This is a genomic window from Nocardia sp. NPDC127606 (genome assembly GCF_042671725.1).
Lineage (GTDB): Bacteria > Actinomycetota > Actinomycetes > Mycobacteriales > Mycobacteriaceae > Nocardia.
Genome location: NZ_JBHXWQ010000006.1, coordinates 1 through 115,343 on the forward strand (window position 1 = coordinate 1; position 115,343 = coordinate 115,343).

At 68.7% G+C, this 115,343-nt stretch carries 100 protein-coding genes (1 of these 100 running past the window's edge); 49 read left to right on the top strand and 51 right to left on the bottom strand.

The window, feature by feature from the left end; translation table 11 throughout:
- Positions 1-678, bottom strand: a complete 678-nt coding sequence (gene mtrA / locus ACFVJ5_RS24525) for an MtrAB system response regulator MtrA (protein ID WP_379223418.1) — start codon at positions 676-678, stop codon at positions 1-3.
- A 77-nt stretch (positions 679-755) separates the two neighbouring features.
- A complete protein-coding gene (locus ACFVJ5_RS24530) occupies positions 756-1,403 on the bottom strand; it encodes a dTMP kinase (protein ID WP_379223420.1) in 648 nt (215 codons plus the stop codon).
- 101 nt (positions 1,404-1,504) lie between these two features.
- Between ACFVJ5_RS24530 and ACFVJ5_RS24535 the strand changes: the two genes are divergently transcribed.
- Positions 1,505-1,705: a hypothetical protein gene (locus ACFVJ5_RS24535; RefSeq protein WP_378632582.1), complete on the top strand. Its 201-nt coding sequence runs from the start codon at positions 1,505-1,507 to the stop codon at positions 1,703-1,705.
- Positions 1,706-1,767: 62 nt separating this feature from the next.
- Here the strand turns inward: ACFVJ5_RS24535 and ahcY are convergent, their stop codons facing one another.
- From ahcY to cofD, 9 genes are all read right to left on the bottom strand, one after another.
- On the bottom strand, positions 1,768-3,252 hold the full coding sequence (ahcY, locus tag ACFVJ5_RS24540; protein WP_379223422.1) for an adenosylhomocysteinase: 1,485 nt from the start codon (positions 3,250-3,252) through the stop codon (positions 1,768-1,770).
- A gap of 58 nt (positions 3,253-3,310) precedes the next feature.
- Positions 3,311-4,468: an alkane 1-monooxygenase gene (locus ACFVJ5_RS24545; protein ID WP_379223424.1), complete on the bottom strand. Its 1,158-nt coding sequence runs from the start codon at positions 4,466-4,468 to the stop codon at positions 3,311-3,313.
- 131 nt (positions 4,469-4,599) lie between these two features.
- Positions 4,600-5,259, bottom strand: a complete 660-nt coding sequence (locus ACFVJ5_RS24550) for a TetR family transcriptional regulator (RefSeq protein ID WP_379223426.1) — start codon at positions 5,257-5,259, stop codon at positions 4,600-4,602.
- Complete coding sequence (locus ACFVJ5_RS24555; protein WP_378632574.1) at positions 5,256-5,438, bottom strand: rubredoxin; 183 nt, start codon at positions 5,436-5,438, stop codon at positions 5,256-5,258. The genes ACFVJ5_RS24550 and ACFVJ5_RS24555 overlap by 4 nt, the downstream gene beginning before the upstream one ends.
- Complete coding sequence (locus ACFVJ5_RS24560) at positions 5,435-5,608, bottom strand: rubredoxin (RefSeq protein WP_082844102.1); 174 nt, start codon at positions 5,606-5,608, stop codon at positions 5,435-5,437. The genes ACFVJ5_RS24555 and ACFVJ5_RS24560 overlap by 4 nt, the downstream gene beginning before the upstream one ends.
- The gene (locus ACFVJ5_RS24565) at positions 5,605-6,843 is read right to left on the bottom strand and encodes an alkane 1-monooxygenase (protein ID WP_379223428.1); all 1,239 of its coding nucleotides are present in this window, start codon (positions 6,841-6,843) and stop codon (positions 5,605-5,607) included. The genes ACFVJ5_RS24560 and ACFVJ5_RS24565 overlap by 4 nt, the downstream gene beginning before the upstream one ends.
- 197 nt (positions 6,844-7,040) lie before the next feature.
- Positions 7,041-7,574: an NUDIX hydrolase gene (locus ACFVJ5_RS24570; RefSeq protein ID WP_379223430.1), complete on the bottom strand. Its 534-nt coding sequence runs from the start codon at positions 7,572-7,574 to the stop codon at positions 7,041-7,043.
- The gene (locus tag ACFVJ5_RS24575; protein ID WP_379223432.1) at positions 7,571-8,941 is read right to left on the bottom strand and encodes a coenzyme F420-0:L-glutamate ligase; all 1,371 of its coding nucleotides are present in this window, start codon (positions 8,939-8,941) and stop codon (positions 7,571-7,573) included. Before ACFVJ5_RS24575 ends, ACFVJ5_RS24570 begins: the two co-directional genes overlap by 4 nt.
- Positions 8,938-9,906, bottom strand: coding sequence for a 2-phospho-L-lactate transferase (gene cofD, locus ACFVJ5_RS24580; protein WP_379223947.1), 969 nt, complete (start codon positions 9,904-9,906; stop codon positions 8,938-8,940). Before cofD ends, ACFVJ5_RS24575 begins: the two co-directional genes overlap by 4 nt.
- A gap of 580 nt (positions 9,907-10,486) precedes the next feature.
- On the opposite strand from cofD, the gene ACFVJ5_RS24585 reads away from it, so the two are divergent.
- The 8 genes from ACFVJ5_RS24585 to ACFVJ5_RS24620 all read left to right on the top strand — a co-directional run bounded on the left by ACFVJ5_RS24585 (position 10,487) and on the right by ACFVJ5_RS24620 (position 17,990).
- Complete coding sequence (locus tag ACFVJ5_RS24585) at positions 10,487-10,720, top strand: WhiB family transcriptional regulator (RefSeq protein WP_133733920.1); 234 nt, start codon at positions 10,487-10,489, stop codon at positions 10,718-10,720.
- Positions 10,721-10,844: 124 nt separating this feature from the next.
- Complete coding sequence (locus tag ACFVJ5_RS24590) at positions 10,845-11,327, top strand: metallopeptidase family protein (protein WP_194826429.1); 483 nt, start codon at positions 10,845-10,847, stop codon at positions 11,325-11,327.
- 92 nt (positions 11,328-11,419) lie between these two features.
- The gene (locus ACFVJ5_RS24595; protein WP_084472805.1) at positions 11,420-11,797 is read left to right on the top strand and encodes a DUF3499 domain-containing protein; all 378 of its coding nucleotides are present in this window, start codon (positions 11,420-11,422) and stop codon (positions 11,795-11,797) included.
- A 52-nt stretch (positions 11,798-11,849) separates the two neighbouring features.
- A complete protein-coding gene (locus ACFVJ5_RS24600; RefSeq protein ID WP_379223434.1) occupies positions 11,850-13,229 on the top strand; it encodes a phosphomannomutase/phosphoglucomutase in 1,380 nt (459 codons plus the stop codon).
- Between the two features lie 136 nt (positions 13,230-13,365).
- Entirely contained in the window at positions 13,366-14,586 is a 1,221-nt protein-coding gene (locus ACFVJ5_RS24605) for a tobH protein (RefSeq protein WP_379223435.1), read from the top strand.
- The gene (gene manA / locus ACFVJ5_RS24610; RefSeq protein ID WP_379223437.1) at positions 14,586-15,803 is read left to right on the top strand and encodes a mannose-6-phosphate isomerase, class I; all 1,218 of its coding nucleotides are present in this window, start codon (positions 14,586-14,588) and stop codon (positions 15,801-15,803) included. The genes ACFVJ5_RS24605 and manA overlap by 1 nt, the downstream gene beginning before the upstream one ends.
- 148 nt (positions 15,804-15,951) lie before the next feature.
- Positions 15,952-16,866, top strand: a complete 915-nt coding sequence (locus tag ACFVJ5_RS24615; protein WP_379223439.1) for a cation diffusion facilitator family transporter — start codon at positions 15,952-15,954, stop codon at positions 16,864-16,866.
- Between the two features lie 170 nt (positions 16,867-17,036).
- Complete coding sequence (locus ACFVJ5_RS24620) at positions 17,037-17,990, top strand: cation diffusion facilitator family transporter (protein WP_379223440.1); 954 nt, start codon at positions 17,037-17,039, stop codon at positions 17,988-17,990.
- Here the strand turns inward: ACFVJ5_RS24620 and ACFVJ5_RS24625 are convergent.
- The gene (locus ACFVJ5_RS24625) at positions 17,981-19,450 is read right to left on the bottom strand and encodes a phytoene desaturase family protein (protein WP_379223442.1); all 1,470 of its coding nucleotides are present in this window, start codon (positions 19,448-19,450) and stop codon (positions 17,981-17,983) included. The two genes, ACFVJ5_RS24620 and ACFVJ5_RS24625, sit on opposite strands and share 10 nt — an antisense overlap.
- 123 nt (positions 19,451-19,573) lie before the next feature.
- Positions 19,574-20,161, bottom strand: coding sequence for a TetR/AcrR family transcriptional regulator (locus ACFVJ5_RS24630; protein WP_378632549.1), 588 nt, complete (start codon positions 20,159-20,161; stop codon positions 19,574-19,576).
- Positions 20,162-20,270: 109 nt separating this feature from the next.
- On the opposite strand from ACFVJ5_RS24630, the gene ACFVJ5_RS24635 reads away from it, so the two are divergent.
- Positions 20,271-20,687, top strand: coding sequence for a DUF4267 domain-containing protein (locus ACFVJ5_RS24635; protein WP_379223444.1), 417 nt, complete (start codon positions 20,271-20,273; stop codon positions 20,685-20,687).
- A gap of 72 nt (positions 20,688-20,759) precedes the next feature.
- Positions 20,760-20,978 carry a DUF4287 domain-containing protein gene (locus tag ACFVJ5_RS24640; RefSeq protein ID WP_378993511.1) on the top strand — a complete coding sequence of 73 codons (219 nt, stop codon included), beginning with the start codon at positions 20,760-20,762 and terminating at the stop codon, positions 20,976-20,978.
- Positions 20,979-21,050: 72 nt separating this feature from the next.
- Here the strand turns inward: ACFVJ5_RS24640 and ACFVJ5_RS24645 are convergent, their stop codons facing one another.
- The gene (locus ACFVJ5_RS24645) at positions 21,051-22,415 is read right to left on the bottom strand and encodes a cation:dicarboxylate symporter family transporter (protein ID WP_379223445.1); all 1,365 of its coding nucleotides are present in this window, start codon (positions 22,413-22,415) and stop codon (positions 21,051-21,053) included.
- 98 nt (positions 22,416-22,513) lie between these two features.
- Here ACFVJ5_RS24645 and ACFVJ5_RS24650 point away from each other — a divergent pair, with 98 nt between their 5' ends.
- Positions 22,514-24,067 carry an ATP-binding protein gene (locus tag ACFVJ5_RS24650; protein WP_379223447.1) on the top strand — a complete coding sequence of 518 codons (1,554 nt, stop codon included), beginning with the start codon at positions 22,514-22,516 and terminating at the stop codon, positions 24,065-24,067.
- The gene (locus ACFVJ5_RS24655; protein ID WP_358064823.1) at positions 24,064-24,762 is read left to right on the top strand and encodes a response regulator; all 699 of its coding nucleotides are present in this window, start codon (positions 24,064-24,066) and stop codon (positions 24,760-24,762) included. The genes ACFVJ5_RS24650 and ACFVJ5_RS24655 overlap by 4 nt, the downstream gene beginning before the upstream one ends.
- Before the next feature lie 72 nt (positions 24,763-24,834).
- On the opposite strand, the gene ACFVJ5_RS24660 is transcribed toward ACFVJ5_RS24655, so the two are convergent.
- The 3 genes from ACFVJ5_RS24660 to ACFVJ5_RS24670 all read right to left on the bottom strand — a co-directional run bounded on the left by ACFVJ5_RS24660 (position 24,835) and on the right by ACFVJ5_RS24670 (position 28,402).
- Positions 24,835-26,163: a cytochrome P450 gene (locus ACFVJ5_RS24660; RefSeq protein ID WP_379223449.1), complete on the bottom strand. Its 1,329-nt coding sequence runs from the start codon at positions 26,161-26,163 to the stop codon at positions 24,835-24,837.
- Positions 26,164-26,266: 103 nt separating this feature from the next.
- On the bottom strand, positions 26,267-26,980 hold the full coding sequence (locus tag ACFVJ5_RS24665; protein WP_379223451.1) for a TIGR03089 family protein: 714 nt from the start codon (positions 26,978-26,980) through the stop codon (positions 26,267-26,269).
- A 3-nt stretch (positions 26,981-26,983) separates the two neighbouring features.
- Entirely contained in the window at positions 26,984-28,402 is a 1,419-nt protein-coding gene (locus ACFVJ5_RS24670; protein WP_379223948.1) for an LCP family protein, read from the bottom strand.
- Positions 28,403-28,629: 227 nt separating this feature from the next.
- Between ACFVJ5_RS24670 and rfbD the strand changes: the two genes are divergently transcribed.
- The 3 genes from rfbD to ACFVJ5_RS24685 are packed head-to-tail and all read left to right on the top strand — an operon-like array spanning position 28,630 to position 31,513.
- Positions 28,630-29,481, top strand: a complete 852-nt coding sequence (gene rfbD, locus ACFVJ5_RS24675) for a dTDP-4-dehydrorhamnose reductase (RefSeq protein ID WP_379223453.1) — start codon at positions 28,630-28,632, stop codon at positions 29,479-29,481.
- 11 nt (positions 29,482-29,492) lie between these two features.
- Positions 29,493-30,398 (top strand): glycosyltransferase family 2 protein, encoded by a 906-nt coding sequence (locus ACFVJ5_RS24680; protein ID WP_379223454.1) that lies wholly within the window; start codon positions 29,493-29,495, stop codon positions 30,396-30,398.
- Between the two features lie 35 nt (positions 30,399-30,433).
- The gene (locus ACFVJ5_RS24685; RefSeq protein WP_101466021.1) at positions 30,434-31,513 is read left to right on the top strand and encodes a sugar phosphate nucleotidyltransferase; all 1,080 of its coding nucleotides are present in this window, start codon (positions 30,434-30,436) and stop codon (positions 31,511-31,513) included.
- A 57-nt stretch (positions 31,514-31,570) separates the two neighbouring features.
- On the opposite strand, the gene ACFVJ5_RS24690 is transcribed toward ACFVJ5_RS24685, so the two are convergent.
- On the bottom strand, positions 31,571-32,221 hold the full coding sequence (locus tag ACFVJ5_RS24690; protein WP_379223456.1) for a nitroreductase family protein: 651 nt from the start codon (positions 32,219-32,221) through the stop codon (positions 31,571-31,573).
- 67 nt (positions 32,222-32,288) lie between these two features.
- Between ACFVJ5_RS24690 and ACFVJ5_RS24695 the strand changes: the two genes are divergently transcribed.
- Positions 32,289-32,663: a winged helix-turn-helix transcriptional regulator gene (locus ACFVJ5_RS24695; RefSeq protein WP_379223458.1), complete on the top strand. Its 375-nt coding sequence runs from the start codon at positions 32,289-32,291 to the stop codon at positions 32,661-32,663.
- Here the strand turns inward: ACFVJ5_RS24695 and ACFVJ5_RS24700 are convergent.
- The 7 genes from ACFVJ5_RS24700 to ACFVJ5_RS24730 all read right to left on the bottom strand — a co-directional run bounded on the left by ACFVJ5_RS24700 (position 32,656) and on the right by ACFVJ5_RS24730 (position 43,542).
- Positions 32,656-34,233 carry a carboxylesterase/lipase family protein gene (locus ACFVJ5_RS24700; protein WP_379223460.1) on the bottom strand — a complete coding sequence of 526 codons (1,578 nt, stop codon included), beginning with the start codon at positions 34,231-34,233 and terminating at the stop codon, positions 32,656-32,658. The two genes, ACFVJ5_RS24695 and ACFVJ5_RS24700, sit on opposite strands and share 8 nt — an antisense overlap.
- A 296-nt stretch (positions 34,234-34,529) precedes the next feature.
- Positions 34,530-38,282 carry an ABC transporter ATP-binding protein gene (locus ACFVJ5_RS24705; protein WP_379223462.1) on the bottom strand — a complete coding sequence of 1,251 codons (3,753 nt, stop codon included), beginning with the start codon at positions 38,280-38,282 and terminating at the stop codon, positions 34,530-34,532.
- Positions 38,279-39,622: an LLM class flavin-dependent oxidoreductase gene (locus ACFVJ5_RS24710; protein ID WP_379223464.1), complete on the bottom strand. Its 1,344-nt coding sequence runs from the start codon at positions 39,620-39,622 to the stop codon at positions 38,279-38,281. The genes ACFVJ5_RS24705 and ACFVJ5_RS24710 overlap by 4 nt, the downstream gene beginning before the upstream one ends.
- Before the next feature lie 12 nt (positions 39,623-39,634).
- Positions 39,635-40,375 (bottom strand): ABC transporter ATP-binding protein, encoded by a 741-nt coding sequence (locus ACFVJ5_RS24715; protein ID WP_379223466.1) that lies wholly within the window; start codon positions 40,373-40,375, stop codon positions 39,635-39,637.
- Complete coding sequence (locus ACFVJ5_RS24720; RefSeq protein ID WP_379223467.1) at positions 40,351-41,202, bottom strand: ABC transporter permease; 852 nt, start codon at positions 41,200-41,202, stop codon at positions 40,351-40,353. Before ACFVJ5_RS24720 ends, ACFVJ5_RS24715 begins: the two co-directional genes overlap by 25 nt.
- Positions 41,199-42,302: an ABC transporter substrate-binding protein gene (locus ACFVJ5_RS24725; protein ID WP_379223469.1), complete on the bottom strand. Its 1,104-nt coding sequence runs from the start codon at positions 42,300-42,302 to the stop codon at positions 41,199-41,201. Before ACFVJ5_RS24725 ends, ACFVJ5_RS24720 begins: the two co-directional genes overlap by 4 nt.
- A gap of 112 nt (positions 42,303-42,414) precedes the next feature.
- The gene (locus ACFVJ5_RS24730; protein WP_379223470.1) at positions 42,415-43,542 is read right to left on the bottom strand and encodes an ROK family protein; all 1,128 of its coding nucleotides are present in this window, start codon (positions 43,540-43,542) and stop codon (positions 42,415-42,417) included.
- Between the two features lie 105 nt (positions 43,543-43,647).
- Here ACFVJ5_RS24730 and ACFVJ5_RS24735 point away from each other — a divergent pair, with 105 nt between their 5' ends.
- Positions 43,648-43,869 carry a zinc ribbon domain-containing protein gene (locus ACFVJ5_RS24735; RefSeq protein ID WP_379223472.1) on the top strand — a complete coding sequence of 74 codons (222 nt, stop codon included), beginning with the start codon at positions 43,648-43,650 and terminating at the stop codon, positions 43,867-43,869.
- 30 nt (positions 43,870-43,899) lie between these two features.
- Here ACFVJ5_RS24735 and ACFVJ5_RS24740 read toward each other — a convergent pair whose 3' ends face one another.
- From ACFVJ5_RS24740 to ACFVJ5_RS24755, 4 genes are all read right to left on the bottom strand, one after another.
- Positions 43,900-44,175 (bottom strand): SelT/SelW/SelH family protein, encoded by a 276-nt coding sequence (locus ACFVJ5_RS24740; RefSeq protein ID WP_379223474.1) that lies wholly within the window; start codon positions 44,173-44,175, stop codon positions 43,900-43,902.
- A gap of 18 nt (positions 44,176-44,193) precedes the next feature.
- Entirely contained in the window at positions 44,194-44,583 is a 390-nt protein-coding gene (locus tag ACFVJ5_RS24745) for a YchJ family protein (protein ID WP_379223476.1), read from the bottom strand.
- A gap of 68 nt (positions 44,584-44,651) precedes the next feature.
- Positions 44,652-45,116 carry a hypothetical protein gene (locus ACFVJ5_RS24750; RefSeq protein ID WP_379223478.1) on the bottom strand — a complete coding sequence of 155 codons (465 nt, stop codon included), beginning with the start codon at positions 45,114-45,116 and terminating at the stop codon, positions 44,652-44,654.
- Entirely contained in the window at positions 45,074-47,599 is a 2,526-nt protein-coding gene (locus ACFVJ5_RS24755) for an AAA family ATPase (RefSeq protein ID WP_379223480.1), read from the bottom strand. The genes ACFVJ5_RS24750 and ACFVJ5_RS24755 overlap by 43 nt, the downstream gene beginning before the upstream one ends.
- A 393-nt stretch (positions 47,600-47,992) precedes the next feature.
- Here ACFVJ5_RS24755 and ACFVJ5_RS24760 point away from each other — a divergent pair, with 393 nt between their 5' ends.
- The 5 genes from ACFVJ5_RS24760 (at position 47,993) to ACFVJ5_RS24780 (ending at position 58,349) form a co-directional block, all read left to right on the top strand.
- Complete coding sequence (locus tag ACFVJ5_RS24760) at positions 47,993-51,034, top strand: DUF5691 domain-containing protein (protein ID WP_379223482.1); 3,042 nt, start codon at positions 47,993-47,995, stop codon at positions 51,032-51,034.
- Complete coding sequence (locus tag ACFVJ5_RS24765) at positions 51,031-52,131, top strand: AAA family ATPase (RefSeq protein WP_379223484.1); 1,101 nt, start codon at positions 51,031-51,033, stop codon at positions 52,129-52,131. The genes ACFVJ5_RS24760 and ACFVJ5_RS24765 overlap by 4 nt, the downstream gene beginning before the upstream one ends.
- Before the next feature lie 49 nt (positions 52,132-52,180).
- Positions 52,181-54,697 (top strand): DUF5682 family protein, encoded by a 2,517-nt coding sequence (locus ACFVJ5_RS24770; RefSeq protein ID WP_379223486.1) that lies wholly within the window; start codon positions 52,181-52,183, stop codon positions 54,695-54,697.
- A 193-nt stretch (positions 54,698-54,890) separates the two neighbouring features.
- On the top strand, positions 54,891-56,054 hold the full coding sequence (locus ACFVJ5_RS24775) for a VWA domain-containing protein (protein WP_379223488.1): 1,164 nt from the start codon (positions 54,891-54,893) through the stop codon (positions 56,052-56,054).
- 93 nt (positions 56,055-56,147) lie between these two features.
- A complete protein-coding gene (locus ACFVJ5_RS24780) occupies positions 56,148-58,349 on the top strand; it encodes an ADP-ribosylglycohydrolase family protein (protein WP_379223490.1) in 2,202 nt (733 codons plus the stop codon).
- Between the two features lie 69 nt (positions 58,350-58,418).
- Here ACFVJ5_RS24780 and ACFVJ5_RS24785 read toward each other — a convergent pair whose 3' ends face one another.
- The 6 genes from ACFVJ5_RS24785 to ACFVJ5_RS24810 form a co-directional block, all read right to left on the bottom strand.
- Positions 58,419-60,950: an ABC transporter permease gene (locus ACFVJ5_RS24785; RefSeq protein ID WP_379223492.1), complete on the bottom strand. Its 2,532-nt coding sequence runs from the start codon at positions 60,948-60,950 to the stop codon at positions 58,419-58,421.
- Positions 60,947-61,723, bottom strand: a complete 777-nt coding sequence (locus ACFVJ5_RS24790) for an ABC transporter ATP-binding protein (RefSeq protein WP_379223494.1) — start codon at positions 61,721-61,723, stop codon at positions 60,947-60,949. The genes ACFVJ5_RS24785 and ACFVJ5_RS24790 overlap by 4 nt, the downstream gene beginning before the upstream one ends.
- A gap of 74 nt (positions 61,724-61,797) precedes the next feature.
- Complete coding sequence (locus ACFVJ5_RS24795) at positions 61,798-62,712, bottom strand: hydroxymethylglutaryl-CoA lyase (protein WP_379223496.1); 915 nt, start codon at positions 62,710-62,712, stop codon at positions 61,798-61,800.
- Positions 62,713-62,875: 163 nt separating this feature from the next.
- The gene (locus ACFVJ5_RS24800; RefSeq protein ID WP_379223497.1) at positions 62,876-64,087 is read right to left on the bottom strand and encodes a CaiB/BaiF CoA transferase family protein; all 1,212 of its coding nucleotides are present in this window, start codon (positions 64,085-64,087) and stop codon (positions 62,876-62,878) included.
- Between the two features lie 68 nt (positions 64,088-64,155).
- A complete protein-coding gene (locus ACFVJ5_RS24805; RefSeq protein ID WP_379223499.1) occupies positions 64,156-65,085 on the bottom strand; it encodes a TauD/TfdA dioxygenase family protein in 930 nt (309 codons plus the stop codon).
- Between the two features lie 102 nt (positions 65,086-65,187).
- Positions 65,188-65,958, bottom strand: a complete 771-nt coding sequence (locus ACFVJ5_RS24810) for a deoxyribonuclease IV (RefSeq protein WP_379223501.1) — start codon at positions 65,956-65,958, stop codon at positions 65,188-65,190.
- Positions 65,959-66,078: 120 nt separating this feature from the next.
- Between ACFVJ5_RS24810 and ACFVJ5_RS24815 the strand changes: the two genes are divergently transcribed.
- From ACFVJ5_RS24815 to ACFVJ5_RS24825, 3 genes are all read left to right on the top strand, one after another.
- Complete coding sequence (locus ACFVJ5_RS24815; protein WP_379223503.1) at positions 66,079-67,245, top strand: protein kinase; 1,167 nt, start codon at positions 66,079-66,081, stop codon at positions 67,243-67,245.
- A gap of 137 nt (positions 67,246-67,382) precedes the next feature.
- Positions 67,383-69,209: a serine/threonine protein kinase gene (locus ACFVJ5_RS24820; protein ID WP_379223504.1), complete on the top strand. Its 1,827-nt coding sequence runs from the start codon at positions 67,383-67,385 to the stop codon at positions 69,207-69,209.
- 5 nt (positions 69,210-69,214) lie between these two features.
- Positions 69,215-71,116 (top strand): serine/threonine-protein kinase, encoded by a 1,902-nt coding sequence (locus ACFVJ5_RS24825; RefSeq protein WP_379223506.1) that lies wholly within the window; start codon positions 69,215-69,217, stop codon positions 71,114-71,116.
- On the opposite strand, the gene ACFVJ5_RS24830 is transcribed toward ACFVJ5_RS24825, so the two are convergent.
- Positions 71,113-71,940: a GNAT family N-acetyltransferase gene (locus ACFVJ5_RS24830; RefSeq protein ID WP_379223507.1), complete on the bottom strand. Its 828-nt coding sequence runs from the start codon at positions 71,938-71,940 to the stop codon at positions 71,113-71,115. The two genes, ACFVJ5_RS24825 and ACFVJ5_RS24830, sit on opposite strands and share 4 nt — an antisense overlap.
- A gap of 53 nt (positions 71,941-71,993) precedes the next feature.
- Positions 71,994-72,353, bottom strand: a complete 360-nt coding sequence (locus tag ACFVJ5_RS24835; protein WP_379223509.1) for a hypothetical protein — start codon at positions 72,351-72,353, stop codon at positions 71,994-71,996.
- A gap of 175 nt (positions 72,354-72,528) precedes the next feature.
- Here ACFVJ5_RS24835 and ACFVJ5_RS24840 point away from each other — a divergent pair, with 175 nt between their 5' ends.
- Positions 72,529-73,158 (top strand): hypothetical protein, encoded by a 630-nt coding sequence (locus ACFVJ5_RS24840; RefSeq protein WP_379223511.1) that lies wholly within the window; start codon positions 72,529-72,531, stop codon positions 73,156-73,158.
- A gap of 50 nt (positions 73,159-73,208) precedes the next feature.
- Here the strand turns inward: ACFVJ5_RS24840 and ACFVJ5_RS24845 are convergent, their stop codons facing one another.
- Both ACFVJ5_RS24845 and ACFVJ5_RS24850 read right to left on the bottom strand, forming a co-directional pair.
- A complete protein-coding gene (locus ACFVJ5_RS24845; protein ID WP_379223513.1) occupies positions 73,209-74,336 on the bottom strand; it encodes an acyl-CoA dehydrogenase family protein in 1,128 nt (375 codons plus the stop codon).
- Between the two features lie 9 nt (positions 74,337-74,345).
- Positions 74,346-75,518, bottom strand: a complete 1,173-nt coding sequence (locus ACFVJ5_RS24850) for an acyl-CoA dehydrogenase family protein (protein WP_379223514.1) — start codon at positions 75,516-75,518, stop codon at positions 74,346-74,348.
- A 197-nt stretch (positions 75,519-75,715) separates the two neighbouring features.
- Between ACFVJ5_RS24850 and ACFVJ5_RS24855 the strand changes: the two genes are divergently transcribed.
- Positions 75,716-76,519: a hypothetical protein gene (locus ACFVJ5_RS24855; RefSeq protein ID WP_379223516.1), complete on the top strand. Its 804-nt coding sequence runs from the start codon at positions 75,716-75,718 to the stop codon at positions 76,517-76,519.
- A gap of 63 nt (positions 76,520-76,582) precedes the next feature.
- Here the strand turns inward: ACFVJ5_RS24855 and ACFVJ5_RS24860 are convergent, their stop codons facing one another.
- The gene (locus tag ACFVJ5_RS24860) at positions 76,583-77,446 is read right to left on the bottom strand and encodes an SMP-30/gluconolactonase/LRE family protein (protein ID WP_379223518.1); all 864 of its coding nucleotides are present in this window, start codon (positions 77,444-77,446) and stop codon (positions 76,583-76,585) included.
- Between the two features lie 212 nt (positions 77,447-77,658).
- Between ACFVJ5_RS24860 and ACFVJ5_RS24865 the strand changes: the two genes are divergently transcribed.
- Genes ACFVJ5_RS24865 through ACFVJ5_RS24880 form a run of 4 tightly spaced genes read left to right on the top strand, consistent with a single transcriptional unit; the run spans position 77,659 to position 80,730 of the window.
- A complete protein-coding gene (locus ACFVJ5_RS24865; RefSeq protein ID WP_379223520.1) occupies positions 77,659-78,264 on the top strand; it encodes an alpha/beta hydrolase in 606 nt (201 codons plus the stop codon).
- A gap of 18 nt (positions 78,265-78,282) precedes the next feature.
- On the top strand, positions 78,283-78,681 hold the full coding sequence (locus ACFVJ5_RS24870; RefSeq protein WP_379223522.1) for a hypothetical protein: 399 nt from the start codon (positions 78,283-78,285) through the stop codon (positions 78,679-78,681).
- Positions 78,674-80,029 carry a WXG100 family type VII secretion target gene (locus tag ACFVJ5_RS24875; protein WP_379223523.1) on the top strand — a complete coding sequence of 452 codons (1,356 nt, stop codon included), beginning with the start codon at positions 78,674-78,676 and terminating at the stop codon, positions 80,027-80,029. The genes ACFVJ5_RS24870 and ACFVJ5_RS24875 overlap by 8 nt, the downstream gene beginning before the upstream one ends.
- Positions 80,026-80,730 carry an ESX secretion-associated protein EspG gene (locus ACFVJ5_RS24880; protein WP_379223525.1) on the top strand — a complete coding sequence of 235 codons (705 nt, stop codon included), beginning with the start codon at positions 80,026-80,028 and terminating at the stop codon, positions 80,728-80,730. The genes ACFVJ5_RS24875 and ACFVJ5_RS24880 overlap by 4 nt, the downstream gene beginning before the upstream one ends.
- A 1-nt stretch (position 80,731) precedes the next feature.
- Here the strand turns inward: ACFVJ5_RS24880 and ACFVJ5_RS24885 are convergent, their stop codons facing one another.
- A complete protein-coding gene (locus ACFVJ5_RS24885) occupies positions 80,732-84,538 on the bottom strand; it encodes an AAA domain-containing protein (protein ID WP_379223950.1) in 3,807 nt (1,268 codons plus the stop codon).
- Positions 84,539-84,670: 132 nt separating this feature from the next.
- Positions 84,671-86,473, bottom strand: a complete 1,803-nt coding sequence (locus tag ACFVJ5_RS24890; RefSeq protein ID WP_379223527.1) for a DEAD/DEAH box helicase — start codon at positions 86,471-86,473, stop codon at positions 84,671-84,673.
- 62 nt (positions 86,474-86,535) lie between these two features.
- On the opposite strand from ACFVJ5_RS24890, the gene ACFVJ5_RS24895 reads away from it, so the two are divergent.
- The gene (locus ACFVJ5_RS24895) at positions 86,536-87,393 is read left to right on the top strand and encodes a carbon-nitrogen hydrolase family protein (RefSeq protein WP_379223529.1); all 858 of its coding nucleotides are present in this window, start codon (positions 86,536-86,538) and stop codon (positions 87,391-87,393) included.
- 11 nt (positions 87,394-87,404) lie between these two features.
- Complete coding sequence (locus ACFVJ5_RS24900; RefSeq protein WP_379223531.1) at positions 87,405-88,025, top strand: phosphoribosyltransferase; 621 nt, start codon at positions 87,405-87,407, stop codon at positions 88,023-88,025.
- A 14-nt stretch (positions 88,026-88,039) separates the two neighbouring features.
- Here the strand turns inward: ACFVJ5_RS24900 and ACFVJ5_RS24905 are convergent, their stop codons facing one another.
- Positions 88,040-89,218: an alanine racemase gene (locus ACFVJ5_RS24905; RefSeq protein ID WP_379223533.1), complete on the bottom strand. Its 1,179-nt coding sequence runs from the start codon at positions 89,216-89,218 to the stop codon at positions 88,040-88,042.
- A 45-nt stretch (positions 89,219-89,263) separates the two neighbouring features.
- On the bottom strand, positions 89,264-89,833 hold the full coding sequence (locus tag ACFVJ5_RS24910) for a TetR family transcriptional regulator (RefSeq protein ID WP_378638373.1): 570 nt from the start codon (positions 89,831-89,833) through the stop codon (positions 89,264-89,266).
- 303 nt (positions 89,834-90,136) lie between these two features.
- Between ACFVJ5_RS24910 and ACFVJ5_RS24915 the strand changes: the two genes are divergently transcribed.
- On the top strand, positions 90,137-90,880 hold the full coding sequence (locus ACFVJ5_RS24915; RefSeq protein ID WP_378993445.1) for a tyrosine-protein phosphatase: 744 nt from the start codon (positions 90,137-90,139) through the stop codon (positions 90,878-90,880).
- A gap of 10 nt (positions 90,881-90,890) precedes the next feature.
- Here ACFVJ5_RS24915 and ACFVJ5_RS24920 read toward each other — a convergent pair whose 3' ends face one another.
- Together ACFVJ5_RS24920 and ACFVJ5_RS24925 are read right to left on the bottom strand one after the other, a co-directional pair.
- Positions 90,891-92,135 carry a class I adenylate-forming enzyme family protein gene (locus ACFVJ5_RS24920; protein ID WP_379223535.1) on the bottom strand — a complete coding sequence of 415 codons (1,245 nt, stop codon included), beginning with the start codon at positions 92,133-92,135 and terminating at the stop codon, positions 90,891-90,893.
- A 78-nt stretch (positions 92,136-92,213) separates the two neighbouring features.
- Entirely contained in the window at positions 92,214-93,008 is a 795-nt protein-coding gene (locus ACFVJ5_RS24925) for an enoyl-CoA hydratase/isomerase family protein (RefSeq protein WP_379223537.1), read from the bottom strand.
- A gap of 174 nt (positions 93,009-93,182) precedes the next feature.
- Between ACFVJ5_RS24925 and ACFVJ5_RS24930 the strand changes: the two genes are divergently transcribed.
- The 6 genes from ACFVJ5_RS24930 (at position 93,183) to ACFVJ5_RS24955 (ending at position 104,485) form a co-directional block, all read left to right on the top strand.
- On the top strand, positions 93,183-93,902 hold the full coding sequence (locus ACFVJ5_RS24930) for a hypothetical protein (RefSeq protein WP_379223952.1): 720 nt from the start codon (positions 93,183-93,185) through the stop codon (positions 93,900-93,902).
- Complete coding sequence (locus ACFVJ5_RS24935) at positions 93,899-94,861, top strand: ATP-binding cassette domain-containing protein (protein ID WP_379223539.1); 963 nt, start codon at positions 93,899-93,901, stop codon at positions 94,859-94,861. Before ACFVJ5_RS24930 ends, ACFVJ5_RS24935 begins: the two co-directional genes overlap by 4 nt.
- Entirely contained in the window at positions 94,858-95,643 is a 786-nt protein-coding gene (locus ACFVJ5_RS24940; protein WP_379223541.1) for an ABC transporter permease subunit, read from the top strand. The genes ACFVJ5_RS24935 and ACFVJ5_RS24940 overlap by 4 nt, the downstream gene beginning before the upstream one ends.
- The gene (locus ACFVJ5_RS24945) at positions 95,643-99,248 is read left to right on the top strand and encodes an ABC transporter ATP-binding protein (protein WP_379223543.1); all 3,606 of its coding nucleotides are present in this window, start codon (positions 95,643-95,645) and stop codon (positions 99,246-99,248) included. The genes ACFVJ5_RS24940 and ACFVJ5_RS24945 overlap by 1 nt, the downstream gene beginning before the upstream one ends.
- A 105-nt stretch (positions 99,249-99,353) precedes the next feature.
- On the top strand, positions 99,354-103,136 hold the full coding sequence (locus tag ACFVJ5_RS24950; protein ID WP_379223544.1) for a multifunctional oxoglutarate decarboxylase/oxoglutarate dehydrogenase thiamine pyrophosphate-binding subunit/dihydrolipoyllysine-residue succinyltransferase subunit: 3,783 nt from the start codon (positions 99,354-99,356) through the stop codon (positions 103,134-103,136).
- A gap of 182 nt (positions 103,137-103,318) precedes the next feature.
- Positions 103,319-104,485, top strand: a complete 1,167-nt coding sequence (locus ACFVJ5_RS24955; protein ID WP_379223546.1) for a hypothetical protein — start codon at positions 103,319-103,321, stop codon at positions 104,483-104,485.
- An 8-nt stretch (positions 104,486-104,493) separates the two neighbouring features.
- Here the strand turns inward: ACFVJ5_RS24955 and ACFVJ5_RS24960 are convergent, their stop codons facing one another.
- Positions 104,494-104,970, bottom strand: coding sequence for a hypothetical protein (locus ACFVJ5_RS24960; protein ID WP_379223548.1), 477 nt, complete (start codon positions 104,968-104,970; stop codon positions 104,494-104,496).
- The gene (locus tag ACFVJ5_RS24965; protein ID WP_379223550.1) at positions 104,964-105,680 is read right to left on the bottom strand and encodes an SDR family NAD(P)-dependent oxidoreductase; all 717 of its coding nucleotides are present in this window, start codon (positions 105,678-105,680) and stop codon (positions 104,964-104,966) included. The genes ACFVJ5_RS24960 and ACFVJ5_RS24965 overlap by 7 nt, the downstream gene beginning before the upstream one ends.
- A 101-nt stretch (positions 105,681-105,781) precedes the next feature.
- Between ACFVJ5_RS24965 and ACFVJ5_RS24970 the strand changes: the two genes are divergently transcribed.
- The 3 genes from ACFVJ5_RS24970 to ACFVJ5_RS24980 all read left to right on the top strand — a co-directional run bounded on the left by ACFVJ5_RS24970 (position 105,782) and on the right by ACFVJ5_RS24980 (position 107,530).
- Complete coding sequence (locus tag ACFVJ5_RS24970) at positions 105,782-106,636, top strand: helix-turn-helix transcriptional regulator (RefSeq protein ID WP_379223551.1); 855 nt, start codon at positions 105,782-105,784, stop codon at positions 106,634-106,636.
- Positions 106,637-106,693: 57 nt separating this feature from the next.
- On the top strand, positions 106,694-107,074 hold the full coding sequence (locus tag ACFVJ5_RS24975; RefSeq protein WP_379223552.1) for an ADP-ribosylation/crystallin J1: 381 nt from the start codon (positions 106,694-106,696) through the stop codon (positions 107,072-107,074).
- 237 nt (positions 107,075-107,311) lie between these two features.
- The gene (locus ACFVJ5_RS24980; protein ID WP_379223553.1) at positions 107,312-107,530 is read left to right on the top strand and encodes a hypothetical protein; all 219 of its coding nucleotides are present in this window, start codon (positions 107,312-107,314) and stop codon (positions 107,528-107,530) included.
- Positions 107,531-107,598: 68 nt separating this feature from the next.
- Here the strand turns inward: ACFVJ5_RS24980 and ACFVJ5_RS24985 are convergent, their stop codons facing one another.
- Positions 107,599-108,582: an NAD(P)/FAD-dependent oxidoreductase gene (locus tag ACFVJ5_RS24985; RefSeq protein WP_379223554.1), complete on the bottom strand. Its 984-nt coding sequence runs from the start codon at positions 108,580-108,582 to the stop codon at positions 107,599-107,601.
- A gap of 82 nt (positions 108,583-108,664) precedes the next feature.
- Between ACFVJ5_RS24985 and ACFVJ5_RS24990 the strand changes: the two genes are divergently transcribed.
- Positions 108,665-109,246, top strand: coding sequence for a helix-turn-helix domain-containing protein (locus tag ACFVJ5_RS24990; protein WP_379223555.1), 582 nt, complete (start codon positions 108,665-108,667; stop codon positions 109,244-109,246).
- Between the two features lie 65 nt (positions 109,247-109,311).
- On the opposite strand, the gene ACFVJ5_RS24995 is transcribed toward ACFVJ5_RS24990, so the two are convergent.
- Positions 109,312-109,755: a hypothetical protein gene (locus tag ACFVJ5_RS24995; protein WP_379223557.1), complete on the bottom strand. Its 444-nt coding sequence runs from the start codon at positions 109,753-109,755 to the stop codon at positions 109,312-109,314.
- Between the two features lie 228 nt (positions 109,756-109,983).
- A complete protein-coding gene (locus tag ACFVJ5_RS25000; protein WP_379223559.1) occupies positions 109,984-110,619 on the bottom strand; it encodes a TetR/AcrR family transcriptional regulator in 636 nt (211 codons plus the stop codon).
- A 68-nt stretch (positions 110,620-110,687) separates the two neighbouring features.
- On the opposite strand from ACFVJ5_RS25000, the gene ACFVJ5_RS25005 reads away from it, so the two are divergent.
- From ACFVJ5_RS25005 to ACFVJ5_RS25020, 4 genes are all read left to right on the top strand, one after another.
- Complete coding sequence (locus tag ACFVJ5_RS25005) at positions 110,688-112,226, top strand: flavin-containing monooxygenase (RefSeq protein ID WP_379223561.1); 1,539 nt, start codon at positions 110,688-110,690, stop codon at positions 112,224-112,226.
- On the top strand, positions 112,223-113,056 hold the full coding sequence (locus tag ACFVJ5_RS25010) for an SDR family NAD(P)-dependent oxidoreductase (protein WP_379223563.1): 834 nt from the start codon (positions 112,223-112,225) through the stop codon (positions 113,054-113,056). The genes ACFVJ5_RS25005 and ACFVJ5_RS25010 overlap by 4 nt, the downstream gene beginning before the upstream one ends.
- Positions 113,057-113,082: 26 nt before the next feature.
- Entirely contained in the window at positions 113,083-114,036 is a 954-nt protein-coding gene (locus ACFVJ5_RS25015; RefSeq protein WP_379223565.1) for an alpha/beta hydrolase, read from the top strand.
- Positions 114,037-114,128: 92 nt separating this feature from the next.
- Positions 114,129-115,343, top strand: the 5' portion of a protein-coding gene (locus ACFVJ5_RS25020; RefSeq protein ID WP_379223567.1) for an AMP-dependent synthetase/ligase. 582 nt of this gene lie beyond the right edge of the window; the window shows 1,215 of its 1,797 coding nt (coding positions 1-1,215); it begins with the start codon at positions 114,129-114,131; the stop codon falls past the right edge of the window.

Below are 115,343 nucleotides of genomic sequence, written 5' to 3' on the forward strand. Positions count from 1 at the left end.
TCACGGCGGTCCGGCCTTGTAACCGACGCCGCGCACGGTCAGCACGATCTCCGGGTTCTCCGGATCCTTCTCGACCTTGGCGCGCAGTCGCTGCAAATGCACGTTCACCAGACGGGTGTCGGCGGCGTGCCGGTAGCCCCACACCTGTTCGAGCAACACCTCGCGGGTGAACACCTGACGCGGCTTGCGCGCGAGCGCGACCAGCAGGTCGAACTCCAGTGGGGTGAGCGAGATCTGCCCGGGGCCGCGGGTCACCTTGTGCGCGGGCACGTCGATGACGATATCGGCGATCGAGAGCAGCTCGGCGGGCTCGTCCTCGGTGCGGCGCAGGCGCGCTCGGACGCGGGCGACGAGCTCCTTGGGCTTGAAGGGTTTGACGATGTAGTCGTCGGCACCGGACTCCAGGCCGAGGACCACATCGACCGTATCGGTCTTGGCGGTGAGCATGACGATCGGAACGCCGGAATCGGCCCGCAGCACCCGGCATACATCGATGCCGTTCATGCCGGGCAGCATCAGGTCGAGCAGTACCAGGTCGGGGCGGATCTCCCGCACCGCTGACAGGGCCTGTGTGCCGTCGCCCACCACATGCGGGTCGAACCCTTCCCCGCGCAAGACGATGGTCAGCATCTCAGCGAGTGCCATATCGTCGTCGACGACCAGAATCTTGGGCTTCATAGTCCTATGTTGTCATCTCCATGGCCAGGATCGGGCCGCCACGCCATTAATGGTGTGAACCCGTCGCGTATCCAACCTTATCCGGAAAAGATTTCCGAGCAGAGGGTGAGTAACGCAGGCCTATCGTCATCGGATCGGTATGTCCACCACCGGCCGAACCAGTCGCGGTCGGCGAGTTCACGATAGACCTCACCGGTGCGCCCCTGCAGACCGCCGTCCCGTTCGTAGGCATCGAGGGCGCGCGCGTCGTCGAGTTCGCCTCGGCGACGGGCTCGTTCGGCCGCCACCTCGGTGGGCACGTCGAGCAGAACGGTCAGCTCCGGCGTCGGCAATTCGAGCCTGCCGAACTCCAGATCACCCACCCACGACACGATTTCGCCATCGGCGTCCTGATGCGCCCGCGCGGCAGAGTAGGCGGCGTTGGAGGCCACCCACCGGTCCAGGATCACGATGTCGTTGCCGCCCAACAGGTCCGACAGTTCCACGCGTGCCGCGGCCCGGTCGAGCGCGAACATGATCGCCATGCCGTTGATCGACCCGGCCAGGTCGCCGTTGCCCCCGCGCAGCGCTTCGGCCGCCAGATCGGCGTGGATCGAGTGCCCGTATTGGGGAAAGGCCAGACTGTCCGCGCGTAGCCCCTTGGCGGACAATTCGGCGATCAATCCATCGATCAGCGTGCGTTTGCCCGCCCCGTCGAGCCCTTCCACCGCGATCAATACACCCATGCGGTGAGATTACCGCGCTCGCGCGCGTTGCCCTCACACCTCACCGTCACCCCAGAATTGCGGTCTGGTCGGCACCCGCTCGGGCGAACGAGGATCCCCCCATGAAAACGATCGTCCGCACCACCGCCGCCACGCTTGCCATCACCGCCGCCTTTGCCTGCGGCACCGCGTCCGCGCAGACAGCCACCCCGACCGCCGCTCCCGACGCGGGGTCGTCGGCGGCTTTCAACTCGGTGATGTGCGCGCTGCTCGGGATCAGCAGCGAGCACAACATCTTCTGCACCGGCCTGATCATCGGCTAGCTGAGGCCGATCATGCCGGTGGCCCGTCGACCAGCTGGTCGACGGGCCACCGTTGTCAGAACTCAGTAGCGGTAGTGCTCCGGCTTGTACGGGCCTTCCACGTCCACGTTGATGTACTCGGCCTGATCCTTGGTGAGCTTGGTCAGGGTGCCGCCGAGGGCTTCGACGTGGATCTTGGCGACCTTCTCGTCGAGGTGCTTGGGCAGGCGGTAGACCTCGTTGTCGTACTCTTCCGGCTTCGTCCACAGTTCGATCTGGGCGATGACCTGGTTGGAGAAGCTGTTCGACATCACGAACGAGGGGTGGCCGGTGGCGTTGCCCAGGTTCAGCAGGCGACCCTCGGACAGCAGGATGATCGCCTTGCCGGTCTCCTTGAAGGTCCACTCGTCGACCTGCGGCTTGATGTTGATCCGGGTCGCGCCCGAACGCTCCAGCGCCGCGATGTCGATCTCGTTGTCGAAGTGGCCGATGTTGCCCAGGATCGAGTGATCCTTCATCGCCTTCATGTGGTCGAGGGTGATGATGTCCTTGTTGCCGGTCGAGGTGATGACGATGTCGGCGTCGCCGATCGCCTGCTCGACGGTGACCACGTCGTAGCCGTCCATCAGCGCCTGCAGCGCGTTGATCGGGTCGATCTCGGTGACCTGCACGCGCGCGCCCTGGCCGGCCAGCGACTCGGCGCAGCCCTTGCCGACGTCGCCGTAACCGCAGATCAGCACCTTCTTGCCGCCGATGAGCACGTCGGTGCCGCGGTTGATGCCGTCGATCAGCGAGTGGCGGGTGCCGTACTTGTTGTCGAACTTGGACTTGGTGACCGAGTCGTTGACGTTGATCGCGGGGAACACCAGTTCACCCGCGGCGGCGAACTGGTACAGCCGCAGCACGCCGGTGGTGGTCTCCTCGGTGACGCCCTTGACCGAGTCGGCGATGACGCTCCACTTGGTCTTGTCGGCCTCGAGGCTCTCGCGCAGCAGGTCGAGGAACACCGTGTACTCGGCGGAGTGGTCGGCGTCGGCGGGCGGAACCAGACCGGCCTTCTCGAACTGCGCACCGCGCAGCACGAGCATGGTCGCGTCGCCACCGTCGTCGAGGATCATGTTCGCCGGGGAGTTCGGCCAGGTGAGCATCTGCTCGGCGGCCCACCAGTACTCCTCCAGCGTCTCGCCCTTCCAGGCGAAGACGGGGATGCCCTTGGGCTCGTCGACGGTGCCGTTCGGGCCGACCACGATGGCGGCGGCGGCGTGGTCCTGGGTGGAGAAGATGTTGCAGGAGGCCCAGCGCACGTCGGCGCCGAGAGCAACGAGGGTTTCGATCAGGACGGCGGTCTGGACCGTCATGTGCAGCGATCCGGAGATTCGCGCGCCCTTCAGCGGCTGGACGTCGTGGTATTCACGACGCAGCGCCATCAGGCCCGGCATCTCGTGCTCGGCGAGGCGGATCTCCTTGCGGCCGAATTCGGCCAGCGAGAGGTCTGCCACCTTGTAGTCGATGCCGTTGCGGACGTCGGGGGTGAGCTCGGTGCGCGCGGGGAGTTCTGAGGTCGTCACGTTGGCTAGGTTACCGTCTGAGGCCGCGCGAGTTCCCCTCCTCCGTCGAGGTGGAGTCTCAGGCCGCCGCGCGGTAGCGGGCCAGCAACCGTCGCGGCTTCGCGGGCGCGACATTGGCCAGGCTCAGGTCGCCGCCGTAATGCGCCGCCACCTTGGGGTCCATCACCGCACGCCACAGCGGCGGAACGGCGGCGAGCACGATCATGGTGGCGTACCCGGCGGGCAGCTGCGGAGCTTCTTCGGTGCTGCGCAGTGTCTGATAGCGACGTCCGGGGTTGGCGTGGTGGTCGCTGTGGCGCTGCAGGTGGAACAGGAAGATGTTGGTGACCAGGCGATCGGAGTTCCAGCTGTCGCGCGGGGAGCACCGTTCGTAGCGGCCGTTGGCCTTGCGTGCGCGCAGCAGCCCGTAGTGCTCGACGTAGTTGACGGTCTCGAGCAGCGCGATGCCGATCGCGGCCTGGATGGCCAGCCACGGGAGGATGGACGGGCCGAACACCAGCGTCAGCGATCCGAACAGCACCGCCGTCATCGCCCAGGCCTGCAGAATGTTGTTGTCGGCGCTCCACCAGCCGCGACCCTGCCGGTGCAGGCGGGCGCGCTCGAGTTGCAGGGCCGACCGGAACCCGCCGATCACGCTGCGCGGCAGGAACTCCCACAGCGATTCCCCCAGCCGGGCGCTGGCCGGATCCTCGGGGGTTGCCACGCGGGCGTGGTGTCCGCGATTGTGCTCGACGAAGAAGTGCCCGTAGCCCGATTGGGCCAGCGCGATCTTCGACAGCAATTTTTCGGCACTCTCCACCCGATGGCCCAATTCGTGGGCGGCGTTGATGCCGATGCCGCTGACGAAGCCGACCGTGGCGGCCAATCCGAGCTTGTCGACCAGGGCCAGCTCGGGGCTCGTCCACATGAAGCAGGCCACGCCGAGGCTGACCAATTGGATCGGCAGGAACAGATAGGTGCACCACCGGTAGTACCGGTCGGCGGAGAGCGCCGCGTAGTCCTCGTCGCGGGGATTGTTGCCGTCTTCGCCGACGATCCAGTCCAGCACGGGAATGGCGATCAGGACGATGACAGGTCCGATCCACCAGAACACTTCAGCCTTGGTATGGAACACCAGCTGGGAGGGCAGCAGCGCGCACGCCGGGGCGATCAGCCCTAAAGCCCAGAGATACCGTTTGGGATCACGAAAACCCCCCGGTTTGCCAACCGTTTGCACACCCGCTCCGCTACAAAAAGACCAATCGCCGACCGATGTGAATACTGACAGACCGTAGGCGCGTTACACAGCGGCAGATCCTCAAACGTGGTGATGGTTACACAGGAGCGAATCAGAGCTAGTGACTTCTCTCAGTGATCCACTTCACCGGATGGGACGCGTATGCCCCGTACCTGCACAATTGCCTCGACGTACGGGCTCAGCAGTGCGCTCATCTCGGCCGGGGCGTCGCGTTCGGGCACGGGCGGATTCGGAATGTAGCTCAGCGCGATCCGCACCAGCGCGTGCGCGAGCACATCGGCCTCGGCATCGCTCGCGTCCACCCAGCTGTGTACGAACACCTGGGTCAGGCGCGCGGTGGCATGCTCGAGCAGCGGGGCCGCGTCGAGCGTGATCAACCGCAACAGGTCCGGCTTCATCTCCCCGCTCAGCAGCGAACGGACCAGTGGGTCGCCCGCGGCGGAGAGGAAGAAGCCGGTCATCCCGACCCGGATCGCGGCGCGCGCGTCGCCGACATTGGCGTCGAGCGCCTCGCGCACATGGTCGACGAGGTCGTCGGCCAGACGCAGCGCGTAGGCCTGCGAGAGCCCCGCGCGCGAGCCGAACTCGTTGTAGAGCGTCTGCCTGCTCACCCCGGCCCTGGCCGCGACGTCACCGAGCGTGACCTTGGACCAGTCACGCTCGGTGAGCAGTTCGCGCATCCCGTCCAGGACCGAGTTGCGCAGCAGTTCGCGCGCGGCCTCCTGGTACGGGATGCGCGAACCGGTGCGCGGGGTGCCCGCGACGCTCACGAACGTTCGATCTCGACCATGAAGAAGTCGGACTTGCGGGCACCGCAGTCCGGGCAGGTCCAGTCGTCGGCGATGTCTTCCCAGAGGGTGCCGGGGGCGATGCCGTCGTCGGGCCAGCCCTGGGCCTCGTCGTACTCGAAACCGCACTGTGCGCACTGGTACAGCTTGTAGTCGGTCACTGCGAAACTCCTACCGCCTCGAAGTCGATCTTTTCCCGCACCCCACAGTCCGGACAGCACCAGTCGTCGGGAACGGCCGTCCACAGTGTGCCAGGCGGAAATCCCTCGCGTGGCGCGCCTTTGGCTTCATCGAAGACGAAATCACAGACCGGACATTTGTAGGCGCTCACGACTGGACCTCGGTTCCGTACTTTTCCAGCACCTGCTCCCGGCGCTTGGGTTCGATATTGGCGAGCGTGACGTCCCCGCCGTAGTGCGCGAGCACGCGCTTGTCCATCACCCTGCGCCAGATCGGCGGGAAGTAGCCGAGCAGGATCATGCTGGCGTAGCCGCTGGGCAGGTTCGGCGCACCGTCCCAGCTACGCAACGTCTGGTAGCGCCGGGTCGGATACGCGTGATGGTCGCTGTGGCGCTGCAGGTGGTAGAGGAAGATGTTGGTGACGATGTGGTCGCTGTTCCAGCTGTGCGCGGGCGCGGGTCGTTCGTAGCGTCCACTCGCGGTCTTCTGCCGGACCAGGCCGTAGTGCTCGAGGTAGTTCACCGACTCGAGCAGGCTGAACCCGATCACGGCCTGCAGGATCAGATACGGCAGCACCTCGATGCCGAACACGGCGATCAATCCGAGCCACAACACCACCGACATCGCCCAGGCGTTGAGCACGTCGTTGCGCAGCGTCCACGGACTCTTGTCGAGCCGACCCAGACGTTCCTTCTCGAGATGCCAGGCCGAGCGCAGGCTGCCCCAGACCGTGCGCGGCCAGAACGCCCAGAAGGACTCACCGATGCGCGAACTCGCGGGGTCCTCGGGAGTGGCGACCCGCACGTGGTGGCCACGGTTGTGCTCGATGTAGAAGTGCCCGTAGAACGACTGGGCCAGCGCGATGCGCGCGAGCCAGCGTTCCAGTTCGACCTTCTTGTGACCGAGTTCGTGCGCGGTGTTGATGCCGATGCCGCCGATCATGCCCACGCTGATCGCGATACCGATCTTGTCGACCACATTGGCGCCGCCGGGGAAGCCGAGCCAGTGCAGGTTCGGCGCGGTGATGATGTAGCAGGCGAAGATCAGCGAGGCGTACTGGAACGGCAGGTACAGGTAGGTGAGGTAGCGGTAGTACTTGTCGTTCTCCAGGTACTCCATCACCTCGTCGGGCGGGTTGTCGCCGTCGGGGCCGAAGAACAGGTCCGCCAGCGGGATCACGAGGTAGACCAGCACCGGCCCGAGCCAGAACGGGATCTCGGCTATGCGATGCCAGCCGAGCTGGTTGAGGCCCCAGATCAAGGGGATCGCGATCGTGAACAGCCCGGTCGGGGCGAACAACCCCCACAGCCACAAATATCGCTTGGAATCTCGCCACTGCGGCGGTGCGACCCGCTGCTCGGACGCGTTGGCATCAGTCGACATCATCGTCTCCAGTTCCGAGGCACATCTCACACGTGTGATGTGCGTAACTCTCTGTCACAGACGATAGGTCTGGATGCGTCCGCTGTCTAGACAAATTGGCCAATTTGTAAAGCAGTATCGGCCCGATAACGCGGACGGCGACCGTGCCCGAACTGGACACGGTCGCCGTCGTTACAGGTCAGTGACCTTTTCAGGGGCCTTTACATTCGGCCTCTGACCGGAAGGAGCACGTCCGCGCCCGGCGGTAGCCCGTCGACCGGCCACCATCGCAGATCGGTCGATTCGGAGCTGCGCACCGGTACCGCGCCGGGGGGCGCCACGATCTCGAAGAGCAGGTCCAGATGCCGCGTCGGCACGCCGAGCGAGCAGGTGATCGGGTGCGCCTGCGCACCGTAGAGACCCGGCGTGAGAATCAGGTCGGGGATGCCGGATTCCTCCACCGCCTCCCGCAGCGCCGCGTCCTGCACGGTCTTGTCATCGGGTTCGCAATGACCACCCAGCTGAATCCAGCGACCGACGCGTGGGTGCAGGGTGAGCAGGATGTCGCGGCGGTCGTGCGACAGCACGATCGCCGACGCGGTGATGTGGCCGGGCGCGTGTTCGCGCAGACAGCCACGGGGCGCCGAGCCGAGGAAGGCCAGAATCGCTTCACGCAGTGAGTGATCCGCGCGGGTCTCGGGTTCCCAGTGCGTGAGCAACTCCGTCGCCGAGGCGTGCAGCGACTCCGCGCTCACAGTTCCACCAGGCCGGCGCCCGCCGAGCCGACGGTGCGCGCGACAGGCTCCTCCAGCGGATGACCGATCGCGATGGCGCCCAACGGCATCCAGTCCTCGTCGAGCCCGAGGACCTCGCGAACGATGTCGGGCGCGAAGATGGTCGAGCCGATCCAGCAACTGCCGAGCCCGTCGGCGGCCAGCGCCACCAGCAGCCCCTGCACCGCCGCGCCGACGGCCACCGTGAACATCGTCTGCTCGGCAGCCTGACGACGAGCGTCGGGATAGTCGTGGGCGCCGTCGGGCACACAGAACGGGATGATCACCTCCGGCGCGTCGAAAAGGATTCGGCCACGCGCGATTCGACGCCGCACGCGTTCGGGGTCGAGCCCGTCGGCGGTGAGGTCCTCGCTCCACTTCTCGGCCATGGCATCGAGCAGCTGGGCCCGCAACGTCGCCTTGCGCAGCCAGACGAAGCGCACCGGGCGGGTGTGGTGCGGCGCCGGCGCGGTGAGGCCGACCGCCACGGCGGCGCGGATCCGTTCCGGGTCCACCGCCTCGGCGGCGAACGCGCGCACCGAACGACGCAGCGGCACAGCCTCTTTGCGGCCCTGCTGGAGCGCTTCGGCGGTGCCGAGCCAGAACAGGTCGTCGATGCCACCGCGCAGCAGTGCCGCCGCGGTCGACCCGTCGTCGTCGGTCCGCAGCCCGCGCACCACCGCCACCGGGACCCCACCGAGCTTGCCTTTGACCAGATCGGCGGCGGCGGCGAGCTCGTCGGCGATGGCCACCTGCGTGACGTGCAGTTCGTTGCCCTGCCCATCGACAGAGCCTGCGTAATCGTGGAGCACCCGCAGCCCGGCCGACCCGATGGCCGCGTCGATCTGCCCGTTGCGCCAGGCCCGGCCCATGGTGTCGGTGACGACGACGGCCACGTCGACGCCGAGCCGCTGGGCGAGCGCGGTGCGCAGGGACTTCGCGCTGCCGTCGGGATCGACCGGCAGCAGCACCAATTCACCCTCGGCCACATTGGAGCCGTCGACGCCGGAGGCCGCCTGCACGATGCCGAGCCGGTTCTCGGTGATCAGGGTGCGGCCCTTGCGCGCGAGCACCCGCACGGCCTCGTCCTCGACGAGCCTGCGTCGAGCGGTGTCGCGCTCCTCGGGGTCGATCGGCGCGACGACGATGCGCCCCTCGACCTTCGACACGATCTTGCTGGTGACCACGATGATGTCGCCGTCGGCGAGCCAGGGCGCCTGTGCCGCAAGATGTTCGGCGATGTCGTCGCCGGGCCGAAACTCCGGCAGCCCGGTCACCGGGAGGATCCGCAACTCGTCGGCGGCGTGGTCGGGCAAGGTGCCGCCGCTGCCGTTCTCCTGCGCGCTCATGCCTTCACTCCCGCCAATTCCAATGCGGCGCGCGCCATTTCAGCGGTCGCCTCGGGATCACTCATCAACAGCGGCACGCTGCGCACCTCCACGCCGGGAACATCGGCGGAGTCGGTGGAGTGCACCAGCCACCCGTCGAGGATGCCGGTGGCCGAGCGGGCGCCGTAGTGGCGGCCGATCGCCTCCGCGGTGGACTCGACGCCGATCGCAGCCAGACACTCATCGGCCATGCCGCGCAACGGCTTTCCGTCGATCACCGGCGAGAGCCCGATCACCTTGGCTTCGCTGGTGCGTAGCGCGCCTCTGATCCCGGGCACGGCGAGGATCGCGCCGATGCTCACCACGGGGTTCGACGGGGCCAGCAACACGGCGTCAGCGGAGCTTATGATTTCGGTCACATTTGGCGCCGGCGAGGCTTGCTCGGCGCCGATCGAGGCAAATCCGTGTGTCGGAAGCGCCGCGCGGTACCGCACCCACCATTCCTGAAAGTGGATCGCGCGACGTTCGCCAGCATTGTCGGGATCGCTGACCACCACGTGGGTTTCACAGCGATCGTCGGTTGCGGGGATCAGTTTCACGCCCGGTTGCCACCGATTGCACAGCGCTTCGGTGACCGCGGACAGCGGATATCCGGCGCGCAGCATTTCACTGCGAATGAGATGGGTGGCGATATCGCGATCGCCCAGGCCGAACCAATCGGGCTGGGCGTTGTATTTCGCCAGCTCCTCTTTCGCGTGCCAGGTTTCGTCGGCGTGGCCCCAGCCACGCTCGGTATCGATGCCACCACCGAGGGTGTACATGCAGGTGTCGAGGTCGGGACAGATGCGAAGGCCATGCATCCAGACGTCGTCGCCGACGTTGACGATGGCCGAGATGTCGGCGTCGGGCAGCAGCTGCCGGACGCCTTGGAGGAACCGGGCACCGCCGACACCGCCGACGAGAACGGCGATCTTGGGCTCGCGCACCGCGTGTTGTGCAGTCACAGGGTCACAGCCTAGTGAGTGGCGGTTGCCGGTTGATTTCGCGCCGAACGACAGCGAAGTTGCTGGTCATTTGCCACGGCACATAACAAGATCAACACGAAAGGCGGGTGCGGAGTGTAACGGAAGGGTGACGGCGGGTTGACCACCGGCAAGTGCGGCGTGTCTAATCACAGACATGTCATTCCGGTCACCGCGAGAGGGCATAGCGCGGGGGCGTTTGCGAGAGGGTTCCAAGTCGCCGGAAACGGCCACGGCGCGAGGACATAGCGCAGGTGACGTTTGCGAGAAGGTTCCCACTCGCCGGAAGGCAGGCTCGGGGAAGCCCGCGAGACTACGTCGCGGTGTTGGGCCGTCGGAGATCTCATCGGACCGACGGAAAGAATCATTCTGCGCTAACACATAGTGAGGAGGCGGAACGATGACCGAAGATCTGGTCTCGCCGACCGATTCCACAGCAGGCGCAGCTCACGCTGTCTGCGCTGACATGAGCTGGCAGGAACCGGACGTGGTAAGCGAAGTCGCGGCTCCCCGGCTGAGTCTGGTCGTCACGGGCTTCGACGAAATGTTCGAGTCGATCGAAGAGCAGTGGCAGGAACGTGCCCTCTGCGCTCAGACCGACCCCGAGGCGTTCTTCCCCGAGAAGGGCGGCTCGACGCGTGAGGCCAAGCGAATCTGCTTGGGCTGTGAAGTACGTGACCAGTGCCTGGAATACGCACTGGCACATGATGAACGCTTCGGCATCTGGGGCGGTCTCTCGGAACGAGAGCGTCGCAGGCTGAAGCGCGGAATCGGTTAAGTGACTGTTCGAAAGTAGACTCTCTCCAGGCCTGGCCCGGAGCCACGCAGGCGCAGTACGTCGGTGTCTCCGGGCGAACGCCCTTGTTGATCTTCACGGTGCAGGCGAGAGAGGTGAAAGACCCATGGCACGTTCCCGGCGTCATTCCCCGGCACCCACCGCCCGTTCGGTGACCCGCCGCGGCCGCGGTGTCCGTGGCCCCATGCTCCCGCCGACGGTGCCCGCGTGGCGCACCAGGGGCCAGAAATTCGATCGGCTCGTGCTCGAGGCATTCGCCCCACTGGACACCCGCTGGCACGATCGCCTCACCAAGCTCGATATCGCCGTCGACGATGTTCCGAAAATCCGTCCGCTGCATCCTGATTCGGTCACCTGGCCGGACGAGGTGGTCGCCGACGGACCGGTGCCGCTGTCGCGGCTGATCCCCGCCGGCGTCGACCGGCACGGTGCGGCCACGCGCGCCAGAGTGGTGTTGTTCCGCAAGCCGCTGGAATTGCGGGCCGCAGATCCCGACGATCTGGTCGAGTTGCTGCGCGAGGTCCTCGTCCAGCAGATCGCGACCTACCTCGGCGTCGACCCCGATCTGATCGATCCCGAGCCCGAATAGGCGTCCTCCGCCTCCGCTCATCAGTCGCTCTTTAGGGCGTGTCCGTATCCACTTTCGGGCCGCGGAGGGCTAATCTCGACGTCGTGATCCCTATGCGTCGTTGCTGCCGACCCGGCTGCAAGAACCCGGCTGTAGCGACGCTGACTTATGTGTACTCCGACTCGACCGCCGTCGTCGGACCCCTGGCCACCGTCGCCGAACCGCACTCCTGGGATCTCTGCGAAACGCACGCCTGCCGCATCACCGCGCCCAAGGGCTGGGAACTGGTCCGCCACGAAGGCGGCTTCTCCTCGAGCACCCCGGACGACGACGATCTCACCGCACTGGCCGAAGCCGTCCGCGAAGCGGGCCTGCGTCGCCGCCCCGCCGCCGAAGCCGACCAGCCGGGCTACCGCGACAACGCCCCCGCGGCCCCCCGCACCGCGCGCACGGGCCGTCGCGGCCACCTACGCGTTCTGCCGGATCCGTAGCTAGTCCGGCCAGGATCCCGAAGAGTCGGTGCAGCCCGCTAGGGTTAGCCACATGACGACCCTCGCGCGCTCTGGCGAACTCGTGAATGCCGTGATCAAGGCTTATGACGTCCGCGGGGTGGTGGGCGAACAGATCGACGAGGCGTTCGTCGGCGATGTCGGCGCTTCCTTCGCTCGTCTGATGCGCGAAGAAGGCGCCACCCGCGTCGTGATCGGCCATGACATGCGCGAGTCCTCCCCCGCGCTGTCCGAGGCGTTCGCGCAGGGTGTGCGGGCCCAGGGCCTCGATGTGGTGCACATCGGTCTGGCCTCCACCGACCAGCTCTACTTCGCCTCGGGCAAGCTCGGTTGTCCCGGCGCCATGTTCACCGCCAGTCACAACCCGGCCAAGTACAACGGGATCAAGCTGTGCCGCGCGAACGCGCTGCCCGTCGGACAGGACACCGGGCTGGCGACCATCGCCGCGGAGGTGATCGAGGGCGTGCCCGCCTACGACGGCGCGCCCGGCACCGCGACCAGCACCGATCTGCTCGCCGACTACGCGGACTACCTGCGTGAACTGGTGAACCTCGACGAGATCCGCCCGCTCACCATCGCGGTCGACGCGGGCAACGGCATGGGCGGCCACACCGTGCCCGCCGTCCTCGGCACTCTCGGCCCGATCACGATCGTGCCGCTGTACTTCGAACTCGACGGCTCGTTCCCCAACCACGAGGCCAACCCGCTCGATCCGAAGAACCTCGTCGACCTGCAGGCGCTGGTGCGGTCCAGCGGCGCCGACATCGGCCTGGCCTTCGACGGCGACGCCGACCGTTGCTTCGTCGTCGACGAACGCGGCGAGCCCGTGTCGCCCTCGGCGATCACGGCGATCGTGGCGCAGCGTGAGCTGGCCAAAGAGCCGGGCGCGACCGTGATCCACAACCTGATCACCTCGCGCGCGGTGCCCGAGCTGGTCGAGGAGCTGGGCGGCAAGCCGGTGCGCACGCGGGTGGGGCACTCGTTCATCAAGCAGGAGATGGCCTCGACCGGCGCGGTGTTCGGTGGCGAGCACTCGGCGCACTACTACTTCCGCGATTTCTGGGGCGCCGACTCGGGCATGCTGGCCGCGCTGCACGTGCTGGCCGCGCTCGGCGAGGGCGAGCGCACGGTCTCGGACCTGATGGCCGCCTACGACGTGTACGCCGCCTCGGGCGAGATCAACTCGACCGTCGCCGACGCCGCCGACCGCACCGCCGCCGTACTCGCCGCGTTCGCCGACCGCACCGAGTCGGTGGACCGGATGGACGGCGTCACGGTCGACCTGGGCAACCACGCCTGGTTCAACCTGCGCGCCTCGAATACCGAACCGCTGCTTCGACTCAATGTCGAGGCCGGATCGCACGACGATGTAAACGCACTCGTGACCGAGATCCTGAGCATCGTCCGCGCCTGACTGGGAAGATGAAACCAGTACCCGTGGAATCACATGCCCGGTATTCGGCGACGGCAGATCACGAGCATTGCCGGTGCCCGGCTGGAATAGTGGAGTCACAGACGACACAGCGCGATGAGGGGAGGTGGATTCGGCGATGATCGCTGGAACACCGGTATTCGACCTCGACGATGCCGAGTCGCTGGCGGCGGCCGACACCGGCGGCGCCCTGCGTTCGGCGGCCTCGGGCGGCGCGCAGGTCCGTGCCACCGCGGCAGCGGTCGCCGAAACCTCGCTCATCGAACGGCTCTCCGACCTGCGCCCGCGCAGCCTGGTGCTGGTCGCGGGATCGGGTCGCGCCGCGCGCGCGGCCGGACTGCTCGTCGCCACGCTCGGCGACCGGGCCGGGCTGCCGATCGTGCCCGTCACCGCGCTGCCGCCGTGGGTCGGCCCGTTGGACGTGGTCCTGGTGGCCGGCGACGACGCGGGCGACCCGCGGCTGATCGACGCCGTCGACCGTGCCCTGCGCCGCAGCGCCGAGGTGGTGATCGCCGCGCCCAACGAGGGTCCGTTGCGCGCGGTCGCCGCCGGTCGCGCGATCGTGCTCGAACCGAGGGTGCCCGTTCTCGACCACAATCGGCTGCTGCGGTTCCTCGCCGTCGGCATCGCCGTCCTGCGTGGGGTCGACGCCCAGCGCAGCGGCCCGGCCACGCCCGATCTCACCGCGCTCGCCGACATGCTCGATGCCGAAGCGCTGCGCGACGGCCCGACCAACGAGGTCTTCCACAACCCGGCCAAGACCCTCGCCGCGCGGATGCACGGTGTGGGTGTCGTCCTCGCGGGCGACTCGCCCGCCGCGGTCGAACTGGCCGGTCACGGCGCCGAGGTGCTGCTGCAGTCCGCGGGCCGGTTGGCTTCGGCCGCCGATCTCGCCGACGCCGTCGCCGCGGTCGGGCGCCTGGCCGCTGCCACCGGCGGCACCGCGCCCGGCTTCGATCCGCTGTTCCATGACGAGGAACTCGACGGTCCCGCACCGGTCGACCGGGTCCGGGTGCTGGCCTTGAGCGTGCATCCCGATCAGGCCGCCGCCCGGCGCAAGCTCGCGGTCTTCGAAGGCGCGGGCGCGGGCCTGGTCGACGCCGATCTGGTCCATGCCGATGTCGACGTGCTGCAATCCCAGCTCGCCGACCCCGGCGCCGCGCCCGCGATCGAACGCACCGCTGCCGACTCCGCCGCAGGGGGCGGGCACGGCAGCGAACTCGAGCAGCTCGCGGTGCTCGCGCTGCGGCTCGACATGGCCGCGGCCTATCTTCGACTCACCGGTGCGCGCGGTGCCGCCGCGCCCGAACCGGATCGATACGACGGGGGACGCTACTAGTGCAGGAACTCGTTGGTGCGCTGCGTTCTTACGCATGGGGGTCGCGCACCGCGCTCGCTCAGCTGTGCGGACGGCCGGTGCCATCGGCCCATCCCGAAGCCGAACTCTGGTTCGGCGCGCACCCGGCCGATCCCGCGCACGTGCGGACCGACTCGGGCACACGCTCACTGCTCGAGGTCCTCATCGCCGACCCGGCGGGCGAATTGGGCACGGTGGCCGACACTTTCGGCGCCAGGCTGCCGTTCCTGCTGAAGATCCTCGCCGCCGAGGAGCCGCTCTCGCTGCAGGCGCACCCGAGTTCGGCGCAGGCGCGTGCCGGTTTCGAACGCGAGAACCGCACCGGCGTGGCACTTGATTCGCCGCTGCGCAACTACCGCGACGACAGCCACAAGCCCGAACTCGTTGTCGCACTGGAGCGTTTCGAGGCGCTGGCCGGGTTCCGCGATCCGCACCGCACCGTCGACCTGTTGCGCGCGCTGGATGTGCCCGGCCTCAACATATACGCCGAACTGCTTGCCGCCCAGCCCGATTCGGCCGGTCTGCGAACCCTGTTCACCACCTGGATCACGCTGCCGCCCGCCGCGCTGTCGAAGCTGCTGCCCACGGTGCTCGAGGGCTGTGTGACCTACCTGTCGGGCAAGGGCGCGCGTGAGTTCACCGCCGAGGTGCGCACCGCGCTCGAACTCGCCGAGGTCTACCCCGGCGACGCGGGTGTGCTCGCCGCGCTGCTGCTCAACCGGCTGACCCTGGAGCCCGGCCAGGCCCTGTTCCTCGCGGCCGGCAATCTGCACGCGTACCTGCGCGGGGTGGGCGTGGAGATCATGGCCAATTCCGACAACGTGTTGCGTGGCGGGCTCACCCCCAAGCACGTCGACGTGCCCGAACTGCTGCGGGTGCTGGACTTCGAGCCGATCGACCTGCCGGTGATCGAACCCGAACCCGGCGGCGACGGCGGTATCCGATACCGCACGCCCGCACCGGAATTCGCCCTGTGCCGCTTCGACCTCGGCGCCGACGACGAGCCGGTCGTGCTCGCCGACGCGGGGCCCGGCATCGTGCTGTGCACCGCGGGCACGCTCGAGCTCTCCGAGAACGGGCACACGCTCATCGTCGAACGGGGCAGCGCGGCCTGGATTTCCGCCGCCGACACCGACATCAAGGCGCGTGCGCTGCGCGGCCCGGCCCAATTGTTCAGCGCCTGCGTCGGCGACAACTGATACCGGCACACACTGTCGTCTCTCCGTCCGATCAGGCGAAGCCTCCGCATCAGCCGCGACCGTGCCGCGCGGGACTGATGACCGGTTCGCGCCTGTGTCCGATTAGGCTGTGGCGAGTCGTGTTCAGTGAACAGAAGGGCGGGCCGGCATGTCGGCTGGTGGTGGCAAGAAGGCGATCCTCGCGGCGTTGACGGCCAACGCGGGGATCGCGGTGGCGAAGTTCGTCGGCGCGTTCATCACGGGGTCGGCGTCGATGATGGCAGAGGGCGTGCACTCGGTCGCCGACACTTCGAACCAGGGCCTGCTGCTGTTCGGGCAGCGCGCCGCCGCCAAGGACGCCGACGAACTGCACCAGTTCGGGTACGGCCGCAACCGCTACTTCTACTCGTTCGTCGTGGCTCTGGTGCTGTTCACCCTCGGTTCGGTGTTCGCGATCTACGAGGGTATCCACAAGGTCCAGCATCCCGAGGAGCTGAGTCAGCCGATCGTCGCGGTCGTGATCCTGGTGATCGCGATCGGCCTGGAGACCTACAGCTTCCTCACCGCGGTGCGCGAATCCAGGCCGCTCAAGGGCACTGCGAGCTGGTGGCAGTTCATCCGCAACTCGCGCAGCCCCGAGCTGCCGGTAGTGCTGCTCGAGGACACCGGCGCGCTGATCGGTCTGGTGCTCGCCCTCGGCGGCGTCGGGCTCACCATGGTCACCGACGACCCGATCTTCGACGGCATCGGCACCCTGTCCATCGGCATCCTGCTCGGCGTCATCGCGATCGTGCTGATCATCGAGATGAAGAGCCTGCTCATCGGTGAAGGCGCCACCCCTGAACAGGGTCGCGCGATTCGCGAGAATCTGGTCGACGGCACCAAGATCACCTCGCTGATCCACCTCAAGACCCAATACCTGGGCCCGGACGAAATGCTGGTTGCCGCCAAGGTCGCGCTCGCGCCGAACCTGGACATCGCCGATGTCGCCGAGGCCATCGACGCCGCCGAAATGCGCGTGCGCGCAGCAGTCCCCACCGCCCGCCTCATCTACCTGGAACCCGACCTGTACAGAGTTGAATAGCGGCTGGCGCCGCGGTTCTCGGCGCTTAACTCCGCCTCTTCCCTCCCTCCGGGCACTCCTTCGTCGCACCCTCCACTCAGTCCAGAGGCGGAGGCGCGCCGAGAACGTCGGGGCCGACGACACGGTGCTGAGGTCGGTGCGTGGCTCGGTGTTGGCGGTAGCGTTCCGATATGGCCGAGCAAGGTGGAGACAGCAAGATCGCGATCCTCGCCGCGCTCGGGGCGAACGCGGGGATCATGGTCGCGAAGTTCATCGGCGCGTTCATCACCGGCTCGTCGGCGATGCTGGCCGAGGCGGTGCACTCGGTGGCCGATACCGGCAACGAGGCGTTGCTGCTGGTCGGCCGCAATCGGGCCGACCAGCCCGCGGACACGCTGCACCCCTTCGGGTATTCGCGCAATCGGTATTTCTATTCGTTCGTCGTCGCGCTCGTCCTGTTCGTGATGGGGTCGCTGTTCGCGATCAACGAGGCGATCCACAAGATCCGGTTCCCGGAGGAGATCGTGTCGGCCTGGGTCGCGATCGGGATTCTCGGGGTGTCACTGGTGCTGGAAAGCGCCAGTTTCCATACCGCGCGCAAGCAGTCGGCACCGCTGAAGGGCAAGAATTCGTGGTGGCATTTCATCCGCCACACCCGCAATCCCGAACTGCCCGTGGTGCTGCTCGAGGACGCGGGCGCGATCATCGGTCTGCTGTTCGCCCTGACCGGGGTGAGTCTGTCGGTGCTCACCGGAAACGCGGTGTGGGACGGCGTCGGCACGCTGTTCATCGGACTCCTGCTCGGCGTGAACGCGGTGATCCTCATCGTGGAGACCAAGAGTCTGCTGATCGGTGAGGGCGCGACGGCCAAGGACGACACCGCGATTCGGTCGGCGCTGCTGGCCGATCCGCGGATCGAGCGCGTGATCCGGATGCAGACCCAGTACCTCGGGCCCCAGGATCTGCTGATCAACGCCAAGATCGCGCTGCACGCAGGCCTCGACATCACCCAGGTCGCCGAGGTGATCGACGCCGCCGACGACCGTATTCACGTCGCCGTGCCGAACACGTGCACGATCTACCTCGAGCCCGATGTGTTCGAGCCCGACAAGGTCCACGACGCACCGATGAGGCCCTACCGGTAGGCGGGCGCCTCGCCGCGCAACAGGTCGAGCGGGTCGGTGACGATGCCGAATCGGTTGCGCAGCATGTGGTGCGCCGCGTGCAGGCCCGGCATCCCATGGACGCCGGGACCCGGTGGGGTCGACGACGAGCACAGGTAGGTGCCCGGAATCGGGGTGGAGTACGGGTTCCAGCGAGCCAGCGGCCGGAACAGGGTCTGGCGCGTGGTCATCGCGCCGGCCGAGATGTCACCGCCGATGTAGTTGGCGTTGTGCGCGGGCATGAAGGCCGCCGGTGTCACGTGTTTCGCCAGGATCAGGTCGCGGAAACCGGGCGCGAAACGTTCGACCTGGTCGATGACCTGGTCGCTGATATCGCGATCGGTGCCGTTGGGGACGTGGGCGTAGGTGTAAAGGGTGTGCTGTCCCTCGGGCGCCCGGGTGGGGTCGACCACGCCGGGCTGGATAGCAAGCACGAACGGTTGATCGGCGAAAGTGCCCGTGGCGACCTGATGTTCGGCGTGCACGGCCTGCGCCCTGGTGCCGACCAGGTGCAGGGTGCCTGCCAGGTCGGCGCCCGGCGCGGCCCACGGCACCGGTCCCGACAGCGCGAAGTCGACCTTGCACGCGGCATTGCCGTACTGGAAACGCCCGAGGCTGTTGCGGTATCGCGAGGGCAGCCGGTCCCCGGCGATGCGCAGGAGTTCGGCGGGCGAGGTGTCGAACAGCACCGCGCGCGCGGTGGCGAGTTCGGCGAAATCGTCGACCCGGTGCCCGGTGCGCACCTCGCCACCGAGGCGTTCGATCTCGGCGATCATCGCGTTCGGGATGGCTTGGCTGCCACCGCGCGGGATCACCCAGCCGCCCGCGTGCGCGAGGGTGCCGAGCAGCAGTGCCGCGCCGACGGCGGGGAAGGCGCGCGGTGAGGTGATGGCGTGGGCGGCCACCCCGCTGAACATCGCGGGCGCGACGTCACCGGTGAAGCGGTTGTCGGACAGCGGCGACGCCTGTTCGAGCAGGCGGGTGGCGAACTTGATGCCGGTGCCGACGCGCAGTGGCGGGTGCCGCAGATCCGACATGGCCAGGTCGACGACATCGGGCCAGTGCTCGACCAGCGGCGCGAACAGGTTCCGCCACGGCCGACCGTCATGGCCGAGGTCGGCGACGGTGGATTCGATGTTGCGCCACGCCAATCCGGCGATGCCGCCGTCGAGGGGATGCGCGTAGGAGACGGTCGGGGTGAGCAGGTCGACGCCGTGTGCCGCGAGGTCGAACGCACGAAAGAACGGTGATGCCAACGCCATCGGATGCGCGCCCGCGCAGATGTCGTGATGGAATCCGGGCAGTGTCAGCTCGGCCGTGCGTGAGCCGCCGCCCGCCTGCTCCTGCGCTTCGAGGACCCGCACCGACAACCCGGCGCGAGCGGCGATCACCGCCGCGGCAAGACCGTTCGGCCCCGACCCCACTACTACGACTTCCGCCATCCGCCGTCCCTTCGCCCTCGCCCCGCTCTGCCGACCTGCGTCGTTGCTTCCAACCTACGCGGAGCGACGAGCCCGTCGAGGTGCGCTGGGTCACCCGGCAGGTTCGACGCGGTATCGCCTCGCTCAGGCCGGATCGGCGGTCGCCTCGCTGGTCCCGTCGACCAGCAGGGTGAGGCGGCGTTCCCGCAGTTCGGGGCGTAGTCGTCCACCGCGGTCGAGGGTGGCCAGGCCGTGCAGGGATGCCCAGGCCACTTCGGTGCGGGCGCCCAGATCGTCGCCCTCGGCGTAAGGGGAGAACATCGCTTCCAGGCCGGCGAAGGCATCGCGTAGTGGCTGTGGAGCGTCGAGGCCGAAGTTGAGGTCGGTCTTCTGCTGGAAGATGGCGTCGTAGCGGGCCGGGTTGGCGGTGGCGAAGTCGAGGTAGGCGCGGGCGACGTTGGCGATCACCTCGGAATGGGTGGTCGCCGCCTCGCGGGCCTGCTTCAGTTGCTCGGCGAGTTCGACACAGCCTTGCAGGGCGACGGCGCCGACGATGGCCGCCTTGTTCGCGAAGTGGCTGTAGAGCACGGGCTGGCTGTATTCGATCCGGTCGGCCAGTTTGCGGATGGTGACCGCGTCCCAGCCTTCCGCTTCGGCCATCTCGCGCGCGGTGTCGATGATCCGCTGATGCCGTTCGGCGCGTTCGCGTTCCTTGCGCTGTTGGGTGCTCATGCTCGAAATTCTAGCAGCGCTAGACAAGATAGCGAGGCTCTGGTTATAGTTCTCTCAACACCTAGCGCCGCTAGATTTCAGAGCAAGCAACAAGATTCAGGAGCACCTCATGACCACCTCGCGCATCGCCACCGCCCTCTCCCTGCTCGGCGGGATCTTCATCATCTACGTCGGCATCAACTACCTCTTCGCCCCGGAGATGACGGCCGCGGGCTTCGGCCTCCCCGCCGTACCCGAAGGCGACGCGGTGGCCTTCCTGAACCTCAAGGGCGTCCGCGATGTGGTGAGCGGCCTGGTGATCCTCGGCCTGCTGGCCACCAAGCAGCGCTTCGCGCTCGGCGTCGCCATGCTGGCCACCTCGCTCACACCGTTCGGCGACATGGCCACCGTCCTGAGCTGGCACGGCTCCACCGCCACCGCGTTCGGCGTCCACGGCTTCACCGCCGTCCTCGTCGCGCTCGCCGGCGTGCTGCTGATCCGCGAACGCCGGGTGAGCACCACCGAACGCCCGCTCGTCGCGGCATAACCCATCAGCGATGAATTCCGCCCGGCCGCACCGTCTGCACCGATAACGAACAACCGTCGAGGAGGAACCACCATGGCGAACGCGCCGCACGGACCCGCGTCCTACTTCCCCACCATCGAGACCAAGTACGGGCGCACCGTCGACGAGTGGTTCGCCCTGCTCGACGCGGCCGAGCCGACCGGGCACACAGCCCTGGTCACCTGGCTGAAGTCCGAACACGGCCTCGGCCACGGTCACGCCACCGCCCTGGTGCAGTTCCACCTCAACCCCGGCAAATGGTCCAGAATTTAGCCGGTCCAGGATCTGAACGATCCGACGCCGTCGAAAGGCCCCGCGATCTCGTCGCGGGGCCTTTCGACTGTCTCACTGCGCGTCGACCACCTGCGCCGGAACAGGTTTCGTGATGTCGACGGGATGCTCGTCGACGTGGTCGTCGACCATCGTCTCCTCGTCGAACGGCAGCTCACGATCGAGCACGCGCCGGGTCCGGTCGACATCGACGGTCTTGGTCCAGGTCCCGATGAGCAGGGTGGCCACCGCGTTGCCCGAGAAGTTGGTCAGCGCACGGGCTTCCGACATGAAGCGGTCGATACCGACGATCAGGCCGACGCCGTCGAGCAGGTCGGGTCGATGACTCTGCAGGCCACCGGCGAGGGTGGCCAGACCGGCGCCGGTGACGCCCGCGGCACCCTTGGACGCGATGATCATGAACAGCAGCAGGCCGAACTGCTCACCGAGCGCGAGCGGCTTGCCCATGGCGTCGGCGATGAAGATCGAGGCCATTGTCAGGTAGATGGCGGTGCCGTCGAGGTTGAACGAATACCCGGTCGGGACGACAACACCCACCGTGGTGCGCTCCACTCCCGCGTGTTCCATCTTCGCGATCAGTCGCGGCAGCGCCGACTCCGACGACGACGTCGCCACGATCAGCAGATACTCACGCGACAGGTAGCGGCACAGCTTCAGGATCGAGACGCCCGAGACCATCCGCAGGATCACGCCGAGCACACCGAACACGAACACCAGGCACGTCAGATAGAACGCGATCATCAGCGTCCCCAGCTGCACCACCGCCGACCAGCCGGTGCGTCCGACCACGTTGGCGATCGCGCCGAACGCGCCGATCGGCGCCAGCCACAGGATCATCGACAGGATCCGGAACACCAGCTTCTGGCCCAGCGAGACCGCGCGCAGGATCGGTGCGCCCGCCTCGCCCATCGCCTGCACCGCGAACCCGACCAGCAGCGCGACGAACAGTGCCTGCAGCACGCTGCCCGCGGTGAGCGAGGACACGAGCGTGGTCGGCACGATGTTCTGGATGAAGTCCCACGTGCCGCCCGCGCTGTGCGCCTGATCGGCGTATTTCGCGCCCGCTCCGGTGGCGCCGACGTTCAGGCCCTCGCCCGGATCGATGAGATTGCCGACGACGAGCCCGATGCCGAGCGCGACCGTCGACATCGCGAGGAAATAGCCGATGGCCAGGCCACCCACCTTGCCGACGGTCGCGGCCGCGCGCACCGAACCGATGCCGAGGACAATCGTGCAGAAGATGACAGGTGCGATCATCATCTTGATCAGGTTCACGAACACGGTGCCGAGCGGCGCGAGTGACTGACCGAATTCCGGGGCCACCCGGCCGACAACGACGCCGGCCACGACGGCGATGATCACCGCGATGTACAGCCAGTGGGTATGGTCGCGTTTCCGCGCTGCGGTGGTATCACTCATGCCGACGAGCATGAGCAACTATTGTGACGGCCGTCACTTTGGTCCATAAGGTTCATATCTGTGCATAACGTTCGAGAAATTCAGGTCGGAGGCAAGAGGTGCGACGAGGACGACTGTCGCTCGCGGGGCAGGCCTTCGTATGGCAGCTGGTGGTGCTGGCGCTGCTGATCGCCATCGGCACGATCCTGGCCGTGCTCGATGCCAGGCGCGACCACGATCTGGCCGCGGAAATGCAGGTCAGGGACGTCTCGGTCACGGTGGCGCGGTCGCCGTCGACCCTGGCCGCGGTGAACTCGCCCTACCCGAGCGGATTGCTGCAACCGACCACCGAGCGGATCAGGGCGGCCACCGGCATGGACTTCATCGTCGTGATGGCCCCCGACCGCACCCGCTACACCCACACCAACCCCGACCTGATCGGCAAGCCGTTCGTCGGCAGCATCGACGGCGCCCTGGCGGGCCAGACCCTCACCGAGACCTTCACCGGCACCCTCGGTCCCTCGATCCGCGCGGTCACCCCGGTCTACGACAACGGCCGGGTGGTCGCGCTGGTCTCGGCGGGTGTCACCCGAGCCAAGATCAGCACCCAGGTCGCCTCCCAGCTGCCGCTGATCCTCGGCGTCGCCGCGATGGGTCTCGCGCTGGCCGCGCTGTCGTCGTTCCTGATCAGCCGCAGGCTGCGCCGCCAGACCCACGGTCTGGCCCCCGACGAACTCCGCGCGCTCTACGAGCACCACGACGCGGTGCTGCACTCCGTCCACGAGGGACTGGTGGTGTTCGGTGACCAATCCGAGGCCGCGGAGGTGGTCAACGATCAGGCGCGCACCCTGCTCGACCTGCCCGACGGTCCGGTCCTGCGCACCGACCTACCGGTCTCGCTGCAACAGATGAGCGGGGGCGTGGTGCGCGACGAGACGCACGTGACCATCGACCGCATCCTGCTGGTCAACCAGGATCTGGTGAGCTGGGAGGGCCGCGAGATCGGCACCGTGCTCACCATCCGCGATCAGACCGAACTGCGCGCGGTGCTCGGCGAGCTCGACTCGGTGCGAGGCTTCGCCGAATCGCTGCGCGCTCAGGCGCACGAGGCGGCCAACCGGCTGCACACCGTGGTGACCATGGTCGAGCTCGGCCGCCCCGACGAAGCGGTGGCCTTCGCGACCGCGGAGCTACAGCTCTCGCAGGTGCTGATCGACCGTTTGCTGGCCGCCGTCGGCGACGCGGCGCTGGCCGCGCTGCTGCTCGGCAAGGTCGACCAGGCCGCCGAGCGTGGCGTGAGCCTGGCGATCAGCGAGGACACCGCGCTGGACTCCACCGATCCGCTGTCGGCGCACGAGACCGTCACCCTGGCGGGCAACCTGATCGACAACGCGATCGACGCGGCGGCGGGCACCGTCGACAAGCGCGTCGAGGTGTCGGTGTGTCATCGTGACGGCGCACTGTGGGTCCAGGTGTCCGACAGCGGACCCGGCATGTCGGCCCAGATGTTCTCGCGTGCCGCCGAACGCGGCTACACCACCAAATCCGACCACGCGGGCCTCGGCCTCGCTCTGGTGCACCGCCTCGTCGATCGACATCGCGGCACCATCACCACCACGGCCGCACCACACAGCGCGGTCATCGTTCGCATTCCGCTGAGGGAGACACCATGATCCGCGTCCTGATCGTCGAGGACGAGCCGTTGATCGCCCAGGCACATCGGGCCTATCTCGAACGGCTCGACGGTTTCGTCACCGGAGGGGTCGTCCACACCGGACGCGACGCGCTGCGGGTGGCGGCCGAGGCGATCGCCGACGGCAATCCGTTCCATCTGGTGCTGATGGACATCGGGCTGCCCGACATCAGCGGCCTCGATGTGGCCGCCGCGCTCAACGGACTCCAGCCGCGCCCCGACGTCATCGCGATCACCTCGGCGCGCGAGCTGAACATGGTGCGCAGCGCGGTGGCGCACGGTGTGGTGCTGTATCTGCTCAAGCCGTTCACCTTCGCCGCGTTCCGCGAGAAGCTGGAACGCTACCGCGATTTCAACACCGCGCTGCCCGCGGGCGAGGCGGCGCTGTCGCAGTACGACATCGACCGCGCGCTCGGTGCGCTGCGCACCGCCGACCAGAAGGCCGGTGCGCCGAAAGGCGTTGTCCAGCACACCCTCGAGGAGGTGTCACGCGCGGTGCGCGCGACCGAATCCGGCATCACGGCCACCGATGCCGCTGCGGCCGTCGGTGTTTCGCGGATCACGGCGTGGCGGTATCTCGAGAAGCTCGCCGACGACGGACTGGCCGAGCGTCGCGCCGACTACGGCCGTGCCGGTCGGCCGAAGACCCGCTACCGCTGGCGTGCGAGCACCTAGGCACGCACGAGGGCTCGTCCAGCGCGGGCGGGCCCGAAAGTCCGGCCGAAGGAGGACCGGTGAGCACCGGACTCAGGCCGGACGGGACGCACCCGCCAGGTCATCGGGGGCCGAGGTGCGCGCGACCGGACCCAAGTCGACCGGCATGTGCTCGAAACCGTGCAGCGTGAACAGGTTTCGGCGGACCGGCTCGCCGCGCAAGCGCAGATTCGGGTAGCGGGTGTAGAGCGCGCGTAGTGCGTGGACCGCTTCCATCCTGGCCAGGCTCGCACCGAGGCAGGAGTGCACGCCGCTACTGAATGCCAGGTGCTCCTTGGCATTGCGGCGATCGATGTCGAAGCGGTGCGGGTCGGGGAAGACCGCCGGGTCGCGGTTGGCTCCGGCCAGCGACAGGATCACCGTGCTGTTCGCCCGCACTCGCACACCATCGATGTCGACATCCTCGAGTGTTTGGCGTGCGGTGGTCTGGACGGGTGGATCGAACCGCAGCGTCTCCTCCACCACATCGGGCCAGCGTTCGGGATCGTCCTGGGCGAGGGCGAGCTGGTCGGGATGGGCAGACAGCGCGGCGACCGCGTTGCCGATCAGGTTGACCGTCGTCTCGAAACCGGCGCCCATCAGCAGACTCGCGCCCGCCTGCAGCTCCCGCAAACTCAGATCGCCCGAGCTGACCAGAGTGGACAGGATGTCCTCGCCCGGTGCGCGACGCAACGTGGCGATGTGGTCGGCCAGATAGTCGTCCATGGTCTCGATCGCGGCCATCGCCGCCCGATACGTCCGCCATGATGTGCCGAGGTCGAGCAACGGCGTCACTTTGTCGCCCCATTGCAGAAACATCTCGCGGTCGGCGGGCGGGAAGCCGAGCATGTCGGCGATGATCGCGATCGGCACCCTGGCCGCGAAATCGGTGATCAGGTCGACCGAGCCGTCCGCGGGCATCGACTCGAGCAGTTCGGCGGTGACCACCTCCACGCGCTCGCGCAGCCGGGCGATAGCGCGCGGGGTGAACGCCGACGCCACTGGTTTGCGCATCCGGGTGTGCTCCGGCGGGTCGAGGACCAGCATCGACGGCGGCTCGACCGGATTCGGCGGCACCGTGACCACCTCGGCGAGCTTGCGCCACGCGGCGGGCAGCTCCGCGTTGAGGGCAGGGCGCACGCCGAATTTGGGATCGCGCAGAATCGCTCGCACCTGCGCGTGATCGAACGTGGCGTAGGACACCGACGTCTTGATCAATCCGCCGCGACCGCGCAGTTCATCGATCAGCGGATACGGATCGTGCAGGCCCCGCTGACCGCTGAGCAATGTCGAGAACGGATCGCCGCGACGCACCTGCCAGCGCAGGATGGCACGCGGCGCCCCGTGTTCGGCCGACCATCGAACCCAGTATTTCGCAATCATCGCCACCCCTGCCGCTCTGCCGAAGTCTTGCTTCCACAGTACGGACGGGGTGTGACACGCGACACGTCCCCGAGGCGGACCCGAACCTATACCTGGGTAGGAGTCAGCGCCGGACGGTCACCTTCTCGGTGACGACCCGATGTTCGACACCGGCGGGATCGGGATTGACGACCTGCACCAGCGAGGCCCCGGCGAACAACACCGCGACGAAGCCGTCGACCAGCTCCTCCACCGTCTCCCACGGCGTACTCGACAGCACCCGGTCGCCGGCGGAAAAACCTTGCAGCGCAGCGGATTTCCGGGCCATCGTCAGCACTTCCGGCACCGGGAGCCCGTCGAGCGCAGCCCGGAAACCACCGGGCAGGAACTGATCACCGTGCACCCGCACCGCGGTCGCGAAGTCGGTGACTCCGACCGGCAGGTCGCGCACCGGGGTCCCCATGGCGTCCAGCGACAGCACCGCCACCTCGTCGACACCGTCGGCATCGTCGAGCCGGTCGGGCGTGACCAGCGCGAGGTCGGCGTCGGGATCGGGGGTGAGCACCACTTCGGTTCCCGCCCACCAGCAGCCGAGCAGCACCGCGGCGGTCTGCCAGTGCGCGGGCAACAGCACCGCGACCCGCGCACCGGGGGTGAGCGCGAATTCGTCGCGGATCAGGTTCGCGGTCTTGGCGGCCCAGTTGGCCAGCGTCAGCCCGGACAGTTCGATCCGCGCGCCGGTGGCGTCGTCGTACCAGGTGACGCGCGGTCCGGCGGGATCACGTTCGAGAATGGGGTCGAGGATGGCGTCGGTCAGGGTCGAATTCGGCTCACGCATGGGTCAATTCACACATTTCGGTCCGTTCTGGCCTGCGTCGATCGGCGGGGCGGGCGGTATCGGTGTCGCGGTCGCCGAGGAAGTCGCGTCGAGATCGAACATGCCTGCCGCGGCCGAGCCGGGACCAGAATAGTCGCTCGCCAACACCACGCTCACTGTATCCGCCGACACTGTCTCGTCGGCGACCACCGTCAAGCCACCCAGCGCCTCCGCGACCGCCGCCGCCTTCGGGTCGTCGGCGTCGGCAACCAGCACGCGGCTCGAGCTCACGCTGCCGCCGGTGTAGTTGCCGACCGTGCCTTCCCGGAATCCCTTGCCCGTCAGGGCCGTGGACACCTTGCCCGCGAGCCCGGTGGCGCCGCCCGCGTTGAGCACGTTCACGGTCACGGTCGAGGTATCGATCTTCGGAGCGGTGCCTTCTTCCTTCTTCTCCTCCCCCACCAGACCGGCGACGAACCGCTGCACCGTCTTCGGGTCGACCTTCACCACCGACTCCCCGGCCGAGGTCATGCTGTTGAGGTCGGAGACGGGAATGGTCTCGAATTCCACCTTGCCGCCGGACAGATCCTTGAGCTGCTGCAGGAAGGCCAGCACGTCCCAGTCGTCGTCGAGCACGACGGTGCGCCCGACCGCCTCGCTGATCTCGCTGAGCTTGCCCGGATTGGCCAGAGTCTTGGCGTTGAGCAGCTGGCCGACCAATTGCGCCATGAACACCTGCTGACGCACGATCCGGTCGATGTCGCCGCGTTCGAGATCGTGGCGCTGGCGCACGAAGCTCAATGCCTCCTGACCGTCGAGACGCTGACGCCCGGCCGGGAAGTCCGCGCCCGACATCGGTTCGTCCACCGCCTGATTCAGGCACACCTCGACACCGCCGACCGAGTCGGTGAGCAGCACGAAGCCGAGCAGGCTCACCTCGGCGTAATGATCGACGGTGATGCCGGTCAGGGTAGCCACCGATTTGATCAGCGCCTGCCGGCCCGCCTTGGTCGACTCGCGTTCGGCCTCGGCCTCGGACTTGCCGTCGGCGAGTAGTTCGGCGCGTTCGGTCTCCTTGGTCGAGCCGTACGCGGAGTTGATCTTGGCCTTGCCCTGGCCGCCGATATCGACGTAGGAGTCGCGCGGGATGGAGATCGCGGTGGCCGAGCGGCCGTCGTTGGGCACGCGGATCAGCACGATGGTGTCGGTGTTGGTGCCCACCTCGTCACCGGCGTGCAGCATCGCGCGTTCGGCGGTGGTGAGCGGGTTGCCGTGCGCGTCGGTGCGGCTGTCGACGCCGACGAGCAGGATGTCGACCGCGCCGTCGCGCTCACCGCCGAGGCCGAGGCCGCCGATCCGGTCGATGTTGGCGATCAGGTTGTCGACACTGCGCCAGGCGAATCCGGTGAGCGCCAGCACCAGCACGGCCGAAATCGCCACCATCAGTTTGGCCGGACCGAAGGTGCCCGCAGGCGCGCTGACCGGTCTTGTCGACTCTCGCACTCGTGCATCCTCTCGACGAACTCCGCGCCCGGTCCGCTCTTCCCCCCCGGCAAACTCCGCCTTGTCGTTAACCCGGGCTCGTCCGAGGACACCGGCCATCACAGGCTAACCAACAGTTACCACACTCGGGCCCAACCGCACGTGCCCCGGCGTGCCAGACTGGCCGCGTGAACGTCGATTTCCCCGCCCCCGCTCACCTGATCGTAACCGGCGCACGTGGTCTGCTGGGTCGACAGATCCTGCGCCTGGCACCCGAGGCGCGTGGCTTCGGGCGGGCCGAACTCGACATCACCGACCGCGCTGCCGTCGACGCCGTTCTCACCCCGGGCGCCGTGCTGATCAACTGCGCGGCCTACACCGCGGTCGACGCCGCCGAAACCGACGTCGATGCCGCCTTCGCCGCGAACGCGACCGGACCGGGCGTACTGGCCGCCGCCTGCGCCGCGGCGGGCGCGCGCCTGATCCACGTGTCCACCGATTACGTCTTCCCCGGGACCGCGCGCACTCCGTATGAACCCGGTGACCCCACCGGACCGGACACCGTCTACGGACGATCCAAGCTCGCCGGTGAGCAGGCGGTGCTCGCGCTGGGCGCCCAGGTCGTGCGCACCGCCTGGGTCTATTCCGGTGTCGAGGGGGATTTCGTCGCGACGATGCGCAGGCTGGAAGCCGAACGCGACACCGTCACCGTGGTGAACGACCAGCTCGGCTCCCCCACCAGCGCCGCCGATCTCGCCGCAGGCCTGCTCGAATTGAGCACCCGCCCCGACGCCCCCCGTGTGCTGCACGCCACCAATTCCGGCACCGCCACCTGGTTCGACCTCGCCGCGGCGGTCTTCACCGACCTGGGCGCCGACCCGACGCGGGTACGGCCGTGCGCGTCCAGCGAATTCCCCAGACCCGCACCGCGCCCGGCGTATTCGGTGCTGTCCCCCGCGGCCTGGAACGCGGCGGGCCTCACCCCGCTTCGCCCCTGGCGTATCGCACTCACCGACACACTGCGCCGATTGTCCGACTAGGCTCCGCAGTCGTGAACGCAGCAGACGCAGCCGATTCTCCAGCCACCGCCGGCCTTGCCGTGGTCACGGTGACCTATTCACCGGGTGAGCACCTCGAGCACTTCATCACCACCCTGGCCGACGCGACCACCGAGAAGCCGCAGGTGATCCTGGCCGACAACGGCTCGACCGACGGCGTCCCCGAACTCGTCGCCGAGGCCAACTCGCACGTGACGCTGCTGCACACCGGCGGCAATATCGGCTACGGCGGCGCCATCAACCGCGCCGTCGCCGAGATCGATCCGTCGATCGAATTCGTGATCCTGGCCAACCCGGACATCCGCTGGGGCGTCGACTCCATCGACACGATGCTCGAGGCGGCGAAGCGCTGGCCGCGCGCGGGCGCTTTCGGGCCGATGGTCCGTGAGCCCGACGGCAGTATCTACCCGTCCGCGCGCCGCGTCCCCGGCCTCGCCGACGGCGCCGGGCACGCGATCCTGGGCTCGGTCTGGCCGAAGAACCCCTGGTCGATGCGCTACCGCCAGGAGAACGAGCAGATCTCCGAGCGGGTGGTCGGCTGGCTGTCCGGCTCCTGCCTGCTGGTACGCCGGGCCGCCTTCGACACCATCGACGGTTTCGACTCGCGCTACTTCATGTACATGGAGGACGTGGACTTCGGTGACCGCATGGGCAAGGCCGGCTGGCACAATGTATTCGTCCCGGACGCCGAGGTGACCCACGCCAAGGGGCACGCCGCGGGCAAGCATCCCGAATTGATGCTGCCCGCCCACCACGCCAGCGCCTACCGCTTCCAGGCGGACCGGCATCCGCACTGGTGGCAGGCACCGTTGCGGGGCGCGCTGCGGGCCGGACTTGCGGTTCGCTCCCGGATTGCGGTTCGATCGGCGCTGCGTGAGAAAGCGCGAACCGGCGCCTGAGTAGGCGCCGGTCCACTGTGAACAGGGGAAACTCGATGGCAGGCAATGCAGGCACCGACGCGGTCATCCTCGTCGGCGGACAGGGCACGCGGCTGCGTCCGCTCACCCTCTCGGCGCCCAAGCCCATGCTGCCGACGGCCGGGCTGCCGTTCCTGACCCACCTGCTGGCCAGGATCGCCGAGGCCGGGATCACCCACGTGGTGCTCGGCACCTCCTTCAAGGCCGAGGTCTTCGAAGAGCACTTCGGTGACGGCTCCGAACTGGGCCTCGACCTGGAGTACGTGACCGAGACCGAGCCGCTGGGCACCGGTGGCGGTATCCGCAATGTGCTGCCCAAGCTGCGCGCGGACAACGTGATGGTGTTCAACGGCGACGTCCTCGGCGGCACCGACCTGGGCGCGATCCTCGACACCCACGAGTCGACCAACGCCGACGTCACCCTGCACCTGGTCCGCGTCAGCGATCCGCGCGCCTTCGGTTGCGTGCCGACCGACGACGACGGCCGCGTCACCGCGTTCCTGGAGAAGACCCAGGATCCGCCGACCGACCAGATCAACGCGGGTTGCTACGTGTTCCGCCGCGAGTACATCGAGAAGATCCCGACGGGTCGCCCGGTCTCGGTGGAACGCGAGGTCTTCCCCGCGCTCCTGGCCGAGGGCGCCCGCGTCCAGGGTCACGTCGACGCTTCCTACTGGCGCGACATGGGCACCCCGGAGGACTTCGTGCGCGGCTCCGCGGACCTGGTCCGCGGCATCGCTCCCTCCCCCGCCCTGCCCGGCCAGCGTGGCGAGTCCCTCGTCCACCCCGGCGCGGGTGTGGCGCCGGGCGCGCTGCTCATCGGCGGGACCGTGGTCGGGCGCGGCGCGGAAATCGGCGCCGGTGCGCGACTGGACGGCGCGGTGATCTTCGACGGTGCGGTGGTCGAGGCCGGCGCGACCGTCGAACGCTCGATCATCGGCTTCGGCGCGCGCATCGGCCCCCGCGCGCTGGTCCGCGACGGTGTGATCGGCGACGGCGCCAACGTCGGCGCCCGCTGCGAGCTCCTGCGTGGCGCCCGCGTGTGGCCCGGCGTGGTCATCCCCGACGGCGGCATCCGCTTCTCCACCGACGTCTGATCCTCATGACGCCGGGTCACCGCCGATTCCTCGGCCGGCGACCCGGCGTCGTGCTGTTCACGCGAGCCCATACGCCTCACGGAAGACATTGCGCTCCCTGGCCCGGCGACCCGGATGCTCGCGTCGCTCGGCCGGATGACCGACCGCCATCAGCAGCGCGACCGCGAGATCGTCACGATCGCCGATCCCGATCGTCTTCTTCACCTTCGCTTCGTCCCAGCCGTTCATCGGTGCGGTGGCCAGCCCCAACTCGGTGGCCGCCAACATCACGTAGGTCGCCGCGATCATGGCGTCCTTGACCGCGTATTCGCGCAGTAGCCCCCGCCGCGCGAGATCGTCCTGGAACTCGTGCGACGCCGAGGCGAACATCTCGATGAACTCCTCGGACCACGCGCCGTTGCCGCGGGCCTGGTCGTAGACGTCGGTGTGGTCCTCGCGCCACGACTCCGGTTCGGCGACGAACACCAGCATCAGTGGCGCCTCCCGTGATTGGGGCTGGCCACCGGTCGCCCAGGCCAGACCCGCCCGGCCCGCCTCGCTCGTGACGGCGACGATGGCGCGATCCTGCAAGTTCCAGCTGGTGGGCGCCTCGATGGCGAGATCGAGCAGCGCCTCGAGATCGGTCGCCGAGACCGGATCCGGGCGGTAGTGGCGGACAGTGCGTCGGGTGCGGATCGCTTCGGCGACCGACAGAATTCTTGATGTCATGCACCAACTATCAGAGAGTCACTCTCTATTGGGAAGTAGGCACTAAATAGTGCGTTACTATCCTTCGATGACCACCTTCGTGGAGTCCTCGGGCCTGCCCGCCGATGCCTACTCGGCGAAGTGCCCGACCCGGCAAGTGCTCGATCACATCGCGGGCAAATGGACGATCCTGGTGGTGGACGCGCTCCTCGACGGCACGCAGCGCTACACCGACCTCAGCCGACGGATCGAGGGCGTCTCCCAGAAAATGCTCACCCAGACGCTGCGCAGTCTCGAAGCCGACGGATTCGTCACCCGCACGGTGTATCCCACCATCCCGCCCAGGGTCGAATACGAACTCACCGCGCTGGGTCGCAGCCTCGCCGAACCGATCACCGCGCTGCGGCAGTGGACCGAGACCCACATCAACGAGATCGAACGCGCTTGCGCCGGATCTAGCTGAAGCCGACTGCTTGGTCGCCCCAGGCGGTGTGGAGGTCGGCGTCGGGGTTGTCCACGATGCGGTCGATGGTGTCGATCAGCAGGGTGGTCCGGGCGGTGGGACGGTAGTGGGGCCAGTGTTTGGAGCCGTCGATGGCGGCGGGGACGCTGTGTTCGGCGAAGGCCAGCCAGCGGCGCTGCATGCGGCCCGAGACCGCGACCGAGGCTTTGCGTCCACCGAGCCAGAAGGTGGGGTCGTGGTTCAAGGTGCCGAAATTGCCGAAGACATAGGGCAATTCGGTGGCGTGGCCGGCTCCGACCCTGGCCGCCTTCAACATCGGGGTGGCGTAGTCGAAGCGGTACATCCAGGTCGGCGAATGCTGGGCATGCCCCTCGGCGACCCAGGCCGCGGGCATGCGGAAGGCGGCGTCGGTCGACATCGCCAGCGCCCCACGGGTTTTGGCGAGATCGGGGTAGGCCGAGGTGATCTCGGCGATCCGCTCCGGCCCCATCTCGGGATGCGACGCGGCGACATCGCGCAGCATCGCGTTCACCGCGTCGGGCGTCACCGGCATGATCGGCGAGCGCAGCACCCGAAACAGCGACGCCTCATCGCGATTGGTGCCGATCAGCAACGGCACCCGATGCGAACGCCCCTGCTGGAATCGGTCGATCGGGTAGCCGGGCAACAGGTCCGCGTCGACGACCGGCGCCGCGGCGAGCCTGCCCGGTTCCTTGATGGGCACCTCGTCCAACAGCACGGACCCCATCTCGACGAGCTGTTCGATCGGCAATTCCAGCAACCGATTCGCCTGCCCAGGCACGAGTTCGAGCAGCTCCAGATAGCGCTGCCCGACCACCGCCGCCCGTTCCTGCCCGAAAACCGTGGTGGCGGGCGGACTCTGGGCGATCGCCTTGTGGAACAGGCCGGCCGCGGCGGGCGAGGTGAGCAGCGCGGTGACACATCCCGCGCCCGAGGACTCACCGAAGAGGGTCACGTTGCCCGGGTCGCCGCCGAACGCGGCGATATTGTCGCGCACCCACGCGAGCGCGGCGAGCTGATCGTGCAGGCCGAGGTTCGCGGTGAACTGCTCACCGAACGAGGACAGATCGAGGAAACCGAGCACCCCGAGCCGGTAGTTCACCGAGACGACCACCACGTCGCCCGCCTCGGCCAGCTTGCGCCCGTCGTAGATGGTCTGGGCGGCGGTACCGAGGCAGTAGGCGCCGCCGTGCACCCAGACCATGACCGGACGCGGCGCGTCGTCGCTCGGCTCCGGCCGCGGCGACCAGACATTGACCCACAGACAGTCCTCGCCCATCTGCAGGTCGGAATCCACCGGCACCATCGCCCCCATGGCCTGCGGTGCGATATCCCCGAAGACCACGCAGTCGCGCACACCGTCCCATGGCTTCGGGGGTTCGGGTTTCGCGAAGCGAGCGGGCCCGGCGGGCGCGGCGGCGTAGGGAATGCTGCGCCATACGGCGACCGGTCCGTCCCAGGTTCCGCTGACCGTGCCGTACTCGGTCTCCGCCAGTGGGTCGGCATCGTGGGCCCGCGCGTCCGGGTCGAAATCGGGCTGAATGCTCATCGCACACCTCCTAGCCTGCACGACCGCACGGGTGCCTGTGCATTTGCTCCCGCTGGTCGCAGCACCTGGTGACTTCCTACGAGAGTACGTGGGTACCGCCCGAACGCGCGCCCTACGCGCCATTTCCGCAGGTAACAGTTACTCCGCGGTACACGCGAAAGTCCCGTTCCGCGACGACGCGGCGGTCGTGACGCGGGTTCGGCGGCGGATGCCGACTCTGTCCGCCGTTCCTTGGCAGACCGGGGTCGGCCGCCGTCCGGATCTCCCCCATCGGACAGCGGCCGACCTCGCGCCGGTTAGCTGGAAATGTGCTGCGCTTCGTCACCGACATAGGCGGCCCACAGGCGCCGATACGGTCCATCGACGGCCACCAGCTCGGCATGGGCGCCGATCTGCACGAGCTTGCCCCCGCCGACCACCGCGATCAGATCGGCATCGGCGGCGGTGGCGAGCCGATGCGCGACGACGATCGTGGTGCGGCCCGCGGTCAGCACGTCGACCGCGGCACGCACCCGCGCCTCGGTGGCCAGATCCAGCGAGGCGGTGGCCTCGTCCAGGATGAGGATGTCCGGGTCGATGAGCTGTGCCCTGGCCAGTGCCAGCAGCTGACGCTGCCCGGCCGACAGACTGCGACCGTGCGCGCCGATCGGCTGGTAGTAGCCGTGTTCGAGCGCCGCGATCATCTCGTGCGCCCCGACCGCGCGCGCGGCCCACTCGATCTCGGCGGGCTCGGCGTCGGGGTTGCCGTAGGCGATGGCCTCGCGCACGGTGTCGCCGAACAGGAACGGCTCCTGCGGGACCACTCCGAGACGTTTGCGGAAGTCGCGCAGCCGGAACCGGCGGATGTCGACACCGTCGACGAGAACCGCTCCCTCGGTCGGGTCGTAGTATCTGGCGAGCAACTTGACCAGGGTCGATTTGCCCGCCCCGGTCTCCCCCACCAGGGCCACCTTCTGGCCCGGCTCGATCCGCAGGTCCAGTCCGTCGAGCACGGTGCGGGCTCGCGACGAGTACCCGAAACTCACCGAACGCAGTTCGATCGCGCCGTCGAGGCCGGTCACCGGGAGCGGATCGGCGGCCTCGGGGGTGTCGACGGGGGTGCGCAGCAGGTCACCGATGCGGTCGACGCCGACCACCGCCTGCTGATAGCTGTCGAACACCTGCGAGAGCTGCTGGATCGGGGCGAACAGCAACTCGATGTAGAGCAGGAACGCGATGAGCGTGCCCGCGGTGAGCATGTCGTCGCGGACCTGGTGCACGCCGACCGCGAGCACCGCGGCGGTGGCGATCACCGACATCAGTTCGATGCACGGGAAGAACACCGCCATCAGCACCTGTGAGCGCAGCCGCGCGTCGCGATAGGCCCACGACCGGCGCTCGAACTCGTTCTGGTTCACCGACTCCCGGCGAAACGCCTGGGTGACGGTGATGTTGTCGACGTTCTCCTGCAGATACGCGTTGACCGCGCTGACCCGCTCCCTGGCCAGGTTGTACGCGGGAACCGACGCGCGCCGGAAGGCCACGGTGGCCACGCCGAGCACCGGCAGCAGCACGAGCACGACCACGGCCAGCTCGGCGTCGATCACCAGGAGCGCGGCGACCACGCCCGCGATGGTGACCGTGCTGGTGAGCGCGGTGGCCAGGCCGGTCTGCAGAAACGCCGACAGCCCGTCCACGTCGGTGGTCATCCTGGTCATGATCCGGCCGCCGAGCTCGCGCTCGTAGTACTGCAGGCCGAGCCGTTGCAGGTGGGCGAAGGTCTTGAGGCGCAGACCGTAGAGCAGCCGCTCCCCGACCCGCCCGGTGACGCGCACCTGGGCGACGCTGATCGCCCAGTCCACCACCACGACCACGATCGCCAGCGCGGCCGCGCCGATCACCACCTCGCGCGCACCGGCCAGTACGCCGTGATCGATGCCGTAGCGCACCAGGAACGGGATCAGCACCTGGGCGATGGCATCGAGTCCGACCAGGCCGAGGCCGGCGAGCAGCGGCCAGGTGAACGGGCGAAGCAGTCGCGGCAGGGAGAACGCGGTGTCGGGAGTGTGCGAAAACGACGGGTCGACCTCGGGTTCGCCCGACACCGGCGGCAGCCGGTCGAGCAGGGCGACGATATCGCCGTTGGGTGGCGCGCTCGCCATCATGCCCCCACCCGCGCCACCGCCGGGACCCGCGGGAGCGCCTGCCGAGCGCCGCGCGAACGCCTTGGCCAGGTGTTCCATCGTGCGGTCGTCGTCGGAGTCGACTTCCGGTGCCACCCAGAGCTCTTCGGTGGCGACCCGGGTGGCGTCGCGATGTGGATCGGCGCCGATGCCGACGACCTCCGGCGGCGTGAACAGGGCGCGGAACAGCTCACCGGACTGCTGTAGTTCGCGCAGTGTGCCCAGTTCGGCGACCCGGCCGCCGTCGAGAACCGCGACCCGATCGGCGAGCGCCAAGGTCGAGATCCGGTGCGCGACAACGATGGTCGTGCGCTTGCGCAGTTCGGCGCCGATCCGCCGGTAGATCTGTTCCTCCACCTGGGCGTCGATGGCCGAGGTGGCGTCGTCGAGTACAAGGACCGGCGCCTCGGTGAGCAGGGCCCGAGCGAGCGCGATGCGCTGGCGCTGACCACCCGAGAGCCGTTGTCCGCGTTCACCGATGGTGGTGTCGATGCCCTGCGGCAGGGCGGTGACGAATTCGTCTGCCGCGGCCAGATACAGCGCGTGCCAGACCTGTTCCTCGCTCGCGTCGGGTCTGCCGTAGGCGACGTTGGCCCGGATCGAATCGGCCATCAGGTGCGTGTCCTCGAAGACCATCGCCACCTGCGCGCGCGGATCGGGCAGCTGTCGCATGTCGATACCGTCGAAACGCACTGCGCCGGAATCGGGCTCGAGCAGAGCGGGCAGCAGCGACACCAGGATCGACTTGCCGCTGCCCGCGCCACCCGCGACGGCGACGGTCTCGCCCGAGCCGATCCGCAGATCGACGCCGTCCAGGATCGCCGTGTCGTCGAAACCGAAAGTGACCGCGTCGAATTCGATCGACGGCGGCTCGGTGGCGCCGAAACCACCCGAGGCAGCGTCCGGTGTCCCCGCCGCACCGGGCGCCGCGCCCGCGTCGTCCGGCGCTTCGATCACCTCACGCACCCGGTCGAGGGACGCCTTGCCCTGCTGGCTCACGGTGAGCAACATCGAGAACTGCCGCACCGGCCCGACGAACGCGCTCAGATAGGTCATGAACGCGAGAAACGTGCCGAGCGTGATGGATTGACGCAGCGCGAGCAACCCGCCGACGATCAGGATCAGCGCCTGCCCCGCCGCGGGCACCGCCTGCACGACGGGGGTGAACCGGCTGGTGATCCGGGCAACCCGCAACCGCGATCGGTACAGCACCCGTGCCCGCGCGCCCAGCTGTTCCAGCTCGTACTGCTCCTGCCCGAAACCCTTCACCACCCGCACACCGGCCACGGCCGCCTCGACCTGCATCGCCACCTCGGCGGCCCGCGCCTGCGCGTCCCAGTTCGCGGGGAACAATTGACGCTGACTGCGCCGGGTGACGATCCACAGCCCCGGCAACACGATCAGCGCGATCACGGTGAGCGCGGGCGACATCACGGCCATCAGCACCAGCACCGCGAGCAGCAGCGCCACATTGCCCGCGATCATCGGGATGAGCTGCAGGAACATCTGGATCAACGTGACGTCGGTGATCGCCCGGCTCACCACCTGCCCGGTGCGCAACTGCGCCTGCTCGCGTCCGTTGAGCCGCAGCAGCGCGGCGAACAGGTCGCGGCGCAGGTCGTGTTGCACCCCCAGCGACAGTTCCGAGGAGGCGACCCGGCGCGCGTACGACGACCCGAACCTGGCCGCGCCGATCACCAGCAACAGCACCACCCACGGCGTCACCGAGGCCGCCGTGGCGCTGAGCGTGTCGACCACATGACGCACCACCAGCGGCAGCGCCGCGGTGAGCAGCGCCGCCGCCAACGCACCGGTGTAGCTGATGATCACCAGCCGCCGGTGCTCGAGACAGCGGCGGGTCAGGTAGCGGATCCAATCCGATCTCATCGGGCGGCCACGAGCGCGTCCGCGTCGTCGAACTGGTTCACCGGTCGCGCGAGACCGTAGTGGCCGCGCAACGTGGTCTCGGTGTACTCGGTGCGGAACAGGCCGCGCTCCTGCAGGATCGGGACCACCTCGTCGACGAATCGCTCCAGACCCGAGGGCAGCACCGCGGGCATGATGTTGAAACCGTCGGCGGCGCCCTGGCGGAACCAGTCCTCGATGGCGTCGGCCACCTGGACCGCGGTACCCGCGAAGGTGCGGTGCCCGCGTCCGCCGCCGAGCCGGGCGATCAGCTCGCGCACCGTGAGCCGTTCGCGCCGAGCCAGATTCACGATCAGGGTGAAGCGGCTCTTGGCGCCCTCGATGTCGTCCTCGGTGGGCAGGTCCTCGGGCAGTTCGCTGTCGAGGTCGAGCTCGTCGACGGGCAGCTCGAACCGCTCGGCGAGTTGCTTGCGCGCGTATTCGGGCGAGATCAGCCGCGCCAGTTCCTCGTCGAGTTCGCGGGCCTGCTCCTCGGTGTCGCCGATGATCGGGACGATGCCGGGCAGGATCTTGATGCTCTCCGGGTCGCGACCCGCGGCGACCGTGCGCGCCTTGAGGTCGGTGTAGAAGGCCTTGGCGTCGTCGAGCGTCTGCTGCGCGGTGAACACGGCTTCGGCGTAGCGGGCGGCGAATTCCTTGCCGTCCTCCGATGATCCGGCCTGCACCAGCAGCGGATATCCCTGCGGGGACCGCGGCAGGTTCAGGGGGCCGTCCACTCGGAAGTGCTCGCCGTGGTGCAGGATCTTGCGCACCTTCGAGGCATCGGTGTGGATGCCGAGTTCCTTGTCGGCCAGCACGGCGTCGTCGTCCCAGCTGTCCCACAGTTTCGTTGCCACGTCGACGAATTCGGCGGCCTTCTCGTAGCGCAGCCGATGGTCGGGGGTGTCGTCGAGACCGAAGTTGCGCGCGGCGTCGGCACCCGCGGTGGTGACGATGTTCCAGCCCGCCCTGCCGTTGCTCGCCCAGTCCACGGAGGCGAACCGGCGGGCGAGGTTGTAGGGGTCGTTGTAGCTGGTGGAGGCCGTGGCGATGAGGCCGATCCGGCTGGTCTGAACGGCGACCGCGGTCAGGATGACGGTCGGTTCGAGCTTGCCGCTCGGCCGACGACCGGGGTCGCCCATCAGTACCGGGCTGTCGGCGAAGAAGATCGAGTCGAGCTTGCCGCGCTCGGCGGTCTGGGCGAGCCGGACGTAGTAGTTGATGTCGGTGTGCGCGTGGGGATCGCTCTCGGGCAGCCGCCAGGCGGCCTCGTGGTGGCCGACCGACATCAGGAAGGCGTTGAGGTGCAGTTGTTTCGACATGATGGGTGCCTTTCAGGCCGCGGTCTCGGCGAGCCCGAGTGCGGTGAGCAGTGTGCGGCGGATGCGCTGGAACGCGGGCTGGCTCGGATCACGCTCGCCGGACAGGTCGACCGGAATGTCCACCGCGAGCTTTCCGTCGTCGAGCACGATCACCCGGTCGGCCAGTGCGACAGCCTCGTCGACATCGTGGGTGACCAGCAGCACGGTCGGACGATGCCGGCTGATCAGGTCGCGCAGCAGAGCGTGCATCTTGATCCGGGTGAGCGCGTCGAGCGCACCGAAGGGTTCGTCGGCCAGCAGCAGATCCGGTTCGCCGACCAAGGAGCGGGCCAGCGAAACTCGTTGCTGCTCACCACCGGAGAGCTCTCTGGGCCAGGCGCGTTCCCGACCGGCCAGGCCGACCTCGGCCAGGACCTGCTCGCCGGCGGCGCGCCGCGTTCGCGGCTGCCCGTAGAGCACGTTCGGCAGCACCCGCTGCCAGGGCAGCAGCCGCGAATCCTGGAATACCACCGAGGTCTTCGCCGGGATCCGCAGTGTGCCGTCGCCGTCGACGTCGTAGTCCAGTCCGGCCAGCGCCCGCAGCAACGTGCTCTTGCCCGAGCCGCTGCGTCCGAGCAGAGCGACGAACTGGCCGGGCGCGATGGTCAGGTCGATCGCGTCGAGCACGGTGCGCTCACCGAATTTCCGGGTCAGCGAACGGACTTCGACGCCGGCGACCTTCGGCTCGCTCACCCCGCGATAGTGCGTCGCCATGACAGCACCCTCCGTTCCACCAGCCGGATCGCCGAATCCGAGGCCAGGCCGAAGATGGCGTAGACGACCAAGCCGACCAGGATCACATCGGCCTGTCCGTAGTTCTGCGCGTTCGACATCATCTTGCCGAGACCGTCGATGGCGTTGACCGTCTCGACCACGATCAGCACCAGCCAAGCGCTGGTGACCGACATCCGCAGACCGAGGAAGAAGCCGGGCAGCGATCCGGGCAGCACGACGCTGCGAATGAACTCCGCGCGCGAAACTCCCTGGACCTCCGAGAGTTCCACGAGCTTCTGGTCGATCGTGGTGAGCGAGGCGTGGGTCTGGATGTACATGTGCACGACCACGCCCAAGGTGATGAGGACGAGCTTGAACTCCTCGCCGATGCCCAACCACAGGATCATCAGCGGGATCAGCCCGAGGGTGGGAATCGCCCGTTTGATCTGGACCGGGCCGTCGATGAGCGATTCACCCCACCGGGAAAGTCCCGCGATCACGGCGAGCGTGGTGCCGATGAGCACACCGAGGACCATGCCGATCAGCACCCGTTGCAGCGACACCCCCAGATTGGCCAGCAGTGGCCCGTCGACCAGCAACTCCCAGCCGGTCGCCAGAACAGTCCACGGCGCTGACAGTTTGCGCGGGTCGATCAGTTCGAGCAATGAGCCCGCGGCCCACGCCCCGACCACCAGGACCACACCGAGCAGGCGGGCGGCGGGGAAGGCCTTGCGCAGTCCGAGCCGGCGCAGGGTGCGCCGCTCGACGAATCCGTCAACGGACGGCGCGGAAACCGGAATCGCGGTGCGAGACAGGGCGATGGTCATTGCTGCCCCTTGGTGCGATACGGCGCCGACACCGCGTCGAACGCGATCTTCTCGAATCGGCGGTCGAACAGTTCGTCGGCGGGGAAGGAATTACCGAAGAAGCCGGCTTTGGTCACCAGATCGATCGTTTCCTGTTCCCAGGTGATCGCCTCGTTCCAATTCTCCGGGAAATACGGCTTTTCCGTCGTGGCGACAATGCGTTTGCCGTCCTCGACCGAGACCGTCTGATCCTTGACGTAGTACGCGTCGATCCATTCCGTGGGATGCTCCCAGGCCCAGACTTCGCCGCGGGCCCAGAATTTCACGAATTCGGCGACGGCAGCGGCTTTGCTGTCGTCACGCAACACCGAGGTCGGCGCCCACAGCACGGTCAGCGCGTCGACGGCGGGAGTGTCGATCGCGGTGGCGCCGTCGACGCGATACTTGTCGAGATACTTGGTCAGGGTCGGTTCGCCGAACGGGGCGACGTCGATTTCCTTGGCCTGCAGGGCGGTGAGGAACTTCGTACTCGGCAGCTCCACGAGCTGCACCTCGTCGGTGCGGATGCCGGCCGCCTTCAGCGTGCGCAACACCACCAATCCCTGCGCCTGACCCGGCGAGAAGCCGATCTTCTTCCCGCGCAGCCCATCGAGGCCGGTGAAGTTCGACCCGGGGGCGGTGGCCAGCTTGTACAGCGGGGTCGAGCGCACCTTGATCCCGACGATCTTCGCGTCGAGACCGCTGGCATGCGCGTGGATCGGCGGAATACCCGCATTGGTGGCCAGGTCCACCGAGCCGCCGCGGAAGGCCTGGATGACATCGGGACCGGCCTGCACGGCGGGCCACGACGACACCGTGAACGGCAGTTTGCCCAGTTCACCCGACGCGGTCAGTGCCACTTTGGCGGTGTTGGCCGCGACCGCGAGCGAGACCCCGGCGGGGACTGCGGTGGGCAGCGGGCTCGTCAGCGCGGCGCCGTCCTGGTCGCCGGTGGCGCAGGAGACCGCGAGCAGCGAAGCCGCTGCTGCGAGAAGTGCTATTCGTCGAATATTTTTACGCAAGGTGATTTCCCGGATTTGATCGAAGAATTGTCGGCGACGGAATTCGAACCGCGACAACACAGCACATCCGACGTGACCCGGGCGACGCCGGACTGCATTTTGTTCATAGTGTCAACTGTCGCGTGTGACGCCGCTTCCGGTCAATATTCGACTGTCTTAAAATAACCACGAATCAAACTGCTTGCGCGACAACCGTGCTCAGTGGATCACTGAACAACTCCTGCAACACCACCCCGGCCGCCGCCATCACCAGCACCTGACCGGGGAACGTCGACGCGAAGATCACCTCGGCCGGGTCGGCGCCGATGGTCGAGTGGGCGCGCACCGCCGCGTCGTAGGCTTCGCGGACGCCGGGAACCGCGATCAGGCCGCGGTCGATCAGTACCAACGCCTCCGGGTCGATCAGATCGATCAGTGCCGCGGCGACCTCACCCATCGCCGTGGCACGCTCGATGAAGTACTCGCGTTCCGGGCCGCCCGCCGCAGCCGCCGCCACCAATTCGGGGAAGCCGCCGAACCGGCCGACCGTGTCGGCACGCGCCAGCAACGCGTGGTCGCCGAGGGCTTCGAGGGCGAATCTGTTGGTCGTGCCGAGCAATCGGGCGATCGAGCCCGCCCCGAAATGCGGCCCGCAGTGGACGCGGCCGTGCACGGCGATGGCGGCGTCGATGACATTGCCGACGAACAGCACGATCGAGCTCGCCGAGCCGCGTAACCGGCCGTAGAGCTGTTCGGCGTGCACGGTCGCGCGGGTATGGCTGTCCACACTGACCGGTAAACCTGTTCGGGCACTGAGATATTCGCGCACCGGCACATCACGCCAGCGCAGATAGGAGTGTTCGACGACCGAACCGGTGGCGGTGTCGACACGGCCGCCGATCGCCACCCCGAGCCCGCGGATCCGCACCTGGTCGGCAAGGTCGGCCCCGACCGCGCGCACTCGATCGAGCACGGTGTCGAGGATGTCGTACGGGGCATGGGTGCGGTGGGGCACCTGCTCGCTGCGCAGCACCGAACCGGCGATGTCGACCACCGCGACGGTGATCTGCACCGCCGCGATGTGCACCGCGATCACCACATTGCCGACCGCGTCCAGCGCGATCGGACTGTGTGGCCTGCCCACGCCACCCGGCCCGGGTGACTCCGGCAGTTCGACGAGCAGTCCCGCCTCGACCAGCGCCCGGCTCTGCCAGGTGACCGTGGCCGGGGAAACCCCGGCGTGTCTGGCCACCACGCTGCGCGGTGCCGACCCGAGGTCGAGCACCGCCCGCAATACCGCCCCCGCGCTACTGTTCGCCATGCGCCACCTCGCCATCACCGCTGTTCGCTCACGGTACGGAGCGCAGCGGCCACGACGAAGCGTTCGGCGCAGCGTGATCGCAAGCATGGGCCTTACACTGGGCCGATGCCGAACTACAGCTTCCGGTGTCGCTCCTGTGGCGACACGTTCGACGTCAACCGGCCGATGGCGCAGTCCTCGGATCCGGCCACGTGCCCGGCAGGCCACGATGACACCGTCAAACTGCTCACCACCTTCGCGGCGGTGGGACGCGGCTCGGCGCCGGCCCCCGCACCCGCGCCGCGTCCGGCGGGTGGCGGTTGCTGCGGTGGTGGCGGCTGCTGCTGATCCCGCCGGCGTCCGGGCGTCGCCCGGTCGTCAGTCGCGGCGGTCGACGTGGCCGAGGTCGCGATCGGGTGCGATCCGGTCGCGAACGCGCTGCTTGAGGACGGCGATATCGGGGAAACCCCCGTCCGCCTTGCGTTCCCAGAGTTGTTCGCCGTCGAGGGTGATGCGGAAGATGCCGCCCTGGCCGGGAACCAGCGCCACCTCGCCGAGTTCGGTGGCGAACGTGGTCAGCAGTTCCTGCGCCATCCAGCTCGCGCGCAACACCCAGCGGCATTGGGTGCAGTATTCGATCGCGATACGGGGCACCGGAGCAGTATCCCCTGATCAGGCCTGGAACGTCCCGTCGAGGTAGACCCAGGCGCCGTCGACCCGCACGAAGGTACTCAGCTCGTGCATCGCGTCCCGTGCGCCGTCGAGTTTGTAGTGGGCGATGAACTCCACGGTGCCGTTGTCGTCGAACGGCCCGCCACGCTGCGTGCCCACGATCTCGAGGAACAGCCATCGCTGATCCGGATCGAGCGCGAGCTCGGCGGGACGGGTGCTGGGGTGCCACGAGCGCAGCAGGTAGTCCACATCGCCGACGACATAGGCGGTGTAGCGAGAACGCATCAGCGTCTCCGCGGTCGGCGCGGCCTTCTCCCCGGCCAGGATCGGCCCACAACAGGCATCGAACGGCTCACCTCGACGACACGGACACGGTCTCACTTCACCCATACCGTCATCCTGCCGGACCCGTCCGCCACACAGCGCACCCCAGGTCCGATCCGCCTGCTCCGCGCTGGTCACCCGAACGGCTGGTGCGCGAGGGGAGCGAGCTCCAATGCCCGCGCCAGCTCCGCGGTCTGATCTCGCCACCGCCGCAGATCGGTGACACTCGGCGCCATCTCGTAGTCGAGATGATGCGCCGCCCGTGACAGCGCCGCCCACAACGCACCCACCTGACCGGCGGTCTCCGGCCCCGCGAACACCCGCAACGCGAGCAGCTGCGCCCGCATCGGACACCGCATCAACTCGGGCGCCACCTGCGCCCACAACTGGTCCACCGCCTGCTCGAGCGCCAACCGCAGAATCCACGCCACCGCCCGCGACCACACCCCACCGGCATCCGACACCGACCCGTCCAACAGGTTCTCGGCCGCTTCCAGCCGCTGCGCCACCGAGGGCCGCGGGCGGAACTCGGCGCGAGCGGGCCTGCTACGGCGATTCACGACGACCTCACCGCGTTCGGCTCGTGGGCGCGCAGCCATGTGATGAATCGTTCGGTGTCACTGATCAATTCACGCATCGGACGATCGATCGGCACGTGCGCTCCCGCGGTGGCATCGCGCAGGACGCCGACGAGCCAGCGTCCGCCGACCGCGCTCAGGTGCTTGTTCAGGTCGTCCACGCGAGCGCCGACACCCATGATGGCGAGGGTGATCATGGCGCGGGTGGTGTGGGCGTTGCGCACGCGCCGCTCCACTTCCCCGTGCGCGAGACCGGTCGCCAGCAGTTCCTGACGGGCCTTCGCCAGGCCCGCTGCCTCGATCGCCGAACGGCAGCAGGTCGCGACGAGTTCGTCGGCGATGGCGGCGGGCAGTTGCGGTGTGCGGAGCAGGGATCGGGCGTCGTCGAGGTAGCGGCGAACCGGGTCGCCGGTCACCCGTACCTCGACGATCGAACGCTCGCGACGCTGCACCTCGAGCACCGTCGCGTCGAGCTGCATGCGGCGCACCGCCTCGGCGAGGCGCTCGTCATGGGTGAACACCACCACCTGCCGCGACGCCGCCACCTCGGCGAGCACTCTGGCCAGCCCATCCACCTTCGCGGGATCCATCGCCTGCACCGGGTCGTCGATCATGACGAACCGGAAAGGGCTGTGCGCCACCGTGGCTCGCGGCAGGAACAGCGACAGTCCGAGCGCGTGCAGCTCGCCCTGGCTCATCACGCCGAGCGCCGCGCCGTCCACCTCGTCGACGGTCACATCGAGCAGCACCCGCCGCGCCGTGCCCGCACTGCCCTGCAACCGAATCGCGCCGAGCTCCACATTGCTCTGCTGGCGCAGAGTGCTCCACACCCAGCGTGCCGTGGTCTCGAGCGGCCGCATCCGCTCCCCACGGATCGTCGCCGTCGCCGCCTTGAGCCAGTCGGCCGCCTTCTTCACCACCCGCAGCTCGCTCGCGTGGTCGGCGACGGCACGAGCGGGGTCGAGCCAAGCGAGAACGCGCGGGACCAGCGGCGACCACACCGCATCGAGCCGGTCCAGTTCGGTGCGCGTATCCCGTTGCAGTGCGGCGAGTTCCGCGGCGAGGTCGGCGTGAATCGTGCGCAGTCGATCCGGGAGCTGGTCCTCGTAATCGGCTGCCGCGAGCGCGGCCCACTCGGACCAGAGCTGTCCCACGATCTCGCGCTGTTTACCCAACGAGTCCGAGGTGCCGTACCGCACGGGCGCATCCGCCCGACGCGCCGCCGGATCGACCGTCGGCGCCGGGCGGCCCGCTGCGCCGGTACCGACCGCGATTGCCGAACCGAGCTCGATCGGCAGGTCTGCGGGAAGGTTGCGGGCCGCCGTCAGAGCCGTGTCGAATTCCGCCGTGGCCGCCTGTAGGGCCGCGAGTTCCGCAGTGCGGTGGGCGATTTCGGCATCGGCCGCGGCGAGCCAGTCGGCGTCGAGTTCGTCGCGTCCACAGACCGGGCACGGGCACGAACCCGCCGTCGAGACATGTTCGCGCGCCCGCGTGAGCAATTCGAGCACTCGCAGATCGGCCTCGGAATCGGCAGTCGCGTGGCGTGACACATTCCGGGCCGCTTCGGCGAGTCGATCGGTCGTGGCGGCGACCCGTGGGACATCGGGCAACGACAGGCGCAGGATCGCGCGCAACCCCTCCGGCCCGTCGATGCCGAGAACCGAACCGGCTACCGCGCCCGCCACCGCGTCGAGATCGGGGTCGGGGGTGCGCAGCAGGTCGGCCACGTCGCGGGCACGTTCGTCATCGGCCTCGGCCAGCTCGACCAGCAGGTCGGCGCGGGACTGGCGCGAATCCTTCACGGCGCGTTCGAGTTCGAGCTTGCGCAACCGGATCTGTTCGGCCGCGGCGGCCAGCTCGTCGAGGCCGAGCAGGCGATGCAGGGCGTCGAACAGGTCGCTCGGCTTCCCGTCGACAAGCGCGCCGAGCTCGCTGTAGGACAGGAACGGCCGGTACAGATCGAGCCGCTGGCGCCGTCCGTGCGGGTCGACCGAGGCCGCGGGTCCGGATCCACGCCGCTCGGTCCACCGCGCGTCGGCCAGGTCCGCACTCGGGTCCCAGCTGGTGGCCACCGAGAGCGCTGGGTCGTCGCCCGCGGTGAGCAGCTCGACGTCGATCCGGGCGGTCTCGGGTTCGTGCAGGTTGCGCCACCCCTCCCGCCAGGCGGTCGAGCGGCCGTCCCAGCGCCGATTTCCGCCGGTCAACGCGAATTCCGCGGCCTCGGCGAAACTCGACTTCCCGCTGCCGTTGCGACCGACCACCAGCGTCAGGCCGGGCCCCGGATTCAACCGCAGCGTCGCCGCGGGCCCGATTCCCCGGAAACCCTGCACGGTGATCGACCGCAGAAAGACCCCGGTATCACCGGAATCCGTTGCGGCCGAGTCACCGTCGACAGCTGTGAGCGCGGCGAGCACGCAATCGGCGACCCGTTCCTCCACTGCCGGGTCGGCGGCGAGCTCGCGCGCGACCACCTCGGCGATCCGATCCGAGCACACTTGCGACATCCCCCTTCGCGTCGGCGCGCAACGCGGCGATCCTGGTTGAAACGCTACCCGATCGCCGGATGTTCGCCCAGGGGATGCGCAGGGCCCCCAGCGAATCTGCCCGCGGGAGTGGAATGGCCATCGCGGCGCCACGGCGGGCCCTCGATGTCCACCCCTCGCCCACCCCGGCGGGCAGCTCGATGAGGTGTTCACACCCGCGTTACGCTGCGTCGAGCAGCGCGGGCGGTCCGGGCGGTGCCGAACAGGTCAGAATGCCAGAGATCGCGACCCAGGGCAAGAGCTGGAGCACGAATTTGCCGCAGCACCAGTGTTTTCCGAGCGCTACGCCGCCGGGGCCGCCAGTTGTCGGTGGGTTGCGGTAGATATTCGGCGAACACGAGAACGGGGGAACCGATGACCGAGCAACGCACGCCGTGGACCGAGGACCAGGTCCGCGCGCTCGCGCCCGATGCGAGCTCGCTGGCTGCCGCACGCAAGCTGGCCGGTCGCTGGCGCGAGACCGGCACCGCGGGCAATGCGGTGTGGGGGCTGTGTCAGGGCAGCGGCGCCAAGCCGTATCAGGCGATCGTCGATCTGGACGGGCCCGCGTACAAGTGCTCGTGCCCCAGCCGCAAGTTCCCGTGTAAGCACACGCTGTCGCTGTTGCTCACGTGGTCGGGTGGCCAGACCCCCGTCCGGGAGGCGCCCGCCGACTTCGCGGCCGAATGGCTGGCCGGGCGAGCCGCGAAGGCCGCCGCGCCACCGAAGACCAAGGCCGCGAGCACGCCGTCGCAGGCCACCGTCGAGCAGCGGCGGGCCAGGGTAGCCGCCGGGCTCACCGAACTGGAGGTCTGGCTCACCGACCAGATCCGGACCGGGCTGGCGCAGACCGATCGTTCGTACGCCGCCTACGAGGCGATCGCGGCACGGATGGTCGATGCCCAGGCGCCCCGCATCGCCGAGGCCCTGCGCAGGCTGCCCACCGCGGTCGTCACCACCGAACACTGGCCCGAACTGCTGTTGCGCGAGTACGCCCGCCTACACCTGCTGGTGCTGGCCCATCGCAGGCTCGATGCCCTCCCCGAGCCGCTGCGGGCGGGGATCCGCACCCATATCGGTTACCCGACATCGGCCGAGTCGGTGCTGAACGAGCCCGCGGTGCGGGATCGCTGGCTGGTGCTCGGCATGCGGGTGAGCGAGGACGAGCGGCTGCACACGCGCCGCACCTGGCTGCGCGGTCGCGGTAGCGGACGGTGGGCCCTGCTCATCGAACATTCCTTCGCCACCCCGAATTTCACCGGCGAGGTGCCCGCACCCGGCAACGAAGTGGACGCCGAACTGCACTATTACCCCGGCGCGGCGTCCCTGCGCGCCCAGTGGGGCACCCGCCACGGCGCACCCGAACCCTTCACCACCGTCCCCGCTGTCGGCGGCACCACGATCGACGACGCGCTCGACGCCTACGCAGGCGCGTTGAGTGCGGATCCGTGGCTGCGTGCCTGGCCCGCGCTGCTCACCGATGTCGTGCCGGTGCTCGACGAGACCGGATGGCAACTCGTCGCGTCCGACGGCACCGCGCTACCGCTGCCTGCGGGCGTGCGCCCGTGGCGGCTGATCGCGGTCGCGGGTGGTCACCCGGTGACGGTGTGCGGCGAGTGGCGAGCCGACGGCTTCGACCCGATCTCGGTGTTGTGCGCCGGCGAGGTGAGCGATCTGGAGACCGAGTTCCCCACCGAAACCACCCCGACCCCCGCGCTGGCCGAACTCGTCTCGGTGGCGCTGCTCGGCACCGCCCGCCGCAGCGCCGACGGTGTCCACCTCGACTCCGCGGTCGCCACCGCCGTCCCGCAGCACGCGGGCGAACCGGCCACCCGACTGCTCCACACCGCCGCGCTGCAAGACCTGTACCTGCGCGGCGGGCAACTCCCCCGTACCGCGGCGAAACCCGAACCCGCCGTCGATGATCCGCGCCCTCTTCTCCCGCGCCCCGCCGCCGATCGCCTCAGCCGCCTCCTCACCGACAAATCCCCGTTCCTGACCGAATGGTTCGCTGCGGCAACACCTTTCGACTTCCGCCTGCCCGATGTGCTGTGTGTCCAGGCGCTCTCGGCCGCCTCCGACACCACGCTGCGTGCGCCGCTGCTCCGACTGGCCGGCCGCCGCGGACGCTGGCTCGCCGCCCGCAACCCGGCCTGGGCGAAACTGGTCGACGAGTTCCCCGCCGACGCCGCTACATCGTCGGCGGATGGGAAACCCGAAACCAGGAAGCTGGAGCTGACGGCGAGCGCCGCCGACATCCACGCCGACACCGACCCGAGCACCACTCCGAGCGCCGGGCCGACAACGTCTACAGATCACGATCCCGATTCGGGCACGACTGCCGGCTCGGGCGCCGGTACGGAGCCGGAAGCGCCCGCCGTCCACGATGTCTGGTTGTTCGGCACATCCGGCGAGCGAAAGGACTGGTTCGCGCGTACCCGCCGGACCGATCCGGCCGCGGCACTGGCCGTGTTGAGCGCGGCGTGGCCGAAGGAATCGGGGCCGGTGAAGGCAGAGCTGCTGGGGCTGCTCGCCGAGGGGCTGAGCACAGCGGACGAAGCCCTGCTCGAGCGGGCCCTCGACGACCGGCGCGGTGATGTCCGGCGCACCGCCACGATGCTGCTGAACAAGCTCCCGGATGCCGCTTTCGGGCGGCGGATGGCAACGCTGGTGGCGTCGTGGATCCGGGTGGAGGACGACGGGACGGTAGACGTACGAGTGCCCGCGGAGCTCGACGCGCAGGCCCGGCGCGACGGCATCACCGATGCGACCGATCAAGCGAAATTGCGCTGGGACACCCCTGATTCGACGATCACGACGCTGCATCAGGCGATCGCCGCGACTCCGCTCACCGCATGGTCGTCGATCGTGCGGGCCACCGGCGAGCACACCCCGACCACCGCGTTGACCCTGTCGCTGCCGCCCCGCTATGCCAAGGCGATCGTGGACGGCTGGGTCGATGCCACGCTCGCCCAGCACGACACCGCGTGGGCCCGTGCGCTGTTCGCCCACGCGACCCCGACGGAGCAGGCGGTGCTGCGGCGTCGCGAACTGTTCACCCTGCTCGATGCGGCCGACCGGATCGAGCACGTGCTCGACCTCGACGCGCACCAGCTCAACGAGCTACACGCGATCCTGCCCGGCCTCGATCACCCGTGGCCGGAACCCGTCGCCGACCATGTGCTGCGTCTGCTCGGCGAGCGCGCCCGCACCACCGCGCGCCAGCCGCACGCCAGTGCGGGCGTGTACACCGACCGGGCGCTGCTCACCGCCGCGAGCGTCCACCTACCTGTCGAACTCGCGACGCGCGTGAGCGCGCTCGCCGACACCACCGACGATCCCGCCTGGCAACAGGCATTCCACCGACTCGCCCACGATCTCACCGATCGTGCCACCATGCTCGAGGAGCTGCGTTGACCACCACCGAACCCTCCACCACCCTGCTGCGCCCCCACGCCGAACAGGCGTTCGCCGACGAGTTGGCCGCCCTGGCCCGCGTCGACGACCGCGTGCGCCCGCCGTCCTGGAAACTGTCGCCGTGGGCCGTGGTCACCTACATTCTCGGCGGCACCCTCGACGACGGCACCGTGATCACGCCCAAATATGTCGGCCCGCGCCGGCTGATGGAGGTCGCGGTCGCCACCCTCGCCACCGACCGCGCGCTGCTGCTGCTCGGTGTACCCGGCACTGCGAAAACCTGGGTGTCCGAACATCTTTCGGCTGCCATCAGCGGTGAGTCGACCCTGCTCGTGCAGGGCACCTCCGGCACCGCCGAGGAAGCGATCCGCTACGGCTGGAACTACGCTCGGCTGCTCGCCGAGGGGCCGAGCGACGCCGCCCTGGTCGCGTCGCCGGTGATGACCGCGATGCGCACCGGCGCGATCGCTCGCATCGAAGAGCTCACCCGCATCCCCTCCGATGTGCAGGACGCGCTGATCACCATCCTGTCCGAGAAGACCCTGCCGGTGCCCGAGCTCGGCGGGGAAGTACAGGCGGCCAAGGGTTTCAACGTCATCGCCACCGCCAACGATCGCGACCGCGGCGTCAACGATCTCTCCTCTGCCCTGCGGCGCCGCTTCAACACCGTGGTGCTGCCGCTGCCCGCCGACGAGGATTCCGAGGTCGCCATCGTGAGCCGTCGCGTCGAACAGCTCGGCGCCGCACTGGAACTGCCGACCGTTCCCGCCGCGGCCGAGGAGGTCCGCCGCGTGGTGCGGGTCTTCCGCGAACTGCGCTCCGGCATCACCGCCGACGGCCGCACCAAGCTCAAATCCCCCTCGGGCACCCTGTCCACCGCCGAGGCGATCTCGGTGATCACCAACGGCCTCGCCCTGTCCGCCCACTTCGGCGACGGTGTGCTGCGCGCCTCCGACATCGCGGGCGCGGTCCTCGGCTCGGTGATCAAGGACCCGGTGGCCGACACCGTGGTCTGGACCGAATACCTCGAGGCGGTGGTCCGCGAACGCCCGGATTGGGCCGACTTCTACCGGGCCTGCCGCGACATCGCCGGCTGAGAAACGCCCGAAGGGGAGGACGGAACACACACCACACATGGGGTTTTCGATGAGTCAACGCAACAAGGCGACCCACCCGGCCACCGGCGGCACCACACCGGGCGATCCGGCGAGCGATGCCGATATCCGCGAGAGCTCCGGCTCGGACGCAGGCGCGGCAAGCGATCCGCTGGTCGACGCGGCGGCGGTGACGCGGGTGTTCGGCATCCGTCACCACGGACCCGGATCGGCACGCTCGCTGCGCCACGCGCTCGAGGAGTTCCGGCCCGACGCTATTCTCATCGAAGGGCCCGCCGACGCTGATCCGCTCGTCGGGTTCGTCGCCGCCGACACGATGGCCCCACCGGTCGCGTTGCTCGCCTACGTCCCGGATTCGCCCGCCCGCGCGGCATTCTGGCCGTTCGCCGTGTTCTCCCCCGAGTGGCAGGCCATGCGCTACGGCGTCGACCACGCCGTCCCGGTCCGCTTCTGCGACCTCCCCGCCACGAACGTCCTCGCCGCCGACGACGATGCCCGTGGCGGCGGCTCCGACCCGCTGGCCGCCCTGGCCTCGGCCGCGGGCTACGACGACGCCGAACGCTGGTGGGACGCCGTCGTCGAATCCGTCCCCGACAGCGCGGCTTTCGACGCCATCACCGAGGCGATGACCGCCCTGCGTGAGGATGCCCGACACGCCGCGACGGCGATCACGCCTCCCACAGCGGACGCTCCACCGCAGCTCGGCGCGTCGGCGCCGACCGACACCGAAGTCCCCGCCACGGTGACACTTTCACCACTCGACGCTCCTGAACTGCTGGAGAAGCCCTCGGCAGCACACGGATTCGAGTCCCCGGCAGCCGCGGATCGACCTGACCCCGCGATGGCGCCACTGATCGTCGACCAGCACACTCTGGTCCGCGAGGCGCATATGCGGCAGGTGATGCGGCAGGTACTCAAGGGTGGTGCGAAGCGGTTGGCGGTGGTGTGTGGCGCCTGGCACGCGCCTGCGCTGGTCGAACCGCTCGGTCCGGCCGCACCGGATATGCGACTGCTCAAGGGGTTGCCGAAGACGAAGGCCGCGTTGACCTGGGTGCCGTGGACGCATTCGCGGCTGGCGGCCGGGTCCGGCTACGGGGCAGGCGTCACCTCCCCCGGCTGGTATCACCATCTGTTCACCGAGACCGAGCGGCCGGTGGCGCGCTGGCTGACCAAGGTCGCCGGGGTGTTGCGCTCGCACGATCTGCCGGTGTCGAGTGCGCACATCATCGAGGCGGTGCGGCTGGCGGATACGCTCGCCGCGTTGCGCGGCAGGCCGCTGCCGGGGTTGTCCGAGGTCACCGAGGCTGTGCGGTCGGTGATGTGCGGTGGCGACGAGACCATGCTGCGACTGGTGGTCGACGAACTCGTCGTCGGCGAGACGCTCGGCGGTGTCCCGGAGGACACTCCGACGGTCCCCTTGGCCGCCGATCTGCGGGCGCGCTGTAAGACCCTGCGGCTCAAGCAGGAAGCGCTCGCCCGAAATATCGACCTCGACCTGCGCAAGGACCGTGACGTCGAGCGTTCGCATCTGCTGCACCGCCTGCGCCTGCTCGGGATCGGCTGGGGCACCCCGACCACCGGTGACGTCCGCAGCACCGGCACCTTCCGTGAGACGTGGACGCTGCGCTGGGAACCGGAATTCGAAGTCCGCATCGTCGAAGCGGCGGTATGGGGAACGACCCTGCGCACCGCCGCCGAGACGAAGATCCTCGACACCGCGAGCCGCGACGACGTCACCGTCACCGCCCTCGCCGACGCGCTGGAAACGGCCCTGCTCGCCGACCTCGGCGGCGCCACCGAAGGGTTGATCACCAGGCTCGAAGCCGCCGCAGCCCTCGACCACGATGTCACCCACCTGCTCGGCGCCCTCCCCGGCCTGACCCGCACCCTGCGCTACGGCGATGTCCGCGGCACCGACACCAAGGCACTGGCCCACGTCGCCGACGGCCTGCTGGTACGGATCTGCGCGGGCCTGCCCGGCGCCGTCACCGGCCTCGACACCGACGCCGCCCAGGCCCTGCGCGCCCAGATCGACGCCGCGCACACCGCCATCAGCACCCGCGACGACGAGCACGCCACCACCGAATGGCTGGCCACCCTGCAACGCATCGCCGACCGCGACGACGTGCACGGCGCGATCGGCGGGCGCGCGGTGCGCCTGCTGTGCGACGCCGAACGCATCGACGACGCCGACTCCGCCCGTCGACTCGCCGCCGCCCTGTCCATCGGCAACACCCCCGCCGCCAAAGCCGCCTGGATCGACGGCTTCCTCGGTGGTCGCGGCCTCCTCCTCGTCCACGACCGAGAGCTGTTGCGCCGCATCGACGAGTGGCTCCGCGACCTCAACGAAGACCAGTTCGTTGCCACCCTGCCACTGCTGCGCCGCACCTTCGGCTCCTTCGAATCCGGCGAACGCCGGGCCATCAGCCAGGCCCTGCGAGACACCGGCTCAGCACCGACCACCTCCAACGGCCCCACCGCGATCGATCCGATCCGCGGGCAACTGGCGCTGCGCGCAGCGACCGCGATCCTGGGGGCCGCTGGGTGACCCACCTCCGCAGGCGTCTGACACCGAACCAGCGGCCGGGCCGTGCGCGACATCGGATCCACCGGTCGCACTCCGTGATGCCGTGCGAGGATCGCGCACCGCGAATCGCGTGCGGCGCGATCGTCACGGTGGCCGCGCCCGATACCCACTCGACACCGCATCCCGCTCTCCCGCTCGACCACCAGGAGCACCCATGACCGAACCCGACGAAACCCAGTCACGCCGTTGGCGTCTCGTACTGGGCACCGCCGCCGAAGAACAGCTCGGCGGGTTGAGCTCCGGTGCCGATCAGGCGATGGACCAGGCACTGTCCGCCCTCTACAACACCGGTGAAGCGGGCGGGTCGACGAAAAGGTCAGGCGGACTGGGTGGTTCGGCACCCCGGGTAGCGCGCTGGCTCGGCGATATCCGCACCTACTTTCCCGCGACCGTGGTCGAGGTGATGCAGCGCGACGCCGTGGACCGGCTCAACCTCACCCAACTGCTGCTGGAGCCCGAGCTGCTGGAATCGGTCGAGCCCGATGTGCACCTGGTGGGCACACTGCTCGGCCTAAACCGGGTGATGCCCGAAACCACCAAGGCCACCGCGCGCATGGTGGTGGAGAAGGTGGTGCGCGAGATCGAGCAGCGCATCGCCGCCAAAACGGTGGCTGCCGTCTCGGGCGCCATCAACCGTGCCGCCCGCACCCATCGCCCGAAACTGCGCGATATCGATTTCAACCGGACCATCCGCAAGAATCTCGCGAACTACCTGCCCGAACACCGCACCATCGTGCCCGAGCGGCTCGTCGGCTACGGCCGCAAGTCCCAGTCGATCCAGCGCGATGTGGTGCTGGCCATCGACCAATCCGGCTCGATGGCGGCCAGCGTCGTCTACGCCTCGGTGTTCGGCGCCGTCCTCGCGTCCATGCGGTCGCTGAAGACCTCGCTGGTCGTGTTCGACACCGAGATCGTCGATCTCACCGATCAGCTCAGCGACCCGGTCGACGTCCTGTTCGGCACCCAACTCGGCGGCGGCACCGACATCAATCGCGCCATCGCCTACTCACAGACACTGATCACCCGCCCGACCGACAGCCTCTTCGTGCTCATCTCCGACCTCTACGAAGGCGGCGTACGCAACGAGATGCTGCGCCGCTGCCATGCGATGAAAGAGGCAGGCGTCCAGGTGGTCGTGCTGCTCGCGCTCTCCGACGAAGGCGCGCCCGCCTACGACCACGACAACGCGGCGGCACTGGCAGCCCTCGGCATTCCCGCCTTCGCCTGCACCCCCGACAAGTTCCCGGACCTCCTCGCCACCGCGCTGGACCGCGGCGACATCACGCGCTGGGCCGACACCAACGCTCCGGCGGTGTGATCGCGCCCCGGGGAACGTGGCGGGACTCGGGAGCGGTCCGAGCCGGGGCCAACTAGGCTGCGAACGATCGAGTTCGTTGGACGGGGTGAGGCGATGTTGCGGCGCGGGGCGGTGTTCGCCGGTTTCGTCATCGAGCGTGAGCTGGGACGCGGCGGGATGGGCGCGGTGTACGCGGCCAGAGACCGCAGGCTGCCGCGACTGACCGCGTTGAAGTTGATGCACCGTGACCTGTTCGCCGACTTCGAGATCCGCGCCAGATTCGAACGCGAAGCCGACCTGGTGGCCCAGCTCGACCACCCGAACATCATCACCGTCTACGACCGCGGCGTCGACGAGGAACGTCTCTGGATAGCGATGCAGTTCGTGGACGGCGTCGACGCCTCGGCGGTTCCGGTGCAGCAGTTCGGGAGCGAGCGGATCGCCCAGATCGTCACCCAGACCGCGAGTGCGCTCGACTATGCCCACCGCCAGGGCGTTCTGCACCGCGACGTGAAGCCCGCCAACATCCTGTTGTCGCGCACCGCGGGTGTCGGCGCGGGCTTCGACGAGCGAGTCGTGCTGACCGACTTCGGCATCGCGAAACTTCTCGACGACACCGGTGGCCTCACCCGCACCGGCCAGTTCACCGCCACCATCGCCTACGCCTCGCCCGAACAACTCAGCAGCGCTCCCCTCGACGGCCGCGGCGATCAATACTCCCTGGCCTGCACGGTTTTCCGCCTCCTCACCGGCACCGGCCCCTTCGATGCCCCCAACCCGGCCACCGTCATGCTCGGCCACCTCAACACCCCACCTCCCGCGGCCAGCACCCGCCGCGCCTCCCTTCCCACCGCGGTCGACACGGTCCTGTCGAAGGCCATGGCCAAAGACTCCGCCCACCGCTTCCCCACCTGCACCGCGTTCGCCACCGCACTCACCGAGGCACTACGCCACCCCGCACGATCCGCCGCCCACGAAGTGTCGAGCCGGCTGAGCGCTGCCCGGCGCCACGACCCCACAGCTGTTCGCCACACCACCGCCGAGCCGGAAAACCGCTCGCCCGGTGGTCCGCGTGACCCAGCGGCACACCGACCGACAGGCACCGTATCGCGGGACCAGTGGGGTTCCGCGGTTCGCAACGGCGAGCCGGGGAAGGCCACGCGTACAGCGACGGGCGCGGTGATGTGGGCGCAGCGCCTCACCGGTTGCCTGGTCGGCGGCGCGATCGGCGATGCGCTCGGCGCTGCGGTGGAAACCCGTTCACTGCAACAGATCCGAGCAGAATACGGCTCGGCCGGTGTCACCGACATCGACCCGCTGCGCATCTCCGAAGAGACCCAACTGACCGCCTTCACGGTCGAAGCGCTGATCAGAGGCTCGGTGCGGGCCAGGTCGAAAGGCATCGGCGGGGCGACGATGGGTCTGCTCCAACAGGGCATGCTCGTGTGGTTGCGCGGGCAGGTCTCGGAGCTGCCCGACCAACCGTTCGCGCTGCACAGCTCGCTCACCGGCCACCCCGAGCTCATCGAGCAACGCGGCGTGGCCGATTCGGTCTACACCGCGCTGCGCCGAGCGGCGACACGGCGCGCACCGACCGATCCCCTCGGTACCCGCGACCAGCCCATCAACCACTCCAAGGGCAGCGGCGCCGTGATGCGCGCCGCCCCGTGCGGGTTCGGTTACGCCGCAGACCGTTCCGGCTCCGCGACCGACGCCATCTTCGAATTGGGTTGCGATGCCGCCGCACTCACTCACGGCCACCCCAGCGGCTGGCTCCCCGCGGGCACCCTGTCGGCGCTGATCTATCAGCTCGCGCGCGGCGCCGACCTCCACACCGCGCTCTCCCACGCGCGAGTGGAGCTGGCGAGCTACCCCGAACACGAGGAGACCTCGGCCGCCCTCAACGCCGCGCACCGGCTGGCCGCCCGGATCGAACGCGAACGGCGTTATCCCACACCGGAAGACGTCGAGACCCTCGGCCAGGGCTGGATCGGCCCCGAAGCGCTGTCGATCGCCGTCTTCGCCACCCTCGCCGCCGAAGGACTCGGCGGCGCAGCACACGACATCGTTCGCACCGGTCTGCTGCTCTCGGTCAATCATTCCGGCGACAGCGATGCCACCGGCTCGATCGCGGGCAGTCTCCTGGGCGCCCGCTACGGCTACCACGCCCTACCCCGCCGCTGGTTCGAGACGGTCGACGCGCGTCCCGTCCTCGAACGTCTCGCCGCCGACTACGCCACCGAATTCGGCCTCACCCCGCCGGCCGACAACCACGGTCAGCCGACCGACGACTGGTACAACCGCTACCCGGCGTGATCGCCGTCCACCCGGCACAGGACGGCCCCCGGCGCGGAATTGCACCGGGGGCCGAAGTGCCTGTACCGCCTACAGATCCGCGATAGCCGCCAACGGCGGCGTCCGCGCGGCCCGCACACCCGGCCACACCGCGGCCAGCACACCGACCACACCGGAGGCGATCAGCACGATCACCAGCTGCGACCACGGAATGGTGATCTGGTCGATGCCCATATCGCGCAGTGTGCGCAGGAATCCGACGCCCAGCGCGATGCCGAGCACCAGACCGACGATCGCGCCGAAGATGGCGATCAGCATGGACTCCAGGTAGATCGTGCGACGCACCTGCGCACGCTGGGTGCCGACCGCGCGCAGCATGCCGATCTCGCGCCTGCGCTCCACCACCGACAGCGCCAGGGTGTTGATGATGCCGAGCACCGCGATCACCACCGCCAGGGCGAGCAGCCCGTAGAGGATGGCGAGCAGGGTGTTGATCTGCTGCCCCTGCGCGCCCTTGAACTGTTCGTGATCCTGCACCTGCACCACCACGAACGGTTCGGTGGCCTTCTCCAGGTTCGTCCGCATCGCGGTGAGATCGGCTCCCGGCGCGGCCTTGACCAGCACGAAGACATTGGTGCGCAGACTCTGCGGCATCAACTGCTCGTAGATGCCGGGATCGACCACCATGGGCCCGAGCAGCGGCGAGTCGGCGTAGATGCCGCCGATCGTGAGCTCGAGCTGCTTCTTGTCGAGGCTGGTGATGGTGACCTTGTCGCCGACCTTCCACCCGCGAGCGCTCGCCTCGGTCTCGTCGATGAGCGCGCCACCGGCGGGGATCGTGGTGGTGCCGCTGATCATGTCGATGTCCATCACCGGGTCGATCGGACCATCCGGTGAGGTGGCGCCGATCTGCTCGTCGCCGACCTTGAACGCGACGATCCGGATCCCGGTGACATCACTGACGCCGGGAACATCGGTGCGCACGGCGTCGACCGCACCGATCGGCGCGCCGATCATCTGCGGACCGGCGAGCACGTACTCGGCCTTCACGCCCTTGTCGATGAGCACACCGACACTCGTCTTCGCCGAAGCACCGAGAATGCCGATCGCCGAGACCAGCATCAGGCCCAGCGTGAGCGCGAACGCGGTGGCGGCGGTGCGCCGCGGGTTACGCGTGGCGTTGTTGCGCGCCATCTGGCCGATCGCGCCGAACGGCCTGGTGAGCACCCCGAGCACGAGCACCATCGGCCGCGACAACGCGGGCGCCGCCAGCAGCACCGCCAGAATCAGCCCGAGCGCGCCGACACCGACGGTCACCGCCGAGCCCTTGCCGGTGCCCTGCGCACCCACGTACACGAGCACGCCACCGGCGACGGCCATCACCGCGCCGATGATCGTGCGCAGCCGCAGAGAATCACCCGCACTGGCGAATTCGGACCGCATGGCCTCCACCGGCGGCACCTTCGCGGCCCGGCGAGCGGGCGCATAGGCACTGGCCACGGTGACGATCAGGCCGACGAGCAGCGCGACGATCGCGGTACGCGGCAACACGGTCAGCGACCCCGTCGGCAGTCCGAGATCGAACGCGTTGAGCAACGCCGACAACCCGTAGGCCAGCCCGATCCCCGCGGCCAGCCCGAGCGCGCTACCGATCAGCCCGATCACGATCGCCTCGGCGACGACCGACCGCCCGACCTGCTGACGACTCGCCCCGATCGCGCGCAGCAGCGCGAGTTCGCGCAGACGCTGGGCCACGATCATCGAGAAGGTGTTGTAGATGATGAACGTGCCGACGATCAGCGCGATCGCACCGAAGGCGAGCAGGAAGTAATTGATGAAGGTGAGCGCCTCGGAGATCTCCTTCTTCATGTCCTCGCGGACCTCGTCGGAGTTCTGCACCTTGTAGTTGGGAAGGCCGGCGGCGAGCTGGTCGCGCAGGTCATCGGCCGAAACACCGGGAGCCGCGGCGATATCGGCGTAGGCCACGTGCGAGCCGTCGGTGAACAGCTTGCGGCCCTGCGGCTCGGTGAACATCACCGCCACCACGCCGCCGCCCTCGGCGCCCGGCATCTCGTAGATGCCCGACAGCGTCACCTCGAACGGGTCGCCCTTGGACGGAATCAGCACCTTGGTCTTGTCGCCGACCTTCAACCCGGCCTTCTCGGCGCCACCGGCGTTGAGCGCGATCTCGTTCGGCTGGGTGGGCGCGGCGCCCGCCAGGAACTTCTCCGGCTCTTCGACGGACTTGTCGGGCGGCAGGTAGGACAGGCCGAAACTCGGTGCGCCACCGGTCTGTACGGCCTTCTTGCCGTCGGGCTCGAGCAGTACGACCGGGCCGTTCACGGCGGGCGCGACCCTGGCTACGCCGGGCGTCTTGGCCAGCGCGTCGACGATGTTCGTCGGTACGCCGAGTGATTGGCGGTCCGCGGGGCCCACGCGCACGTCGACGCCCTGGGCCTGGCCTTCGAAAATACCGTCGAAGGTGCGCTGCAGGGTATCGGTGAAAACGAACGACCCGGAGATGAAGGCGGTACCGAGCACCACCGACAGCAGAGTCAATGCCAAACGCACCTTGTGCGCGGCGAGGTTACGCAAGGCGACCTTGCGCATGGGATTGCTCATCGGGTTTCCAGCGCCTTCATCCGGTCGAGGATCGAATCCTGGGTCGGGTCACGCAGCTCGTCGACGATGCGACCGTCGGCGAGGAACACGACGCGGTCGGCGTAGGCTGCCGCGCGCGGGTCGTGGGTCACGATGACGACGGTCTGGCCGAACTCGTCGACCGAGGCGCGCAGGATCGAGAGCACCTCACCCGAGGAATGTGAGTCCAGGTTGCCGGTCGGCTCGTCACCGAAGATGATCTCCGGTTTGCCCACCAGCGCACGCGCACACGCCACCCGCTGCTGCTGGCCACCGGACAACTCGGACGGCCGGTGCTCGAGGCGGTCGCCGAGACCGAGGCGCTTGACCACGGTGTCGAGCCATTCCTGGTCGGCCTTGCGACCCGCGATATCGAGCGGGAGGGTGATGTTCTCCAGCGCGGTGAGCGTCGGGACCAGGTTGAACGCCTGGAAGACGAAACCGATCCGGTCACGCCGCAGCGCCGTCATCTGCTTGTCGGATAGGCCGGTGAGCGCGGTGTCGCCGATGCGCACCTGACCCTCGCTGGCGCTGTCGAGCCCGGCCAGGCAGTGCATCAGCGTCGACTTGCCCGAACCCGATGGGCCCATGATCGCGGTGAATTCGCCCTTCGCGAAGTCAGCCGATACCCCATCCAGGGCCTTGACCTGTGTATCTCCCGATCCGTACAACTTGACCAGATCGAGCGCGGCGGCCGCGATATCGGTGGCGGCCGCCGCTTCGGCGGCCTCGGTCCCCATGGCGTGCGAAGTCATGCTGTCCAGTCTGGCTGCCCACCGTAAACCGCGCCATCCGGGATCCCCCCGATACCGCAGGTCTTACCGACCTCTCAGCGAACGACCCACTCGAAGGCGTCGGCCTCCGAGCGCGCGCCTTCCAGCGCACGGGAGCGGTTGGGCTCGCCGAGCTCGGCGAGCAGTTCTTCGGTGAGCCCGACCAGGTCGGCCAGCGAGGCCGGGGTGAACCAGTCGGGCCTGGTCGCGAAGAGAATGTCCTCGGACGCGGTGTTGCCGCTGGCGCCGGGAGCGAAGGGGCAGCCGCCGAGCCCGCCCAGCGCGCCGTCGACCATGGTCGCGCCCGCGGCGACGGCCGCGAGCGTGTTGGCCACGCCCATGCCCCAGGTGTCGTGACCGTGGAAGACGATGCGGCGCGGCGGGGTGGTGTCGCGGACGGCGGTGACCAAGGCGCTCACCTGACCGGGATGGGCTTGGCCGAGGGTGTCGGCGAGGACGATGTCGGCAGCGCCGTCGGTGCGCGGGTCGTTCGCGATGGCGAGCACCCGGTCGGGATCGACGGGACCGTCGAACGGGCAGGTGAACGTGGTGGCCAGGCACAGCTGGATCTCGCCGCCCGCCTCGTGCGCGAGGCGGATCGCCTCGGGCATCGCCGCCACCGAGGTCTCGGTATCGCGGCCGATATTGGCCCTGTTGTGCGCGTCGGACACCGAGAAGCAGTACTGGAAATTGCGCGCGCCCGCCGCGGCGGCCTTCTCGACGTGCCGCGGGGTGGCCACCCACACCCAGCATTTCGCCAGCTCATCCGGGGTGAGCGCCGCGATCAACTCGAGCGAGTTGGCCATCGGCGCGACCAGATCCGGCCGCGCCATCGAACCGATCTCCAGCGCGGGCACTCCCGCGGCGAGCAGCCTGCGCACCACGTCGATCTTGTGCTCGACCGGCAACACCTTGCCGGTGAGCTGCAAACCGTCGCGCAGCGTCACATCACGCAACAGCGGTGCGGTCACCGCCGCTGCTCCGGTTCCCGAGCGGGCACACACATCACGCCACCGCAGGGTTTGTCGCCCACGCTGGCCGGGGTGGGGTGGACCGTCGGACGCACATGACCCGGACCGCGCGGCTCCCACTTGTTGCGCACCGGCGGGCGGCGCCTGCCGTGTACTCGCCTCGTCACAGTGCCTCCAGCGCGTCGATCTGATCTTCACTCATCCCGAGCAGCCCGCCGAGCACCTCTCTGGTGTGCTCGCCGAGGTCGGGGCCGACATTGCGGATCGGCAGCGATGCGCCCCCGATCACCGGGACGATGCCACCGAAACCCACCTGCTTGGGTTCGGCCTCGCCCACATCGACGGGGAACATCTGGATCATATTGCGTGCGCGGTACTGCTCGTCGGCCACGATGTCGGCGGCGGTGTAGATCGGGCCGCACGGGATGGCCGCGTCGTCGAGCAGTTTCAGCGCTTGCGCGCGCGTGTGCTTGCTCGACCATTCCGCGATCGAGGCGTCGAGGCGTTCGCGGTGGCGCCAGCGGCCGTTGTTGTCGGCGAGTTCCGGATCGACGGCGAGGTCGGGGCGGCCGATCACCTGCATGTACCGCTGGAAGATGGCGTCGCCGTTGCCACCGATGATGATGGAGTAACCATCGCTGGTCGGGTAGGCGTTCGACGGCGCGATGCCTTCCATCCGGCCGCCGACCCGCTCCCGGTTGATGCCGTAGGCGAGATGGTCGGGGATCAACGATTCCATCACCGACAGAATCGACTCGTTGAGCGCGACATCGATGATCCGCTCCACCTGCGGCACCGGACCCGCGACCCGTTCGCGCTGGAACAGTGCCATCACGGTCCCGAACGCCGCGTAGATGCCGGCGATCGAATCACCGATCGACACCCCGGTGCGCACCGGCGGCCGATCGGGATCCCCCACCAGCTCACGCAGGCCGCCGACCGCCTCCGCGACCGCGGCGAATCCCGGCCGCGCGGCCATCGGCCCGGTCTGGCCGTATGCCGAGATCCGCGTGATCACCAGCTTCGGGTTCGCCTGCTCGAGCGCCTCGGGCCCCAGCCCCCACTTCTCGAGCATTCCGGGCCGGAAGTTCTCCAGCAGCACATCGCACTGCTTCACCAGATCGAGCACGATCGCGCGGCCCGCCTCGGTCCGCAGATCCAGCACGATCGACTTCTTGTTGCGGTTGACGGTGCGATACAGCATCGACGTATCGCCGCCGTACAACCGCCAGTTGCGTAATTCGTCGCCCGTGCCCGGGCGCTCCACCTTGATCACCTCGGCGCCGAAATCGCCGAGAATACGTCCGGCAGTGGGAGCGGCAACATAATTACCGAGTTCCAGGACGCGAACACCGTCCAACGGCCGAATACTCATACAGGCAGTATCGCAGTGCGACCCCCGGTGACGCCGGGCACGTGCGGGCCCGGCGGCGAACCGATAGTTCAGCTGGCGAGGAGCTCCACTTCCTCGATGATCGAGTAGTCCTCGGCGTTGCCCTTCAGGACGGTGCTGGTCCGACCGTCGACGCCGACCGGGATGTCACCGGCGAGGGTGATGCGGGTGAGGCGACGAGGCTGGTCGTTGTAGTCGTCGATGGCGTAGTGCTGGGTGGCACGGTTGTCCCAGATCGCGACGTCGCCGTCGGACCAGTTCCAGCGAGTGGTGTTCTCGAGGCGGATGACCCGGTCCTGGAGCAGACGGAACAGCTGGTCGGACTCGCGGGACGGGATCCCCACGAACTGCTTCACGAAATGACCGAGCAGCAGCGCACGCTCGCCGGTCTCGGGGTGCACCCGCACGACGGGGTGTTCGGTCTCGTACACATCGGACTGGAATTCCGTCGAGTACTCGACCTGGGACGGGCGCACCTTGTCGACCGCGCCGGCGTAGTCGTAGAGATTGGTGTGCACCGCGCGCAGGTTCTCGGCCAGCGCCTTGAGCGGGGCGGGCAGCGAGTTGTAGGCCGCGACGGTGGACGCCCAGGTGGTCGAGCCGCCGTAGGTGGGTAGGTGCTCGGCGCGCAGGATCGATGCCTTCGGCACGCGGTCGACGAACGTCACATCGGTGTGCCAGGAGTTGGCGCGGCTGCGCTCGGAGTCGATGGCCAAACTCTTCACACCGGCCGACTTCACCGTGGGATGCGGGGTGGTCGGGCTGCCGAGCAGCTCCGCGAATTCGTACTGGCCGTCCTCGGTGAGGTGGTTCTGACCGCGGAAGAAGATCACCTTGTGCTCGTTGAGCGCGCGCCGGATCTTCGCTACGGTCGCCGCGTCCAGGTCACCGCCGAGCCGGACACCATCGATCTGCGCGCCGATGTGGGCGCCGAGCTTGGTCACCGTCAGGGTGGCTGGGAGGGCGTGGTCGACCGTCATGGGGATCACCTTCACTGTCGTTCTCGATCGGTTGGTATGCATCAAGCACACCGTGAATCCCGTTCGACAGACAGGGTTTGCCTCGAAGTGATCCCAACGCCGTCAGCCGATGTGCTCCCGCAGGTAGGCCAGGTCCTCGGCGACCCCGTCGACCGGGGTTTCCAGGATGACCGGCGCACCGGCCGTGCGGCAGACCTCGGCCAGCAGTTGCGGGTCGATGGTCCCGTCGGCGAAATTGGCGTGCCGGTCGGCGCCGGAATCGAATTCGTCGCGCGAGGAGTTCAGGTGCACGAGATCGATGCGCCCGGTGATGGCCTTGATCCGCTCGACCACCCCGACCAGTTCCTCACCACCCGCCCACGCGTGACACGTGTCGAGACAGAAGCCCGCACCGTAGTCCCCGACCGCGTCCCACAATCGGGCGATCGAATCGAAATGCCGGGCCATCGCGTGATTGCCGCCCGCGGTGTTCTCGATCAGGATCGGCACGGCGAACCCGCCCTTGTCCTGCTGACGCTCGAACAGCTTGCGCCAGTTGTCGATTCCGGTGTCGAGCTCGGCGTCGGAGCGCACATGTCCCCCGTGCACGACCAGGCCGAACGCACCGAGATCGGCCGCGGCCTTCGCCTGCTGGGCCACCGCGTTGCGCGAGGGCATCCGCAACCGGTTGTTCAGACTCGCCACATTGATCTGATAGGACGAGTGCACAACTACATCGATCGGACTGGCCAGAATCTCGGCGGCCTTGGGATGCGGCTGGGGTTTGTCCCAGCTCTGCGGATCGACCACGAACATCTGTACGACCTCGGCACCGAGCTTCTCGCCGAAGCCGATCGGATCGCTCTCGTCGCGAACGTGTGCTCCAATGCGCATAGCCGCCACCCTAATATCAGGCACCGACAACTTCGCCCGCGATGTTGCGCGGCGGTGGGTTCGGGAGATACATCGGTAGAATTTCAAACGGGTGCTCTGCCCTGGAGGGGGTGACTTCGCGTGTTGCGCAAAGGCGACGTGTTCGCCGGATACACGATCCGGCGCGTGCTGGGCCAGGGTGGAATGGGCGTGGTCTACCTGGCCAGGCACCCGCGGCTGCCCCGGCTCACCGCGCTGAAACTGCTCAGCCGCGAGCTGTCCGCGGACGAGGAGATCCGCCGCCGCTTCGAACGCGAAGCCGATCTGGTCGCCCAGCTCGAGCACCCCAATATCGTCAATGTCTACGACCGCGGCACCGACGACGATCAGCTGTGGATCTCCATGCAGTTCGTGGCGGGCACCGATGTCGCGACCGCCGACGTGAACGTGCTGACACCCGGCCGGGCCGTGCAGATCGTCGCCGAGACCGCCACCGCGCTCGACTTCGCGCACGCGAGCGGTGTGCTGCACCGCGACGTGAAACCGGCGAACATCCTGCTCGCCAAGCCACCGATCGGGCGCCCGGAACGCGTGGTGCTCACCGACTTCGGCATCGCCGCGGTGCGCGACAGCGAGACCACCCTGGCCTCGGCGGGCACGATCACCGCCACCCTGGCCTATGCCGCGCCCGAGCATCTGGCAGGCGCGCCCCTGGATCATCGCGCCGATCAGTACTCACTGGCGTGCACATTGTTCTGGATGCTCACGGGCTCGGTACCGTTCCCCGGACCCAGCCCGGGCGCGGTGATCCAGGCGCACCTGAGCAAGCCCCTTCCCCCGCTGCGCAGTCTGCGCCCCGACCTGCCCGCGACCCTGGACGCGGTGCTGGCCAGGGCCACCGCCAAGCGCGTGGAGTCCCGTTTCGCCAGCTGCGCCGAGTTCGCGCAGGCGGCCAAGGCCGCGCTGTTCGCGGTGCCGGGGCCGTGGCATCAGCAGCAGCAGTACACCGCGGCCGGCGTGGTCCTGCGTGCCCGCGAGTCCTACCCGCAGGCACCGGGGTATCCCCGGCCGCACACCCCGGCGCAGCCCTACCGCAACGCGCCCCCGCCGACCACCCCCGCGCAGCCGCACCCACACGTGCAGCCGACCACTCCCGCGCAGCCGCATCCCCACGCGCCGCGGCCGTCGACGGGCGGTCCGGCCATCCCGCCGCGACGCGGAACCGCACGCCCGGGCACCATCGATTTCCCTGGTGGCCGTAACCATCCCGGCTATATCGTGCCGCCCCAGCAGCGGCGTCCGCCGTGATCGTGGCGGCCTTCGGCGCCGTCGCCGACTGATAAGGTTTCGTTGATTTTCCCGTGGCGGGCAACGTCGGCCGCGGCTTTTATGCTGTACGCGCGTGCGCTGGTGGGTCCCGGCGCGCGGCGGGAAGTGGAGCAGACATGCTGGCCAACGGAGATGTTTTCGCCGGCTACGTCATCGAACGGCAGCTCGGCCGCGGTGGCATGGGTTCGGTCTATCTGGCCAAGCACCCGCGCCTACCGCGGATGACGGCGCTGAAATTGCTCAATCGCGAGATGTTCTTCGACGCCGAGGTGCGGGCGCGGTTCGAGCGGGAGGCCGATCTCGTTTCGCGCCTTGATCATCCGAACATCGTCACCGTCTACGACCGCGGGCACGACGACGAACAGCTGTGGATCTCCATGCAGTTCATCGACGGCGTCGACGCGGCATCGGTGGATCCGCAGACGCTGCCGCCCGCCCGGGCGCTGCAGATCGTGAAGGAAACCGCCGACGCGCTGGACTACGCGCACGGCATGGGCGTGCTGCACCGCGACGTGAAGCCGGCCAATATCCTGCTCGCCCGCTCGGGCGCGGGACGTGGCGAACGCGTCTACCTCACCGACTTCGGCATCGCCCGATTGCGCGACGACACCGGCCATCTCACCCAGACGGGCACCTTCACCGCGACGCTGGCCTACGCCTCTCCCGAACAGCTCACCGGCGCCTCGCTGGACCACCGGTCCGACCAGTATTCGCTGGCCTGCGCGCTGTTCTGGCTGTTCACCGGTTCCGGACCGTTCGCGGCGACCAACCCGGCCGCGGTGATCCAGGGCCATCTCCAGCAGCCGCCGCCCACGCTGAGCAGCGTCCGGCCCGGCCTCTCCTACGCACTCGACGGCGTGCTCGCCAAGGCGATGGCCAAGCGGCCCGATGACCGGTTCGACTCCTGCTCGGACTTCGCCGAGGCCGCGATCGAGGCGTTGAACAGTCCGAGTGCACCCGCGTTGCCGATCGTCGGTCCGCGACCGGGCACCGGTGGGTCGCTGCCGATCGCCGGGCGGCCCACGACGGGTGGCGCGATTCCGCAGACCGGTCTGCCGTATCCCGTTGCCACGCAGGGCCCGATGACCGGCGGCCAGCTGGGCACCGCCCAGGGCCCGATGACCGGCGGTCCGATGGGTACGGCGCAGGGCCCGAGGACCGGCGGTCCGATGGGTACGGCCCAGGGCCCGATGACGGGTGGCCCGATGGGCACCCAGCGTCCGATGAACCAGTCACCCGCCGGCGCTTCGCAGCCCTACACCCAGCAGTCGCGCCCGCAGTACCAGTCCGCGCCGCGACCACAGGCCAGCGGTTTCGCCCAGTATCCGCAGGGGCAGCGGCCGCCGTCGAAGTCGAACACGGGGCTGATCATCGGCATCGTCGTCGCGGTGATCCTGGTGATCGTGCTGCTGATCGGCATCGGTATCGCGGCCAGCGGCGATGACGCGGGCGGCGGCGACCGCACGACCACCACGTCGGCAGGCACCTACATCACCCCGAGCGCCGACGCCATCAGCGCCGAGTTCGGCCGGATCGTGCCCGCCACGGTCGACGACTCCACCGGATACAACGGCGCCACCTGCTGGGAGACCGACAACAGCGATCCCCCGTCGCCCGCGGAAGGCGAACCCGATTTCGGCGCCTGGGTGCACCTGTGGAGCTGCTTCGGCGGCGGCGACAGCGACGATCCGTTCTACCGGATCTACGCCTTCAACTCGGCCGCCGACGCCAAGTCGGTGCTCGACGGTCTGCCGACCAACACCAAGTCCACCGACAGCAACGGCGGCAAGCAGTACACCAACTACAAGTACACCGACAACGGGAACAAGATCATCACGCAGTTCACCGGCGAACCCGACCGCGCCCAGTTCCTGATGTACACCGACGGCTACGGCACAGCCGACGAGGTGCTGCGTTGGTGGCGCTCGGCCCCGCTGAACTAACCGCGATGTATGACGAGGGCGGCGTTTTCGCCGGATACACCATCGAACGACTGCTGGGCCGTGGCGGCATGGGCTCGGTGTATCTGGCACGCCATCCGCGGCTGCCACGGCGCACCGCGATGAAGCTGCTGAACCGGGAGTTGTTCTTCGACAACGAGATCAAGGCCAGGTTCGAACGCGAAGCCGATCTCGTGGCGCAACTCGAGCACCCGAATATCGTCACCGTGTACGACCGGGGTGTCGAGAACGACCAGCTGTGGATCTCGATGCGCTACATCGACGGCGCCGACGCGTCGTCGCTGCCCTCCCCGGTCGACCCGGCGCGCGCGGTCCGCATCGTCGCCGAAACCGCCGCGGCACTGGACTTTGCGCACAGCCGGGGCGTGCTGCACCGCGACGTGAAACCCGCCAACATCCTGATCGAACCGGTCGACGGCACCGAACGCGTCTACCTCACCGACTTCGGCATCGCCCGCCTGCACGACGACAACGCCGCCAAGCTGACCCAGACCGGAACCTTCACCGCCACCCTGGCTTTCGCGTCTCCCGAGCAGCTGTCCGGCATCGCCCTCGACGGTCGCGCCGACCAGTACTCCTTGGCCTGCACGCTTTTCCGGCTCCTCACCGGAACCACCCCCTTCGATGCCACCAACCCCGTCGCGGTGATCCAGGGCCACCTCCAGCAACCCCCGCCCCGAGCGAGCACCCTCCAATCGGGCATCACCCCCGCCCTCGACGCCGTCATCGCCCGAGGCATGGCCAAGCGCCCCGAAGAACGCTTCGCCACCTGTGCCGAATTCGCCGCCGCCGCACTGCGGGCCGTGGCCGGGCACGGTGTCGCGCAGCCGATTCACGGCTCGACGCCGACCAGGACCTACCCGCCGAACTCGCCCTTCGCCCCGGGCGCCGGTTACCCCGTCGCCCAGCGCACCGACCCGAATTCGCCTGGCGGACAGACGCCGTGGCCGAGCACGACCAGCCCCGACCAGCCGTGGACCGGGGGCGGACGACCTACGGGTCACGGTCCGCAGTGGGGAGCGAACCAGGGCCGGCCGTGGCCTGCGCAGCCCAGTCCTTCGTGGCCCAGCGGATCGTCGCCGTACCCCGCGGGCGCTCCGAATGCCCTTGCTCAGCGTCCCCGCGACGCCGGGAGTTCCAGGGAGTCGGGCGGGCGCTCGTCGGTCGCCGAGGCGTATCTCGGCAAGAAACGGAAGTCACGCTGGGAGGGATCGCCGATCGGCTGGCTGGCGATCATCGCCGGCATCGTCTTCCTCGGCTGGATTCTCATGAAGGCATTGGGCGATGACGGCGACGCCGCCGCATCCGGCCTGCCCGGTCTCGAAACCTCCGCGGTAGCAACGTCTTTCGCGGGCGCGACCACCTCCGCACCCCAGCGCTCGACGTCGACCGCACCCGCGACCAGCGACCGACAGGTCATCGGCGCCAACGCGGCGAAGATCAGCGACGAGTTCCCCCGCATGGTGCCCTCCACCTCGGCGAGCAACCTGGTCCATGCCGGTTCGGGCTTGGGCAACGCGGGCTGCTTCGCCTATGACCGCGCGACCGCGAGCCGCGATTCCGACGACGCCGATATGGGCGACTGGTCGGTGATGTGGCATTGCTTCGGCGGCGGCAACAAGGCCATCTACGAGTTCTTCCTCTACCCCTCCGCAGACCTGGCCGCGCAAGCGATCACGGGTCTGCCCGCCAACGATGCGCGCCCCATGTCGCACACCGGTCACACCTACACGAACTTCGTCCTGGACGGCAGTCAGCCGAAGTCACCGCGCATGGTCACCCGCTTCGACGGCGATCCCGGCCGCGACAGCATGCTCATGTACAGCCGCGGCTTCATCGCCGACGAGGCGCAGGTGCTCGAATGGTGGCGCTCCGCCCTGCTGGTCTAGTCGGCCAACGCGTAGTGCACGAAGTCGCGCACCGGCTCGAAGCCGATGCGCTGGTAGATCTTGTTCGAGGTGGGATTGGCCAGATCGGTGAACAGGCAGGCATCGGCGCCCTCCGCGCGAATCCGGCCCGCGACGGTGGCGGTCAGCGCGCTCGCGAACCCGTTGCCCCGGAACCGCGGTGGGGTGTAGACCGGGCCGATCCTGGCCCAGCCGAGGACCGCTTCGTGCCGGGCGACCAGCGTGACGGGCTGACCGTTGTGCTCCCACAACCACGATGATCCGGCCTCGATGCGCCTGCGCACCGCTGTCTCGTCGAGTCGATGTGGCACATCGGCTTCCACGGCGAACTCCTCGGTCATCGCGATGCAGACGGCCACGTCGTCGAGGGTGGCCTGCCGCGATGCGCCGGGAGCGTCGGGCACCAGCAGGGTGCCGAGGCCGAACAGGCGGACCGAGAACTTCTCGCGGTAGGTTCCGCCGACGGTTCTCGACCAGTGCGCCGCGAACGCGACGGCGTCGGCATCGTCTCCCTCGACACTGCGCAGTGCGATGTCGTGTGCCCGGAAGGCATCGGCGACGGCCGAAATACTGTGTGTGGGCAGCTCACCGAGGTAGGCCGCGCCGTTCGTGCACTGCGCGAGGCCGACGACCGTACCAGCGTCGTCGCGGACGCTCACGAATTGCGTGACCATGCCGCCGGACCTGCCGTTGATCCGGTTCGCCAGAGCAGTCGCGATGACCGTGTGGCGCAGCGGATCGCCGTGGAGGAACGGCTGCACGTCGTTCAGGAACCGGGCCGCGTCAGCGGTGATGTCGATGGGCACCGTATCGACGGTAAGCCGTCACACAGGCGACCGCATTCGAATTATGAGGTGTCTCAGGTTGTTTCGGGCACGTCCCGATCGGTGCGCAGCTTCAATAAGATGAGGCCGGCCGTACAGGCCAGGATCAGCCCGGCGACGGTGATCTCCACGTGCAGGCCCGCGATCCCGAGCCCGGCGCCGACGAGACCGCCGACGAAGAACAACCAGCCCATGATCCGCGCGACCACCGCGAGGGTGCGGTTGCCGGGCGGTGTCGACGAAAGATGCCCGACGGTGGCCGAATCGGTGTTCGCCGCCGCGGTTTCCAGCCGGGGTGTCGAGAGTGCTCCCATGAGATTCTCCTCGATGACGCCGATCAGATACTTGCGCCGCGCGACCTCGCGCGTCAGGGGTAACGATGCCGGACGTCTCATGCGTAACTTTGCTCACACACGCTACGACTCGGCGACGTCGAACGCGCGCGACACGTCCCCACGACACGCTGAATTGATCAATCCGATATCTGGACCACTAGCGTTTAAAATGCGCTCTTTTGCCCGACCTGCACTACTGTGAGGCGATCTCGAAGCCGACGAGGAGTAACAGGCGATGGATAACAGCAGGGCCAAGTTCGTGGGTCCGGCAGTCGCTGTTGGCGCGGTGTCGCTCGGACTGATCATCATCGGTGCGTGCGGTGTCGGGCAGCAGGATGTCTACGTGCCGGCGCCGCCGTTGAGCGCGGATCTGGCCGCCGCCCCCGCGCGGTCGGCGGACGAGCCCACGTCGACGACGGTGCACATCCCGATCCCGCCGTCGCCCAGTTGGCGGATCGCGCCGTACATGTCGCCACGGAAACCGTTCAGCCTCAGTTCCACCGAGACCTCACCGTCGGAGACGCCACCGCCCGAGGGCGAACCGGCGCCCGAGTCCCGCCCGGCCGAGGCGACGACGGAATCCCGTCCTGCCGAGACGACGACGCGCCCGCCGGAGACCACCGAGGACGAGCCGACGACCACCCGGCCGCAGATCCCCACCCGGCAGAACCCGACCCGTACCGTCACCCCGCCCCGCGTGGGCGATGACGAAGCGTCCGAGGACTATCCGCCGACCCACGCTTTCGACCACGCGACGCCGACCACGGTCGTCCCGGCCGACACCGGCGCCACCCCGACCACGGTGACGACCACCGAGGCGGCGACAACCACCGAAACCCCGGCCCCCACTACCACCGAGGGCTGACACAACGATGGTGCGCACCCGAACCCCGGGCACGCACCACCATCGACAAGCTACAGCTCGACCAGGTCGTACTCGCCGATCCGATCGGCCAGCTCGCGCCGATGTTCCAGCGCCCCACCGAGCGTCTGCCCGATCGCGGTCAACCGGGCGACATAGTGGCTCACCGGATACTCCGCGGTGACGCCGATGCCACCGTGCATCTGGATCGCCTCCTGGCCGATGTGCTCGGCCGACTTACCCACCTGCAACCGCGCCCGTGACGCGACCACCGGATCGTTGCCGCCGTCGGCCAGCGCCGCCGTCGCGTACAGGCTCATACTGCGGGCCAGTTCCAGCGAGACGTAGCAGTCCGCCGCGCGCTGAGTGAGCACCTGGAACTTCGACAGCGTGACCCCGAACTGCTTGCGGGTCTTGAGGTATTCGGTGGTGAGCGTGAGCGCGACCTCCATCGCCCCGACCGACTCCGCGCACAGCGCCGCCTGCGCGTAACCCTGGGCCAGGGCGATCGGTTCGGCGGCGTCGACGGTGTCGCCGAGCAGTTCGCCCGTCGCGTTGTCGAGGTCGAACTGGGCGGCGCGACGACCGTCGAAGGTGCGGTACGACCGTCGTTGCACGCCATCCTGATTCGGGTCGACCAGGAACAGCCCGGTTCCGCCGTCGGGCAGCAGCGCGCTGACGATCACCTCGTCGGCCACATCGCCGCGCAGCACCGGATTCTTCACGCCGGTCAGCGCGTATTTCTCGCCCTGGGCCACCGCGGTGGTGGTGAGCTCCGTCGACGGCCACCGCAGGCCGGGTTCGGTATGCGCGAAGGCGAGCAGGACGGTTCCCTCGGCCAGCGCGGGCAAGAGCCGTTGACGCTGCTCCGCGCTGCCCGCCAGCCGCAGCAGTTCGGCCGGGATCACCACCGAGTCGAGCACCGGTTCCGGGGCCAGCGCGCGACCGAGCTCCTCCTGCACCAGCATCGCCTCGACCGGGCCAGCGCCGACGCCACCATCCTCCTCGGGAATGGTCAGCCCGAGCACCCCGAGGTCGGCGAGTTGCTTCCAGACCGTGCGATTCCAGCCGGGGTCGGTGTCGCCGCTCTTGGTGAGGGCTTCGCCGTCGTAGAACCGGTGCAGCAGTTCGCGCACGGTGTCACGCAGCATCGTCTGTTCTTCGGTCAGTGCGAGTTCCATGTCAGCGCCTCACAATCCGAGGATCGTGGAGGAAATGATCGAGCGCTGGACCTCGCTCGAGCCTCCGTAGATGGTCACCTTGCGGTAGTTCAGGTAGCCGGGGCCGGTGTGCTGGGCCCACGCGGGCGAGGCGATGTCGCCGGCGTCGACCGGCAGCGCGTCGGCGCCCGCGACCTCCAGCAGCAGTTCGGTGGCGGCCTGCTGCAAATCCGTGCCCTTGAGCTTCAGCACCGACGACGCCGGATTCGGCTTGCCCTCGACAGAATTGGAGACCACCCGCAGCTGGGTCAGTTCCAGGGCGAGCAGTTCGTTCTCCAGCTCGGCCAGCCGCGCCGCGAACACCGGGTCGTCGAGCAGCGTGCCGCGCCCGGTCCTGGCCGCGCGGGCGTAGTCCTTCGCGAGGCCGAGCTTGACCTTGGTCTTGCCGACGCCGGTGATGGAGGTGCGTTCGTTGCCGAGCAGATACTTGGCGTAGGTCCAACCCTGGTTCTCCTCGCCGACGAGCTGATCGGCGGGCACCCGGACGTTCTCGAAGAACACCTCGTTGACTTCATAGCTGCCGTCGATCAGTTTGATCGGGCGCATGGTGACACCGGGCGACTTCACATCGAAGAGCAGGAAGGAGATGCCCGCCTGCTTCTTCGGCGCGTTCGGGTCGGTGCGCACGAGACAGAAGATCCAGTCGGCGTACTGGCCGAGCGTGGTCCAGATCTTCTGGCCGTTCACGATGTAGGAGTCGCCGTCGCGCACCGCGGTGGTGCGCAGCGACGCGAGGTCCGAGCCCGCGTCCGGTTCGGAAAAGCCCTGGCACCACCAGATGTCGAGCGCGGCGGTGGGCGGCAGGAAGCGCTGCTTGAGTTCCTCGGACCCGAACTGGGCGATCACCGGGCCGACCATCGAGGCGTTGAACGTGAGCGGCTCCGGCACCGAGGCCAGCTGCATCTCGTCGAGCCAGATGTGGCGCTGCATCGGCGTCCAGTCCTTGCCGCCCCAGGCCACCGGCCAGTTCGGCACGCACAGGCCGTTGTCGTTGAGGATCTTGTTCGCGGTGACGATGTCCTCGCGGGACAGATCCTGGCCGTGCTTCACCCGATCGCGGATGTCGGCGGGGATCTCGGTCGCGTAGAAATGCCGGAGCTCGTCGCGGAAAGCGACCTCTTCCGGGGACAGGGCTAACTTCATACGGGTCTCCCAGTCACTCGTAGCCGTCGAAGAGAAACCTACCCTTCGGTAATCCTCGGTGTCGACTACATCACACGCGATCGGCGTCCCAGCGGCGCCCGCCGCACCGTCGGCGGCTCGGCGACCCGTGCGACGACCTGGTACGTTGCCAGACGAACCGGACTATCCGGCGACGAGCATCCATCGAGGAGTCACGGGTGAACGGCAGATCCATCGCAGGTAGAGCAGCGGTCGTCACCGCGGCGAGCATCGGCGCGCTGGCCCTGCTGGCCCCGAGCGCGCTCGCGTCGCCCACCGACGACGCGATCGGCCACCTCACCCACCTCGCCGGCGACGACACCACGGCGAAGGCCGGTGTGGGCGCGATCGCGAGCTTCACCGGCATCGTCGGCGTCGACGCCCTGCGTGACATCTCGACGCAGTTCACCCCCTTCACCTACGCGGCCCCCACCTTCGGCTGCGGCAGCAACGGCCCGATCACCACGATCATCGCGGCGGCGTCGTTCGAAGGGCCCGGCCCGCGCACCGAGAGGAGCTTGACGCCGGGCGATATCCGCTTCAGCGCGAGCCCGCGCCACACCGGCGTTCCGCTGGCCTCCGGCCTCAGTGTCGCGTGGGTCAACGTCAACAACGGTCAGAGCGGCATCGTCGGCCTCGACGACCAGACCGAGTTCAATCTGCCGTCGCTGTCGAAGACGGTGCACAGCGGTGCGGGCACGGTGGTCGCCTCCATGTGGGGAACCATCGATTACGCGGGCGCCCGCTGTGTGATGACCCCGACCGTCGGCACGTTCGTCGTGCCCGATCTGCCGGTGGTGGTCCCCGAAGCCCCCGCGGCACCGCCGACCCCCGAACCGCAGGCCGCGAGCCCGGGCTCGGGTGAATCCTCCTCGAGCGCACCGACATCGAAGGCCCCGGCGCCCGCTCCGGTCGAAACGCCCCAGCCCGCCCCCGTGCCCGCTCCCCCGACCCCGCCCGCGGCGACCAACGTCGGCGGCTGAGCCGGCTTCCAGTAGGACAACGGCAGCCCGGATCCGCGCGCGCCGGTCACCGCGACGGTGACGTCAGCCGATCGGGCGGATGCGCAGGACCGTGCCCTCCTCGGAGCCCGCGAGCAGCGCCGAGGGGTCGGCCGGGTCGGCGACGACGGCGGTGAGCGGCTGGGTGGCGACGACGGTGCAGGCGGTCCCGGTGTTCGGGTTGACGCGGACGAGATGCCCGGCCAGCGTCGTGACGTACAGGGCGCCGCCGCGCACGACCAGGTCGTCGACGAAATCGGGCAGGGTGCCGAACGAGGTCAGGTCGGCGACAGTGGTCGCCGCGCCCGGGTGGGTACGGGAGAGTCGCAGTACGCGACCGACGGGTCCGGCCGCGCCCACGAAGTTCGCGGTGACGTAGACCGAGTCACCCGACACCACAACACCGTTGGGCCCGTCGACACTGACGGCCGACCACCAGTCCATGTCCTCGCTGCCGTCGCGGCGCAGGCGGTGCAGGCCGTTGCCGGTGGTCACGTACAGATTGCCGTCGGCGTCGAAGGCGGCGCCGTTGGGCTGCGGGAAGCCGATGGCGAACGCGACGGGGTTCGGGCGCGCGTCCGCCGGGTCGAAGCGGACGATGCCGCCCGAACCGGCCAGCGGCGAGTTACCGGTGACCACGTACAGCAATCCGTCGGGACCGAGCCGGACGGCACCGGGCGAGGGCACGGCCACCGTGGCGGTCAGGCGCCCGTCGCGGTCGTAGCGCTGCACCTCGCCGCGCATGACCCGCGAAACCCACAGATCGCCCTGGGCGTCGATGCCGAAGTTCTCCGACCAGTCCAGCAGCGGCACACTCGACTTGATCGCGACGTCCTGGCGCGCCTGTCCACACAGGGACAGTGGCGCGGCGCCCGCGACGGCGCCGGAACCGAGCGAGGCGCTGCTCACGACAGCCACACCGACCACGACACGGACGACGCAACGACGCAACGACAACATCTGTAACCCTCGACTCTGTTGACCCGGTTCGACGCGCGAAGTCTAACGGCTGTGGGCTCACCGTGTGCAGCCCACGTCACCTGCGGTTCCCATCACGGCGCACCAGGTACTAGTGCTGTCTCCCATGACAATTCGATCGGCCGAACAGCGATAATCGACCGGTGCCCTATTTCGACAGCGAGCGTGGACGATTGCACTGCCGGTGTTGGTCCGTCGACCGACCGGCGGCGAGGCTGGCGCTGCTGCCGGGTACCGGTCAGCACAGCGGGCACTATCACCGCTTCGCCGCGGCGTTGCGGCCCGCCGGAATCGAGTTGTGGGCCCTGGACACCTCGGGGCAGGGACTGAGCGAGGGCGAGCCCGACGCGCCGGGCACCATCGACGAGCTGACCGCCGACGCGCGGGGATTTCTCGACCTCGTCCGCGCCGGTCACCCGGACCCGCCGGTGCTGATGGGGCACTCCCTCGGTGCGGTGACCGCCGTGAACCTCGCTCGCGAAAACTCCGCTGACCTGGCCGGACTCATTCTGTGCGGCACTCCGCGGCGCGTCGCCGACATCGCGCCGGAGCCCGGTCTCGCGCTGCTCGCGGTGCACGGCGTGGACGACCGGCGGGCGCCCATCGATGTAATCCGGCTATGGACAGCACGGCACCGATCGGTAGATTTGCGCGAGTACGCCGACGCCGGACACGACCTGTTGCACGAACCGGTGCAGCACCGCGTGGCGGCCGATATCGCGGAGTGGGTACTCACCGCGGTGCGATGAACGACGAAGGGGGAACCGGTGCAACCGAATCGAACGGGGCTGCCGAATACGGCGGCTCTCGGCCAAGCCGTCGACGAGGGCGGGCTGTGGATCGACGGGGTGCTCGTCGCCGACGGCGCGCCCGAACGCTGCGCACTGCGCTACGAACGGCTGGCCGACGAAGTCGAGGCCCAGGTGCGGGCGCTCAGCGCGACCGCTGTCATCCCCGGTTTCGGCGGCCTCCCCTCGGGCGGTGCCCTGCGCACCGGTTTCGAATCCAAGGCCACCGAGGCGCTCGAGGAACTGCGTGCCTACGCGAGCACCGCGCGCGACCTGGCCGCCGTATTCCGCGCCGCTGGGGCGACCTTCCGCGAGGCGGATCAGGCGCTGGCGGGCGCGGTCACCGCGATCGAGGTTCCCGGTGATGGCGATGCGTAGTATTTCCGGCCGTACCGACGTGGACTACGTTTCCGTCGTCGAGGTCTTCGACAACCTTTCCCATGCCGAAATCCACAGTGCGGTCAGACAACTCGACCCGGCGGCACTGGCAGGCGCGGGCGAGACGTTTCTGACCACCGCCACCGGCCTCGGCGACGGCGTCGAGATCGCGCACGGTGAGATCCGTGCCGCCATCGCCGACGGCTGGCGCGGCGCGGCGGCCCAGCAGGCCTCCGACGCCGTGCGCGACTTCGAGCAGGCCGGTCGGCGCATCGCCGATGTCTTGACCGCGGTCGGCGTCCGGCTCAGCCAAGCCGGTGACGCCGCCGAGTCCCTGCGCGCCGCGGTCGCGGAACCCGATGGTGCACAGCCCGATCCGGCCGCCGCGCTCCTGGACTCCGAGCAGGCCGCGAACAACGCCACCATCACCCGCGAGGCCGAGAACGCCCGCCTCGACGCGGTGCAGGCGATGGAGACGATCTACGCCGGAGCCTTCCTGCCGACCGGGTCCGGGGTGCCCGCCTTCACCGGAATCGCCACGGAGACAGGAACTGTCGCCGCCGGTGTGGCGCCGTCGGGCGCCGCGCCCTCGGCCGGAATTCCGCAGGTGAGCGCCGTCGTCGCGTCGGCGACGACACCGGCGACCGTCATCGCTGCCACGGTGCCCGCCGCATCCTCGCCGGTCGTCGGCACAGCGGGCACCGTCTCCACCGGCAACGGCGCGCTCCCGACCACCGCGACGGCCGCGACCCCGGGCGTGGTCGCGAGCGGGACGGCTCCGGCGACCACCTCCCCTGCCGCGACAACAGCCCCGAACCAGCCGCCTGCCAACTCCAGCAGGGCGAGCACCACCACCCCGGCGGCGTCCACGGCCTTCCCCGGCACGATGTCGGTAGGTGCCCGAACTCGCCGCGCGGGAACCTCGACTACGTCCGCACCCGTCGGCGCGACACCGCCGACCGGCGAATCGACCGACGAGACCCACCCGGCGAACACCGCGGCTGCCGACAACGCGACGGCGAGCGATACCACCACCGAGGCAGCGAGCGAGGGCAGGCCGGAGCGCGATCCCTCGGTCTCCGGTGGCGAGGCCGCCACCGGGATGGGCGCGGGCGCGATCGGCGGAATGATGGGTGGGGCGATCGCCGCCGCCGATCAGACGCGACCGTCCGGTGGTCCGCGACCCGCCCAGGCGGCGGAGGAGCTCGAGGACGAGGACGACGAGTTCCTGCGGTTCCTCGAGGAGGAGCCGACCTACCTGGAGCCCGCCGACGAGGTGAACGCGCTGATCGGGAAGATGGAGCCGACCAGTCCCGCCGTGCTCGGCGAGTGGACCGAACGGGAGTGAACTGGCACTTCACCCCGGACCAGTTCGCGCTGACCTGGGCGCGCACCGACGGCGACCGGATCCCCTATCCGCTCGCCGTCCGTGCGTCCGCGCGCGACACCGTCGAGCGGGCCGCCCAGCAACCCGCGCTCGACGCTTGGTGCGCTCGCACCCTCGACGCCGACCTCGCGGCCGCGCTGCGGGTGCTGGCGAAACCGGAGATCCGGGTCGAGGTCTGCGGCCACGCGCCCGCGCCGGTGCGGATGCTCGGCGCGGTCACCGCGGATGTCGCTGTTCTCGCGGTACAGGATCCCGGTAGCGCTCCCGACCGTGGCGGTTCGGTGCACGTGCAGGTCGGCAGCACGAAACGTCTTGCCGCCCAGGTGTTCTCCCGGCTGCCCGCCCAACGCCCAGGCCTCACCCCGCGCATCACGGCACCGGCGACCCGGGTCGAGGAGGACAGCCGCGACCTGGTGACCGCCCCCGTCGCGGGTCCGTCGGACGCGGCCCGCATACGCAGGCTCCTCCAGCGCCCCCGCAGCGGGATCGGCCAGATCCTCGTCGCGGCCGGGACCGACCCCACACCCTCGGGCGTGCTGTCCTGGATCGACCTCACCGGCGACGGCCGCTACCTGGTCCACGCCAGCCGCCACATCGACATCACCCCCGCCAGCCCCGACACCGCCGTGGAATGGCTACGCCGCCTACTCCGCAGCGTCTGAATCAGCCGAGCTGGAGAAAGCCGGCGAGGTCCGCGAGTTCTTCGGCGGTTTCCGGAAGGTACTCGGTGAGCAGGGGTGAGCGGATGACGATGGCCTTCCACATGGCCCGGCACAGGGTGGCGTGGATGACGGTGCGCGACAACAGCGGTCGCATCCCGAAGGGTGCGTCGGCGGGGGTCGACGTGGTCATCGACAGTAGGACCACCGCGGCTTCCCGACCACGGAACCGGTCGGGAGTGCCCACCAGCACGTCCTCGATCTTGGCGCGGGCCAGCAGAGTTCGGATGCGCGCCACCTGGGCGGCGTATGGGGCGACCACGAAGATGTCGTGCGGGTGGAGTTTGCGGGTGCCGCCGTCAGAGGTCCACGTTTCCCCGAGCAGGATCCGGACCCGGCGCACCACTTCGCGTGCCTCGGCATCGGATTCGGTGGCGCTGCCGCGGTGTTCCACGAGGACCGTGCTCACCCCGGGTGCGATCCCCGCCAGATCCCTTGTCAGCGTGATCGCCTCGTCCGCGCGCAGCCGTCCGTCGTAGCAGCACGCCGACACGGGTTCGCAGATCGCGGGGTGCATGCGCCAGGTCCGGTCGAGGAAGTAACCGCGTTCGATGGGCAGGGTCCCCGCGCCCTCGCACAGCCATTCCAAGGCCGAGACCTGCACGGGCTCCGGATGTTTCGCCTGCGACCTGGCCGGTACCGGATCCCCGATCAGCAGCAGATTGCGCGCGCTCACCGCGACCGCGACGGTGTCGGCCAGTGAGCATTCGCCCGCGTCGGCGATCACCAGCAGATCGAGGGCGCCTGGCGCGATCAGTCGTTCGTCGACGAAATCCGCTGTGGTGCCACCGATCACGCACCCGTTGACGGCGTTGTCGAGAAAGCGCGGATACCGCGTGGCATCGATCGCCGACCAATCCGGACCGACCGAGGCGACGTCCTTCTTCGCCACGAGTTCGGGCAGCAGGCCCGCTTCCACGACCGCGTCGAAGATCCGCTCGATCACCGCGTGCGACTGCGCCACCACCCCGATCCGCCACTTGTGGCGGGTGACGAGCCGCTCGAGCGCACGCCCGGTGATGCCGGTCTTGCCGGTGCCGGGCGGCCCGTGCACGGCCAGGTACGAGGCGTCCAGCGCGCCCACCGCGTGGGCGAGCACGGCGCCGAGGTCGTCGTGGGGCTGCGGCAGCGCCATTCCGTCGCGCAGCCGGGGCGCGCGACGCAGCAGCACATCGTAGACCGCGTTCTCCGGCACCCACGGCAGGCTCATCAGCAGGTCCTGGGCGGTGTACTCCAGGGCGGCCTCGATCTCGGCCTCCCCGTCGGGCGGGCCGGGAGCGATGGCGGCGGGCAGGTCGTCGTAGGGCGGGCAGCCTGCCGGGAGCAGCTCTTCCAGCCGGACGGTGTCGTCGAAATTCGGGTCGACAGCGCACCCGAGCACGGTCGCGGTGGCGGTGGCGCGGCGGCCGAGCGTCTGGGTCATGCCCGCGGCGGCGGCGCCGTCGTAGATGGTGACCATCTGCGTGCCGGGGGTGAGCGTCGCGCCCGTGCCCAACCTGCCGGTGAGTGTCAGGTAGCGGCGCATCGTCGGAAGTTGCGGCGTGCGATGCCATTTGGTGTCGACGGTGCCCCATTCGACGACGAGCACACCCGGTGCGTCGGCCCAGTCGCCGACCGGATGGCCGAGCCGATCGATGTGGGCCCACCAGCGCGGCTGCCGTTCCCGCCGGTGATAGCCGAGGACCGCGGCCGTCAAGGCGGCGGCGCGCGCCGAATCCCCTTGCGCGTCCGCGGCGAACTCGCTCAGCGCCGCTTCCAGTGAGCCGGGGTGCAGCGAGGGCGGCACGTCGGATTCCGCGACGGCGAACCGCGTGCCCGGCACCGCGATTCCCGCATCGGCCGCGCGGTCGAGCAGCCAGTCGCGGATACCGAGAACCGTCGCCGCCCGACCGGGCGTATCCGGCAGCAACGCGGCGAGTCCGGTTGCGTCATAGGACTGTTCGCCGATCAGCAGCGCGGTGCGCACGATCGGCGCGAGGTCGACCAGCGCGCCCTCGGCCAACAGCTCGTCCAGCAGATCGGCACCGGTGCCGAGCCTGCCCGCCCAATCGAGCAGTGCGGTGCGAATGTCCGAACCGTAGTGGTACACACGCACATCCGGATCCGCCGCCCGATGCTCGGCGATGATCTCCAGCAACTCCTCGAGCACTCCCCCGTCGGGCGTCGACGGGCCGGTGTGGTCGAGGCCGAGAGGGCTGCGCGGCACCGCATCGACACCGGTCGGGCGCGGATCGGCGGCAGGCGCATCCGCCTCGTCGTCGCCGATGACCGAGTCGTCACCGATGACTATGCGCTCGAACGCGACGGTGTCCGCGTCGGCCGGATCGGCGCTGGGATATCCCGCCGCGTTCGCGGGTTCGACGCCGCCGGGCCCGAAGACCACGGCATTCGTGTCCGTCGGACCGACGGGCACGCGCGGCCGGTAGCTGACGCTGTTCGCCTGTTCCACACCGGCGACGACCGGCCGGAAGACGATAGTGGTGGCGTCGGCGAGTTCGAGGCCGGTCATGGTGCCGTGCCGGTCCAGGTCGATGACCAGGGCGAGGTCACCGGGCCGCGGTGCGGGCAGGGCCCCGAGCGCGGTGGCGTCGCGCAGGGTGAAGGCCGGGCGGCCGGTGCGTTCGCGGACGAGTTGGATGTCGGCTTGTTTACGCAGGGCCGCCAGCGTGCGCGGAGCCAGGCCAGGGACCGGGGTGCTGGTGGTGGCGAGACGGTCGATCGTGAGCACGCCCGCCTCACGCAGCCTGGCCCGCTGGGTGGGACGGATCCCCGCGACCAGCAACAGGTCTCGCGCATTGGCGGCCGCGGCACGGCAACTGGGACACCGCCCGCACGCCAGATAGCGCGGGTCCCCCCACTGGACCGGCAGCAATTCCGCCAGCTTGTCCTCGATGATGAGCTCCACGCGAGCCCGCCGCGCCGAATACACCGGCGCCAATTCCGCGCTCACCTCGCGCCGCACACTCTCGGCGGTCCAGAGATACGCCGAGGGATCGACAGCGATCCCCGCGTCGGCGAGCGCCTGCGCGCACGCCGCGAATTCGAGACGCGCGCTCAGCAATTCGCGAGCCGGATCGACCTTGACCGCCTGCACCGACGCCGCTACGCGCTCGAAAGGCGTCCGGCCCGCGGCCAATTCGCGTCGTAGCACCCGGCTGTCGGCAGGAGAGACCGCGGCGGATCCGGCGAAACTGCTGAACTCCTCGTCTGCCGACGCGGATTCATCGCGTGCCACCAGTGGCGTTCCCGCCGGATCTGTCGCCGCGTCGTCCTCGACGTGCGACCACCCCGAGTGCGACACCGCGTTTGCGCGACTGTCGCCGCGATGTGGCGCACCGGGAACGCCGACCGACAACTCACCGAGAGCACTGTGCACGGTGTAACCAGCGCAACCGCAGACCAGAAGGTCGGCACCGCAGGCGAATCGACCGTCGAAGAACACCGCGCCGTAGATCGCCTCGGCGCCGGAGCTCAGCGCTCGCGCGGTGTGCTCGGCGGCGGAGGTCAGCGCCGCGATCCGGGCAGCCGCGTCCCCGCCGACTACCTCGGGCGACGGGATCCGGACCAGCCTGTCACCGAAGTGGGCGACCAGGTCGGCGGACGGTTCGGCCGTGCGCACCAGCGGGGCTGTCGTGTCGGGAACCCCGGGCAGATTGCCGAGAGCGGCGTCGATTCCGCGCAGCACCGCGAACTCACAGTTCGCCGCGCGCGCGAGATCGCCGACGGCACCGACCACCCGATCACCGGACACGAACAAGCGCGGCCCTCCTGTGTTCACGCACACCCGACGCCCAACACCTTAACCAGCGTTGCGAGCGACCAGGGCACTACCCACGGACAGGACGAACGCGCCTGACCTCGGCCCTGGTGCCCACGAGCGGGACTAGGTACGCGGCTTACGCCGTTCGGTGCGCGGGCGTGCCTCGCGGTCGCGGCGCGGGCCACGAGCGTTCAAACGCTGTGCCGGTGCGCCCTGGTCGGGCGTCAGCTGGATCAGCACACCGCTGATCCTGGTGCGCCGCAAGGCTTCCAGCGTTTCGTTGGGCAGGTTGGCAGGCAGCTCGACGAGGCTGTAGTCGGGCCGGATGCTGATGTGACCGAAGTCGCTGCGACGCAGGCCGCCCTCGTTGGCGATGGCGCCGACGATCGCGCCGGGCACCACGCGGTGCCGCTTGCCGACACTGATCCGGTAGGTGGCGAGTTCTTCGCCGTTCTCCCGGTTGAACGACGGCGGACGCGGGGCGCGGTCCTCGTCGTCGTAGCGGCGCGGTGCGCGCTCACGGTCCCGATCGAAATCACGCTCGCGACGCGGGGCGGGCTCCGGCTCGGGCGACATGAAGAAGTTGTCGCCGTCGTAGCCGCCCACGGCCAGGGCCGCGGCGATATCGGCGAGCGGGGTGTTGTGCTCGGCCTCGTAGTCCTCGATCAGCTTGCGGAACAGCGCGATGTTGTCCGAAGCCAGGTTCTCGGTGATCGAGTCACCGAACTTGGAGGCACGCGTCGCGTTCACGTCGTCGACGCTCGGCAACTGCATCTCGGTGAGCGCGCTCTTGGTGGCCCGCTCGATCGACTTGAGCAGGTGACGCTCGCGCGGGGCCACGAACAGCAGGGCCTCGCCCGAACGCCCGGCCCGGCCGGTGCGGCCGATGCGGTGCACGTAGGACTCGGTGTCGTGCGGGATGTCGTAGTTGACGACATGGGAGATGCGGTCCACGTCGAGACCACGCGCGGCGACATCGGTGGCGACCAAGATGTCGATGCCACCCGACTTCAGCTGACCGATGGTGCGTTCACGCTGGTTCTGCGCGATGTCGCCGTTGATCGCGGCGGCGGAGAAACCACGCGAGCGCAGCTTCTCGGCCAGCTCTTCGGTGGCCTGCTTGGTGCGCACGAAGATGATCATCGCCTCGAAGGTCTCGACCTCGAGCACGCGAGTGAGGGCATCGAGCTTGCGCTGATGCGACACCTGCACATAGCGCTGGGTGATGTTGGAGCTGGTCTGCGTCGTGGACTTGACCGTGATCTCGACCGGATCGTTGAGGTACTGCTTGGAGATCTTGCGGATCACGCCCGGCATGGTGGCCGAGAACAGCGCGACCTGCTTGTCCTTCGGGGTGTCACGCAGGATGCGCTCGACGTCTTCCTGGAAGCCCATCTTGAGCATCTCGTCGGCCTCGTCGAGCACCAGGTAGCGCAGCTGCGAAAGGTCCAGCGTGCCCTTTTCCAGGTGATCGATCACCCGGCCGGGCGTGCCGACCACGACGTGCGCGCCACGGCGCAGACCCGACAGCTGCACGCCGTAGCTCTGCCCGCCGTAGATCGGCAGCACATGCAGACCGGGGATGTGCGAGGAGTATTTACCGAACGCCTCGGCGACCTGGATCGCGAGCTCGCGAGTCGGCGCGAGCACCAAGGCGCTCGGCTTCTTCTGCGCGGTGTCCAGATTCATCAGGATCGGGATCGCGAATGCCGCGGTTTTGCCGGTGCCCGTCTGCGCGAGGCCGACCACGTCGGCGCCGGAGAGCAGCGGGGGAATCGTCGCCGCCTGAATCGGGGACGGCGACTCGTAGCCCACATCGGCGATGGCCCGCAGCACGCGGTCATCGATCCCGAGATCGGCGAAAGTCGGGCCGGTGTCGTTCCTGTCGTTGTCGGCAGGAACGCTGTCGACCTCATTTGTACTCATTGACCACGAGTTTACTGCCTGGCGGTAGCTGCCCCAACCACCAGGTGAATACGGTGAGACCTATGCAACTGCGCGACGGGTCAGCACATCAGGAACTTCAGCCGGTGACGGTAGGGATCGCGGTGGTCCAATTCGCCCCGGGAACCGACCCCGAAATCAATCTGTCGAGCCTGCGTGAACACGTGCGGACGGCGGCCGCAGCAGGTGCTCGCGTGGTGCTGGCTCCCGAATACTCGATGTTCGCTGTGACACGTCTCGATGAGCGGGTGGTGGCGAACGCACAACCGCTCGACGGTCCGTTCACCAGTGGACTCGCGGCGCTCGCCGCCGAATTCGGCGTATTCCTGGTGGCCGGTGTGGTGGAGTTGCCGTCACCGGGGGCGACCCGGATCAGTAATACCCTCGTCGCGCACGGGCCCGACGGTGCGCGCGTCGCGGTGTATCGCAAGGTGCATCTCTACGACGCGTTCGGGCATCTGGAATCGGATGTGGTGGAAGCGGGGCCGCTCGTCGCGCCTGCGACATTCGCTGTCGACGGTGTGGTATTCGGCATGCAGACCTGTTTCGATCTGCGTTTTCCGGAGGGTTGTCGGCGTGTCGCGGCGGCGGGCGCGCACGTGTTGCTGCTGCCCGCGCAGTGGATTCCGGGACCGGCCAAAGTCGACCAGTGGACGACGCTGTTGCGGGCACGCGCCATCGAGAACACGGTGTACGTGGCGGCGGCCGATCAGTGCGCGCCACGCGGCGCGGGTTCGTCGATGATCGTCGATCCGGCGGGCACGGTGCTGGCCGAACTGGGCGATGAACCGGGCGTGGCCACGGCAACGGTCGACACCGCGCATCTGGCCAGGGTGCGTACCGCCAATCCCAGCCTCTCGCTGCGACGTTTCACCATTTCCGAGGGGTCCGCGGCGGAGTAGCGTTCGAGGCGATGGTGTACCCGAATCGCGCAGCCGCGGGCCGCGCCCTCGGCACGGCCCTCGAACACCTGCGGGCCACCCGTCCGCTGGTGCTCGGGTTGCCTCGCGGGGGTGTGCCGGTGGCGGCGGCGGTGAGCGCGGCGATCGGCGGGGAACTCGATGTACTGCTGGTCCGCAAGCTCGGCCTGCCGTCGCAGCCGGAGTTGGCGATGGGGGCGCTCGGGGAGACCGGACTGCTGGTCCTCAACCGAGACGTCGTCGACCACAGCCGGGTGAGCACCGAGGCGTTCGACGAGGTGGAACTGGCCGAGCGGGCCGAATTGCGCCGCCGACAGGCGATCCTGCGGGTCGGCGAACCGATCCCCCTGGCGCGGCGCACGGTGGTGATCGTCGACGACGGGATCGCGACCGGGGCCACGGTGGTGGCCGCGTGCCGGGTGGCGCGGGCGCAACGGCCCGATCGACTGGTGGTGGCCGTGCCGGTCTCCGCACCCGACGCCGCGCGGCGGGTGGAGCGCGAATGTGATGAGTTCGTCTGCCTGTGGACGCCGGCGGACCTGGGCGGAGTCGGCATGGCGTACAGCGACTTTCACCAGCTCGAGGATGACGAGGTCATCGCGCTCCTGCGCTGAGGCGCGGGCCGGCCTCAGCCGAAGCACTGACCTTCGCCGCGATAGGTGGGAACCGTCGTGCGGCTGCCCGCCTCGTCGACCAGGTGGATCTCGGCGAAGCGTTCGCACAGTTCGCCCGCCTTGGCATGGCGGAACCAGACGCGATCACCGATCTCGAGTTCGGCGCCACCGGCCAGGGGCGTCTGGACTTCGCCCGCGCCTTCGGAGCCGAGCAGCTTCAGCCCCGCGGGCCATACCGGGACCGGCACGCGGCTCGGACCCGCGGGGCCCGATGCGATGTAGCCGCCCGCGAAGACGGTCGCGATGGTCGGGGCGGGTTTGCGCAGGACCGGGGTGGCGAAGAACAACGCGGGGCGGGGCGTGAACGAGCGGTAGTGATCGAACAGGGTCGGCACGTAGAGGCCGGAACCGGCGGTCACCTCGGTGACATCGGGATCGGTGATCGAGACTTCGATCGAACCGGTGCCACCACTGTTGACGATCTCCAGCGGGCCGGTCACCGCGCGGACCGCGTCGAGCACGCGGGTACGTCGGCGCCCGATCTCGAGAGCGGACAGGCGTTTCACCACGCGCACCGCGGGGTTGCTGTCGGGCAGTCCGGCGATCTGCGACTCGTAGGTCATCACGCCGACCACATCGAACCCGCGCCGCAGCGCTTCGGCGGCCAGCTCGGCGGCGTCCTCGGGGCTGCGCACAGGCGAGCGCCGGGCGCCCAGGTGCAGCGGGCCGATCCGCAAGGCGGCGTCGATGTCGAGGCAGACGCGGGGGTGGACCAGGTCGGTGCCGAGCGCGGCCCGCGTGAGTTCGAGCTGGGCGACATCGTCGATCATCAGCGTGATCGCCTCGAGCAGGGCCGGGGCGGCGGCCAGTTCGGCCAGCGCGGCACGGTCGAGAACCGGGTACCCGAGCAGAACGTCGCGAGCGCCGAGGCGGACCAGCCAGATGGCCTCGCGCAACGAGTACGCCATGATCCCGGCGAAGCCGTCGCGGGCGGTCAGTCCGTCGCCGAGCACACGCTCGAGTACCGCCCGGCAGCGCACGGATTTACTGGCCACCCGCACCGCGATGCCGTTCGCGCGCCGGACCAGGTCGGCGGCGTTGCGGTCGAGCGCGGTCAGGTCGACGGCGGCCAGCGGCGGGTCGAGCTCCGCGGTCGCCGCGTGCAGATGGTGCAGCGATGTCGTCGAGGTCACCCGACTACTGAACCACCTATTTGGTCAGTCGTCCAGCATTGCGGGTCAGCTTTCGACCGCCTTCAACGTCAGGCAGCCGACCAGGTCGTCGATCACCACGAGGATCGTCTCGTCGTTGCCGTCGGCGAGCCAGCGCAGCACCGCGCCGTGGAACACCGAGACGAGGTAGCCCGCCACCGAGTCGACCGGCTCGAGCCATTGCGTGCCGGACAGGCGCGCGCACATCCCGAGGAAGTCGGCGGCCTCGTCGTCCATCTCGCGGAACATCGCGACGGCGGTCGGGTCGCCGATGGTGTCGCCGGTGGGCGCCCACCGCAGACGCAAGGTCTGCAACGCGGCTTCATAGGCGGCTATTCGCCGGGCCGGCGCGGCCTTCACCAACGGCCAGTAGGTGCTGAGCCCGGCATGTAAGAACACCCGCAGCGCCCGAACGCCGGTGGCGTCCGAACTGGCGGCGGCTTGTTCGACGGCATCACATACGGCTGGCCGTAGCGAAATTTCAGTTAGTTCACGGCTGGCGCTCAACGACGACTCCTCGGCAACAAATATCGCTGCCCGCGGCGATGCGAGCTTGGTGGTCACCGAGCTCGATCTTAGAAGGTTTTCAGGATTCACGAACTGGTTCAGCCATCCTTTTCAGACTGAAAGATTGTTTTGTTATCCGAATGCGACCTTTTGTAAAACCGACCATACGGCCTCAATTTGTCGCATTCCTGGATATCCGACACCCCCGCGCCGGAATCCGCGCACCTGGTCGATTGTACAAGTAGGCCCTGGTCAGCTCCGTGGGTGTGAGCGACGACGCTGCGGAGGTGTGTGCGACGGCACAGTGGCACCCTTCGGAACGGACGCAACACATCCGGTGACCGATCCGCGAACTCGGCGTGGCGGCGGCGGAGTCGCCGATAACCTGGTCAGGTGACTCTCTCGCCTCCTGCCGACCAGTTCGCTCTCAGCGGCACCTTCAATTTCCGCGATGTGGGCGGCCTTCGCACCGCCGACGGCACCACCGTTCGCCCCGGCGTCCTGCTGCGATCGGCTCAGCTGAGCGGTCTCGACGACAAGGGGCACGACACCCTGCGTGAATTGCGGGTCACCGATGTGCACGATCTGCGCGGCATCGTCGAGATCGACCACATCGGCCACGACACCCTGCCCGGCGACGTGCGGCTGCACGTGACGCCGTTCGATTCGCGGATGGAAGAGGCGCCGCCGCACGAGGCGAAGACCGTCTCGGCCTTCGCGCACATGATCGAGGTCTACCGGGCCTTCCCGACGCTGCCCGAGGCGCACACCGCGATCGCCGAGCTGGCCGGCTCGGTCGTGCGCGGCGACGGCGCGGTGCTGGTGCACTGCGCGGCGGGCAAGGACCGCACCGGCTGGGCCGTGGCCACGCTGCTGCGCGCGGTCGGCGTCACCGAGGAGGACGTGTACACCGACTTCCTGGCCAGCAACGCGGCGGTCGAACCGCTGCGCAGACTACTGGAACCGAAGATCGGCAACGGCGACGCGCTCTCGGACGACCTACTCGGCGTCCGTGAGGAATACCTGCGCACCGCCGACGCCAGCGTCCGCGAGACCCACGGCGACATCGAGACCTACCTCACCACGGTCGGCCTCACCGGCGACCTCCGTGACGCCCTGCGGGCGCGCCTGCTCTGACCAGCCCGGATCAGAGCCCGCTGACGCGACGGCTCGGGTCCACACGAACCAGGCCGTCGGCATCGATGCTCACGAAATCGCCCGTGTGGAACCAGCTTCCGCTGAAGCGGGCGGCCGAGGCACCGGGGTTGTTCCAGTAGCGACGGCTGACATTCGGTCCGCGACACAGCAATTCGCCGTGACCGGCACCGGCCTGCGGGCCCGACAGTGCCAATTCGGTTCCACCGAAGGCGAATCCGAGAGCGGATCCGGCGTCGGCGCGCTCGGTGTCGTCGACCACCAAGCCGATTCCGCTGGTCTCGGTGGCCCCCCAGACCGACCACTGCTTGGCCGCGGGGAACAGCCCGCGCAGCGCGGCGGTGAGGGTGGCGGGGGCCGCCGCGGCGGCGCGTTCGGAGCGGTGACAGGCCTTGCTGATCCGGCGCACACCCGCGCCGGTGCGGCGGGCGACGAGTTCGGGTACCAGCCCGGCGAGGATCCGCGGCGTCCCCGAGACGGTGTCGATCCGCTCCCGCACCAGCACGTCGGCGAGACTTCGCGCACCCGGCGCGAGCACGACCGTGCCGCCCACCGCGAAGGTGGGCAGCAGCTGATCGACGCACCCGCTGGCATGGGCGAGCGGCAGCAACACCAGATTGCGCAACCCGTCGGCGGGCAGCCCCAGCGCGCCGACCACCGACGACACCGCCGACAGCAGGTTCTCGTTGGACAGTTCCACACCCGCGGGCATGGACTGGCGGGTGCCGGTGTAGCAGAGCAGCGCCGGATCATCCAGGGCCGCACCGTCATCGATATAGGCGGTGCTGTCGGGCAGCGGCCCGTCGGGGCCGAGTACGAAATCGGCTCTGCTGTCGGCGATCACGCGGTCGGCGATCGCGGCGGGCAGGGCGTCGGGGACCAGCACCGGCACCGCACCCGAGAGCAACGCGCCGAGAAACGCCTGCACCCAGCGCGCGCCGGTCGGCATGTGCACCGCGACCCGATCGCCGTAGCCGATGCCGTGGGCCTGCAGGCCGCCCGCGATCCGCGAGGCGCTGTGCCAGAGTTCGCGGTAGGTCAACCGCGGCCCGCCGACCTCGACGACCGCCTCCCGGTTCGTGAACGAGTGCACCCGCAGGTCCAGCAGTTCGGTGAGGGCCGGGCTGAGGTCGCCGTAGCGCAGCACGCCGTCGGAGCCCCGCCGCAGCTGCGTTGCCGCACTGGTGGCGGGGAACTCGAAGACGGCCGCGCCCGGTTCGTGCTCGCCATGACCCATCCGGACCTCCGTACGTCGATACAGCCGCACCTGTGACTATATGACGTGGATCACATCGCTGTCAGGCACTCGGCGCGCTCATTCGCCGCGATAGGTCGCCTTACCCGGTCCGATATCGAGGAAGCTGCGGACCGCGCCGCGCAGGTCCGCGGTGCCGAACAGCTCGCCCGAGACCTCCGGCGTCACCGAATCAGCGTGTGCCACACCGCCGGAACGCCACGCCTCGATGATCTGCTTGGTCGCCGCGTGCGCGCGCGTCGGACCGTCGGCGAGACGGGTGACCAGCGCGCGAGCCTCGGTCTCCAGGTCCTCGTGGACCGCGTTGACCACGCCCCACTCGGCCATCGTCGCGGCGGGGTAGAGGTCGCCGGTCATCACGAACTCGCGGGCGCGGCCCGAACCCGCCCGCTCGGCGAGCCGCTGCGGCCCGCCCATCGACGGCGTGAGTCCCACCACGGTCTCCACCAGCCCGAACTTCGCCTTCGGCGCGGCCAGGATGATGTCGCAGGCCAGCGAGATCTCGAAGGCGGCGGTCAGGGTCAGCCCGTGCGCGGCGAACACCACCGGGCACGGCAGCGCTTCCAGGGGGTGGATGATCTGCTCGAACAGCTCACGCCACAGCTGCGCGCCCTCCTCGGCGGTTCGGCCGTCGAAGATGTTCACGTCGACCCCGCCCGAGACGACCTTGCCTTCGGCCCTGATCAGCAACGCCCGCGGCGGCAGCTTGCGCACCGCGGCGATATCGGCGATCAGCGACGCGATGAGTGTGCGATCGAACAGGTTCAGCGGCGGGTGGTCGAGGGTGATCGTCGCGAACTCGGCACCGGCCTCGGTGAAATCGCGGATGAGTCGGGTTGGCTGGGTTTCACTCATCGGGTCAGCGTAGAACCCGGGGCCGCGGCCGACAGAGCTAGTCGGACCGGCCGGTGGGAATCGGTCGCGCACGTCACGGAACCGCGGGCTGTCGGTGGTCGTTGGCATGATGAGCTCTGGGGTACGGAAGTGCCCTACAGTTCGACTCGTTGGGGCGAAGAGGAGGACGACGCCGTGTTCAAGAACGCGATCGAAAAAGCCGTGGTCGATGTGCTCGACACCGGGTCGAAGCTGCAGGCGCCGGCCGTACGCCGCTATGTCGAGTTCCTGCGTGAGCGTCATCCGGGAGAGAGTCCGGCCCAGATCGTGACCCGGCTCGAGAAGCAGTATCTGCTCGCCGTCACCGGCAGCGGCGCCGCGGTGGGCGCCACCGCGGCGGTGCCCGGGGTCGGCACGATCGCCGCGCTCGGGGCCGTGAGCGCCGAGACCGTGTTCTTCATGGAAGCGTCGGCCGTGTTCACCCTGGCCCAGGCCGCGGTGCACGGCATCGAGCCCGAGAACAAGGAAGCTCGGCGCGCGCTGGTGCTCGCTGTCGTGCTCGGCGACGCCGGAATGGCGATCGTGCAGAAGGGGCTGAGCACCCAGTCGAAGAACTGGGCGGGCGCGCTGGCAGGCAAGGTTCCCGGCCTCGGCGGGATCAACAGCAAACTGCTCCAACAGTTCATGAAGCGCTTCATCACCAAGCGCGTCGCGCTGATGGCGGGCAAAGTGCTGCCCGCCGGCATCGGCGCCGCCATCGGTGGCGCCGGCAACCGGGCGCTGGGCAAGGTCACCATCGAGAACGCGCACAAGGCTTTCGGGCCCGCGCCCGCGGTGTGGCCCACCCCGCTGCACAACGTGATCGATGCCGATCCGCTGCCCGCGATCGGCACCGGCAAGGTGAACAAGAAGTGAGCAGGAGCCGCGGCGGTGACGCTGTGCTGGTGCGTGGCGTCGGCAAACAGTTCGGTCCGGTGAGCGCGGTCCACGAGATCGACTTCACCGTCGCGACGGGGTCGGTCACCGCGCTCGTCGGTCCCGCGGGGGCAGGCAAGTCGACGGTGCTGCGGATGGTGCTGGGACTTCAGCAGCCGACCACCGGCAGTATCGAGGGCCCCGGCCACGATCCCGCCGCGGTCGGGGCGGTACTGAACCCCCGTGGGCTGCATCCGGCACGCACCGTGCGCGATCAGCTGCGGTGCTACGCGCCGGTCGCGGGCGCTTCCCGTCGTCGGGTCGCCGCGGTGCTCGACGAGACCGGGCTCACCGCCGTCGCCGAAACCGCTGTGGCGCAGCTGCATCCGGGTCAGCAGACACGTCTGGCCTTGGCCATGGCGTTGTTGGCCGATCCCCCGCTGCTGGTGCTCGACGATCTGTTCGCGGGTGCGAACGGCATCGAACGCGGCTGGCTGCACGAATTGCTGCGCCGTCACGTGAACCGCGGCGGCACCGTGCTGGTGAGTTCGGACGCACTGGCCGATGTGGTGGCGAGCGCCGATCAACTCGTGGTGCTCAGCGAAGGCACTGTCGTCTGGCAGGGCGCACCGGCCAAGCTGCGCCGCGGCCATCCCGACCGGCTCGTCGTCGCCGCGTCCCCGTCCATCGCACTGGCGACCGCACTGGCGGGCCGGGGATTCACCGACGCGGTGATGCGCCCCGACGGCAGGCTGGCCGTCGCCGAGGCGGACGAGGCGACCATCCGGTCCATCGCCGAGCTCGCGCAGGTCCGGATCGGCAGCATCGTGGCCGATCCCATCCACCCCGATCGGGTGCTCGCCTCGCTCACCAAGCCCCGCCGTCACCGCCACACCGTGCCCACGCCGAATCCCGCCGCGTACGCCCCGGCGCCGACCTCGTATGGGATGCCCCGATGACCATCTCCGTGCTGCCCGCCGATCTCGTTCCCGGTATCGACACCGAGGCGCGCAAGATCGTCGCACTGCGGCAGACCCGGTTGCTGCTGGCCGCGCCGATCGCGCTGGCGCTGGTCGGCACGCTGATCACCGCGATCATGTCCGGGCCCGCCGATCCGAACGGTCAGCCCGCGACCGGCGCCGCCACGGTCGGGCTCTACCTCGGGATGATCGCGGTCTTCGTGGTCGCCGCGCTGCTCGGCATCGCCGCCACCGGTGGCGAGTACCGGCACAAGACCATGGCGCTGAGCGTGCTGTTCGCGCCCGATCGCGACCGGCTGGTCACCGTGAAATACCTCGCCACCGCCGCGTTCGCCTTCGCTGTCGCGCTGGCCGCCGAGCTGGTGAGCTTCCTGGTCTTGCTCGTCGCGGCGCGCGGCAAGTTCGAACTCGGCTGGCAATTGATCGAGGTGCTCGCCGCCGGTCTGCTGGTCGCCATGTGCTGGGCGGTGCTCGGCGCCGGAATCGGGCTGCTGCTGCGCACCTTCAGCGGCGCGGTGTGGCTGGTGCTCGGTTGGGCGTTCGCGCTCGAACCGCTGATCTGGGTGGTGGCCAAGGGTTTCGGCGCGGGCGGATTCGCCGCGCTGCTGCCCGTCTCGGCCACGGTGGCCGGGGTGAGCGCGGGCTCGTTCGACGAGGCCGAGGTCTTCGCGCCGACACCGGCGGCACTGGTGGTGCTGCTGCTGTGGACCGCTGCGGTCGGCGCCGCGGGGTGGTGGGACCTGCGCAACCGAGACCTGTAGTGCCCGCGACCGCGGGTTCGTCGGGCTGGATCCGCAGGCTCTGGCGCCTGTGCCTGGAACATCCCCGGCTGCTGGCGGGCATCGTGGTCTCGGTGCTGGCGGGTGCGGCCGTGGCGATCGCCGCACCGCTGGCCACCAAGCGCGCGGTCGACGCCGCGCAGGTGGGCGACACCGCGGTGATCGGCAGCGCCGCCGCCCTGCTCGCCGGGCTGGCCGTGACCCGGTTCGTCGTCACGTTCGCGCGCAGGCTCTGGGCGGGCAAGCTGTCGCTGGAAGTGCAACACAGCCTGCGGATTTCGCTGCTCGCCGCCCTCCAGCGGCTCGACGGCGCGGGTCAGGACGCGATCCGCACCGGACAGGTGGTGTCGCGGTCCATCACCGATCTGCAACTGGTGCAGGGACTGCTGGCGATGGTGCCGTGGTCGGGGCTGGCGGTGCTGCAGTTCGTGCTGTCGGCGGTGGTGATGGTGTGGCTGAGTCCACCGCTGGCGCTGGCCGCGCTGCTGGTCGCGCCCGCGATGGCGCTGATCGTGTTGCGGATGCGGCCCCGGCTCTACGCGGCGACCTGGTCGGCCCAGCAGCGCGCGGCCGACCTGGCCGAACACGTCGAGCAGACGGTGACCGGCGTCCGGGTGGTGAAGGGATTCGGGCAGGAATCCCGGATGGTCGACATCCTCGAAGACCACGGGCGGCTGCTGTTCGCCGAGCGGATGCGCGCCGCGCGGATCAACGCCAGGTTCGCGCCGGTGGTGTCGGCGCTGCCGCAGGCCGGGCTGGTCGCGGTGATCATCGTGGGCGGGGTGCTCGCCTCGCACGGCACGATCGGCATCGGCACCTTCCTCGCGTTCACCGCCTACCTCGCCACCATGACGTCCTCGGCGCGCACGATCACCTCGGTGGTGATCATGGGTCAGCTCACCAAGGCCGCCGTCGATCGGGTCTTCGGGGTGATCGACGCGGCGCCGGTGCTGGTCGATCCGGAGGACCCCACCGAGCTGCCGCCGGGACCGCTCGGGATCGAATTCGATGCTGTCAGTTTCGGTTTCGAGCCGGATCAACCGGTGTTGCAGGAACTCGATCTCACCGTGCGCCCCGGCGAGACGGTCGCGGTGATCGGCCCGGCGGGCTCGGGCAAGTCCACGCTCTCGCTGCTGCTCCCCCGCTTCTACGCACCCGATACGGGCCGGATCAACCTCGTCGGCGCCGACGGCACCCGCGTCGACCTGGCCGAGCTGCGCGCCGACGAGCTGCGCGGCGCGGTCGGTGTCGTCTTCGACGATCCGTTCCTGTTCTCCGACACCATCGCCGCCAATATCGCGCTCGGCAGGCCCGACGCCACCGACGCGGAGATCGCGGCCGCCGCGACGGCCGCCGCCGCGGACGACTTCATCGCCGCGCTGCCGGAGGGCTACGACACCGTCATCGGCGAACGCGGGCTGACGCTCTCGGGTGGTCAACGCCAGCGCATCGCCCTGGCCAGGGTGCTGCTCAGCCGTCCCCGCGTGCTGGTGCTCGACGACGCCACCTCCGCAGTGGACGCCGTCACCGAAGCCGAGATCTTCCGCCGCCTGCCCGATCCGGGCGGGCGGACCACGCTGATCCTGGCGCATCGCGAATCGACGCTGGCCCGGGCCGACCGCGTCATCCGGCTGCCCGCACCCACCGGTTCGATGGCGCCGACGGCCGCCGACCCGACCACGCCTCGCGACGACGCGGGCAAACCTCGGTCGATGTCGTCGGCATCGACCGACCTCAGCGAAACACCGGAACTGCGCGCCGCGGTCGACGCACTGCCACCGGCTACCGAAGACCCCGCCCTGCCCGGAGACCTGCGCGCGCCCCAACCCGACTTCGGCCTGCGCGCCCTGCTGCGCCCGGTTCGGGGCCTGGTGTGTGTGGTCGTCCTGCTGCTCGTCGTCGACGCGCTGGTCGGGATCGCCTTCCCGCCGCTGGTCCGCTATGCCATCGACACCGGTGTCACCGCGGGCGACGACACCGCTCTGCTCGTCTCGGCGGTGATCGGGATCGGTCTGGTGCTGGTCGGTCTGGTGGTCGGCGCGGTGGTCACCGTCCTCACCGCGCGCACGGGCGAGCGCGTGCTGTTCGGCCTGCGGGTGCGCAGCTACGCCCAGTTGCAGCGGCTCGGCCTGGACTTCTACGAGCGTGAACTGTCCGGCCGCATCATGACCAGGATGACCACCGACGTCGACGCGCTGTCGACGTTCCTGCAGACCGGGGTCGCCACCGGGCTGGTCGCGGTGATCACCCTGATCGGCGTCGCCCTCGGGCTGTTCTTCATCGATGCCGGGCTGGCCGTGGTCGTGCTGATCGCCGTCGCGCCGATGCTGCTGGCCACCCTCGCCTTCCGGCGGGTGTCCTCGGTCGCCTACACCGTCTCGCGCGAACGGGTCTCGGTGGTCAATGCCGGATTCCAGGAGAACATCGCGGGCCTGCGCGCCGTGCAGGCCGCCCGCTACGAGCCTGCCGCCGCGCGGCGCTTCGCCGAATACTCCCACCGCTATCGCGATGCCAGGATCCGCGCCCAGCGCGCGATCGCGGCCTACTTCTCCTTCGGCCTTGCCTGGGCCGACGTGGCCTTGGCCGTGGTGGTCTACCTCGGCGCCAACGCCGTCGCCGACGGGCGCACGAGCACCGGAACGCTCGTCGCGTTCGTGCTCTACCTCGGTCTGCTGTTCAGTCCCATCCAGGATCTGTCCCAGGTCTTCGACGGTTACCAGCAGGCCGGAGTCGGACTCCGGCGCATCGGCGACCTGCTGCGCACCACGTCGTCGATCGCCGCCGACCCACCCGACGCGTTATCCATCGATCGCCTGCGCGGTGAGATCACCTTCGACGACGTTCGCTTCCGCTACCCCGGCGCGAGCGCTCCCGCCCTCGACGGCGTCACCTTCACCGTCGCGCCCGGCGCGACGCTGGCACTGGTCGGCCCGACCGGCGCCGGCAAGTCGACGATCGTGAAGCTGCTGGCCCGTCTCTACGACCTCCCGCCCGACCCGGCGGCGGGCGCGATCCGGGTCGACGGTGTGGATCTTCGTCAATATGTCCTCACCGAGTACCGGACGCGGCTGGGAATTGTGCCCCAGGAAGTTCACTTGTTCACCGGCGACGTGGCGAGCAACATTGCATTCGGGCAAACATTTGCCACATCGGTGGACATCGCGATCGCGGCCGACACCGTCGGGGCGTCGGAAATGATCAATGGTTTACCTCGAAAAATGCATCATCCGGTCGGTGAACGCGGCCGCGGACTATCCGCCGGACAGCGCCAGCTGATCGCATTGGCCAGGGCCGAACTGGTCGATCCCGACCTGCTGCTCCTCGACGAGGCCACCTCCACCCTCGACCCGGAAACCGAGGCATCGGTGCTGGTAGCGAGCCGATCGCTGACGCGAGGACGGACCACCGTGGTGGTCGCGCACCGGCTCGCGACCGCGGCCCGCGCCGATCTGGTTGCGGTGGTCGAACACGGCCGTATCGTGGAATTCGGCGCACCATCGGACCTACTCGCCAGTAACGGCCCTTACTCCCGACTCTGGGCGGCGGGGCTGGAGGCAGAGGGCATAGTGTCGACCCAAGACCGGTAGCGACGCCTGTCAACCGCTGGGCATATGCTCGGTGAGGGCGCATCGGCAGCCATCCGCTGATTCCCCTGCCGGGCACGTCACAAACGTCGCAGCGCGAAGAACGAAATGAGGCGAACACCAGCTGTGAGCAGCTCAACTTCCCAGTTCGGACAGAACCAGTGGCTAGTCGACGAGATGTATCAGAAGTTCAAACAGGACCCGTCCTCGGTCGACGCGAGTTGGCACGAGTTCCTCGCGGATTACACGCCGGAAGCCACCGAATCCGGTAACAGCCAGGCATCGGTCGCCTCCTCCGCTCCCTCCGCAGCCGCAGCCCCCAAGGCTGCCGCTGCACAGGCCCCGGCTCCCAAAGCCGTGGTAGCGACGGCACCGCCGAAGCCCGCCGCGGCTCCGGCCCCGGCCGCCGCTCCGGCCCCGGCTCCGGCCGCCAAGACCGTGCGCGCACCGCAGACCACACCTGCACCGGTGTCGAACGCACCGGCCACCACCGCGCCCAAGGCTGTCGCCGCCGGTCCGGAGAACAAGGTGCTGCGCGGCCCCGCCGCCGCGATCGCCAAGAACATGTCGGCCTCGCTGACGATCCCCACCGCGACGTCGGTGCGCGCGATCCCGGCCAAGCTGATGATCGACAACCGCCTGGTGATCAACAACCACCTGGCGCGCACCCGCGGCGGCAAGATCTCGTTCACCCACCTGCTGGGTTACGCGATCGTGCAGGCGATCAAGGCGTTCCCGAACCTGAACCGCCACTTCGCCGAGATCGACGGCAAGCCGAACTCGGTCACCCCGGCCCACACCAACCTGGGCCTGGCGATCGACCTCCAGGGCAAGGACGGCAACCGATCGCTGGCCGTGGCCGCCATCAAGGAAACCGAAGACATGAGCTTCGGTCAGTTCCACGCGGCCTACGAGGATGTCGTGCGCCGGGCACGCGAAGGCAAGCTCGGTAACGACGATTTCTCCGGCGTCACCATCTCGCTGACCAACCCCGGCACCATCGGCACCGTCCACTCGGTGCCGCGCCTCATGCCGGGCCAGGGCGCGATCATCGGTGCCGGTGCGATGGAGTACCCCGCCGAGTTCCAGGGCATGAGCGACGAGCGGATCGCCGATATCGGCGTCGGCAAGCTGATGACGCTGACCTCGACCTACGACCACCGCATCATCCAGGGTGCCGAGTCGGGCGATTTCCTGCGCACGATCCACAACCTGCTGATCTCCGACGAGTTCTACGACGAGATCTTCCACGGCCTCGGCGTGCCGTACGAGCCGATCCGCTGGCGCAAGGACATCAGCGCGCGCGGTGTCGACAAGAGCGCGCGCGTGCTCGAGATGATCGCGGCCTACCGCAACCGTGGTCACCTGATGGCCGACACCGATCCGCTGCGCCTGGTCAAGGACAAGTTCCGCAGCCACCCCGACCTCGACGTCACCGAGCACGGCCTCACCCTGTGGGACCTGGACCGCACCTTCGACGTGGGCGGTTTCCACGGCCAGGAGCGGATGAAGCTGCGCGATGTGCTGTCGATCCTGCGTGACGCGTACTGCCGCCACGTCGGTGTGGAGTACACCCACATCCTCGAGACCGATCAGCTCAAGTGGATGCAGGAGCGGGTCGAGCAGAAGCACGTCAAACCGACTGTCGCGCAGCAGAAGTACATCCTGAACCGGCTCAACGCAGCGGAGGCGTTCGAGACCTTCCTGCAGACCAAGTACGTCGGCCAGAAGCGTTTCTCGCTCGAAGGCGCCGAGGCCGTCATCCCGATGATGGACGCCACCATCGACCAGTGCGCCGAGTACGGCATGGACGAAGTCATCATCGGCATGCCGCACCGCGGTCGCCTCAACGTGCTGGCCAACATCGTCGGCAAGCCGTACTCGAAGATCTTCACCGAGTTCGAGGGCAACATGAACCCGGCGGCCACCCACGGCTCCGGCGACGTGAAGTACCACCTCGGTGCGCACGGCCAGTACCTGCAGATGTTCGGCGACAACGAGATCGAGGTCTCGCTCACCGCGAACCCCTCGCACCTGGAGGCGGTCGACCCCGTTCTCGAGGGCCTCGTGCGCGCCAAGCAGGACCTGCTCGACAAGGGCGACGGCCCCGACGGCTTCTCGGTGATGCCGCTGATGCTGCACGGCGACGCCGCGTTCGCCGGTCAGGGCGTGGTCGCCGAGACGCTGAACCTGTCGGGTCTGCGTGGTTACCGCGTCGGCGGCACCATCCACATCGTGGTGAACAACCAGATCGGCTTCACCACGGCGCCGGAGAACAGCCGCTCCACCGAGTACTCCACCGACATCGCGAAGTTCATCGGCGCGCCGATCTTCCACGTCAACGGTGACGACCCGGAGGCCTGCGACTGGGTCGCGCGCCTCGCGGTCGACTTCCGGCAGAAGTTCCGCAAGGACGTCGTCATCGACCTCGTCTGCTACCGCCGTCGCGGGCACAACGAGGGTGACGATCCCTCGATGACCCAGCCGGAGATGTACGACATCATCGACACCAAGCGTTCGGTGCGTAAGGCGTACACCGAATCGCTGATCGGCCGTGGCGACATCTCCATGAAAGAGGCCGAGGACGCGCTGCGCGACTACCAGGGTCAGCTGGAGCGTGTGTTCAACGAGGTCCGCGAGCTGGAGAAGTACGTTCCGGAGCCGTCGGAGTCCGTCGAGGACGACCAGAAGGTGCCCGCCACCGTGATCACCGCGGTGGACAAGTCGGTGCTGCAGCGCATCGGTGACGCGTTCCTGAACACTCCCGACGGTTTCAACGTGCACCCGCGCGTGAAGCCGGTGCTGGAGAAGCGTCGCGAGATGGCCTACGAGGGCAAGGTCGACTGGGCCTTCGCCGAGCTGCTGGCCTTCGGTTCGCTGATCGACCAGGGCCACGATGTGCGCCTGACCGGTCAGGATTCGCGTCGTGGCACGTTCACCCAGCGCCACTCGGTGATCATCGACCGGATCAATGCCGTCGAGTACACCCCGCTGCACAACATCGGTTCGGAGAAGCCGGGTTGGTTCGCGGTGCACGACTCGGCGCTGAGCGAGTACGCCGCCGTCGGTTTCGAATACGGCTACTCCCTGGGCAACCCCAACGCACTCGTGTTGTGGGAGGCGCAGTTCGGTGACTTCGTCAACGGCGCGCAGTCGATCATCGACGAGTTCATCTCCTCCGGTGAGGCCAAGTGGGGCCAGCTCTCCGACGTGGTGCTGCTGCTGCCGCACGGCCACGAGGGTCAGGGTCCCGACCACACCTCCGGTCGCATCGAGCGGTTCCTGCAGCTGTGCGCTGAAGGCTCGATGACCGTGGCGGTGCCGTCCACCCCGGCGAACTACTTCCACCTGCTGCGCAGGCACGCGCTCGACGGGATCCGTCGTCCGCTGATCGTCTTCACCCCGAAGTCGATGCTGCGCAACAAGGCCGTGGTGTCCGACGTCAAGGACTTCACCGAGTCGAAGTTCCGTTCGGTGTTCGACGAGCCCACCTACGAACAGGGCATCGGCGACACCGCCAAGGTCAAGCGCATCCTGCTGACCTCGGGCAAGCTCTACTACGAGCTGGCCGCGGAGAAGGCCAAGCACAAGCGCGAAGACGTGGCGATCGTCCGGATCGAACAGCTCTACCCGATCCCGACGTACCGCCTCAACGAGGCGCTGGCCAAGTACCCGAACGCGACCGACATCGCCTGGGTTCAGGAAGAGCCGGCCAACCAGGGCGCGTGGCCCTTCTTCGGCCTCAACCTCCCCGAGGTGTTGCCCGAGCGCCTCGGCCGTCTGCGCCGCATCTCGCGTCGCGCCATGTCGGCCCCGTCCTCGGGTTCGTCGAAGGTGCACGCCGTGGAGCAGGCCGAGATCATCGGCGAGGCTTTCGAGCCGACCACGTAGGTTCTTCTCGCACAACGGCCTGCGCCGGGTGGATCATCGCGATCCGCCCGGCGTTCGCCGTTTCCGGGGGTTCGCGCCCGGTTCGACGAGAGCTGGGTCACAGAGTTCTCTTATCCGGGCAGCACTTGCGCCTTACGGTGCCCGGGTAGTGTCCGCCCCGAACGACTGGACAGGAGCGTGGCATGGCGAACGGACGTAACGGATACCTGCTGTTGGGCGGGATCGCGTCGGTGGGGGCGGGCGCCGTGCATTTCATGGCGGCGGGGATGCACACCGAGCACGCCACGCTGGCGCGGCTGATGGTGGTGCTCGCCGCGATCCAGTGCGCGACCGGGCTGGCGGTCTTGCTGAGCGAGCGCAAGGTGGTCGTGAGCTCGATGCTCGCGGCGAATGCCTTCGCCGCCGCGGTGTGGGCGTTCACCCGGTTCGCCGATGTGGGGTGGATCGCCGGGTTGACCGCGGAGTCACCGCAGGTGGCCGACACCGTGTGCGCCGCGTTGGGGGCGCTGGCCGCCGTCGCCGCGGGCATCGGACTGCTCCGGCCCACCGCGACCCTGCCGCCGATGCGGTCCGGGATCGCGGCCGCGGCCGTGGGTGTGCTGGCGCTGGCGGCGATGCTCAACGGTGTCGGGCACGTCCACAGTCACGGCGGCACCGGCGATCACGCGCATGCCGCGGGCGATGACCACGCCCACGGCGCGGGCGACGAGCACGGCGCCGAGGCGAACTGGCCGCGCCCGTGGGATCCGACGAAGCCGATCGACCTGTCGGGTGTCAGCGGTGTGACGTCGGACCAGCAGTCGCGCGCGAGCAATCTGGTGCGCAGCACCCTGGACGGTCTGCCCGCCTTCTCGGATGTGAACAGCGTTGGTGCCCTGGGCTTCCGCTCGATCGGCGACTCTGCCACCGGGTACGAGCACTACATCAACATGAGCTACATCCGCGACAACAACTTCCTCGACCCCGCCCACCCGGAGTCGCTGGTCTATCGGGTCGACGGAACCAACCGCACCCTCGTGTCGGCGATGTACATCGCCAACGGCAAGAAGATCGACGACCCGAGCCTGGTGGACTTCGGCGGTTCTCTGATGCAGTGGCACGTCCACGACAATCTCTGCTGGAAGGCGGGCGACAACGGCCCCGTGGTCGCCGGTGTGCTCGACGCCCAGGGCAATTGCCCGCCCAACTCCATCAACCCCGGCTCGGGTAACCCGATGGTGCACGTCTGGATCGCCCCGCATCAGTGCGGTCCGTTCGCGGCGCTCGAAGGCCATGGCGCGGGTCAAGCGAGCGCCGACGGCCGGCGCACCGACACTTGCAGCCACGATCACGGCGGCGGCCACAAGTAGACCGTCACCTATCCGCCCGGCTGGACCCAGCGGCGCAGAGCGTCGATCGTGGATTCCGGAGACGTGTTGAAACAGAACCGGATGCCGGGCGCGAGGTCGGACGCGACATTGATCAACCGCTCGAACAGCAGAGTGTGTTCGGGCGCCATCCGCACGCCCGCGCCGATCATCGCGACCCGGAACTGCCCACCCGCCGCGCAGTCGCGCAGGACCGCTTCGGCCGCGTCGGGGTCGGCGGGGACCTGGCAGGAGACGATGTCGAAACCTGCTTCGCGCAAGGCGGTTTCGCCTGCGGCGATGCGGGCGGTCAGGGTGGCTTCGTCGATCTGCGGGTAGCGGGTGTAGTCGACGGCGCCGGGGTGCAGGCCGATCGACAGCACCGTGCTCGTCTTCGGTTGTGCCACTGGACTCTCCGTTCTCATCAGATAGGTGGTGATGCCGAGGCCGGCGAGCACCGCCACGAGCAGGGCGCCCGCTTTCACCACGACGTGGGGCCCGTTCGGTCGAAGAATCCGCCGGTCGGGCCGTCCCGGTCGGCCGTCGCCGCGGCGACGACGGCGTCGGTGCCTTCGGTGACGGTCTGGAAACCACTGTGCCCGTTGAGGTCGGTGGCGGTGTAGCCGGGATCGATCGCGTTGACCTTCATCTCGCCGAGTTCGCTCGCGTACATGACGGTGAGCATGTTCAGCGCCGCTTTGGTACTCGGGTAGCCGAGGGCGGGCGGCAGCAGGCCTTGCCACTTCGGGTCGGTGACCGTCGCGATCGAGCCGACACCGCTGGACACCATCACGATGCGGGGATGGTCGGACAGCCGCAGCAGCCCCACGAACGCGTTCGTCACCCGGATCGGGCCGAAGACGTTGGTCTCGAACACTTCCCGCAGATCGTCGGGCACGGTTTCGGAGGGTACGGTGCGCGGACCGCCGATGCCCGCGTTGTTGATGAGCACGTCGAGGCGGCCCGCCGTGGCCTTCACGAGGTCGGCGGCCGCGGCGACCGATTCGTCGGACGTCACATCGAGCGGGACGAATCGAACGTCGAACCCGGCCGCGGTGAATTCGGCGGCGGCGGCCTCGCCGAGCGCGGTGTCGCGGGCGGCGAGGAACACCTGCCAGCCCGCTTCGGCCAGCCTGCGCACCGTTTCCCGGCCGAGTCCCTTGTTGGCCCCGGTGACCAGGGCGATCGTTGTCGTCATGGCTCCAGCGTCGCGCCGGCGCGGCCCGGTCTCCAGTGCTGCCTCGGCATAGGACCCGCGGTACCACCCCTGATCCGCTGTCCTGCGGCACCATGGGAGGGGTGGACAGAGCGGAATTGGCGACGGTATTGCGCACCGCGCGTTCGCGGCTGACCCCCGCCGACGCGGGCCTGCCGGGCGGGTCACGCAGGCAGGTCCCCGGACTGCGGCGCGAGGAAGTGGCGAGCCTGGCCGGGGTGAGCGTCGACTACATCGTGCGACTGGAGCAGGGTCGCGGCCCTAAGCCGTCCGAGCAGGTGCTCGGCGCGCTGACCAGGGCGCTGCGGCTCACCGACGTCGACCGCGATCTCGTCTTCCGGCTCGCCGGGTCGGAACCGCCGCAGGCCGGACGGATTCCGATGGTGATCCGCCCCAGCGTGCTGCGGTTGCTGGATCGCCTGGCCGATCTGCCGGTGCTCGTGCTGTCGGCCAAATCCGATGTCCTCGCCTGGAATCCCTTGTCGGCGGCCCTGCTCGGTGATTTCTCCGCGATCCCGGTGGCCCGGCGCAACATCATGTGGCAGCGCTTCCTCGGCACCGGCATGGGCCGCGTCGTGATGACGCCCGAGGAGGCCGACAGCAACGCGGCCGCCTGCGTCGGCTGCCTGCGCGCGGTCAAAGCGACCTACCCCGACGACCCCGGCCTGACCCGCCTGCTCACCGAACTACGCACCGGCAGCCCCGAATTCGAGTCGCATTGGCAGGCAGGCCGTTCCAGCGCCATGCACAGCCTCACCAAAACCATCGCCCACCCCGACCTCGGCGCCCTCACCCTCGACTGCGACGCCATGCACGTCCCCGACGCCGACCAAACCATCATCATCTACTCCGCCGCTCCCTACACCCACACCGCCACCGCCCTCGACCTCCTCCGGGTAACCGGCCTCGAATCCTTCGCGACACCGCCCACCGAATAACAGATGGCCTCCACCGGGCTACTCGGATACGGTGCGTTACTCGCGAAGGAGTAACCGATGCCCACCGCACCACGCACCACCATCCTCTGGCGGCCGACCGGCCCCAAGGAGCTGGCGCTTGTCGCCGATTCCGGTTGGCGCACTTGGCCACCACGCCTTCCCGACCAGCCGATCTTCTACCCGGTCCTCAACGAGGCCTACGCGGTACTGATCGCCCGCGATTGGAATGTGCCCGCGTCCGGCGCGGGATACGTCACCCGCTTCGCAGTCCGAACCGACTACCTCGACAACTACGACGTGCAACAAGCCGGCGGCCGCGACATCCTCGAATACTGGATCCCCGCAGAGGATCTCGACGAATTCAACCGCAACATCGTCGGCGCGATCGAAGTCGTGCGCCGCTTCCCGGAAGGCGCGCCCCTGCCCGAAACGGCGTGACCAGGCCATCGAGGCTCAGGCGGCTCGGTCAGGGCCGTCACCGTAGGTCGGACACCGGGGTGCTGTGGACATCCCGGCGGTTCACCTGCTCATTGCGTGGCCGACGGCGCGGATCGTCGCCCGGAGACCCCGAATCGACAGCCGCAACCCCGGTTTTCAGGGCTACCGGTCGGTCGGTTCAGAGGGCAGCATCCATGTCGTCAACTGTGACAACACTTGTCGAAATTGGGAGTTTGCGTGTCGATCGGGAAATTCGTGATGGCGGGCGTGGCGATGGTGGCGCTCGGTGCGGTGGTGCCCGCTACCGCGGCGGCCGCGCCGACGGTGTCGGTCGCCGAGGCGGGCACCGGCAGTGCCGACGCGACCAGCGGGAGCGGCACGTTGGTGATGCTCATCGAAGAGCTGTTCAAGCCGTGCCCGTTCAGCAGCACCGTGTGCCCGGCCACCGATAACTGAGCCGACAGCGAAGGCCCCCGTCATCGGTTCGACGGGGGCCTTCGTGTCGAACCGAGTATCGATCGGGCCTACACGGACGCGGATTCGACGCGATCGGCTCGGTGTCCAGCCACCGCGGCAGCGGTTTCTTCCATGACGAGTTCCGCGTTGATCTGCGCACCCGCCATGGCCCCGGCCGCCGCGGCAGCGCCGACCTGGGCGGACGGGTCGGTGGCGTTGCCCGCGATCCAGACGCCGGGCACCGAGGTGCGGCCGACGGGATCGGCGGGGATGTGGTCGCCCATGCCGGAGGGGTGCGGTTCGGGAATCAGACCGAGTTCGGTGAGGAACGTCGCGCGGGTGTTCATGCGGGGCGCCACGACCAGCGCATCACGTTCGATGACGGTGCCGTCGGCGAGCTGGACGCCTGTCAGCCGGTCGGCGCCGAGCACCTCGACCACCGTGCCGTCGACGATCCGGATACCGCGTGCCACCAGCTTTTCCGCGTCTTCGGCACGCACGGGTTCGGCCGTGTGCGACAGGAAGACGATGTCGTCGCTGAGCTGACTGAACAGCAGCGCCTGGTGCACCGACATCGGACTGCTCGCCAGGACCGCGATGCGCTGCTCGCGCACTTCCCAGCCGTGGCAGTAGGGGCAGTGCAGAACGTCGTGGCCCCAGTGTTCGCGCAGCCCGGGAACATCGGGGAGCTCGTCGGCGAGTCCGGTGGCGACGAGAATGCGCCGGGCCGACACGGTGCGCCCGTCGGCGAGGGTCACCAGGAATTCCGCGCCCGTGGCGTTGCCCGCACGATCCACCGAGACAACCCGGCCCGACACGACGTGCCCGCCGTACCCACGTACCTCGGCTCGCCCGAGCTCGAGCAGCTCCAACGGCGACATCCCCTCGCGCCCGAGCAGTCCGTGCACCCCCTGAGCAGGCGCGTTGCGCGGTGACCCCGCGTCGATCACGGCCACCGAGCGCCGCGAACGCGCCAGCATCAGCGCCGCGTTCAGCCCGGCGGCTCCACCGCCGAGCACCACCACGTCGTACGAATCGTCCAGCTGTGTCATCTCGACCTCCTTCGAGCATCCACAGTGCAACCCAGCGCCAAATACTGGCAACCTTCTTTGCCGATATGGCAAAGTGATGAGCATGGACGACCTCGATCAAACCCTCGACTCGGTCGGTCCTCGGCTGCGTACGCTGCGCAAACAGCGCCAGACCACCCTCGCCGACCTGGCCCAGGAGACCGGTATCTCGGTCAGTACCCTGTCGCGTCTGGAATCCGGCGACCGCAAACCCACCCTGGAACTGCTGCTCCCCCTGGCCAAGGCGCACGGCGTCACCCTCGACGAACTCGTCGACGCCCCGCCCACCGGCGACCCGCGCATCCACCTGCGCCCGGTCACCCGCCACGGCATGACCATGCTCCCGCTCACCAAACGCGCGGGCGGCATCCAGGCGTTCAAGATGATCATCGCCCCCGGCGCCCGCAATCGACCGCAGACACCGCAGGTACACGAGGGCTACGAGTGGCTCTACGTCCTCAACGGACGCCTGCGCCTGATCCTCGGTGACAACGATCTGATTCTCACCCCGGGCGAAGCCGCGGAGTTCGACACCCATATCCCGCACTGGTTCGGCGCTGCCGACGAACAATCCGTCGAATTCATCAGCCTGTTCGGCAAACAGGGTGAGCGCGCGCACCTGCGCGCCCGCCCCAAATCCGACTAGGGCGGGCACGACGGGGGGCGAGCGCACTGAATTGTGCACTCGCCCCGACGGACTAACAGCGAGAATCAGCCGAGCGTGAAGCTCGCGCGTCCCGCGATGTGCTCCAATTCCTGGTGCTGGGGCAGGCTTTCGTCGGTGGTGACGATCCAGGCCTCCACCCGGCCCTTGCCGGGCGCGGTCCCGAACCCGACGATCACATTGTCCGGCGCGTGCAGGATCTGACCGTTCTCCACGGGGTGCGACTGGCCGTCGCTGTAGCCGGTGTCGAGATTGCGGAAGCGCACGGCCACCTGGTAGCGCTGGCAGAAGTCTCCGGTCTGGGTGATCGCCACCCGCACGCCGAAGGTGCCCGACTGCGGCTGCGGGACGGTCTGGGCGTTGATGATCGCCGCGCAGTTGGCGCCGGGAGTCCGGCTGAGCGTCGGCGTGAACACCGCGATCGGATCCGAGGGCAGCGCGCCGGCGGGCGCACCGAGCCCGACGAGGACGGCGCCGGTGGAAACAACCACGGCCGAGAGTTTGCGAAACGTGCTGTTCGTGAGAGTCATACCCACTTCGTCGTCCCGAACCGGCTTTCCGTTAGCCGCCGTCACGGTCACGATTCGGCATCTGAAGATCAACTGCCACAACGGATTTGACGGATGAATACCCTCATTCCATGCAGCGGCGGACGCCCCGGAGAACAGGGCATCTCATGACAAGTTCGCGACGCGCCCCTCGGTCCGTTAACAGAAATCTCAATCCCGCAGCGCGGCGATCAACGCCGGACTCAGCGCCAACGCGGGCAACGACTCCACCAGCAGGTCGACCAGCGACTCACGACTGATCGGCTTGTCGATCATCCAGGTGAGGATGGTCTCCTCGACGAAGGCGATCCAGCCGCGAATGGCCAAGGTGAGCCGGGCCAGATCGGGATCCTCGGGCGGCAGCGGCAGCTCGCTGACGATGAGATCGGTGATGGCGCCGCGGGTTTCGTTCACATAGCCGACCATGTCGGGGGTGACACTGGCGGGCCCGCGCAGCACGGAACGGTAGGACGCGGAGTGCTCGGTGGCGTAGTCGACGAACCGTTCGATCGAGTCGCGGAGCATGTCGAACAGCGACAGTTCACGGTTGGGCATGATCGCGACGAAGATCTCGGTGTTCACATGCCGGGCGATCGCCTGGTGGAATTCCTGCTTGGAAGCGAAGTAGTGGAACAGCAGGCCGCGCGAGATCCCCGCCTGCTTGGCGATGTCGTCGACCGAGACTTCCTCGAGCGTTCGGTCGGCCAGCATCTCGGCGCCGAGGGTGATCAGCTGTAGCCGACGCTCCTCGGGGCTGAGCCGCACACGCTTCGTCTCTCCCGCACTCCTGGTAGTCACACCGGCCATCTTAGCCACTACTGAATCTTGCTCAATAGCTGTTGACTCGGACTCAATAAGACCGTATTCTGCTTTACATGAGTCGCAAGGTCACAGACAACGTTGTCGAACCCCTGGTCGCCGAAACCCGCCACGTGAAGACGATCATCGTCGGCAGCGGGTTCGCCGGGCTCGGCCTGGCCATCCGCCTGAGCCAGGAGGGTCGCGACGACTTCCTCGTGCTCGAGCGCGGCAGCGAAGTCGGCGGCACCTGGCGCGACAACACCTACCCCGGTGCTGCCTGCGACGTGCCTTCGCACCTGTACTCGTACTCGTTCGCCCCGAACCCGGACTGGACCCGCTCGTTCTCCAAGCAGGGCGAGATCCAGGCCTACATCAAGAGCGTCGCCGAGCGTCACGACGTGCTCGACCGGCACATCTTCGACTGCGACGTGCAGAGCATCCGCTGGAACGACGCGGACGCACAGTGGGAGATCGGCTCCAGCAAGGGCAACTTCACCGCCGACACCGTGGTCTCCGCGGTCGGCGCGCTGTGTGAGCCGTCGCTACCCGACATCAAGGGCATCAACGACTTCGAGGGCGAGATCTTCCACTCCGCCCGCTGGAACCACGACGCCGACCTCACCGGCAAGCGCGTCGCGGTGATCGGCACCGGCGCCTCCTCGATCCAGATCGTGCCCGCCATCGCGAGCAAGGTCGCCACGCTCGACGTCTACCAGCGCACCGCGCCGTGGCTGCTGCCGCGCATGGACCGCCCGTATCTGCTGCCCGAGCGCTTGGCGTTCAAGCACATCCCCGCCGTGCAGCGGCTCTCGCGCGCGGCCATCTACGCCGCACGGGAAACCCAGGTCGTCGGCCTGACCCGCTTCCCCGTGCTGATGAAGGCCTTCGAGGCCCTCTCGCGCGCCAAGCTGCAGATCGAGATCCGCGATCCCGAACTGCGCAAGAAGGTCACCCCGAACTACCGGATCGGCTGCAAGCGCATGCTGATCTCCAACGAGTACTACCCCGCGCTGGATCGCGACAATGTCGACGTGATCACCGACGGCATCGCCCAGGTGAAGCCGGGCTCGATCGTCACCAAGGACGGCACCGAGCGCGAGATCGACGCGCTGATCGTGGCCACCGGCTTCCACGTCACCGACTCCCCGACCTACAACTCGATGGTCGGACGCGACGGGCGCACGCTGGCCGAGGTGTTCGACGAGATCGGCCAGCAGGCCTATAAGGGCTCGGCCATCGCGAACTTCCCCAATATGTTCTTCCTGGTCGGCCCGAACGTCGGCCTCGGCCACACCTCGATGGTGTACATGATCGAATCGCAGATCAACTACGTCAGCGACGCGCTGGCGGCGATCGACAAGCGCGGTCTGCGGACCGTCGAGGTGCGCGAAGACGCGCAGCGGGCCTACAACGCCGACCTGCAGGAAAAGTTGGGCAAGACCGTCTGGAACACTGGCGGCTGCGCCAGCTGGTATCTGGACAAGCACGGCAACAACACCACGTTGTGGCCGGACTTCACCTTCGAATTCCGTAGGCTCACACGGCATTTCGATGCCGACGCCTACACTACGACAACCGCAGACGCCGACAGGGAAGTGGTGGCAGCACAGTGAGCAAAGATGCTTACTTCACGAACAAGGTATGCGTGATCACCGGAGCGGGCTCCGGAATCGGCCGCGCACTGGCCGAGAACCTGGCCGCGCGCGGCGCCAAGCTGGCGCTGTCCGACATCGACGCCGAGGGCCTGGCCCAGACCGTCGCCTCCTGCGAGAAGCTGGGCGCACAGGTCAAGTCCGACCGGCTCAACGTTGCCGAGCGTGAGTCGTTCCTGGTCTACGCCGATCAGGTGAAGGCGCACTTCGGCGTCGTGCACCAGATCTACAACAACGCGGGCATCGCCTACCACGGTGACGTGATCAAGACCGAGTTCAAAGACATCGAACGCATCATGGATGTGGACTTCTGGGGCGTCGTCAACGGCACCAAGGCGTTCCTGCCGATGCTGATCGAGTCCGGCGACGGCCACGTCATCAATGTGTCCAGCCTCTTCGGCCTGGTCGCCGTGCCAGGCCAGGCCGCCTACAACTCGGCCAAGTTCGCGGTGCGCGGCTTCACCGAGGCGCTGTTCCAGGAGATGAAGGTCGCCAAGGCGCCCGTCAAGGTCACCTGCGTACACCCCGGTGGCATCAAGACCGCGGTCGCCCGCAACGCCACCTACGCCGAGGGCATGGACGGCGCCAACGCCGCCACGCTGTTCGACAAGTACCTGGCGATTCACACCCCGGAGATGGCCGCGCAGACCATCACCGAGGGTGTGCGCAAGGGCCAGGCCCGCGTGCTGATCGGCTGGGAGGCCAAGGTACTCGACGTGAGCGTGCGATTCCTCGCCTCCGGCTACAGCCGGATCTCGGCCGTGGTCAACGGCCGCTTCATGCCACACTGACGCTCCTCCAGACCTGAGGAAACTCCATGCGCGAGTTCAAGATTCCGCTGCCGATCGCCCGCACGGTGCTCGACCCGGTGTTCCGGGTGACACTCAACGCGCGACTACCGGTGGTGGTGCAGCGCGTTCTGCTCGACGCGGTCTCCCGGCTGCAGTTGGTGCCCGACGGTTCCGTCGTGCAGCACCTGCAGCTGGGCGGGCGCCCCGCCGAACGCGTGATCGCCGAGACCGCCATTCCGGGTTCGCGTACCCGGGCGGTCCCGCCGGAACGTGCCGCGGGCGCGATCTTGTACCTGCACGGCGGCGGCTACGTGGTCGGTTCCATCGCCACGCACCGTTCGCTGGTGGCCGGGCTCGCGCGCGAGACAGCGTGCGCGGTGTACTCGCTGGACTACCGGCTGGCCCCGGAGCACCCGTTCCCGGCCGGTCTCGACGACGCCGAAGCCGCGTTCCTCGACCTGGTCGGCAACGTCGGCTACCGGCCCGATCAGATCTGTCTGGCCGGTGACTCGGCGGGCGGCGGCCTGGCGATGGCACTGGCCCAGCGGCTGATCGAACGGCATCAGCTCACGCCCGCCGCGCTCGGCCTCATCGCGCCGTGGGTGGACCCCACCGAGGTGCCGAGCAAGGACCGCGACCTGGTGATCAACCGGGCGTGGTCGCAGGCGTGCGCCGCCCACTACCTGGGTGACGCCGCCGCCACGGAAGCGGGTTACGCCCCGCTGTCGGGCAACCTGATCGGCCTGCCGCCCACCTACGTACAGGTCGATGTGAGCGAACTCCTGCACGACCAGTGTTGCAAGCTCGTCTCAGCCCTGCGTGGAGCGGGCGTGCACGTCCGCTTCACCGAAACCCGCGGCCTCTGGCACGTCGCGCAACTGCAAGCCGCGCTGGTCACCGAGGCAGCGCTGGCACTCAGCGAACTCGCGGAATTCCTGCGAGAAGCAATTCAGCCGGTATCGATCAACGATTTACGATAAGTCCTGGTGACGGGCAATTCGGGCGGCGATATCGCGACCCGCGCGAACGTGTCGTAGATTACTGGCGAGTAGAACCCACTGGAAGGGCACAGATGCGAGAGTTCGAAGTTCCGGCTTCCTACACCATCCCGGACGATGCGAACAATTCCGACAACGTCTTCCGCTTCGCGCAGGAGACGCCGAACACGGTCTTGTTCAATGTCCCGAACGGCAGCGGCGGCTGGAATGACGTCACGGCGGCGCAGTTCGAGAAGGCCGTCATCGGCGTGGCCAAGGGCCTGATCGCCGCCGGCATCGAGCTGGGCGACCGCGTCGCGATCATGGCCGCCACCCGCTACGAGTGGTCGCTGCTCGACTTCGCGATCTGGGCCGCCGGTGGCGTGACCGTCGCGATCTACGACAGCTCGGCCGCCGAGCAGGCCAAGTGGATCCTGCAGGATTCCGAGACCAAGCTGCTGGTCGTCGAGAACGACAAGCACCGTGCCACGATCGACGAGATCGAAGCCGGTTCGCTGCCCGCGCTGGCCGAGACCATCCAGATCGACAAGGGCGCCATCGACACGCTCACCGAGCGCGGCGCCGATCTGGACGACTCCGTCGTGCACGAGCGTCGCAAGCAGGTCGGCGCGGCCTCCCCCGCGACCCTGATCTACACCTCGGGCACCACCGGCCGTCCCAAGGGCGTCCAGCTGACCCACGCGAACCTGTGGGCCGAGTCGCGTTCGGGTGGCATCGAACTCAGCGCGTTCGTCTCCGAGGGCCAGAAGACCCTGCTGTTCCTGCCGCTGGCGCACGTGTTCGCCCGCGCCGTCGCGCTGATCGCCTTCGATTCCAAGGTGACCATCCGCCACAGCTCGGACTGGACCACCCTGGTCGAGCAGTTCGGCGACTTCAAGCCGGACTTCATCCTCTCGGTGCCGCGCGTATTCGAGAAGGTCTTCAACTCCGCCAAGCAGAAGGCGCACGACGGCGGCAAGGGCAAGATCTTCGACGCCGCCGCGGAGACCGCCATCGCCTACAGCACGGCGCTCGAGACCAAGGGCGGCCCTGACCTGCTGCTCAAGCTCAAGCACTTCGTCTTCGACAAGCTGGTCTACAGCAAGCTGCGCGCGGCCCTCGGCGGCCAGTGCCTGGCCGCTGTCTCCGGTGGCGGCCCGCTGGGCGCGCGCCTGGGCCACTTCTTCCGCGGCGCCGGCGTGACGATCTACGAGGGCTACGGCCTGACCGAGACCACCGCCGCGTTCACCGTGAACACGCCCGCGTTCATCCGGGTCGGCTCGGTCGGTCGTCCGATCCAGGGCCACGCG

Excerpts from the sequence above, each read along its gene's own strand:
- ACFVJ5_RS24805 (WP_379223499.1), bottom strand. The coding sequence starts at position 65,085 with ATGACGGTCGACCACGCCCTCCCAGCCACCCTGACGGTGACCAAGCTC.
- ACFVJ5_RS24900 (WP_379223531.1), top strand. The coding sequence starts at position 87,405 with ATGGTGTACCCGAATCGCGCAGCCGCGGGCCGCGCCCTCGGCACGGCC.
- ACFVJ5_RS24875 (WP_379223523.1), top strand. The coding sequence starts at position 78,674 with ATGCGTAGTATTTCCGGCCGTACCGACGTGGACTACGTTTCCGTCGTC.
- ACFVJ5_RS24750 (WP_379223478.1), bottom strand. The coding sequence starts at position 45,116 with ATGGCTGCGCGCCCACGAGCCGAACGCGGTGAGGTCGTCGTGAATCGC.
- ACFVJ5_RS24755 (WP_379223480.1), bottom strand. The coding sequence starts at position 47,599 with ATGTCGCAAGTGTGCTCGGATCGGATCGCCGAGGTGGTCGCGCGCGAG.
- ACFVJ5_RS24840 (WP_379223511.1), top strand. The coding sequence starts at position 72,529 with ATGGATAACAGCAGGGCCAAGTTCGTGGGTCCGGCAGTCGCTGTTGGC.
- ACFVJ5_RS24785 (WP_379223492.1), bottom strand. The coding sequence starts at position 60,950 with ATGAGCAATCCCATGCGCAAGGTCGCCTTGCGTAACCTCGCCGCGCAC.
- ACFVJ5_RS24670 (WP_379223948.1), bottom strand. The coding sequence starts at position 28,402 with ATGGTGGCGATTTCGGCCGTGCTGGTGCTGGCGCTCACCGGATTCGCC.
- ACFVJ5_RS24630 (WP_378632549.1), bottom strand. The coding sequence starts at position 20,161 with ATGAGCACCCAACAGCGCAAGGAACGCGAACGCGCCGAACGGCATCAG.
- ACFVJ5_RS24615 (WP_379223439.1), top strand. The coding sequence starts at position 15,952 with ATGTCGGCTGGTGGTGGCAAGAAGGCGATCCTCGCGGCGTTGACGGCC.
- ACFVJ5_RS24530 (WP_379223420.1), bottom strand. The coding sequence starts at position 1,403 with ATGGGTGTATTGATCGCGGTGGAAGGGCTCGACGGGGCGGGCAAACGC.
- ACFVJ5_RS24950 (WP_379223544.1), top strand. The coding sequence starts at position 99,354 with ATGAGGCGAACACCAGCTGTGAGCAGCTCAACTTCCCAGTTCGGACAG.
- ACFVJ5_RS24895 (WP_379223529.1), top strand. The coding sequence starts at position 86,536 with ATGCAACTGCGCGACGGGTCAGCACATCAGGAACTTCAGCCGGTGACG.
- ACFVJ5_RS24605 (WP_379223435.1), top strand. The coding sequence starts at position 13,366 with ATGATCGCTGGAACACCGGTATTCGACCTCGACGATGCCGAGTCGCTG.
- ACFVJ5_RS24720 (WP_379223467.1), bottom strand. The coding sequence starts at position 41,202 with ATGACCATCGCCCTGTCTCGCACCGCGATTCCGGTTTCCGCGCCGTCC.
- ACFVJ5_RS24940 (WP_379223541.1), top strand. The coding sequence starts at position 94,858 with ATGACCATCTCCGTGCTGCCCGCCGATCTCGTTCCCGGTATCGACACC.
- ACFVJ5_RS24695 (WP_379223458.1), top strand. The coding sequence starts at position 32,289 with ATGACCACCTTCGTGGAGTCCTCGGGCCTGCCCGCCGATGCCTACTCG.
- ACFVJ5_RS24710 (WP_379223464.1), bottom strand. The coding sequence starts at position 39,622 with ATGTCGAAACAACTGCACCTCAACGCCTTCCTGATGTCGGTCGGCCAC.
- ACFVJ5_RS24575 (WP_379223432.1), bottom strand. The coding sequence starts at position 8,941 with ATGAGCGCGCAGGAGAACGGCAGCGGCGGCACCTTGCCCGACCACGCC.
- ACFVJ5_RS24890 (WP_379223527.1), bottom strand. The coding sequence starts at position 86,473 with ATGAGTACAAATGAGGTCGACAGCGTTCCTGCCGACAACGACAGGAAC.
- ACFVJ5_RS24835 (WP_379223509.1), bottom strand. The coding sequence starts at position 72,353 with ATGAGACGTCCGGCATCGTTACCCCTGACGCGCGAGGTCGCGCGGCGC.
- ACFVJ5_RS24565 (WP_379223428.1), bottom strand. The coding sequence starts at position 6,843 with ATGATGTCGACTGATGCCAACGCGTCCGAGCAGCGGGTCGCACCGCCG.
- ACFVJ5_RS24990 (WP_379223555.1), top strand. The coding sequence starts at position 108,665 with ATGGACGACCTCGATCAAACCCTCGACTCGGTCGGTCCTCGGCTGCGT.
- ACFVJ5_RS24640 (WP_378993511.1), top strand. The coding sequence starts at position 20,760 with ATGGCGAACGCGCCGCACGGACCCGCGTCCTACTTCCCCACCATCGAG.
- ACFVJ5_RS24730 (WP_379223470.1), bottom strand. The coding sequence starts at position 43,542 with ATGGCGAACAGTAGCGCGGGGGCGGTATTGCGGGCGGTGCTCGACCTC.
- ACFVJ5_RS25015 (WP_379223565.1), top strand. The coding sequence starts at position 113,083 with ATGCGCGAGTTCAAGATTCCGCTGCCGATCGCCCGCACGGTGCTCGAC.
- ACFVJ5_RS25000 (WP_379223559.1), bottom strand. The coding sequence starts at position 110,619 with ATGGCCGGTGTGACTACCAGGAGTGCGGGAGAGACGAAGCGTGTGCGG.
- ACFVJ5_RS24620 (WP_379223440.1), top strand. The coding sequence starts at position 17,037 with ATGGCCGAGCAAGGTGGAGACAGCAAGATCGCGATCCTCGCCGCGCTC.
- ACFVJ5_RS24975 (WP_379223552.1), top strand. The coding sequence starts at position 106,694 with ATGCCCACCGCACCACGCACCACCATCCTCTGGCGGCCGACCGGCCCC.
- ACFVJ5_RS24700 (WP_379223460.1), bottom strand. The coding sequence starts at position 34,233 with ATGAGCATTCAGCCCGATTTCGACCCGGACGCGCGGGCCCACGATGCC.
- ACFVJ5_RS24635 (WP_379223444.1), top strand. The coding sequence starts at position 20,271 with ATGACCACCTCGCGCATCGCCACCGCCCTCTCCCTGCTCGGCGGGATC.
- ACFVJ5_RS24790 (WP_379223494.1), bottom strand. The coding sequence starts at position 61,723 with ATGACTTCGCACGCCATGGGGACCGAGGCCGCCGAAGCGGCGGCCGCC.
- mtrA (WP_379223418.1), bottom strand. The coding sequence starts at position 678 with ATGAAGCCCAAGATTCTGGTCGTCGACGACGATATGGCACTCGCTGAG.
- ACFVJ5_RS24780 (WP_379223490.1), top strand. The coding sequence starts at position 56,148 with ATGTTGCGGCGCGGGGCGGTGTTCGCCGGTTTCGTCATCGAGCGTGAG.
- ACFVJ5_RS24825 (WP_379223506.1), top strand. The coding sequence starts at position 69,215 with ATGTATGACGAGGGCGGCGTTTTCGCCGGATACACCATCGAACGACTG.
- ACFVJ5_RS24965 (WP_379223550.1), bottom strand. The coding sequence starts at position 105,680 with ATGACGACAACGATCGCCCTGGTCACCGGGGCCAACAAGGGACTCGGC.
- ACFVJ5_RS24600 (WP_379223434.1), top strand. The coding sequence starts at position 11,850 with ATGACGACCCTCGCGCGCTCTGGCGAACTCGTGAATGCCGTGATCAAG.
- ACFVJ5_RS24925 (WP_379223537.1), bottom strand. The coding sequence starts at position 93,008 with ATGAGTGAAACCCAGCCAACCCGACTCATCCGCGATTTCACCGAGGCC.
- ACFVJ5_RS24625 (WP_379223442.1), bottom strand. The coding sequence starts at position 19,450 with ATGGCGGAAGTCGTAGTAGTGGGGTCGGGGCCGAACGGTCTTGCCGCG.
- ACFVJ5_RS24955 (WP_379223546.1), top strand. The coding sequence starts at position 103,319 with ATGGCGAACGGACGTAACGGATACCTGCTGTTGGGCGGGATCGCGTCG.
- ACFVJ5_RS24595 (WP_084472805.1), top strand. The coding sequence starts at position 11,420 with ATGCGTCGTTGCTGCCGACCCGGCTGCAAGAACCCGGCTGTAGCGACG.
- ACFVJ5_RS24775 (WP_379223488.1), top strand. The coding sequence starts at position 54,891 with ATGACCGAACCCGACGAAACCCAGTCACGCCGTTGGCGTCTCGTACTG.
- ACFVJ5_RS24535 (WP_378632582.1), top strand. The coding sequence starts at position 1,505 with ATGAAAACGATCGTCCGCACCACCGCCGCCACGCTTGCCATCACCGCC.
- ACFVJ5_RS24715 (WP_379223466.1), bottom strand. The coding sequence starts at position 40,375 with ATGGCGACGCACTATCGCGGGGTGAGCGAGCCGAAGGTCGCCGGCGTC.
- ACFVJ5_RS24585 (WP_133733920.1), top strand. The coding sequence starts at position 10,487 with ATGTTCGAGTCGATCGAAGAGCAGTGGCAGGAACGTGCCCTCTGCGCT.
- ACFVJ5_RS24845 (WP_379223513.1), bottom strand. The coding sequence starts at position 74,336 with ATGGAACTCGCACTGACCGAAGAACAGACGATGCTGCGTGACACCGTG.
- ACFVJ5_RS24665 (WP_379223451.1), bottom strand. The coding sequence starts at position 26,980 with ATGCGTGAGCCGAATTCGACCCTGACCGACGCCATCCTCGACCCCATT.
- ACFVJ5_RS24800 (WP_379223497.1), bottom strand. The coding sequence starts at position 64,087 with ATGAGTATTCGGCCGTTGGACGGTGTTCGCGTCCTGGAACTCGGTAAT.
- ACFVJ5_RS24985 (WP_379223554.1), bottom strand. The coding sequence starts at position 108,582 with ATGACACAGCTGGACGATTCGTACGACGTGGTGGTGCTCGGCGGTGGA.
- ACFVJ5_RS24770 (WP_379223486.1), top strand. The coding sequence starts at position 52,181 with ATGAGTCAACGCAACAAGGCGACCCACCCGGCCACCGGCGGCACCACA.
- ACFVJ5_RS24850 (WP_379223514.1), bottom strand. The coding sequence starts at position 75,518 with ATGAAGTTAGCCCTGTCCCCGGAAGAGGTCGCTTTCCGCGACGAGCTC.
- ACFVJ5_RS24820 (WP_379223504.1), top strand. The coding sequence starts at position 67,383 with ATGCTGGCCAACGGAGATGTTTTCGCCGGCTACGTCATCGAACGGCAG.
- ACFVJ5_RS24590 (WP_194826429.1), top strand. The coding sequence starts at position 10,845 with ATGGCACGTTCCCGGCGTCATTCCCCGGCACCCACCGCCCGTTCGGTG.
- ACFVJ5_RS25005 (WP_379223561.1), top strand. The coding sequence starts at position 110,688 with ATGAGTCGCAAGGTCACAGACAACGTTGTCGAACCCCTGGTCGCCGAA.
- ACFVJ5_RS24660 (WP_379223449.1), bottom strand. The coding sequence starts at position 26,163 with ATGATTGCGAAATACTGGGTTCGATGGTCGGCCGAACACGGGGCGCCG.
- ACFVJ5_RS24685 (WP_101466021.1), top strand. The coding sequence starts at position 30,434 with ATGGCAGGCAATGCAGGCACCGACGCGGTCATCCTCGTCGGCGGACAG.
- ACFVJ5_RS24645 (WP_379223445.1), bottom strand. The coding sequence starts at position 22,415 with ATGAGTGATACCACCGCAGCGCGGAAACGCGACCATACCCACTGGCTG.
- ACFVJ5_RS24735 (WP_379223472.1), top strand. The coding sequence starts at position 43,648 with ATGCCGAACTACAGCTTCCGGTGTCGCTCCTGTGGCGACACGTTCGAC.
- ACFVJ5_RS24920 (WP_379223535.1), bottom strand. The coding sequence starts at position 92,135 with ATGGGTCATGGCGAGCACGAACCGGGCGCGGCCGTCTTCGAGTTCCCC.
- ACFVJ5_RS24690 (WP_379223456.1), bottom strand. The coding sequence starts at position 32,221 with ATGACATCAAGAATTCTGTCGGTCGCCGAAGCGATCCGCACCCGACGC.
- ACFVJ5_RS24655 (WP_358064823.1), top strand. The coding sequence starts at position 24,064 with ATGATCCGCGTCCTGATCGTCGAGGACGAGCCGTTGATCGCCCAGGCA.
- ACFVJ5_RS24760 (WP_379223482.1), top strand. The coding sequence starts at position 47,993 with ATGACCGAGCAACGCACGCCGTGGACCGAGGACCAGGTCCGCGCGCTC.
- ACFVJ5_RS24705 (WP_379223462.1), bottom strand. The coding sequence starts at position 38,282 with ATGAGATCGGATTGGATCCGCTACCTGACCCGCCGCTGTCTCGAGCAC.
- ACFVJ5_RS24745 (WP_379223476.1), bottom strand. The coding sequence starts at position 44,583 with ATGGGTGAAGTGAGACCGTGTCCGTGTCGTCGAGGTGAGCCGTTCGAT.
- ACFVJ5_RS24810 (WP_379223501.1), bottom strand. The coding sequence starts at position 65,958 with ATGCGCATTGGAGCACACGTTCGCGACGAGAGCGATCCGATCGGCTTC.